Source organism: Achromobacter sp. NFACC18-2, from assembly GCF_900108985.1.
Lineage (GTDB): Bacteria > Pseudomonadota > Gammaproteobacteria > Burkholderiales > Burkholderiaceae_B > Achromobacter.
Map to the genome: position 1 here is coordinate 129,052 of NZ_FNYM01000009.1, position 111,256 is coordinate 240,307.

At 68.8% G+C, this 111,256-nt stretch carries 103 protein-coding genes (1 of these 103 cut by a window edge); 41 read left to right on the forward strand and 62 right to left on the reverse strand.

The annotated features are described in order from the left end of the window. Nucleotides 1–2,508: YadA family autotransporter adhesin (locus BMW75_RS15705; protein ID WP_175493179.1), on the forward strand; the 2,508-nt coding region annotated here is incomplete at its 5' end. Between the two features lie 210 nt (nt 2,509–2,718). Here the strand turns inward: BMW75_RS15705 and BMW75_RS15710 are convergent. From BMW75_RS15710 to BMW75_RS15800, 19 genes are all read right to left on the reverse strand, one after another. After that, nucleotides 2,719–5,844, reverse strand: coding sequence for a DUF6519 domain-containing protein (locus tag BMW75_RS15710; protein ID WP_092580615.1), 3,126 nt, complete (start codon nt 5,842–5,844; stop codon nt 2,719–2,721). A 25-nt stretch (nt 5,845–5,869) separates the two neighbouring features. Continuing rightward, nucleotides 5,870–7,972 carry a phage tail protein gene (locus BMW75_RS15715; protein ID WP_092580617.1) on the reverse strand — a complete coding sequence of 701 codons (2,103 nt, stop codon included), beginning with the start codon at nt 7,970–7,972 and terminating at the stop codon, nt 5,870–5,872. Next, nucleotides 7,969–11,094 (reverse strand): putative baseplate assembly protein, encoded by a 3,126-nt coding sequence (locus BMW75_RS15720; protein ID WP_092580619.1) that lies wholly within the window; start codon nt 11,092–11,094, stop codon nt 7,969–7,971. Before BMW75_RS15720 ends, BMW75_RS15715 begins: the two co-directional genes overlap by 4 nt. Next, on the reverse strand, nt 11,091–13,547 hold the full coding sequence (locus BMW75_RS15725; RefSeq protein ID WP_092580621.1) for a putative baseplate assembly protein: 2,457 nt from the start codon (nt 13,545–13,547) through the stop codon (nt 11,091–11,093). The genes BMW75_RS15720 and BMW75_RS15725 overlap by 4 nt, the downstream gene beginning before the upstream one ends. Then, nucleotides 13,544–13,906 carry a GPW/gp25 family protein gene (locus BMW75_RS15730; RefSeq protein ID WP_092580623.1) on the reverse strand — a complete coding sequence of 121 codons (363 nt, stop codon included), beginning with the start codon at nt 13,904–13,906 and terminating at the stop codon, nt 13,544–13,546. The genes BMW75_RS15725 and BMW75_RS15730 overlap by 4 nt, the downstream gene beginning before the upstream one ends. 11 nt (nt 13,907–13,917) lie before the next feature. Beyond that, on the reverse strand, nt 13,918–14,241 hold the full coding sequence (locus tag BMW75_RS15735; protein ID WP_076516463.1) for a hypothetical protein: 324 nt from the start codon (nt 14,239–14,241) through the stop codon (nt 13,918–13,920). A gap of 12 nt (nt 14,242–14,253) precedes the next feature. After that, nucleotides 14,254–14,769, reverse strand: a complete 516-nt coding sequence (locus BMW75_RS15740) for a phage baseplate assembly protein V (protein WP_076516462.1) — start codon at nt 14,767–14,769, stop codon at nt 14,254–14,256. Continuing rightward, a complete protein-coding gene (locus BMW75_RS15745; protein WP_092580625.1) occupies nt 14,766–15,893 on the reverse strand; it encodes a hypothetical protein in 1,128 nt (375 codons plus the stop codon). The genes BMW75_RS15740 and BMW75_RS15745 overlap by 4 nt, the downstream gene beginning before the upstream one ends. After that, complete coding sequence (locus tag BMW75_RS15750; protein WP_092580627.1) at nt 15,886–16,215, reverse strand: hypothetical protein; 330 nt, start codon at nt 16,213–16,215, stop codon at nt 15,886–15,888. The genes BMW75_RS15745 and BMW75_RS15750 overlap by 8 nt, the downstream gene beginning before the upstream one ends. Next, nucleotides 16,212–16,865 carry a CIS tube protein gene (locus tag BMW75_RS15755; protein ID WP_092580629.1) on the reverse strand — a complete coding sequence of 218 codons (654 nt, stop codon included), beginning with the start codon at nt 16,863–16,865 and terminating at the stop codon, nt 16,212–16,214. The genes BMW75_RS15750 and BMW75_RS15755 overlap by 4 nt, the downstream gene beginning before the upstream one ends. Beyond that, entirely contained in the window at nt 16,862–17,131 is a 270-nt protein-coding gene (locus BMW75_RS15760; protein WP_076516454.1) for a hypothetical protein, read from the reverse strand. The genes BMW75_RS15755 and BMW75_RS15760 overlap by 4 nt, the downstream gene beginning before the upstream one ends. 8 nt (nt 17,132–17,139) lie before the next feature. Further along, nucleotides 17,140–18,303: an eCIS core domain-containing protein gene (locus BMW75_RS15765; protein ID WP_175493180.1), complete on the reverse strand. Its 1,164-nt coding sequence runs from the start codon at nt 18,301–18,303 to the stop codon at nt 17,140–17,142. An 8-nt stretch (nt 18,304–18,311) separates the two neighbouring features. After that, nucleotides 18,312–18,569: a hypothetical protein gene (locus tag BMW75_RS15770; protein ID WP_139208543.1), complete on the reverse strand. Its 258-nt coding sequence runs from the start codon at nt 18,567–18,569 to the stop codon at nt 18,312–18,314. Continuing rightward, on the reverse strand, nt 18,566–20,509 hold the full coding sequence (locus BMW75_RS15775; protein ID WP_092580633.1) for an AAA family ATPase: 1,944 nt from the start codon (nt 20,507–20,509) through the stop codon (nt 18,566–18,568). Before BMW75_RS15775 ends, BMW75_RS15770 begins: the two co-directional genes overlap by 4 nt. Then, a complete protein-coding gene (locus BMW75_RS15780; protein WP_092580635.1) occupies nt 20,506–21,798 on the reverse strand; it encodes a Pvc16 family protein in 1,293 nt (430 codons plus the stop codon). Before BMW75_RS15780 ends, BMW75_RS15775 begins: the two co-directional genes overlap by 4 nt. After that, nucleotides 21,795–22,634, reverse strand: a complete 840-nt coding sequence (locus tag BMW75_RS15785) for a hypothetical protein (protein ID WP_092580637.1) — start codon at nt 22,632–22,634, stop codon at nt 21,795–21,797. The genes BMW75_RS15780 and BMW75_RS15785 overlap by 4 nt, the downstream gene beginning before the upstream one ends. Further along, nucleotides 22,631–23,356 carry a hypothetical protein gene (locus BMW75_RS15790; protein WP_092580639.1) on the reverse strand — a complete coding sequence of 242 codons (726 nt, stop codon included), beginning with the start codon at nt 23,354–23,356 and terminating at the stop codon, nt 22,631–22,633. Before BMW75_RS15790 ends, BMW75_RS15785 begins: the two co-directional genes overlap by 4 nt. A gap of 12 nt (nt 23,357–23,368) precedes the next feature. Next, nucleotides 23,369–23,893 carry a phage tail protein gene (locus tag BMW75_RS15795; protein ID WP_076516440.1) on the reverse strand — a complete coding sequence of 175 codons (525 nt, stop codon included), beginning with the start codon at nt 23,891–23,893 and terminating at the stop codon, nt 23,369–23,371. Nucleotides 23,894–23,963: 70 nt separating this feature from the next. Beyond that, the gene (locus BMW75_RS15800; protein WP_092580641.1) at nt 23,964–26,246 is read right to left on the reverse strand and encodes a phage tail sheath subtilisin-like domain-containing protein; all 2,283 of its coding nucleotides are present in this window, start codon (nt 26,244–26,246) and stop codon (nt 23,964–23,966) included. Between the two features lie 415 nt (nt 26,247–26,661). Between BMW75_RS15800 and BMW75_RS15805 the strand changes: the two genes are divergently transcribed. Next, a complete protein-coding gene (locus tag BMW75_RS15805; protein ID WP_254792037.1) occupies nt 26,662–29,235 on the forward strand; it encodes a carbohydrate-binding family V/XII in 2,574 nt (857 codons plus the stop codon). 10 nt (nt 29,236–29,245) lie between these two features. Here the strand turns inward: BMW75_RS15805 and BMW75_RS15810 are convergent, their stop codons facing one another. The 3 genes from BMW75_RS15810 to BMW75_RS15820 all read right to left on the reverse strand — a co-directional run bounded on the left by BMW75_RS15810 (nt 29,246) and on the right by BMW75_RS15820 (nt 32,472). Then, nucleotides 29,246–29,986 carry a hypothetical protein gene (locus BMW75_RS15810; protein ID WP_092580643.1) on the reverse strand — a complete coding sequence of 247 codons (741 nt, stop codon included), beginning with the start codon at nt 29,984–29,986 and terminating at the stop codon, nt 29,246–29,248. An 18-nt stretch (nt 29,987–30,004) separates the two neighbouring features. Further along, a complete protein-coding gene (locus BMW75_RS15815) occupies nt 30,005–31,720 on the reverse strand; it encodes an alpha/beta hydrolase (RefSeq protein ID WP_254792038.1) in 1,716 nt (571 codons plus the stop codon). Between the two features lie 92 nt (nt 31,721–31,812). Then, nucleotides 31,813–32,472: a glutathione S-transferase family protein gene (locus BMW75_RS15820; protein WP_092580647.1), complete on the reverse strand. Its 660-nt coding sequence runs from the start codon at nt 32,470–32,472 to the stop codon at nt 31,813–31,815. A gap of 183 nt (nt 32,473–32,655) precedes the next feature. On the opposite strand from BMW75_RS15820, the gene BMW75_RS15825 reads away from it, so the two are divergent. Next, a complete protein-coding gene (locus BMW75_RS15825) occupies nt 32,656–33,420 on the forward strand; it encodes a class II aldolase/adducin family protein (RefSeq protein WP_076516433.1) in 765 nt (254 codons plus the stop codon). Between the two features lie 23 nt (nt 33,421–33,443). Here the strand turns inward: BMW75_RS15825 and BMW75_RS15830 are convergent, their stop codons facing one another. After that, the gene (locus tag BMW75_RS15830; RefSeq protein ID WP_175493181.1) at nt 33,444–34,232 is read right to left on the reverse strand and encodes a hypothetical protein; all 789 of its coding nucleotides are present in this window, start codon (nt 34,230–34,232) and stop codon (nt 33,444–33,446) included. A gap of 209 nt (nt 34,233–34,441) precedes the next feature. Here BMW75_RS15830 and BMW75_RS15835 point away from each other — a divergent pair, with 209 nt between their 5' ends. Further along, nucleotides 34,442–34,861 (forward strand): DUF1801 domain-containing protein, encoded by a 420-nt coding sequence (locus tag BMW75_RS15835; protein WP_092580649.1) that lies wholly within the window; start codon nt 34,442–34,444, stop codon nt 34,859–34,861. A gap of 8 nt (nt 34,862–34,869) precedes the next feature. Here BMW75_RS15835 and BMW75_RS15840 read toward each other — a convergent pair whose 3' ends face one another. Together BMW75_RS15840 and BMW75_RS29465 are read right to left on the reverse strand one after the other, a co-directional pair. Then, entirely contained in the window at nt 34,870–35,322 is a 453-nt protein-coding gene (locus tag BMW75_RS15840; protein WP_092580651.1) for an SRPBCC family protein, read from the reverse strand. A 91-nt stretch (nt 35,323–35,413) separates the two neighbouring features. Continuing rightward, nucleotides 35,414–35,581: a hypothetical protein gene (locus tag BMW75_RS29465; protein ID WP_175493182.1), complete on the reverse strand. Its 168-nt coding sequence runs from the start codon at nt 35,579–35,581 to the stop codon at nt 35,414–35,416. 93 nt (nt 35,582–35,674) lie between these two features. Between BMW75_RS29465 and BMW75_RS15850 the strand changes: the two genes are divergently transcribed. Beyond that, nucleotides 35,675–38,308: an excinuclease ABC subunit UvrA gene (locus BMW75_RS15850; protein ID WP_092580655.1), complete on the forward strand. Its 2,634-nt coding sequence runs from the start codon at nt 35,675–35,677 to the stop codon at nt 38,306–38,308. Nucleotides 38,309–38,372: 64 nt separating this feature from the next. On the opposite strand, the gene BMW75_RS15855 is transcribed toward BMW75_RS15850, so the two are convergent. Further along, nucleotides 38,373–39,155 (reverse strand): bestrophin-like domain, encoded by a 783-nt coding sequence (locus BMW75_RS15855; protein ID WP_092580657.1) that lies wholly within the window; start codon nt 39,153–39,155, stop codon nt 38,373–38,375. 199 nt (nt 39,156–39,354) lie between these two features. Between BMW75_RS15855 and BMW75_RS15860 the strand changes: the two genes are divergently transcribed. Beyond that, nucleotides 39,355–40,404 carry an NADP(H)-dependent aldo-keto reductase gene (locus tag BMW75_RS15860; RefSeq protein ID WP_076516419.1) on the forward strand — a complete coding sequence of 350 codons (1,050 nt, stop codon included), beginning with the start codon at nt 39,355–39,357 and terminating at the stop codon, nt 40,402–40,404. A gap of 88 nt (nt 40,405–40,492) precedes the next feature. Here BMW75_RS15860 and BMW75_RS15865 read toward each other — a convergent pair whose 3' ends face one another. Together BMW75_RS15865 and BMW75_RS29470 are read right to left on the reverse strand one after the other, a co-directional pair. Then, a complete protein-coding gene (locus tag BMW75_RS15865) occupies nt 40,493–40,765 on the reverse strand; it encodes a hypothetical protein (RefSeq protein ID WP_092580659.1) in 273 nt (90 codons plus the stop codon). After that, nucleotides 40,762–41,496: a hypothetical protein gene (locus BMW75_RS29470; protein WP_175493183.1), complete on the reverse strand. Its 735-nt coding sequence runs from the start codon at nt 41,494–41,496 to the stop codon at nt 40,762–40,764. The genes BMW75_RS15865 and BMW75_RS29470 overlap by 4 nt, the downstream gene beginning before the upstream one ends. A 341-nt stretch (nt 41,497–41,837) precedes the next feature. Here BMW75_RS29470 and BMW75_RS15875 point away from each other — a divergent pair, with 341 nt between their 5' ends. From BMW75_RS15875 to BMW75_RS15885, 3 genes are all read left to right on the forward strand, one after another. After that, nucleotides 41,838–44,015: a TonB-dependent siderophore receptor gene (locus tag BMW75_RS15875; RefSeq protein WP_254792039.1), complete on the forward strand. Its 2,178-nt coding sequence runs from the start codon at nt 41,838–41,840 to the stop codon at nt 44,013–44,015. Between the two features lie 140 nt (nt 44,016–44,155). Next, complete coding sequence (locus BMW75_RS15880) at nt 44,156–44,983, forward strand: RNase A-like domain-containing protein (RefSeq protein ID WP_092580663.1); 828 nt, start codon at nt 44,156–44,158, stop codon at nt 44,981–44,983. Beyond that, nucleotides 44,983–45,276 carry a contact-dependent growth inhibition system immunity protein gene (locus BMW75_RS15885; protein ID WP_092580665.1) on the forward strand — a complete coding sequence of 98 codons (294 nt, stop codon included), beginning with the start codon at nt 44,983–44,985 and terminating at the stop codon, nt 45,274–45,276. The genes BMW75_RS15880 and BMW75_RS15885 overlap by 1 nt, the downstream gene beginning before the upstream one ends. Before the next feature lie 79 nt (nt 45,277–45,355). Here the strand turns inward: BMW75_RS15885 and BMW75_RS15890 are convergent, their stop codons facing one another. Then, complete coding sequence (locus BMW75_RS15890) at nt 45,356–46,201, reverse strand: metallophosphoesterase (protein WP_092580667.1); 846 nt, start codon at nt 46,199–46,201, stop codon at nt 45,356–45,358. Between the two features lie 105 nt (nt 46,202–46,306). Between BMW75_RS15890 and BMW75_RS15895 the strand changes: the two genes are divergently transcribed. From BMW75_RS15895 to BMW75_RS15905, 3 genes are all read left to right on the forward strand, one after another. Continuing rightward, nucleotides 46,307–46,711 carry a lysozyme inhibitor LprI family protein gene (locus BMW75_RS15895; protein WP_092580669.1) on the forward strand — a complete coding sequence of 135 codons (405 nt, stop codon included), beginning with the start codon at nt 46,307–46,309 and terminating at the stop codon, nt 46,709–46,711. Beyond that, nucleotides 46,708–47,364: a DNA-3-methyladenine glycosylase I gene (locus BMW75_RS15900; RefSeq protein ID WP_092580671.1), complete on the forward strand. Its 657-nt coding sequence runs from the start codon at nt 46,708–46,710 to the stop codon at nt 47,362–47,364. The genes BMW75_RS15895 and BMW75_RS15900 overlap by 4 nt, the downstream gene beginning before the upstream one ends. Nucleotides 47,365–47,441: 77 nt before the next feature. Beyond that, nucleotides 47,442–48,416 carry a bifunctional helix-turn-helix transcriptional regulator/GNAT family N-acetyltransferase gene (locus BMW75_RS15905; protein WP_092580673.1) on the forward strand — a complete coding sequence of 325 codons (975 nt, stop codon included), beginning with the start codon at nt 47,442–47,444 and terminating at the stop codon, nt 48,414–48,416. Here BMW75_RS15905 and BMW75_RS15910 read toward each other — a convergent pair. Both BMW75_RS15910 and gvpU read right to left on the reverse strand, forming a co-directional pair. Next, on the reverse strand, nt 48,403–49,098 hold the full coding sequence (locus BMW75_RS15910) for a pentapeptide repeat-containing protein (RefSeq protein ID WP_092580675.1): 696 nt from the start codon (nt 49,096–49,098) through the stop codon (nt 48,403–48,405). The two genes, BMW75_RS15905 and BMW75_RS15910, sit on opposite strands and share 14 nt — an antisense overlap. A gap of 5 nt (nt 49,099–49,103) precedes the next feature. Then, nucleotides 49,104–49,550: a gas vesicle accessory protein GvpU gene (gene gvpU / locus BMW75_RS29475; RefSeq protein WP_175493184.1), complete on the reverse strand. Its 447-nt coding sequence runs from the start codon at nt 49,548–49,550 to the stop codon at nt 49,104–49,106. 207 nt (nt 49,551–49,757) lie between these two features. Here gvpU and BMW75_RS15920 point away from each other — a divergent pair, with 207 nt between their 5' ends. Next, the gene (locus tag BMW75_RS15920) at nt 49,758–50,123 is read left to right on the forward strand and encodes a hypothetical protein (RefSeq protein WP_092580677.1); all 366 of its coding nucleotides are present in this window, start codon (nt 49,758–49,760) and stop codon (nt 50,121–50,123) included. Between the two features lie 66 nt (nt 50,124–50,189). Here the strand turns inward: BMW75_RS15920 and BMW75_RS15925 are convergent, their stop codons facing one another. Further along, nucleotides 50,190–51,530, reverse strand: coding sequence for a ParB/Srx family N-terminal domain-containing protein (locus BMW75_RS15925; RefSeq protein ID WP_092580679.1), 1,341 nt, complete (start codon nt 51,528–51,530; stop codon nt 50,190–50,192). A gap of 196 nt (nt 51,531–51,726) precedes the next feature. Then, the gene (locus tag BMW75_RS15930) at nt 51,727–52,833 is read right to left on the reverse strand and encodes a porin (protein ID WP_092580681.1); all 1,107 of its coding nucleotides are present in this window, start codon (nt 52,831–52,833) and stop codon (nt 51,727–51,729) included. Nucleotides 52,834–53,086: 253 nt separating this feature from the next. On the opposite strand from BMW75_RS15930, the gene BMW75_RS15935 reads away from it, so the two are divergent. The 3 genes from BMW75_RS15935 to BMW75_RS15945 all read left to right on the forward strand — a co-directional run bounded on the left by BMW75_RS15935 (nt 53,087) and on the right by BMW75_RS15945 (nt 56,388). Then, nucleotides 53,087–53,740, forward strand: a complete 654-nt coding sequence (locus BMW75_RS15935) for an NUDIX hydrolase (protein ID WP_092580683.1) — start codon at nt 53,087–53,089, stop codon at nt 53,738–53,740. A gap of 86 nt (nt 53,741–53,826) precedes the next feature. Next, nucleotides 53,827–54,669 (forward strand): ribose-phosphate diphosphokinase, encoded by an 843-nt coding sequence (gene prs / locus BMW75_RS15940; RefSeq protein ID WP_092580685.1) that lies wholly within the window; start codon nt 53,827–53,829, stop codon nt 54,667–54,669. An 18-nt stretch (nt 54,670–54,687) separates the two neighbouring features. Further along, complete coding sequence (locus BMW75_RS15945) at nt 54,688–56,388, forward strand: nicotinate phosphoribosyltransferase (protein WP_092580687.1); 1,701 nt, start codon at nt 54,688–54,690, stop codon at nt 56,386–56,388. An 88-nt stretch (nt 56,389–56,476) separates the two neighbouring features. On the opposite strand, the gene BMW75_RS15950 is transcribed toward BMW75_RS15945, so the two are convergent. The 5 genes from BMW75_RS15950 to cyoA form a co-directional block, all read right to left on the reverse strand. Beyond that, the gene (locus BMW75_RS15950) at nt 56,477–57,253 is read right to left on the reverse strand and encodes an SURF1 family protein (protein ID WP_092580689.1); all 777 of its coding nucleotides are present in this window, start codon (nt 57,251–57,253) and stop codon (nt 56,477–56,479) included. After that, on the reverse strand, nt 57,253–57,675 hold the full coding sequence (cyoD, locus tag BMW75_RS15955) for a cytochrome o ubiquinol oxidase subunit IV (protein ID WP_076516395.1): 423 nt from the start codon (nt 57,673–57,675) through the stop codon (nt 57,253–57,255). Before cyoD ends, BMW75_RS15950 begins: the two co-directional genes overlap by 1 nt. Then, complete coding sequence (gene cyoC, locus BMW75_RS15960) at nt 57,672–58,316, reverse strand: cytochrome o ubiquinol oxidase subunit III (protein ID WP_076516393.1); 645 nt, start codon at nt 58,314–58,316, stop codon at nt 57,672–57,674. Before cyoC ends, cyoD begins: the two co-directional genes overlap by 4 nt. Beyond that, complete coding sequence (cyoB, locus tag BMW75_RS15965) at nt 58,309–60,312, reverse strand: cytochrome o ubiquinol oxidase subunit I (RefSeq protein ID WP_092580691.1); 2,004 nt, start codon at nt 60,310–60,312, stop codon at nt 58,309–58,311. Before cyoB ends, cyoC begins: the two co-directional genes overlap by 8 nt. 63 nt (nt 60,313–60,375) lie before the next feature. Then, nucleotides 60,376–61,419 (reverse strand): ubiquinol oxidase subunit II, encoded by a 1,044-nt coding sequence (cyoA, locus tag BMW75_RS15970; RefSeq protein ID WP_092580812.1) that lies wholly within the window; start codon nt 61,417–61,419, stop codon nt 60,376–60,378. Nucleotides 61,420–61,653: 234 nt separating this feature from the next. On the opposite strand from cyoA, the gene BMW75_RS15975 reads away from it, so the two are divergent. Continuing rightward, nucleotides 61,654–63,000 carry an MFS transporter gene (locus tag BMW75_RS15975; protein ID WP_092580693.1) on the forward strand — a complete coding sequence of 449 codons (1,347 nt, stop codon included), beginning with the start codon at nt 61,654–61,656 and terminating at the stop codon, nt 62,998–63,000. Between the two features lie 18 nt (nt 63,001–63,018). Here BMW75_RS15975 and BMW75_RS15980 read toward each other — a convergent pair whose 3' ends face one another. Then, nucleotides 63,019–64,062, reverse strand: a complete 1,044-nt coding sequence (locus BMW75_RS15980) for a histone deacetylase family protein (RefSeq protein WP_092580695.1) — start codon at nt 64,060–64,062, stop codon at nt 63,019–63,021. Nucleotides 64,063–64,110: 48 nt separating this feature from the next. Next, nucleotides 64,111–64,689: a YdcF family protein gene (locus BMW75_RS15985; RefSeq protein ID WP_076516386.1), complete on the reverse strand. Its 579-nt coding sequence runs from the start codon at nt 64,687–64,689 to the stop codon at nt 64,111–64,113. 126 nt (nt 64,690–64,815) lie between these two features. On the opposite strand from BMW75_RS15985, the gene BMW75_RS15990 reads away from it, so the two are divergent. From BMW75_RS15990 to BMW75_RS16005, 4 genes are all read left to right on the forward strand, one after another. Then, nucleotides 64,816–65,322 (forward strand): sigma-70 family RNA polymerase sigma factor, encoded by a 507-nt coding sequence (locus BMW75_RS15990; RefSeq protein ID WP_092580697.1) that lies wholly within the window; start codon nt 64,816–64,818, stop codon nt 65,320–65,322. After that, on the forward strand, nt 65,309–66,310 hold the full coding sequence (locus tag BMW75_RS15995) for a FecR family protein (protein WP_254792040.1): 1,002 nt from the start codon (nt 65,309–65,311) through the stop codon (nt 66,308–66,310). The genes BMW75_RS15990 and BMW75_RS15995 overlap by 14 nt, the downstream gene beginning before the upstream one ends. A 235-nt stretch (nt 66,311–66,545) precedes the next feature. Continuing rightward, nucleotides 66,546–68,912, forward strand: a complete 2,367-nt coding sequence (locus BMW75_RS16000) for a TonB-dependent siderophore receptor (RefSeq protein WP_175493185.1) — start codon at nt 66,546–66,548, stop codon at nt 68,910–68,912. Between the two features lie 144 nt (nt 68,913–69,056). After that, on the forward strand, nt 69,057–69,458 hold the full coding sequence (locus tag BMW75_RS16005) for a hypothetical protein (protein ID WP_092580701.1): 402 nt from the start codon (nt 69,057–69,059) through the stop codon (nt 69,456–69,458). 6 nt (nt 69,459–69,464) lie between these two features. On the opposite strand, the gene BMW75_RS16010 is transcribed toward BMW75_RS16005, so the two are convergent. The 3 genes from BMW75_RS16010 to BMW75_RS16020 form a co-directional block, all read right to left on the reverse strand. Then, entirely contained in the window at nt 69,465–70,079 is a 615-nt protein-coding gene (locus BMW75_RS16010; protein ID WP_254792041.1) for a hypothetical protein, read from the reverse strand. A 53-nt stretch (nt 70,080–70,132) separates the two neighbouring features. Next, nucleotides 70,133–70,531: a hypothetical protein gene (locus BMW75_RS16015; RefSeq protein ID WP_092580703.1), complete on the reverse strand. Its 399-nt coding sequence runs from the start codon at nt 70,529–70,531 to the stop codon at nt 70,133–70,135. Between the two features lie 85 nt (nt 70,532–70,616). Next, a complete protein-coding gene (locus BMW75_RS16020; RefSeq protein ID WP_076516375.1) occupies nt 70,617–71,510 on the reverse strand; it encodes a LysR family transcriptional regulator in 894 nt (297 codons plus the stop codon). 107 nt (nt 71,511–71,617) lie between these two features. Here BMW75_RS16020 and BMW75_RS16025 point away from each other — a divergent pair, with 107 nt between their 5' ends. The 3 genes from BMW75_RS16025 (at nt 71,618) to BMW75_RS16035 (ending at nt 75,014) form a co-directional block, all read left to right on the forward strand. Further along, nucleotides 71,618–72,604, forward strand: coding sequence for a TerC family protein (locus BMW75_RS16025; protein WP_076516373.1), 987 nt, complete (start codon nt 71,618–71,620; stop codon nt 72,602–72,604). A 170-nt stretch (nt 72,605–72,774) separates the two neighbouring features. Further along, nucleotides 72,775–73,548 carry a trans-aconitate 2-methyltransferase gene (gene tam / locus BMW75_RS16030; protein ID WP_092580705.1) on the forward strand — a complete coding sequence of 258 codons (774 nt, stop codon included), beginning with the start codon at nt 72,775–72,777 and terminating at the stop codon, nt 73,546–73,548. Between the two features lie 215 nt (nt 73,549–73,763). Continuing rightward, complete coding sequence (locus BMW75_RS16035; protein WP_139208544.1) at nt 73,764–75,014, forward strand: MFS transporter; 1,251 nt, start codon at nt 73,764–73,766, stop codon at nt 75,012–75,014. Here the strand turns inward: BMW75_RS16035 and BMW75_RS16040 are convergent. After that, nucleotides 74,935–75,267 carry a protealysin inhibitor emfourin gene (locus BMW75_RS16040; RefSeq protein WP_092580707.1) on the reverse strand — a complete coding sequence of 111 codons (333 nt, stop codon included), beginning with the start codon at nt 75,265–75,267 and terminating at the stop codon, nt 74,935–74,937. The two genes, BMW75_RS16035 and BMW75_RS16040, sit on opposite strands and share 80 nt — an antisense overlap. Continuing rightward, nucleotides 75,264–76,328, reverse strand: coding sequence for a M4 family metallopeptidase (locus tag BMW75_RS16045; protein ID WP_092580709.1), 1,065 nt, complete (start codon nt 76,326–76,328; stop codon nt 75,264–75,266). The genes BMW75_RS16040 and BMW75_RS16045 overlap by 4 nt, the downstream gene beginning before the upstream one ends. Before the next feature lie 180 nt (nt 76,329–76,508). On the opposite strand from BMW75_RS16045, the gene BMW75_RS16050 reads away from it, so the two are divergent. Then, nucleotides 76,509–77,144 carry a DMP19 family protein gene (locus tag BMW75_RS16050; RefSeq protein WP_092580820.1) on the forward strand — a complete coding sequence of 212 codons (636 nt, stop codon included), beginning with the start codon at nt 76,509–76,511 and terminating at the stop codon, nt 77,142–77,144. Nucleotides 77,145–77,410: 266 nt separating this feature from the next. Further along, nucleotides 77,411–78,292, forward strand: a complete 882-nt coding sequence (locus tag BMW75_RS16055) for a prohibitin family protein (protein ID WP_092580822.1) — start codon at nt 77,411–77,413, stop codon at nt 78,290–78,292. Here BMW75_RS16055 and BMW75_RS16060 read toward each other — a convergent pair. Further along, nucleotides 78,285–80,390 carry a PTS sugar transporter subunit IIC/EAL domain-containing protein gene (locus BMW75_RS16060; RefSeq protein ID WP_092580711.1) on the reverse strand — a complete coding sequence of 702 codons (2,106 nt, stop codon included), beginning with the start codon at nt 80,388–80,390 and terminating at the stop codon, nt 78,285–78,287. The two genes, BMW75_RS16055 and BMW75_RS16060, sit on opposite strands and share 8 nt — an antisense overlap. Nucleotides 80,391–80,677: 287 nt before the next feature. Here BMW75_RS16060 and BMW75_RS16065 point away from each other — a divergent pair, with 287 nt between their 5' ends. The 5 genes from BMW75_RS16065 (at nt 80,678) to BMW75_RS16085 (ending at nt 85,582) form a co-directional block, all read left to right on the forward strand. Further along, entirely contained in the window at nt 80,678–80,920 is a 243-nt protein-coding gene (locus tag BMW75_RS16065) for a hypothetical protein (protein WP_092580713.1), read from the forward strand. Nucleotides 80,921–81,079: 159 nt separating this feature from the next. Next, nucleotides 81,080–81,589 (forward strand): sigma-70 family RNA polymerase sigma factor, encoded by a 510-nt coding sequence (locus BMW75_RS16070; protein ID WP_092580824.1) that lies wholly within the window; start codon nt 81,080–81,082, stop codon nt 81,587–81,589. Nucleotides 81,590–81,600: 11 nt separating this feature from the next. Then, nucleotides 81,601–82,602 (forward strand): FecR domain-containing protein, encoded by a 1,002-nt coding sequence (locus BMW75_RS16075; RefSeq protein WP_092580715.1) that lies wholly within the window; start codon nt 81,601–81,603, stop codon nt 82,600–82,602. A gap of 119 nt (nt 82,603–82,721) precedes the next feature. After that, nucleotides 82,722–85,166, forward strand: coding sequence for a TonB-dependent siderophore receptor (locus BMW75_RS16080; RefSeq protein ID WP_092580717.1), 2,445 nt, complete (start codon nt 82,722–82,724; stop codon nt 85,164–85,166). A gap of 17 nt (nt 85,167–85,183) precedes the next feature. Beyond that, on the forward strand, nt 85,184–85,582 hold the full coding sequence (locus tag BMW75_RS16085; protein WP_092580719.1) for a hypothetical protein: 399 nt from the start codon (nt 85,184–85,186) through the stop codon (nt 85,580–85,582). A gap of 12 nt (nt 85,583–85,594) precedes the next feature. Here the strand turns inward: BMW75_RS16085 and BMW75_RS16090 are convergent, their stop codons facing one another. Then, on the reverse strand, nt 85,595–87,244 hold the full coding sequence (locus BMW75_RS16090) for an ATP-binding protein (RefSeq protein ID WP_092580826.1): 1,650 nt from the start codon (nt 87,242–87,244) through the stop codon (nt 85,595–85,597). A 150-nt stretch (nt 87,245–87,394) separates the two neighbouring features. Between BMW75_RS16090 and BMW75_RS16095 the strand changes: the two genes are divergently transcribed. From BMW75_RS16095 to BMW75_RS16105, 3 genes are all read left to right on the forward strand, one after another. Next, nucleotides 87,395–87,916 (forward strand): sigma-70 family RNA polymerase sigma factor, encoded by a 522-nt coding sequence (locus tag BMW75_RS16095; protein WP_092580721.1) that lies wholly within the window; start codon nt 87,395–87,397, stop codon nt 87,914–87,916. Beyond that, a complete protein-coding gene (locus tag BMW75_RS16100) occupies nt 87,913–88,881 on the forward strand; it encodes a FecR domain-containing protein (RefSeq protein WP_092580723.1) in 969 nt (322 codons plus the stop codon). Before BMW75_RS16095 ends, BMW75_RS16100 begins: the two co-directional genes overlap by 4 nt. Nucleotides 88,882–88,977: 96 nt before the next feature. Then, nucleotides 88,978–91,440: a TonB-dependent receptor gene (locus BMW75_RS16105; RefSeq protein WP_092580725.1), complete on the forward strand. Its 2,463-nt coding sequence runs from the start codon at nt 88,978–88,980 to the stop codon at nt 91,438–91,440. 9 nt (nt 91,441–91,449) lie between these two features. Here the strand turns inward: BMW75_RS16105 and BMW75_RS16110 are convergent, their stop codons facing one another. The 3 genes from BMW75_RS16110 to acnA are packed head-to-tail and all read right to left on the reverse strand — an operon-like array spanning nt 91,450 to nt 96,078. After that, nucleotides 91,450–92,505 carry a lactonase family protein gene (locus BMW75_RS16110; RefSeq protein WP_092580727.1) on the reverse strand — a complete coding sequence of 352 codons (1,056 nt, stop codon included), beginning with the start codon at nt 92,503–92,505 and terminating at the stop codon, nt 91,450–91,452. Between the two features lie 49 nt (nt 92,506–92,554). Next, nucleotides 92,555–93,451, reverse strand: a complete 897-nt coding sequence (locus tag BMW75_RS16115) for a GntR family transcriptional regulator (RefSeq protein WP_092580729.1) — start codon at nt 93,449–93,451, stop codon at nt 92,555–92,557. Next, nucleotides 93,448–96,078 carry an aconitate hydratase AcnA gene (acnA, locus tag BMW75_RS16120; RefSeq protein WP_092580731.1) on the reverse strand — a complete coding sequence of 877 codons (2,631 nt, stop codon included), beginning with the start codon at nt 96,076–96,078 and terminating at the stop codon, nt 93,448–93,450. The genes BMW75_RS16115 and acnA overlap by 4 nt, the downstream gene beginning before the upstream one ends. Before the next feature lie 86 nt (nt 96,079–96,164). Here acnA and BMW75_RS16125 point away from each other — a divergent pair, with 86 nt between their 5' ends. Next, nucleotides 96,165–97,145 (forward strand): Bug family tripartite tricarboxylate transporter substrate binding protein, encoded by a 981-nt coding sequence (locus BMW75_RS16125; RefSeq protein WP_092580733.1) that lies wholly within the window; start codon nt 96,165–96,167, stop codon nt 97,143–97,145. 21 nt (nt 97,146–97,166) lie between these two features. On the opposite strand, the gene BMW75_RS16130 is transcribed toward BMW75_RS16125, so the two are convergent. Continuing rightward, nucleotides 97,167–97,763, reverse strand: a complete 597-nt coding sequence (locus BMW75_RS16130) for a TetR/AcrR family transcriptional regulator (RefSeq protein WP_092580735.1) — start codon at nt 97,761–97,763, stop codon at nt 97,167–97,169. Between the two features lie 160 nt (nt 97,764–97,923). On the opposite strand from BMW75_RS16130, the gene BMW75_RS16135 reads away from it, so the two are divergent. Together BMW75_RS16135 and BMW75_RS16140 are read left to right on the forward strand one after the other, a co-directional pair. Then, nucleotides 97,924–98,979 (forward strand): sugar phosphate isomerase/epimerase family protein, encoded by a 1,056-nt coding sequence (locus BMW75_RS16135; protein ID WP_092580737.1) that lies wholly within the window; start codon nt 97,924–97,926, stop codon nt 98,977–98,979. Nucleotides 98,980–99,009: 30 nt separating this feature from the next. Further along, nucleotides 99,010–99,891 carry an alpha/beta fold hydrolase gene (locus BMW75_RS16140; protein WP_092580739.1) on the forward strand — a complete coding sequence of 294 codons (882 nt, stop codon included), beginning with the start codon at nt 99,010–99,012 and terminating at the stop codon, nt 99,889–99,891. A 4-nt stretch (nt 99,892–99,895) separates the two neighbouring features. Here the strand turns inward: BMW75_RS16140 and BMW75_RS16145 are convergent, their stop codons facing one another. After that, nucleotides 99,896–100,591, reverse strand: a complete 696-nt coding sequence (locus BMW75_RS16145) for a 2OG-Fe(II) oxygenase (RefSeq protein ID WP_092580741.1) — start codon at nt 100,589–100,591, stop codon at nt 99,896–99,898. Between the two features lie 153 nt (nt 100,592–100,744). Between BMW75_RS16145 and BMW75_RS16150 the strand changes: the two genes are divergently transcribed. Continuing rightward, the gene (locus tag BMW75_RS16150) at nt 100,745–101,437 is read left to right on the forward strand and encodes an HAD family hydrolase (RefSeq protein WP_092580828.1); all 693 of its coding nucleotides are present in this window, start codon (nt 100,745–100,747) and stop codon (nt 101,435–101,437) included. A 22-nt stretch (nt 101,438–101,459) separates the two neighbouring features. On the opposite strand, the gene BMW75_RS16155 is transcribed toward BMW75_RS16150, so the two are convergent. Then, the gene (locus tag BMW75_RS16155) at nt 101,460–102,242 is read right to left on the reverse strand and encodes an SDR family oxidoreductase (RefSeq protein ID WP_092580743.1); all 783 of its coding nucleotides are present in this window, start codon (nt 102,240–102,242) and stop codon (nt 101,460–101,462) included. 170 nt (nt 102,243–102,412) lie between these two features. Here BMW75_RS16155 and BMW75_RS16160 point away from each other — a divergent pair, with 170 nt between their 5' ends. Beyond that, the gene (locus BMW75_RS16160) at nt 102,413–102,931 is read left to right on the forward strand and encodes an MgtC/SapB family protein (protein ID WP_076516344.1); all 519 of its coding nucleotides are present in this window, start codon (nt 102,413–102,415) and stop codon (nt 102,929–102,931) included. Nucleotides 102,932–102,936: 5 nt separating this feature from the next. On the opposite strand, the gene BMW75_RS16165 is transcribed toward BMW75_RS16160, so the two are convergent. From BMW75_RS16165 to BMW75_RS16200, 8 genes are all read right to left on the reverse strand, one after another. Next, complete coding sequence (locus BMW75_RS16165; RefSeq protein WP_092580744.1) at nt 102,937–103,683, reverse strand: SDR family oxidoreductase; 747 nt, start codon at nt 103,681–103,683, stop codon at nt 102,937–102,939. A gap of 161 nt (nt 103,684–103,844) precedes the next feature. Next, nucleotides 103,845–104,213 (reverse strand): cupin domain-containing protein, encoded by a 369-nt coding sequence (locus BMW75_RS16170; RefSeq protein WP_076516340.1) that lies wholly within the window; start codon nt 104,211–104,213, stop codon nt 103,845–103,847. A gap of 93 nt (nt 104,214–104,306) precedes the next feature. Then, nucleotides 104,307–105,116, reverse strand: a complete 810-nt coding sequence (locus tag BMW75_RS16175) for an AraC family transcriptional regulator (protein WP_092580746.1) — start codon at nt 105,114–105,116, stop codon at nt 104,307–104,309. 15 nt (nt 105,117–105,131) lie between these two features. Further along, entirely contained in the window at nt 105,132–105,524 is a 393-nt protein-coding gene (locus BMW75_RS16180; RefSeq protein WP_092580748.1) for a VOC family protein, read from the reverse strand. Nucleotides 105,525–105,585: 61 nt separating this feature from the next. Then, on the reverse strand, nt 105,586–106,599 hold the full coding sequence (locus BMW75_RS16185) for a formylglycine-generating enzyme family protein (protein ID WP_092580750.1): 1,014 nt from the start codon (nt 106,597–106,599) through the stop codon (nt 105,586–105,588). Nucleotides 106,600–106,723: 124 nt separating this feature from the next. Beyond that, a complete protein-coding gene (alkB, locus tag BMW75_RS16190) occupies nt 106,724–107,383 on the reverse strand; it encodes a DNA oxidative demethylase AlkB (RefSeq protein WP_092580752.1) in 660 nt (219 codons plus the stop codon). A 1-nt stretch (nt 107,384) separates the two neighbouring features. Then, a complete protein-coding gene (locus BMW75_RS16195) occupies nt 107,385–108,098 on the reverse strand; it encodes a 2OG-Fe(II) oxygenase (RefSeq protein ID WP_092580754.1) in 714 nt (237 codons plus the stop codon). A 77-nt stretch (nt 108,099–108,175) separates the two neighbouring features. Beyond that, nucleotides 108,176–109,690 (reverse strand): phospholipase D family protein, encoded by a 1,515-nt coding sequence (locus BMW75_RS16200; RefSeq protein WP_092580756.1) that lies wholly within the window; start codon nt 109,688–109,690, stop codon nt 108,176–108,178. 143 nt (nt 109,691–109,833) lie between these two features. Between BMW75_RS16200 and BMW75_RS16205 the strand changes: the two genes are divergently transcribed. After that, a complete protein-coding gene (locus BMW75_RS16205; RefSeq protein ID WP_092580758.1) occupies nt 109,834–110,409 on the forward strand; it encodes a helix-turn-helix domain-containing protein in 576 nt (191 codons plus the stop codon). 8 nt (nt 110,410–110,417) lie between these two features. After that, complete coding sequence (locus BMW75_RS16210; RefSeq protein ID WP_092580760.1) at nt 110,418–110,954, forward strand: GNAT family N-acetyltransferase; 537 nt, start codon at nt 110,418–110,420, stop codon at nt 110,952–110,954. Nucleotides 110,955–110,975: 21 nt separating this feature from the next. Here BMW75_RS16210 and BMW75_RS16215 read toward each other — a convergent pair whose 3' ends face one another. Next, a protein-coding gene (locus BMW75_RS16215) for a hypothetical protein (RefSeq protein ID WP_076516322.1) crosses the window boundary here: on the reverse strand, nt 110,976–111,256 show its 3' portion. Its footprint extends 52 nt past the window's final position; only the last 281 of its 333 coding nucleotides appear in the window; its start codon lies off the right edge, out of view; it ends in the stop codon at nt 110,976–110,978.

Genomic DNA, 111,256 nt, shown 5'->3' on the forward strand with positions numbered 1-111,256 from the left:
TCGCTGGTGGACTTTGCCGGCACGGCCGGCGCGCGCAAGCTGACGGGCGTCGCCGCCGGCACGCTGGATGCGGCCAGCGTGGATGCGGTCAACGGCTCGCAGCTTTATTCCACGAATCAGAGCGTCTTGGCCAACACGTCGGCCATCACCGGCCTGGATACCCGCGTGACGTCCAATACCACGTCCATTACCAACCTCGATGGCCGCGTGACGTCGAACACCTCGTCGATCACGGCGCTGGACACCCGCCTCACGCAGTCCGCGGGCGACATCACCAACCTGACGCAGGCGCTGAACAACGGCGAAGCGGGCCTGGTGCGCCAGGATCCCGTGTCCAAGAACATCGAGGTCGCGAACGAGCTGTTCGGCACCGTGGTGGACCTGTCCGGCAAGGAAGGCGCGCGCAGGCTGACCGGCGTAACCGCCGGCACGGTGCATGCGACCAGCCTGGATGCCGTCAATGGCGCGCAGTTGTACACGACGAACCAGAACGTCGCCGCCAACGCGTCGGCGATCACCGGCCTTGATACCCGCGTGACGCAGTCGGCCGGCGACATCACCAACCTGACGCAGGCGCTGAACAACGGCGAATCGGGCCTGGTGCGCCAGGATGCCGTGTCCAAGACCATCACCGTCGCCAAGGACCTGGACGGCTCGCTGGTCGACATGACCGGCACGGCCGGTGCGCGCAAGCTGACGGGCGTCGCCGCCGGCACGCTGGACGCGGCCAGCGTGGATGCAGTCAACGGCGCGCAGCTGTACTCCACCAACCAGAACGTCGCCGCCAACACGTCGGCCATCACCGGCCTGGATACCCGCGTAACAACCAACACCACCTCCATCACCAGCCTCGATGGCCGCGTGACGTCGAACACCTCGTCCATCACGGCGCTGGATACCCGCGTGACCCAAAACGCGGGCGACATCACCAACCTGACCCAGGCGCTGAACAACGGCGAATCCGGCCTGGTGCGCCAGGATGCCGTGTCCAAGACCATCACGGTCGCCAAGGACCTGGACGGCACGCTGGTCGACGTGACCGGCACGGCCGGCGCGCGCAAGCTGACGGGCGTCGCCGCCGGCACGCTGGACGCCACCAGCCTGGACGCCGTCAACGGATCCCAACTCTACGCCACCAACCAGAACGTGCTGGCCAACACCACGGCGCTGAACACACTGGATGGGCTGGTCGCGCAGAACACCACCAACCTGAACAACCTCACGGCCAGCATCACCAGCGGCGAGCTGGGCCTGGTCAAACAAGACGCGACGACGCGCGCGTTGACCGTCGGCAAGGACCAGGACGGCAATCTGGTCGACATCACCGGCACGGCCGGCGCGCGCCAGTTGAACGGCGTGGCCGACGGCGTGGTCGCGGCGGGTAGCCTGCATGCCGTCAACGGCGGACAGCTCTACCGCGTGAGCGACTCGGTCGCCAGCGCGATGGGCGGCGGCGCCTTCGTCAATGCCGATGGTTCGATCGCCGCGCCGTCGTATAGCGTGGGCGGCACGGTGTACCGCTCGGTCGGCGCCGCCATGACCGGCCTGGACAACCGGGTGACCCAGATGCAGACGACGGTGGACAGCGTCACGGCGCAGATCACCAGCGGCCAGATGGGGATGGTCAAGGAAGATGCCACGAGCGGAACCATTTCCGTCGCTTCCGACAAGGGCGGCACCACGATCGACATGGCGGGCACGGAAGGCGCCCGCAAGGTGACCGGCGTGGCCAACGGCGTCATCTCGGCCGATAGCACCGACGCCGTGAACGGCAGCCAGATCTACGCCCTGACGGAGAAGGTGGGTGAAATGAGCGCCGCCAGTGCTTACGTCAAGGCCGACGGCGCCAGCGACGGCAGCGATGCGGCGGTGGCGGGCGCGGGCACCAAGGCCGTGGCGATCGGCTCCAACGCCTCGGCGTCGGCGGCCAACAGCGTGGCGCTGGGCGCCGGTTCGGTGGCCGACCGCGCGAACTCGGTGTCCGTGGGCGCCAAGGGCGCCGAGCGGCAGGTGACCAACGTGGCGGCCGGCACGAAGAAGACCGACGCCGTGAACGTGGGCCAACTGGATCCGGTGGTGGCCAGCCTGGGCGGCGGCGCGCGCATCGATGCCGCCACCGGCGCGGTGACCGGCCCGTCGTATCAGGTGGACGGCCAGACCTACAACACGGTGGGCGATGCGCTGGGTTCGCTGGACAGCGGCGTGCAGCAAAATCGCGAAGGCCTGAACCGCCTGGACAGCCGCCTGGACCAGACCAACAAGGCGCTGGACAACGTGGCGCGCAATGCCTACTCCGGCATTGCCGCCACCACGGCGCTGACCATGATTCCCGATGTGGACCCGGGCAAGCGGTTTGCGTTGGGCATGGGCGCCTCCACCTATCGCGGTTATCAGGCCGTGGCACTGGGTGCGTCGGCGCGCGTGAACGACCGCATCAAGCTGAAGGCGGGCGTGGGTATTGCCTCGGGCGGCGCCACCGCCGGCATCGGCGCCTCGATGCAGTGGTAGGGCGCTAGCGCCAGACAGATCGGCGCCTCGATGCAGTGGTAAGGCGCTAACGCCAGACAGATCGGCGCGTCGATGCAGTGGTAAGGCGCTAGCGCCAGACAGGACAGGCGCCCGCGACAGCCGAACGCCCTTGCCGTTCCATTCTTTGCGATGGGCGGCAAGGGCGTTTGCTTTTGGGCAGTCCGCCGCGACGCCGCGCCTAGCGTCCGATCACACCGTCACGACGTTCAGCCCGCCATTCGCCAGGCTTTCCGGGTTGGCGCCCGACACGAACAGGCGGAAGTCGTTGTGCGCGAAGTTGCCGATGATCTTGGCCTGCGTGGCGATGACCGCGCCGGCGTCGCCGTTGGTGAGCAGGTTGTTGCCGGTGACGGCCGCGTCGAACGCCGGGAAGTGGCTGTAGGCTTCCAGCGCATTGTCCGCCGCGCGCAGGCAGCGCCACGCGGCGAACTCGCCGCCGGTCTGGATGATGGTCAGCATGGCGCGGGCCGCTTCGGCGCCCAGCCGCATGCTGGACAGTTGATTGCTCTGCAGCGTCAGCGTGCCTTCGCCTTGCGGCACCATCTTGCCGGTGCGGATGCCGCCGCCCAGCAGTTTGAGCTGGTCTACCGTCAGTTCGGGAAAGTCGCCCGATTCCGCAAAGAGCGCGATGCCGCCGCGCAGGCGGTTGTCGCGCAGCGTGGTATCGGCGTCGTTGTCCACCAGCGCGAGCGCGCAGGACAGCGGATCGGCCAGCAGGGCGGCCGCCAGCGCGGCGATGGCGGGGCGCAGGCGGCTGGCCGCCGGCGCTTCCCGGCTCAGGTGGGTGGCCAGGACCGTCAGCGCGGACTGGACGCGCGGGTTCATCGTCAGGGCATTGCCGGCGGTGCTGGCGCGCAGCAGGGCGGCGATTTCGGTTGTCATGGCCTTGCGCGCGTCGCTGGGCTGGCGCGCCAGCGCCTGGGCCGCGCGATCGTCGTCATCGTCCAGCACCGACTCCGGCGCCAGCGCCGCCTTCAATGCCGCCAGCGTGGGCGCGCGGGTGAACAGGAAGTCGTGGCGTTCCGCGGTGCCGCGGCCCGCGGCGACGAGGCGGCAGGTGTCGATGTGCACGCGGCGGCTGCCTTCGACGCGCACCAGGCTTGCGCCCGGGCCCGCCGGACCGACGCAGTCGACGCGCGAGAGCCGCAGCTCGGCGCACCCGCTGAAGGCGATGGCGCTGGGCTGGCCGCGCCGGGCGATGGCCAGGTCGGCGAGGGCGACGCTGGCAAAGCCGTCCAGGCCGAACGCGCGCTCGTCCAGCATCAGGCGGCTGGCCGGCCCGCAGCCGTGCACGAGGAGGCGCACGCGCGGCCCCTTGACGATGAGATCGTCCTCCAGCTTGTGTTCGCCCGGCGTGAGGCACAGGCAGATGTCGAGCCGGTCCTGTCCGATCAGCGTGCGCAGCGCGCGGTCCAGCGTGGGGAAGTCGCCCGCCGGGCCGACGGTCAGGCAGCAGCCGCCGCCATGCGTGCGCCGGCACAGGGCGTCCAGCGCGGCCTGCACCGTATAGGCCTCCTCGGCCAGGAGGTCCGCGCAGCCGGCCGGGTCGTAGGCGACCTCGGCGGCGAGGGCGAGCGACGCGGTGTAGCGCAGCGGCAGATAGCGGTCGGGCGCGGGCTGGCCGGCGAGCAGGAGCTGGGCCGTGGCGCGCTGCACGGGGCGCGCGGGGTCGCAGGCCAGCGACCAGGAGATGGCCGCGACGCCATCCGGGCCGGTCTGCACGTCCTGTGTCGCGGTGCCGTTGGGCAGGCGGCCCGCGTCCACGGTGAAGCGCACCACCGCGCCGGCGACGGGGCGGCTGCCATTTGCCACGCCTGCGCGCAGGTCGGACGGCAGCGTCACCACGTCGGGCGTCATGGCGGGATTGGGTTTGACGCTCTGCCCGTCGCCGCCCGCGTAGTACAGCTGCGTGAGTTCGGTCAGTGCCGGAAACAGCGGGCGGCAGTCGCTGACCGCCGTCCAGGCGCCGCCCTGCCAGCGCAGCAGGGCCAGCCGCGCGTAGGCGCGCAGGATGCCCGCGGGGGGGCTGAAGGCGGGTTTGCCGTCTGGCGCCTGCGGCCATTCGATGGACGCCGTGGCCGTGCGGGCGGGAATCAGCCAATAGTCGCCGACGCGCAGGCGGCCCGGGGAAAACTTGAGCTCGATGCCGTCCTGGTCCAATTCGACCCAACCGGCGTTCGGACTGCCGATGGGCGCGGGCGTGATCTCGGCCACGCCGTCCCAGCGGCGCACGCGCGGATTGGCCGGAAAGCGCGCCGCGTCCAGCGCATGGCCGATCACGCTGGCCGGGTCGATCGTCACCGTGTTGCCGTCGGTGCGCACGACCTGCGCCAATGGCCCGGGCTGCCCCAGCAATTCATGCGTGTCGTCCAGGAACTCGACCCAGCAGCCCGCGGCGATGGCAAGCACGTCGTCGCGGCCGATGCTGGCCACCTCGAACTCGTTGGCCACGGGATCGTCCAGCCAGCGCACGACGCGCGACAGAATGCTGCCGTTCTCGCGCGACCACTTGTAGCGGGCCTTGCCGGCGCCCGCGCCGTCCTGGTGGATCTCGATGCGGTACAGATGGTTTTCCAGCAGGCGGTAGCCCGCGTCGGGCGGAAGTTGGCAGGGGGTCTTGGGCGGCACGCTGGCTTCGGCGCGCGCGGCCATGCGTGCATCGGGCGCGGCCGTCAGCGCATCCCACGCGGGCAGCGCCGACAGGCAGGTGAGGGCGGCGTCGGGGGCGCCCACCTGCATCAGCTTGACCTGCCAAATCGTCTTTTCGCGGGTCGCGGTGTCGGGGCCGCCCAGCGCGACCTCGCGCATGCTGGTGTCGCCCGGCGGCAGGTCGAGCGTGCAGAGGTGGCGCTGCCACGTTTCCAGGTAGGCCAGATACATGCCCTCGGGCGGCGGGGCGGTCTGCCCGCCCGCGCCGAAGACCACGATGCCGTCGATGTCGGCGGGCGTGAGTCCTGGCGGCGGCAGCGGCAAGGCGGAGGCGCCGGCCGGCAGCACGGGCGACGCGGTCGGCGGCATGTCGGGCTGCTTGGCGACGGTGGCGGCTTGCGGGTTCTCGCAGAGCAGGCCGTCGACATACAGGCGGCCGGCCGACAGCGACAGGTCCTTGCCCGCGGGCGCCAACGCGAAGCCCGGCGCTTCCAGCGGCACGCCCACGGCGCCGACGGTGTCCGCGGTTTCGGTTTCGATGCGGCGGTTCAGGATGTCCTGCTGCTCGTTCCAGTCCGCGTCCATCTGCACGCGGCCCTGCTGCATGCGCACGGCCCGGTAGCGGCGGACGGCGTCGAAAGTGAGGCGGCTGAGATCGGCTTTCATGGTGTTGTTCCCGAAGACAGGGGGCTCAGTTCACGGGGATCAATCCCGCTTCGAGTCCGAAGCGCAGATACTCGTCCAGCGCCTGCCGCAGGTTGGCCTCGCGCTGTTCTTGCAGCAGGAAATTCCAGGCGCCCATCTCGGCGCCGTTGTCCGCGCCGGCGCGGATCTCGGCCGCGCAACTGCGCGCCAGCTGGCCATAGGCGGGCGAGCCGAAGCGCGTGGAGGTGAAGGACGGCGCGACGCGCGCCGCCGCGCGCCTGGCGGCCGCGGCGCCCAGGTCCTGCATGACGAGGTCCGGCTGGCAGCGGTAGCGGCGCGGCGTGACCGACGGCAGGGGAACGTGGCAGTAGCGCACGCAGCCTTCCTGGCGGCGGTTGATGGAGACCGGCGCGCCGAACAGGGTGTTTGAGGCGTCGAGCCGTCCGGCGGCCACGCGCCCGAACAGCGTGCTGGCCAGGATGCGCAGGGCGCTGTCGTCCACATCCACTGCGGCCGCGGCGCTGCCTTGCGCGTCGATCAGGCAGGCGTCGATTTCCACGGAGGCGAGCGGCGTGGCGCTGCGCACCGGGCCGCAGAGGCAGCGGGTCAGGGCGAGATCCAGTTCGGGCGCGGCGCCGGTGTGACGCAGGCCGCCCCGCGCCGGCACCAGCGTGCAGTGGCGCAGCCCGACCGACCGCAACGCGCCGTCCAGCCGCAGGCGGCCGTCCAGCAACAGGCCGTCGAGCAGCAGGCGGGTGCTGGCGTTGCCGCGCAGCCGCCAGTCGCCCTGGAACACGGGCCGGCGCAGCGGCGCGGCCTCGATCGCCAGGAACGTATCGGGCAGGACCAGGTCGGGCGCGATGGCTTCGGTGGCGTCTTGATCCACCACGATGCGCACGCGCTGGCCCGCCTGCACAGCCGCCAGCGCCGCGCCCAGGGTCGGCGTGGCGGCCGACGGCACGCGCAGCTGGATGTCGAAGGGCTCGGCGGGCGGCGCGTCCGGCAGGTCTTCTGCCGGCGCGCTCCGGTCGTACGGGCCGGCGCCGATGTCGCCGGGAAAACCGTACGCATAACGCACCTGCACCGACTGCGCGGAAACGCCCGGCGGCAGCGCGAGACGGCCGCGGCGCGGGTCCAGGCCCACCAGCACGCCGCCCGTGTCGGGAAAGCTGCGGTCGGGGCGGCCGGGCTTGCGGGCCCGGACCAGCAAGGCCGCATCGGGCCGACGCCATTCCTCGGGCACGACGCCGGGGATGGGCGCGAGGTCGCAGATCACCAGGTGTTCGGCGGGCACGGGCTGGCCGTCCAGCCAGACCTGCACGACCGGGCCAGGGCCGCCGTCGGCGAACCAGCCTTGCGGCGGAGCGTCGCCGTCGGTAAGCGCCTGGCGGCGCGCCTCCAGTTCGGCATGCAGGTCGCGCCAGGACAGGGGTTCGGGCACGTTGATCGGCTCGGCCAGATGATCGATGTCGGTCTCGGTGCGCGGACGGTTGAAGAGCGCCGCATCCCCGCCCAGCGGATCGAAAGTGTAGAAGCCGTCGAGCGTCGTGGCGCGGGCGGCGTCGCCCCGCTGCACGGTGTACGACTGCAGCCGCCACAGGAACAGGGCGACGTTGGGCAGGTTGTAGCGTCCGGCGGGCAGCGCGCGTACGTCCGCGGTGTGCAGCTCGGCGCCGAACGGGCCGTCGACGCGCTCCATCGCGCGCGACTGGCGCAGGTCCGGCGTGCGCAGCGCGTGCGGCCGCGGGTGGTTGACGTGCTGCGTGGTGGCGACCCGTTCAAAGCACTCCGAGACGCGGCTGCGCCAGCCGGTGGCGTCGGCGGCAAGCTCCTCCAGCACCAGGGCCGTGCCCTTGCGGCGGCGCAGCCGCAGCGTGTTGGCCACCAGCGCGCGGGGCGAGAATGCCGCGCCGACCGGATACAGCGCGCGCACGCCCAGCAGGTCGCCCAGGTAAGGCACCACCCAGTCGTCGCAGGTTTCGATGAACCAGTTGTCGTAGAGCCGGTCCACGTCCGCATCGAGCAACGCGCCCTGGCGCGCCAGCACGTCCAGCAGCGCGCGCAGCGGCCCGCCGGCGGCCGCGTCCCGTTCGCGGTAGAAGGCCGGCAGCAGGGCCATCAGGGCATCGGCATCGAGTCGGGTGTTCATGTGCGCTCCGTCAGCAGGATGCCGGCCGGATCCGGGCGCAGCAGCTCCGCGGGCCGCAGGCTGCCCTGTTGCCAGCGCGCCGTGCTGGCGGGAAGGGTGGCGTCGGGTCCGGCGCTGCGCCGCGCCGCGCTCCCGTCCAGGCCCTCGGCGAGCACCAGCGCGTCCAGGTCGACCCACTGCACGCCGTCCACGCCCTGCAACACGGCCAGCACTTCCCCGCCATGCACCGGCTGGCCGAAGGCGCGCGCGGCAAAGCCGAACGCCTGCAGCACGCGGTCGCGGGCCGCGGCCAGCACCCGCGGCGCCTCGTACCGGGGATCGATGCCCAGCCCCGCCCGCACCCCGAAATCCAGGTAGCGGCAAGGCGCGACCCGCAAGGGCTGGTAGGGCGGACGCGCCGCGTCGATGGCCGCGAGCAGGTTGCGGTACAGCGCCCCGGCCGGGTCCAGCGCCGCGCCGTCCTCGCCGGCGACGGTCAGGTGCACGAGCCGCGTTTCGCCGTCCCACAGCCACATTGCCTGCGCCTTGCCGATGCCGGTGAACGCGGCGGCAAAATCCTCGAAGTCGCGCAGCGAGACGATGCGGTCCAGCGTGCGCACGCGCAGTGGGGCGTTGCGGCGCGCGGCGTCGCCGGCCTCGGGATCGACGCCGCCGCTCGCCGCCTGCGGGTTGGTCACGGCCTTCACGCCGGGCGCGCGCGTGAGCAGCACGCTGAGCTGGCCGGGCGCGACGTTGCCGTCGCGGCCCAGGCCGACTCGGTAGCGCGCCTCTACGTTGCCCGACCCGGACGGCAGGCGCGCGCCGTGCAGGCCGTCGCCAAACTGCACCGTCGCGCCGCCGCTGTCGTCCAGCCGCAGGAGATACGCGCGGTCGCCGGGCGCCAACGCCGTGATGCGCGGCGCTTCGTTCCACAGCAGGCCGTCCACGCGGACCTCCAGGCTGCTCGCCGCGCCGCTGGCGGTGGGCGCGGGCACGAAGGTCAGGGGCGCCTGTTGCAGGGTGAAGCGCTGGAACGCCCGGTTGCCGGCGCCGCTGCCCAGCACCTCGGGCTGGATGCGCATCTGCCGGCTGTCGCCGTGGCTGGCGGGCGCGACGTTGGCGTTGATGCGCACCGTGGCGGGCAGATAGGCGTGCGCCAGGTCGGCGTCCAGCAGCAGCGCCGTGCGGCCGCCCGCGCTGTCGTTGCGCTGGATGCGCACGATGTCGCTGGCCTCGGCCAGCGTGACGGCGGCGCGCGCGCCATCCTCGAACTCCAGTTCCGCGCTGGCGCGGTCGCGCGCCACGCGCACGCCGGCCAGCGGATCGCCGCGCAGCAGCCGCTCGCGGGGCGCGACGTTGGCCGCGTCGGCCTCGTCCAGGACCAGACCCGACACCGCCAGCACGCGGCCCTCGGGCAGGTCGGGCTCGTACGCGGCCAGCGTGAGCGCATGGCCTTGCGTCAGTCCGGAGGCGGGCCGCTGGCCCCAGTCCAGCGGTTCGGATTCGCCATAGGCGGTGGTCTCGCGCAGGGCGTCGTTGAACTGCTCCCGCACGCGCTCGCCGCGCAGGGTGAGCCGGGTGGTGGGGCCGGCCAGCGCGAAACCGGTGCGCGCGTCGGGCGTCGCGTCGGCGATGCGGTAGAGCTCTTCGTAATTGGGCATGGAGAGCACGGCCCAGCCGCCCGCGACCCATTTCGGATGGCTGGCGTCCAGGTGGACGCCATGCACGTCGGCGGGGTAGAGGCTGGCCGCCGGGATGGTCTGGCGCGCGAGGCCGGGCCCGGACCAGGCCAGCGCGATCGTGGCGTCGCCGCCGGCCTCGTAGTATTCGAGGCGGATGTCGTGCTTGCGTCCGGCGGTCAGGCGCGCGCTGGCGCTGTGCTCGGTGGGCGACTGCTCGCGCCACTGGTCGACCAGCAGGTCTCCGTCCAGCCAGAGCCGCACGCCGTCATCGGCCGTGACGTGGAAGGTGTAGCTGCCGCTGGCCGGCGCGCGCACCCAGCCGGTCCAGCGCACGCAGAAATTGTCGGTGGGCACGCCGTCGCCGGGCCCGCCCGCCGCCCAATGGAAATCGACCTGCGCATCGGTGCGGGTCATGATCCGTTCGCTGAACGTGCGGCCCCGGTAGTACTCGCCATACAGGCCGGCGCCGGGACCGCTGCCGCCCGGCGGGTCGGACACGTCGGCCAGGGTGAAGCCCGGCCACTGCGGGAACTGGCTGAACGACGGCTTGGCGTCGTCGGCCATGCCCAGGTAGGCCGCGCGCAGCGTGGCGGGCATGGCGCGCCAATCGGGCGCGTTGTAGCCGAACAGCCGGGCCTGCGCGCGCAGCGCGTGGCAGCGGGCGTTGCGCCGCGCGGGCTGCACGTGCGGCTGCGCGCTGCCCAGGCCCCGTTCCAGCGAGATCAGGGTGTAGGCCGGCGCGCCGTCTTCGCCCGGTCCGGGCACGAACTCGCGCACCTGCGTCACGCGCCGGAAATCCCAGTTCTCGTTGCCCGGGTCGCGCGCCCGCTCGTCGCCCACGATCAGCACCGCGTCGCCGGGCTTCAGGCGCGTGGCGGCGCCCGCCAGGCACAGCGTGCGCGCGCCGAAGCGGGGCGGCGTTGGCTCCAGCCACGCCAGTGCCAGCGCATTCCAGGCCGCGCGGGCTTCGACGGCCGCCAGGGTTTCGAAGGTCTGGGCCTGTTCGTCCTGCGCGGGCACGCTTTGCGTGCGCGTCCAGGGCTCGACGCGCGCGCGCGGCGGCGCGCCGGGCGCGGTCTCCAGCGTGAATGCGAGCCACGTCGTGGCGGCCACGCCGGGCCGCAGTTCGTAGCCGATGGCGCGCGCCAGCGACTGCACCGACCGGCGCTCGGTCGCGGTGCGCAGATAGCCTTCGTTGCCGATGCGTTCCTGGTAGAACGCCAGCACGTCCAGGACGGCGGCCCAGGCGTCGAACAAGGCCATCACGGGATCGTCGCGGTCGCGCGTGGTCAGGGCCGCCAGATCCGGCGCGCGCGCCAGGTCCGCGGTCAGGCTGGCCAGGAATCGCCCGTGGGTGCCGATGCGCAGCCGCAGCGCGGGCTGGCCAGGCGGATTGGCCAGCGCGGCCGGCGTGAGGGCGGGCTGGCCCGCGCAGCAGCCACAGTCGGCGGGTGCGGTCATGATCCGCCCTCCACGAGGAAGTCGATGCGGCCGTTCTCGGGAAAATTCGGATCGCCGTCGGCGCGCAGCACTTCGAGCGGCGCGGCCAGGATGCGGCCGGTGTCCAGCTCGCCGGCGGGCTCGCGGCCCCAGCGCTGGAAGCGCTCCGCGCGCGCGGAAGCCACGCCCGGCACGGCCATGACCGCACTCATCAACGCCGACAGCGCCAGCGGCGTGCCGAAGGTGTAGCGGTCCGGATGAAAAAAGCCCGGCCTGCCCGCGCGGTCCAGCCCGGACGTGAAGACATCGCGCAGCGCCGCCTTGACGTCCGAGGCGAAGTGGCCGGGCGCGGCGCAGACGCGCAGCAGGATGTCGAGCGGCACGTGGACGGGATCGGAGAATTCCAGGTCCTGCCCGGCAAGGCGGAAGCGTTCCATGAAGGCCCGCATGGCCGTCCGGAAAGGCGCATCCACGGCCGCGCCGCCGCGCCGGTCCACGGTCAGGAAGACGGTGTGCCAGCTACCCGTCCAGCGCAGCCGGGCCGCTGCGCGCTGGACCTGCGGATGGCGCTCGGCAAGCCGCGCATAGTCGTCGGCGGTGACCGCGCGCTCCTGCACGCGAAAGGCCTCGGGCGCGTTGAGCCGGATCGCGTCGGCGGGCTCCGGCGCCGCCCCGCCCTGCGCGGGCAGGGGATTGCGCACCCGCGCGACGCCCAGCATCAGGCCGGGATCGTCGGTGACCAGCGCCCCGATGGCGTCCGCGCCCACGTTGCCGCCGGGGCCGCCGCCCAGCCGGTAACGCGCCAGCAGGCGCTCGCCGGGCACGGGCGCGGCGCCGTAGCGGTTGTCGCCAAAGCGCAGCCACGCGGCGCCGTCGGTTTCCATTTCCACGACGAACTCGCGCGCATCGCGCGCGCTGGACAGCAGGCTGCGTTGCGGCGACCAGGGCTGGCTGGCCGGGGCGGGCGCGTCGCCGGGCTGATTGGTGTCATCCGCCTGCAGCGTCATGCCGCTGGGCAAAGCGCGGCGCGGGTCCTGCGCCAGCGCCGCGCCGGCGGGCAGCGCGGCGGACACGGCGAGGTCATGCCGGTAGGGCTCGGCGCAGGCCAGGCCCGTGTCAGGCAGGCGGGGGCGGTAGGGCCGCGCGGCGAATGCGTCGCGCGCCGTCGCGGCGTCCGGCTGCAAGGGCGTCCAGTCGCGCCGCATGCCGTGGTCGGCCAGCACGACATTGCCGCGGGCCACGGACACCGCGCGCTTGACCAGCGCGCCGCCCTCGTCGAACTCCTGGCTGACGCACAAGGGGAAAGGCAGCGCGTCGTCGGGGTGCCACGCGACCAGCAGCAGGTCGGTGCCGGTCAGGTCGTCGCGGCCGGCGCGCGTCTCGGTCAGGCGCACGGCATGCCGGTGCGCGCGGTCCGCGTCGGCCGTGCGCCCGGTCAGCGGGTCCAGCACTTCCTCGAACACCAGCACGTCGCCGCGCGCCAGCGCCAGCGGCGGATCGTTCACCAGCGCGGCCTGCGTCTGACCCCGGGGCAGGCAGTACGCGGGATCGGCGAAGTCATGCAGCAGGATGCGGCCGTGGGCGGCGTGCAGCGTCAGGTCGTGCAGCGTCTCGAAGACCTCCACGCCGGCTGCCGGCAGCGCGTCCAGCGCATCGCGGCGGCGCACGGGCGCGCTCAGCGCGGCCTCGGGGGTACTGGTCAGCAGCGGCGTGCCGGCGGGCACGACCTTGCCGTCGCCCTGCGCGTTGGCCTCGACGGCGACGAAGACGCGCGCGTTGCAGCCGTCGTGCAGGGGATAGTCCAGCAGCCGCGCGTGGCGGCGCAGCGAGGTCCGGCGGCGCGCGGTGTCCAGGTATGCCTCGGTGGCGACGGCATCCTGCGCATAGGAAAGATGATCGGCCGCGTAGGCCAGGGTTTCCACGAGCGCCACGGTGAAATCCGCGGGGCTGCGCTCGGTGAAGTCGGGCATGCTCTGCGACAGCCGGTCCAGCATCAGCCGCCGGAAGCTGTCGTAGTCCTTGGCCAGGTAATCCAGCAACGGCTCGGGGGGCGCGGCCGGATCGCAGGCATGGGTATCGGCGCAGTCGAACTCCGACGGACAGCCCGCCTTGAAGTTGATCTCGATGGTGGACAGGCACAGGTCGAACCCCGGCGCGGGCGCGTCCGGATCGGCCGGATTGACCAGCGCCAGCGTGTACCACGAGAAATCGCCCGCCTTGTCCACGGTCAGCCGGATCTCGTTGCCCGACAGCACCGGGTCCGCCGCCAGCGCGATGCCGCGGATGCGCGCGCCGCCTTCGATGCGCACGTGGGCGCGGCCGATGCCCGCCACCGGATGCGCGCACACCACGCGCAGCGTGCGCTGGTCGGCCGCGTCGATCTCGACGAAGGCGATGCCGTTGTCGCCGGGCGGCTGCTGGGCGCGCAGCAATTGCAGCCGGCGCGGATGGGCGCTGCGGAACTGGCGGTTCATGGCAGATCCCGCGTAAAGCGCGCCAGCCGCCGCTGCTGGCCCTGGCGCAGGACGTATTGCACGTCGACCTGCAGGGTGGCGTCGCGGTGCGAGACGTCCACGGACTCCACGGCGATGCGTTCGCCCAGCCACTGTTGCAGCGCGCCCTGCACGCTCATCTGCACCGCGGCGGCCAGCGTGTCGCTGTTGGGCGCGAACACCAGCTGCAGCAGGCCGCAGCCGAAGTCCGGCCGGTTGACGCGCTCGCCGGGCACCGTGAAAAGCACCTGCTCGATCATGTCGCGCACGTGCGTGGCGTCGTCCGCGACGCGGCTGCGGCCTCGTGCGTCGGGTTCGAATGGAAAGCGCAGGATGGCCATGGCGCGGCGCCTCACATGCCCACGACGCGCGCCTGCGCCTGCAGGGCCAGCATGGGCGTGCCGGTGGGCATGCAGATCGACGACCCGGCCTGCAGCGCGGCGGGCAGCCCGCCGATCAGCACGCGCGTGGCGCCGCTCAGCCACATGCCGGTGACGCAGGGTCCATTGCCCGAGGGCGGCGGCGGGAACGCGCAGCCGGCGATCGAATACGACGACAGGATGACCACGGCGGGCTGGCCCGAGAGCAGCACGCGCGGGTTCGGCGACAGGGGAATCGCCTGGCCGCCGTGCGAGCACTGCACGGTGGCGCCAAGATGCAGCAAGGGTCCGGGCATGGCTGGGTCTCCTCAGGTCACCGTCAGGGCGCCCTGGTTGATGTTGACGGCCGGCCCCGCCAGCATCACCGTCGCGCCCTGTCCGTTGGACAAGGTGATGCCGACGTCGCTGATCGAGATCATCGCGCCCGTCTTGGTCTTGAGCAGGATGCCGCCCGTGGGGCCGGGCAGGTCGGAAATCATCAGGGTGTTCTGCCCGCCGGTCTGCAGCACGATGCTGGGCGACACCGGCAGGCCCGCCAGCGCCAGCGCGGGCACTTCGGCCGCCGAGCCCCAGAAGCCGCCGACCCAGATGGGGTAGTCGGGCTTGCCCTGTTCGAACTCGACCCACACGCCCGCGCCGACCTGCGGCAGCACGAACACGCCGCTCTGCTGGCCCGCGAACGGCACGCAGGGCATGGCCCAGCTCGACACGCCCAGGCCGAGCACGTCGGGCACCTGCACCTGGATGCGGCCCATCTGCATGGGATCGATGTTGCCGATCACCACGCCGCGGAATTTGCCGTAGTGGCGGAGGGGTTCTGTCATGGGGGCACCAGGGGCAGGGTCGAGATCAGGCCATTGCGGGCCAGCGAGAACTGCTGCGTGAATTCGCCCGCCTTCAGCGTGCTGTCCACGCGCTTGACGTAGTACAGGCCATCGAAGGCCAGTCCCGCGCCGCGCACGCCCACCAACTGGCGCGACTTGAGCACATGGCCGTAGCGCAGCACGTTGAGCGAGCCGTCGGCGGTCACCGCGTCGGCGGTGGTGCCGGCGGCCATGGCCAGCCCCTTGCCCAGCGCGGCCGCGGGCGACAGCTTGGCGGTGTCCTTCAGCAGCGTCAGTCCCTTGGCCAGCGGCGGCAAGAGGCCCAGCGGCGGGCTGGTCAGGCTGACATCGGGCACGGGCAGCGGGATCGGAAACTTGGTCAGCGGGTTCTGGATGAAGATGACGGGCAGCGCGGCGTCCGACTGGTTCACCGAAAACGACAGCGACTCCACATTGCTGTGCACGTCCATGCCCAGGCTGAGCGCGGGCTGCACCGGCCCCAGGCGGATCTCGGGCCCCCAGTACGCCACGTTGGCCCCGGGCAGGGGGCCGGGTTCGACGTAGAACACGTGGCCGACCTCCGCGGCGAGCTGGCGCACGTAGGCCAGGTCCGTGCCTTCATGCAGGGGAATGCGTTCGACGGGGATCGGCACGTCGGTGAAGGGCGACGGCACGATCAGCGGCAGCATCCCGTACAGCGCGTAGCGGCCGACGATGGCGGCGACGCGCGCGGGCGGCGGCATGGCCGGGTAGGGCAGGCCGCTCATGTCCTGCTTGTCCATCGCCACCGTCAGGTCCTCGCCGGTGACGGTCAGGCGCGATTGGCCGGGCGCGTTGCCGTCCGTGATCTCCTGGCGCGTGACCAGCCCGTCCATCAGCACGATAGGCAGCCCGTTCAGCGTGGCGATCAGGATGACGCGCAGCCACGGCACCTGGCCGCCGGCGATCACCAGCAGCGTGTGCAGCGGCGAGCGGTTGCTGACCGCGAAGGTGAGCTGAAAGCCGCCGGGGCCGTCCGCCGACGAGGACACCTCGGCGCTTTCCAGGCTGTCCATCAGCGGGCGGGGAGCGGGAACCGGCAGCCCGGGCCCCACCAGCAGCGTCAGGTGCACGCCGTTAAGCATCGCCGCCTCCGAAGGGCGCGCCCAGCGAGGCCGGCAGCGTCACGCGCAGGCTGCGTCCGGGCGCTTCCAGCGCGGCCGGGCGCGGCGCGTCGTTGCCGTCGGCCAGACGCCAGAATTGCAGCGGGTCGCCCAGCGCGGCAGCGGCCAGGCGGTCCAGTCGGTCGCCGGGCGCCACGGCCAGTTCGCCGACCGGGGTGAGCGTGGACGGATCGGGCAGGAAGCGGCGGCGCAGGAAGACCCGCGGCTGGCCGTCGGGGCCGGGCATCTCGGCCGTGGCCACGCCGTGATAGCGGCTGTTGGCGGGAAAGCGCTGCACGCTCATGGCAGGGACTCCAGGCCGACCGACCCCAGATCGCCCAGGCCGGCCATCGCGGCCAGCCGTTCCTTGCGCTGCTGGTACACCAGGTACAGATGGCCGCCCTTGTCGCCAAAGCCCAGGTCGCCCACATGCAGCACGCGCAGGCCCAGCGACACCTTGGCGCGGATGGGATTGAGCCGCGCGTCGAAGGCCTCTTCGGTGATCGAAAAATCCGTCACGCGCACAGGCACGACGCGCTCGCGGCTCCAGACGAACAGGCACAGCGGCGCGACGGTGGGGGCGATCTCCAGCGTGCCCAGGTTGGCGATCTGGTTGTTGCGGATGAGCGCCGCGCTGTCCGGGTAGACGATGGTCTCCAGCGCGGCGAGTTGGGCGTGGATGCCGGTGTCGCGGGCCTGGGGGTGGTCGTCGGGGAACTCGAGCTGGTCGGTGGCGTCCAGCTCGGCGTCCAGCCGGATCGTCTCGGCGGGCGGGCCCTTGAGCCGCAGCGGCTCGCCCGCCGCGCCGCCGTCGTCCACGCTCTGGGGCTGCAGCGAGCGGGTCAGCGTCTCGGGGTTGTACTGCAGCGATACGACGCGCTGCACGGCCCCGCTGGCCGGATCGATCAGGATGATGCCGCCGCGCAGGAGGCGGGGCGCAAGCGGCCCGCTCATGGATAGGCCTGCGGTTCGGCGGCGTTGCGCACCGCGGTGATGCGCTGCGCGCCCACCAGCGATTCGGGCCAGTGGCGCGCGGCGCTGAAAAGTTCGGGGCGGTAGTCGAATTCCAGGACATAGCGCGACGCCGGCATCCGCGCCACGCAGTCCAGTTCCACCGCGCGCAGCTTGCCGGGCGGCTCGTCGACCAGGGTGACGTCGGCGTAGCGCGTCTGGCACAGGTCCAGCACCTCGCCTACGGTCTTGCCTATCCAGTCTTCCATGTCGGCTCCTAAATCAGGCTCATGTTCTTGGGGACGGCGCTGGCTGCATCCGGCCGGCAGGCGCGGTAGAAGCAGATGCCGCAGCCGTCGATGGAGGCGCGCACCGCGGACTCGACCTTGGCCTGGAACGTGCCGGTGGCCGCGGCGAACGCGTCGTTCCAGCGTGTTTTGAAATCGACGTTGCGCTTGCGGCAGTCGTACACGGCCTCGTAGTCCTGGATGTTCAGCGCATAGTTGCAACTGCCGGCGCCCACGTATTTCACCCAGCCCTGATTGCCGGCCATGAAGTTGGCCACGTCGCCGCCCGAGAACGCCACGCCCAGCCTGGACTTTTCGGACTTGCTGTAGGGATGGGTGTGAAAGGTGCCCAGGGTGTAGTCGCCCTTCTGCTCGGCCGGCAGCGTGATGCTGCCGCCGCCGCCCGAGCCGGTGCGGATGACGCGCTTGCCGTCCTTGTCGGACACGATGCGTCCGCCATGTTCGGTCACCGTGTCGCCGCCGTGTCCGGACTTGGACCAGGCGTCGTTGATGGCGTCGAACACGTCGTTCGGCATGGTGTGCGTCGCCGGGCATTTGCGCGCCTCGGCTTCGGCCACGCGCAGGTCGCCCATGCCGGCGCGCTGCACGGTCTGCGCCAGGCCGGGCGCGGGCAGGGGTTGGCCGAGGCGGTGCGCGGCGCGGTCGGCCTCGGCCTCCTGCGGCGAGTGCGCCGGGCCCAGTTCCAGCGGCAACCCCGGCTGGTAGCGCGCCTGCTGCTGGACCACGTGCGCCAGTTCGTGCGCGAGCAGGGCGCGTCCCGCCGGGGTGCCCGGCGCATAGCGGCCGGCGCCGAAGGCCACATGCGGCCCGACGGTGTAGGCCTGCGCCTGCAGCGCGCGCGCCGACGCGGCCGCCTGCGAATCCGCGTGGATGCGCACGCGGCTGAAATCATGGCCATAGCGTTGCTCGAATTCCGCCCGGTCGGCCGCCGCCATCGGCGCGCCGGGGCTGCGCAGCACGTCTTCCACCTGGCCGGGGACCGTCGCGCTTTCCCGCGCCGCGCCGCCCGTGCGCCGCGAGGCGGCGCACGACGACTTGCCGCCGCAGCCGCAAGCGCAGCGGCGCTGCACCAGGCGCGAGCGCGGCGACGCGGTGTCGGGCCGCGGCGCAAACAAGGACGCCGACGTTCTCATGGCCGCATTCAATGCTTGAGGTGGAAGGTGTCGGCGATGGCGCGGCCGGCCTGCGCGCCGGTTTGCGCCGGCTGCGCGCCTTGCGCCACGGTCTGCAGCCGCTGCGGTTCGGCGCCGGCCGCCGCGACGTCGGCCGGCGCGCCGCCGTTCTGCGCGGCGCGCCGGACCAGTTCGTGCACCAGCGCGGCCACGAAGGCGTTGCGCTGGGCGGCGTCGTGGCTCGGCAGGCTGAGGGCGCGGATATGCAAATGGATTGCGGATTTCATGGCCATCCTCTCGTTTCGGCGTCGGCCAGGGGCCGTTCGCGTTTGGCGGCTTCGGCGTGCGCGGCTTGCAGCACGTGAGCCATGGTGACTTCGGTGCCGGCGTCGGCGGCCAGGAAGGCTGCGTTCAGCGCGACGTTGCGGATGCTGCCGCCCGTCAGGTTCAGGCGCGCCAGTTGGCGCGGATCCAGGCCGCGGGTCGGCGTGGCGGCCGGGAACACCCCGCGCCAGATGCGGGCGCGCAGTTCCTGGTCGGGAAACGGAAACTGCACGACGAAGCGCAGCCGCCGCAGGAAGGCGTTGTCCAGATTGGATTTCAGATTGGTCGTCAGCACGGCCAGGCCGCGATACGACTCCATGCGCTGCAGCAGATAGCTGATCTCGATGTTGGCGTAGCGGTCATGGCTGTCCTTGACCTCCGACCGCTTGCCGAAGAGCGCGTCGGCTTCGTCGAACAGCAGGATCGCGCCGCCGTCTTCCGCGGCGTCGAACAGGCGGCGCAGGTTCTTCTCGGTTTCGCCGATGTACTTGCTGACCACCGCCGACAGGTCGATGCGGTACAGGTCCAGGCCGGTCTCGCGCGCCAGGGCCTCGGCGGCCAGGGTCTTGCCCGTGCCGCTCTCGCCCGTGAACAGGGTGGCCAGGCCCAGCCCGCGCGACTGCGCGGCCGCGAAGCCCCAATCCTGGTGGACGCGGTGGCGCTGGCGCAGATGCGCCGCGATCTGGCGCAGGACGGCAAGCTGCGGGTCGGGCAGCACCAGATCGTCCCAGCCGGCCGCGGGCGTCAGGCGCAGGGCCAGGCCGTCTAGCCGGCGGCGGCTGGCCTGCGCGCTGCCCTGCCACAGCACGGCGTGCGGATCCGCGCCGGGATCGCGCAGCGCGGGCGCCAGCGCGGCGGCGGTGAGCTGCAAGGTGCGCGCGTCCAGGCCGAACTGGCTGGCCGCCTGGTCCAGGGCCTCGCCGGCGCGAGCGGCCGCTTCGGGCCCCAGCGCCTGCCGCCACAGGATGCGCCGGTCGGCCTCTTGCGGCCGGGACACCGCATGGTGGCGCGACGCCGCGCGCAGCGTGACCGGTTCGCGCACGCCCAGCAGGCACAGGCCGCCCGCCTGTTCGACCAGATGCCGCGCCGCGGGCGTGAGGCCCTGCGAGGCGTCGACGTACAGGGCGGCGCCCAGCAGCACCGCCTCGCGCTGCCAGCGCGTCAGCAGCGCGTCGCGGTCGGCGGCGTCGGCCGGGATGTCTTCGGCTCGCAGCGCCAGGCAGGCGAGCCCGGCGGCGCGCGCGGCGCGGGCGGCCACGTCTTCCTGCGCGCCGGGGTCGTCGCCCTCGAGCACAAAGACGGGCAGGGGGGCGTCATGGGCGGCGGCGATCTGTCCGGCAATCTGCTGCGTGGTCGCCTCGTGCGCGGGCGCGGCAAAGGGCAGCGGCATCGCGGGGCGCAGCAGCGCGCGCAGTTGCGCGTCCGGTTCGTTCAGGCCGGCCAGGAAGTGCAGCACGCGTTCGTCGATGCGCAGGCGCGCCGTGCTCAGGTCCGCCGCATCGTCCACGTCCAGCAGCCGCCAGCGGCGCAGCGGGCGCTGCGGCGACAGCGCGCTCCAGTGCGCGCCGTCGAGCGTGGCCAAGGCCAGCGCAAAACTGGCATGGCGCAGGCCGCCGCCGCGGCCCTGCGCCTGGGCGCAGCAGTCGGCCAGCGCCGCGTCCATTTCGACGCCGGCGCACAGCAAGAGGAGGTCGCGCTCGAATGCCGACAGGCCGAAGGCCGTGGTCAATTGGTCGATGGCCGCGTCGCCGTCCAGCGCGGCGCGGGCCTGCACGCGCTGTTGCGCGCCGTGGCGCGCCGGGCGGCTGCCGGGCTTGCTCAGCCTTGCGCGCAGCCGCGCGAATTCGGCGGCCAGCAATTGCTGGTTGGCGTCGGTCCAGTCCAGGGGCGCGCGCGCATTCATGGCAGCTCGATCTGGCGGTTCAGGTAACGCACGGGGACCGCCTCGCGGTCCACCAGCGGGCTCTCGATGCCGTCCACGCGCAGGCGTACGAGCAGCCGCGTGCCCGCGGGCGGCGCGTCGCGCCATTCGAAGACCAGTTGGCTCGCGGGCGCGGCCGCGGGTTCGGCGGGCAGGACGCGGTCGTCCAGCAGCAGGCTGGCCGATTGGCCGGGCAGCAACGGCGGCGCGATGCCCAGTTCGATGCGCACCGTGCCCGCGTTGCGCGTCACGGAGGCGGGCGGCAGCACGGGTTCGGGCGCCAGCACCAGCGCCAGCTGGTTGCTGTCGCGCCGCAGGCCGGTGTCGGCCGCCTGCACCGAGGCATGCAGGCGGTACACGCCGACGGGAAGGTCCGCGGGCATGGTCAGGCGCAGCCACGCGTCCGTGCCGGCGTCGACCGGCACGCTGCGCTCGGCCTGCAGCGTGGCGTGGCGCAGGGACACGACGCGCGCCAGGCCGTCCAGGTGGTGTCCGAGCAGCGTCACGGTGCCGCTCGGCACCGCCACCGGCTGCTTGCCCGAAGGCTGCACGGACAGCAGGGTGGGCAGCGGCGGCGTCAGGCCGGGGAACACGGTCACGCCACGGTCGCGCGGGGTGCCGGGGATGGCTTCGCCGCGTGTCAGCACGGGCAGCGCGCCGCGCGCCGGCCGCCGCGATTCGATCAGCACGACCGACACCTGGAAGGCGGCGGTCGGCCGATAGTGCGCGTGCAGCGCGGCCCACAGGCGCGACATCTCTTCGGCGCCCAGCGCCGACGGCGTGATCTTCAGGAGTTCGATCTGGCTGGCCAGGTCGGCGCCGCGCAGGCTCTGGTAGACCGTGGGCAGGATGGCGCCGTCGACCACATCCGGGTCCAGCGCGCGGCGCACGGCCTCGCGCGGCAGCACGGGCGATTCGTGCAGCAGCTGCAGCGCGTAGCCCAGCAGCACCTCGGCCTGCAGTTCGGCGCGGCCGTAGGCGGTGAGCAGGTAGTGCAGGTCCAGCGCCAGCGGCGGATGGGCGATGCGTTCGCCCGCCGCATCGCGCGAAGGCAGCGCGGCATTGCGCCACGCGGCGTTGGGGGTGACCTGGTGCAGGAAGAGATTGAGCTGTGGGTCTTCCTGGTTGTCCAGCGACACCGCGTCCGGCGCCACCGCCGACACCTTGACGCCCGCGCCCAGCGCATCGGTAACGGCGTGGTCGATCATGCCCGAGTCGAGCAGGTCCTTGAGAACGGCGGTGACCGCCGCGATCGCCAGCGCGTTGCTCATGGCAGCCCCGTTCGCCGGGCGGCGAGGTAGGCGCGCAGGGAAAGCGCCGCGGATCGCGCGGGCGGCGCGGCACGCGGGACCGGGGCGGGCGGGGCGACCTCCAGGCGGTCGATGGTGATGTGCACGTCGGGCGCAGGGGCGTGTTGCGGCGCGTGGCGCGGGGCGAGGGCGGTGAGGGTGCGTGCGTCGATGGCGCCTTGCCGCGATGCGGCGTCGTCTTGGACGGCCGGGGGGGCGGGGGGGCCGGGTTTGTCCGAGGCGCCCGGTTCGCCCGGTTCGCGTTCGGCGCGGCCTGCGCGCGTGGGCGCCATCCCCGGTGCCCACGCCGGTGCCTGCGCATCCAACGGCATCGCGGCGGTCAATCCGGCCCGCGCGTCGTCTCCCGTCCTGGACCCAGAGTTGCCCGAAATGCCGCGAGGCGGCGAGTCCGCGCGGTGCGCAGGCGGCAAGCCGTCGCTGCCGTTCCACCGTGCCACGAGCGGCGGCGGCATGTCCGCGTCGGCGCTTGCGGGCGGCATGGACCGGCTGCGGGGCGTATCGATACCCGCGATCCCGGCGTGTTGAGCCGGCGCCGCGAGCCCCGGTCCCGCCGCCGGCCCGCGCAGGAAAGCCGCTTGCGCTGCCCTGCCGGCCGCGCTGTCGCTTGCGCTGACGTCCCAGGCCGGCGCGAACGCGGCGGTCTCCCCGCCCGCCGCCGCCCGCCCCGGCATGCCGGGGGCCGCGGCCTCGCCAGGCACGGCGCCATGCAGCGCCGCCGACTGCGGCGTGGGCGCGCCGCGCAGCCGGGGCGCGAGGCCCAGGCTGCGGTTGGCAAGCTGGCGCAGGAATCCGGTCATGGCATCGCTTCCCGGTCCACCAGTTCCAGATAGGCGGCGCGTCGCGCCGGGCCCAGCGCCAGCACCTGCGGCTCGCTCCAGCCGTAGGCGCGCGCGAGGCGGTGCACGTCCAGCAGCAGGCCGCGCGCGCACAGGCTGATGTCGTCCCACAGGCAGGCATCGGCGTCCAGCGCCACCGTCCAGGCCCGCGCGCAATCGGCGCAGCGCAGCGACAGTTCGATGTTGGCCGCCGGATCCAGCGCTTCCATGCGCGCCTCGATGTCGTCCAGCGCCGCGCCCCGCGGCAGGGCCGCATCGTCGGGCGCGTCCAGCCGGCAGGCCCGCAACAGCGCGGCGAGGGCCGCGCCGCTGTCGGCCGCCATGGCGGCGCGCGCCTGGTCGCGGCTGCTGGGCAGGCGCCAGGCGGCGCCGTGCGCATCGAACATGGGCTCGGCCGACGCGCGCTCGGGCGGCGCGGGCAGCGCGTCCAGCAGCGCCGCCAGGTCCACGTCGAACGCCATCGCAGCCCCGCAATCGGGGCAATCGGCGCAGGCCACCAGCCGCGGTCCGAAGGTCGCGCCGCGCAGGCGCAGCAGCGACAGCGTGCGCCATCCCACCGGCCGCGACGCGATGTCCACCCCCGGCATCGCCACGGCCAGCGCGCGCAGGCCGCGGTCTATCGGATGGCAGTCACGGCCCGCTTCCCACAGCGCAAGAATTTGCGTATCGATCAGGGCGTGCATGGCTGCGCTCCATCAGGCCGGCTCGACAAAACTCGGTTCGGACGGTTCGGCGACTTCGTAGTCGCGTTCCCATCCTTCGTTTTCCAGCTTGATGGTCTGGATCGCGACGGCGTTGGCGTTCGCGTCCAGGTCGGGAATGGCCTGGTATTCGGATACCCAGCAGCGGAACACTTTGTAGGCCAGCACGAGCTGACCGGCCTCGTTGTAGACCTCGATGATGATGTCCTTGCGGAAGTCCTTCAGCGATGCCTCGCTGCCCAGCCCCGATCCGAAGTTCCACACCTTGTTGGTCCACTGCTCGAATTCGCGGTCGTGCGTGACGCCGCGCTCCAGCGTGACGGCCTCGTACTTGTTGCGCCCGGGCGATTTGCGGGCGCTGGAGGGGTCGCCCCCTTCGCGGTGCTCGACCACTTCGGTGCTGCGCTTGAGCGCCGACACCTTGCTGACGCCGGCCACATAGCGGCCATCCCACTTCACCCGGAATTTGAAGTTCTTGTACGGGTCGAAGCGCTGCGGATTGACGGTGAACTGCGCCATGGCGATCTCCTGGAAACCGTGGTCGGCGCCTGCCGCGCGGCCGCAAGCGGCGCGCAGGCGGGCGCCGGGCTCAAGCCTGTATCTGGCCGGCCAGTTGCTGGATGCTGATGACGACGAACTCGGCGGGCTTGAGCGGCGCGAACCCCACGAGGATGTTGACCACGCCGCGATTGATGTCGTCCTGCGTGGTGGTTTCCCGGTCGCACTTGACCAGATAGGCCTCGCGCGGAGAACTGCCCTGGAAGGCGCCCTGCCGGAACAGGGTGTTCATGAATGCGCCGATGTTCAGGCGTATCTGCGCCCAGAGCGGCTCGTCGTTGGGCTCGAAGACCACCCATTGCGTGCCGCGGTAGAGCGATTCCTCCAGATAGAGGGCCAGGCGGCGCACCGGCACGTACTTGTATTCGGACGTAAGCTGGTCCGCGCCGCGCAGCGTGCGCGCGCCCCAGCAGACCGCGCCGTACACGGGGAACGTGCGCAGGCAGTTGACGCCCAGCGGGTTCAGGCTGCCGTTCTCGCCGTCGGTCAGCGTGGCGGCCAGCGACACGACGCCGGCCAGGTTGGCGTCGGTGCCGGCGGGCGCCTTCCAGACGCCCCGATTGCCGTCCGTGCGGGCATACAGGCCCGCGATCGTGCCGCAGGGGGGCGCGAGGCGGGGCTTGCCGTTCTTGAGCGGATCCGACACGTGCGTCCACGGGTAGTACACGGCGGCATGATCCGACTTGGGCAGCGCCGTGCCGGTGGCGACCGCCACCATCGACGCCGGGTCGACGGCCGTGGGCGGCGCATCCACGATCATGAACGCGCGCCGCTCTTCGCAGTACGAGGCGGCGTCGGCCAGGACGCCGGCATGCGTGATGGCGGGCAGGCAGAGCAGGTTGAAGATGTCGGCGTCTTCCAGCGCGTACAGGCCCTGGCGCAGCGCGCGATTGCCGATGAACGCGGCATAGACGTCGTCCGGTCCGTAGGGCGTTTCCGTGCCGCCTTCGAGCAGCGCGTCCACCGGCGGCGGCGAGGCCACCGCGCCGGTCAGCAGGTGCAGGGACGCCGCCAGGTCGTTGGCCGGGGCGGCGGCGACGGCGATGGTGGAGCCCAGCCCGCGCGAACCGCTGGCCAGCACCAGCGTGCTGCCTTGCACGCGGGCGGTGAAATCGCGAAAGGCCGGCGTGCCCGGCCGCAGCGCGCGCACGGCCGCCTGCAGGCGCGCCGCCACGTCTTCCAGCTTGGCGGCCAGCGAGCCGCCCGCGGCGGCGGTGTCGCCCAGGCTCACCAGTTCCGGGCCCAGGCCGTCCAGCGTGATGCGCAGGCTGGTGTGCGTCGCGTCGGGCAGCGCATCCAGGTCGGTCGCGCCGAAGGTGTCGCTGGTGAGCGTGGCCGCATCGGGCGTGGGCGCGGGCCGGATGATGGCGGCGCCGTCGGTTTCGATGCCGCCCGCCAGAGAACCCAGCATCAGCACGCCGGCCGCGTTGTTGCGCGCGCCGGGCAGCACGCGCACGCTGGCGTTTTCGCCGCCCGCGCCCGAGGTCAGCACGATGGTGTTGCCGCTGCGCGCGGCCGTGAAGTTCGCCAGCGCCGGCCGGCCCTGCGCCTGCGCCCGCACCTTGGCCTGGATCGCGGCGCACAGCGATGTCAGCCGCTGCGTGGCCGTGCCGCCGGAAATGTCGCCGGGCAGCGCGATGCTCACGCCCACCGGTTCCAGCCCGTTCACCGCCACGCGAAAGTCGGTGTGCGTTGCGTCCAGCAGCGTCTGCACGTCGCCCAGCGTACCGCTGACGCTGGTGCCCGCCGGCAGCGCGTCCAGCGCGCCCTGCGACAGCAGGCGCTCCAGGCGCACAAGCTGCGAGACGCCCTGCACCAGATCCAGCAGGTAGCGCGGATCCTTGGCATTGAGCGAGACGTTGGCGTAGCTTTCCGCCCGGCCGTCGCCGGCGCGGATGAACTGGATGTTGAAGGTGCTGGAAGGCACGGCGGTGGCGTAGTCCACGCGGACCTGGATGCCGTTGCCCGAAACGCCCGGATCCAGCGCCCGGACCGCCAGCACGTCCACGGCCGTTGCACTGCGCAAGGTGCGCTGCGCGGGCGATGCCTCTTTGACGACCCGCACGATCCAGGCATCCGTGCCGCCGTTCACGAAGAACTGCCGCACGGCGTAGCCCAGCTCCGAGTCGTCGGCCAGGCCGCCGAAGGCGCGCTCGTAGTCGGAAAAGCTGAAGATCCGGACCGCCTTGTTGACGGGACCGCGCGGGGCCGCGCCCAGGAATGCGGCGACCGACGTCGCGACCCCGGCGATCGTGCGCACGCCGCTGGGGATTTCCTGGATGTAAACCCCCGGATGGGACAGGGTAAGGGCCATGAGCTGCTCCTTCACACGACTTCTTGGACGAAGTGTTCTTGCCGTAGGAGAGTCTTAGAGAGCCGCCAGTGCGCCGCAGGACATGGGCCGGGGCATGGCGATTCGATTCGCGCGAGGCTGCGCGGTGTGGCGGGCGTTGCGCCGCTCTAGTTGGATTGCAGCGGAAAGGCAATCGGGCAAAAGCAGCAAGCCCTGGTGAGAACGAGTTATAGAAGGTCTGTATGAACCCGGCAATAGCTTTTTCACGGCGTTAACCATCTGTTTCTTATTCAGCCCGGATTCATCCTGGGTCTTCCGGCAATTGAAGCGCGCGCGCCGCTGGCGTATAACCCGTAGCGGCGTCGCTGCGGAATCTTCCTGGCAGCGGATCGCCCTGGCCGGCCTGGCAGGCGGCTCCAGTCCCAAGGAGCGTGCGATGAATAGCGTGTCCCGATTGCTGCGTTTGCATGCCTGGTTGTCCCGCTTGCCCGCCACGCCTGACAAGGTGGGCCGCCGCCCGCGCATCGCGCATGCCGTGCTCGGGCTGGCCGCCAGCGCCTCGTTTGTCTTCGGCGCTGCGGCGCAGCCGCAGGATGCCGGACCGTCACAGGCCGCCGCGGCCCAGCCCGCGCCCGCCGCCGGCCAGCCCGATGCCGCGGCCGTGCGCGCGCTGCAATGGCCGCGCAGCTTCTCCGCGCAGGACGGCACCCGCGTCGAGCTCTATCAACCCCAGATCGACACCTGGACCGCGGATCGCATCACCGGCCGCATGGCGGTCGCGGTGGGCGCGGCCAAGGGCAGCCCGACCTACGGCGTGGCGGACTTCTCCGCGCGCGCCGACGTCAACAAGCCGGCCGGTCTGGTGCATCTGTCCGACATCCGCATCGAGCGCGTCCAGGTGCCCACCGCGCCGCAAGAGGCCGCGCGGCTGCGCAGCGCACTCGAAGCGCGCATTCCCGCCCAGGGCGTGGTGACGCCGCTGGACGCGCTGCAACTGAGCTATGCGCTGTCGCAGAACAACCCTGCGGCCAAGACGGTGCCGGTGGACAACACGCCGCCGCGCATCATCTATCGCACGGTGCCGGCCATCCTGGTGCTGGTGGACGGCCCGCCCGCGTGGGCTGAGGTGGCCGGGGCGCAAGGGTGGCGCCGCGTCATCAACACGCGCGCGCTGATCCTGCGCGATAGCGCCGGGCGCCTGTACCTGCAGGCCGCTGGCCACTGGTACGAATCCGGCGATCTCAACGGGCCGTGGCGCACGGTTGCGCAGCCGGCGCCCGCGCTGCTCACGGCCGCCGACGCCGCTCGCCGCAGCGCCGCGCCCGATCCCCTGATGCCGCACGACGGGCGCGCGCCGCACCGCGCGCCCGACATCGAAGTGTCCACCGTCCCGGCCGAATTGCTGATCACGATCGGCCAGGCCGAACTGCGGCCGGTGCCGGGCACGTCGCTGCTGTCCGTCACCAACGCCGATCACGCGGTGTTCATGAACCCGGGCGACAACCGCTACTACCTGCTGGTGTCTGGCCGCTGGTTCCGCGGCCCGCGGCTCGAAGGGCCGTGGTCCTACGTGCCGGGCAAGGATCTGCCGCGCGACTTCGCGCGCATCCCGCCCCGCGATCCGCAGGGCGGGGTGCTGGTGTCGGTGCCTGGCACGCCGCAGGCCCGCGAAGCCGTCATCGCGTCCACGATTCCGCAGACCGCGACGGTGTCGCGCAGCGCGGCCACGCTGCAGGTCCGGTATGCGGGCGGCGCGCCCGTCATGCGCCCCATCGCGGGCACGCCGCTGTCTTACGCGGCCAATTCGCAGGTGCCGGTCATCCAGGCGGAAGGCCGCTACTACGCGCTGTCGCACGCCGTGTGGTTCGTGTCGGATTCGCCCACCGGCCCATGGCGCGTGGCCGACCACGTGCCGGCGGCCATCTACGCCATTCCCGCCAGCTCGCCGCTGCACTACGTGACCTACGTGCAGGTGTACGGCTCGACGCCGCAGAGCGTGGTGTTCGGCTATACGCCCGGCTACATGGGCGTGGTGGTCGCGCCCGATGGCACCGTTGTCTACGGCACCGGCTACCCCTATCCGCCCGTGATCGTGCAGGATGCCTGGGTGGGCTATCCGCCCAGCTACGGCTACAACGCGGCCTTCGATTCCGCGGCGGGCTTTGCCTTCGGCTTTGCCGCCGCCGAGGCCTGGGGCGGCGCGGCGCCGTACTGGGGTCCGTATTCGGGCGCGCCCTATTGGGGCGGCGTCGACGTCAACAAGGTCGACGTCTACGGCGCATGGGGCGGTTCCGGCACGGTCACGCACGCGGCCGGGTGGAACGGCTGGACAGGCAACGAATGGCAGGGCACGCACGCCGAGGGCTACAACCCGCAGACCGGCGCGGCCTTCGAAGGCACGCGCGGCGCGGCCTATAACGAGTACACGGGCAACGCCGCGGCGGGAAGGCGAGGCGCCTACACCGATCCGGTGACCGGCGCATCGGGCGCGGGCCGCGCCGGCGCGGTCGAGAACGACGACGGCCAATGGGCTGCGGGCCGCCAGAATGTGCGCACCAACACGGACACCGGCCGCACCACGTACTCCGCCGCCGCGGCGACGGGCACGGCCGGGCAGGGCGCCGACAGCGTCGACCGGCGCGGCGCGACCTACGACCGCAACACCGGCAGCGGCATGGCCTGGAACAATGGCAACGTCTATGCGGACCACAACGGCAACGTCTACGAGCACAACGACAACGGCTGGCAGCAGCACACGTCCTCGGGCTGGCAGCCGGTCCAGCCGAACACGCAGGCCAACGCCAACTACCTGAATTCCCAGCGCCAGGCGCGCGACTACTCGACGCAGCGCACGGGCGGGATGGATGGCGGCGGCTGGCAGGGGCGCATGGGCGAGTCGCAAGGCGGTTGGCAGGGCCGAAGCATGGATGGCGGCTGGCAGGGCCGAGGCATGGAAGGCCGTAGTTTCGGCGGGTTCGGCGGCGGGTTCCGGGGCGGCTTCCGGCGCTGAACCGGCGGGCTCAGCCCGTCCGCACCCACTGCCCCGACGCGGGGTCGACGCCCACGCGCGCCCCGTCGGCCCACAGCTGTTCCTCATCCAATCGCGAGGCCGCTGCGGGGTCCACGTCGAATTCAATGCCCAGCGCCCGCGCGACGCGGGCATCCTCGATGGGCAGTTCCCAGCTCAGGAACAGCAGCGTCCGGTCCGGACCCGACGCGAAGTCCGCTTCGTCAAAGCCCGTTGCGTCGCGCGGAATGACCGCGTGCGGCTGGCAGGTGTCGAAGATCATGGCCGCGCCCGGCGTGAGCGCAATACGGTCGCCGGTGCCGGGAAAGTGCACGTCCAGTCCCTTGTCTTCGCAGAGGAACAGATTGCAGAAGGCGGCGCCGCCGTACTGTCCGCCGTCGTGGTGATAGCGCGCGCCGCGGCAGGCCATGAGGGCCATGTCGCTGTCGGCCAGGACCTCGCCCAGTCCGAGCGCGCGCGTCCAGTCGCGCATGGCCTCTTCGCACAGGGCCAGTTCCGGCCAGCGCGCGCGGGTGCGCGGCAGCGGCATCTGTTCGACGTCGCCGGGTTCCAGGCAAAGGCGCGTGCGGATCTCGCGTTCCCAGTCGGCGCGCACGCGGGCCGGCGGCGCCGGCACGGCCAGGTTCCCGGCAAGCAGCCGGCCGCTCACGCCGCGGCTGCGCAGGGCGTCATCGCGCCAGAAGAACGCGGTCAGGCGGTCATGCGCCGGGTGATTCAGGGGTAATGCATTCATGGGCAAAGCTGGCAACGCCTATCCTCCGCGCCCTTCGTAGACGGCTTCGTCGCCGTCCTCGTCTTCCATCGCCGCCTGCGAGCGTTCCAGCAGATGGCGCTTCAGGCCTTCGATGGCATCGGGCGTCCAGCCGTTCGCGCCGGTCACCGCCACCCAGGCGTTCACGTAGTGCTGGGGCGCATAGACGTGGCCATAGCCCATGGGCGTATTGGTGCCCACGGCCATGTCAAGCGCGAGCTGCAGCATGGTGACCACGGGATACCAGCGCAGCTCGGGCGACACGTCCGGGCCCATCGGCGCATTCATCCACGCGGGCGGACGGTAGAGGTCGCGGTAGTCGAAGAACGTGACCGGATCGCTGGCGTACTGCAGGTAGACGACGCGCATCGGACCCCAGGGCGCGTCGTCGGGCACGGGCGATCCGTGCTGGTTCATGAAGCGCACGAAGGCGCCATCTCGCAGCTCGGGCAGCCAGGCCGGCGATCCGGGATTGCGCGCATCGGTGATGGTGCGCCAGACGCGGCTTTCGAACGGCGGGCCGCTCCACAGCGCGCCCTGTATCGGGTCGCCGATCATCTCGAAGAGCTCGGCCGAGCCGGCGGAATTCATCGCGCCCAGGCTCAGGCCATGCAGGTACAGCCGGGGCCGGCGCTCCTTGGGCAAAGCGGTCCAGTAGTCATAGACCGCCACGAAGAGCGCGCGCGCCGCCTCGGCGCCGTATTCGGGCTGCGCCAGCAGGGACAGCGGGCTGGACAGGTACGAATACTGCATGGCGACGCTGGCCACGTCGCCGTTCAGCAGGTATTCCAGCGAGTCCACCGCCGCGGGGTCGACCCAGCCCGTGCCGGTGGGCGTGATCACGACGAGCGTCGAACGGTCGAAGGCGCCCACGCGCTTCATTTCGTCCAGCGCGAGCCGCGCGCGCGCCTGCGGCGTGGCCGCGCCGCGCAGGCCGACATACACGCGGATGGGCTCAAGCGCTTCGCGTCCCGATTGCGTGGTGATCTCGCTGGCGGTCGGTCCCGAGGCGATGTATTCGCGGCCCGCGCGGCCCAGTTCGTTCCAGCGGATCAGCGACGCGGGGCCGCCAGTCTTGAGCGCGGCGGTCGGTTGCGGCCGCTCGGGTTCGAGCAGCGCGTCGAATTCCCGGAACGAGGCGTCCAGCACATGCAGCGCGCCGCGGAAGAACACGTCGGTCGCCAGCAGCCAGAAGATCAGGATCGCGATTGCGGCGCCCGTGACGTTGGCCACGCGCCGCGGCACGACGCGCCGCACCTGCCGGGCCAGAAAGCGCGCGATCAGCTTGAACAGCCGCGCCAGCGCAAGCAGCACCGCGAAGGTCAGCACGGCGATCGCGCTGACCTTGATGGGATGGGCGCTGGTCAACGGCTCCATCTGCATCAGCGCGCGGATGGTGTTCTGCCATTCGGCGGCGTGGCCCAGGAACAGGATCGCCACCGACAGGCACAGCAGGCCGATGACGGTGTTGACGATCCGCGCGGCGCGCCCCTTGGGCTCGGGCAATTCCATGTAGGTCCACAGCCAGTGCCACAGCACGCCCAGTCCGTATCCCGCCGCCAGGCAGGTGCCGGCCAGCACGCCCTGGGTGACGTGGGTGCGGGGAATCAGGGTGGGGGTCAGCGCCGCGGCGAAGAACAGCGTGCCGAGCATGAGCCCGACGCCGGACAGGGACTCCAGATGGAACCGGAAGAATGAAGGCAGGTGTCTAGGCAAGGCTTGCTGCACGGTGGGCGTCCTCATCCGGGTAGAAGTGGCGTTGATTCTCGCATGTTGCCGCGGGATGTCCGCGGGCCTGTCAGTCGCGGTCAGTCGCGGTCGGGCGCGCCCAGCGGAAAGAGCGGCCGGTAGGGCCGGGCTTCGTCGACCACGCGGGCGAACGACGGACGCGCCAGCAGCCGCGCGCGATAGGCCCGCAGATGCGGATAGGCGTGCGCGATGGGATACGTCCAGTCGGCGTAGAACAGCGACGGGGCGGCGGCGCAGTCGGCCAGCGTGAAGTCCTCGCCCGCGGCCCAGGTGCGCGTGGCCAGTTGCGCGTCGATCCAGGCGTACGCCAGCTCCAGCCTTTCCGCCGCCTGCGCCATCCCTTCCTCGCGCCGCGCAGGGTCGCCGGAGAGCGCGCCGTTTACCGCGTGCTGCATCCAGAACATGACGTGCAGATCGAAATAGCGGTCCAGGAAGCGCACGTCCAGCGCGGCCATCGGGTCGTCGGGGATGAGCCGCACCGGGCCGGGATGGGCAAGCTGCAGGTATTCGATGATGATGCTGGATTCGACGATGTTGCGCTCGCCATCGACCAGCAGCGGGAACTTGCGCAGCGGCCAGCGTTCCAGCCAGTCCCGGGCATGGCGGGGCGTTTCCGGCCCGAGGCTGCGGAATTCGAAGGGCGTGCCGTTTTCGTACAGCGCGATGAGCGCCTTCTGCGTGTACGAGGAAAAGGGATGACCGTAAAGTGCAGGCAGCATTCTCGGGTTCTCCTGAGCAGTGGCTCACAGGTTAATGGGTCTGGGCCTGTTTCACCAGACGGACGCCGCCCGTCGCGCCGCCGTGCGGCGGCGCGGCGAAAGGAATACAGTGCATGGCGGAGCCCCTGGCACGAGCCGCGGGTAAACAGCCAAACAGCCAAACAGCAACAAGACGGAGACGGGATGGATACGGTAGGCAAGCAAGGCGCCAGCGTGCGCGAACAGGTCGGCGAAACGGAATGGCAGGTCCGCAAGGACCTGGCGGCGTTGTACCGGCTGGTGGCGCTGTTCGGCTGGGACGACCTCATCTTCACGCACATCACGGCCAAGGTTCCGGGCACGGAACACTTCCTGATCAACCCCTACGGCATGATGTTCGACGAGATCACGGCGTCCAGCCTGGTCAAGATCGACCTGGACGGCAACAAGGTGATGGCGTCCGAATACGACATCAACCCGGCGGGCTTCACCATCCATAGCTGTATCCACGCGGCCCGCAAGGATGCGATGTGTGTATTGCATACGCACTCGATCAACGGCGTGGCGGTGTCGGCGCAGAAGGCGGGGCTGCTGCCGCTGTCGCAGTTTGCGTTCATCGCGCTGCGTTCGCTCAGCTATCACGACTACGAAGGGCTGGCGCTCAATCCCGACGAGCAGCCGCGCCTGGTGCGCGACCTGGGCGCCAACAACTACCTGATCCTGCGCAACCACGGCCTGCTGACCGTGGGCCAGAGCATGGCCGAGGCCTTCCAGGCGATGCACCGCCTGGAGGCGGCCTGCATGGTGCAGGTCCGGGCGCAGGCGGGCGGCGAACTGACCTACATCCCGCCCGAGGTGCTGGCCCGCGCGGCGGTGGAATCGCCGGCCGACCGGGCGCACAAGGCCCAGCTCGCGTGGCCGGGTCTCTTGCGCCGCCTGGACCGCCGCAATCCGGGCTACGCCGACTAGACGGCGCGAAGCCGCCTTTCGGCTTACGGCTTGCGCACGGGCGCCGTGTCCAGGAACTCGGCGCAGTCGGGCACCGGCGTCGCGGGCTGGTAAACGGACGCGTCGGCCTGCCAGGCGTAGGTCACGGTGTAGCTGCACGCGCTGTCCACTTGGGGCGCCAGTTGCTCCCGGGTCAGCGCGGGCCGCGCGCTCGAGTCCGCAAAGCGGCTGGCGCCGGCCGGCGAGCGCGTCGCGTGCGTCGTCACCTGCAAATCCGGATAGTCGCGGCCTGGCAAGGCTTTCACGGCGGTCGTGAAACGGTAGACGTCGCTGCATTGGCCGGCGCGCTTCTGCTCGTCGGCTGCGTTGAAGCACGCGCGGATGGAGGCGTCGGCCGTGTAGGGCAGGACCAGCACCAGGTTCGCGCCGGTCGGCTCGCCCAGCGTGACGTCGTACACATACAGGTCGCGGCGCGCGAAGCTGCCGCCGGAGAACGGCGTCTCGGGCTCGAAGTCCGGCTCTTGCGGTCCGATCACCCCCACCAGCGCGCGCTCTTCGTCCAGCCGGATCAGTTGCGGCCAGACGGAAAAGTGCTTGAAATCCGGGACCTCTGGCGAGTCCCAGAAGAGGCGTTCGGCGCGCAGCGTGCGGCTGGTCGCGAAGGGGCCGTTTTCCCCGAACTTGCCGTCCGTCTTGATGCCTACGCACCAGTCCGTCTGGGCATTGCAGTACAACTGGTTGGCCGCGTTGAGCGTCAGCGGCTCGACGTCGGGCTGCGCCGCCGCGGCCGCGGGCAGGACGGCGGAGATCACCAGGGCAAACAGTTTCGACACGATTCTTCCTTCTTGGGGTGAGCAGCGCCCGGCAGCGGATGGCGGACGGCGCGACGCCGCACGGGCGCGCCACATTTTGTAGGGAGTCGCACGGCTGCGCCCGGGCGGTTGGTGTCAAAACATGAACAAACGTATCGGCGTAAGCCCGAATTTTCGCGGGCGCGGCGCCGGTCCTATGCTGGAGACCCTTCAAGGAAACGGATAGCGGCATGATGAAAGCGGACAAGACTGGCGATAACCGGGATGCGCAGGCCGGCGCGTCCGAGCTGATCGACGCGCGCATCGCCGAACTGGACGACTGGCGCGGCCGGACGCTGGCCCACGTGCGGGCGCTCATCCGGCAGGCCGATCCCGACGTGGCCGAGGAGTGGAAGTGGCGCGGCGTCCCCGTGTGGTCGCACGCCGGCATCGTATGCACGGGCGAAACCTATAAGACAGCCGTGAAGCTGACCTTCGCCAAGGGCGCAGCGCTGGAGGACCCCGCCGGGCTCTTCAACGCCAGCCTGGACGGCAACACGCGCCGCGCCATCGATCTGCACGAGGGTGACCGCCTGGACGAACCGGCGTTCTTGGCGCTTTTCCGCGCGGCCGTGGCGCTGAACACCGCATCGAAGGTCAAGCGGGCCTGACCCGGCGGCTAATTGGCTGCGGGCACGTCGGACTCGACCAGCCGCGCCAGTTGCAGCAGCGATTCCTGCCAGCCCAGATAGCACAACTCTGTCGGAATGACGTCGGGGATGCCTTCCTGCACGATGATCAGTTCGGTGCCGCAGGAAACCTCGCGCAGCGTGATGGTGGTTGTCATCTCGCCCGGCAGGTTGGGATCGTTGAAGCGGTCCGTGTAGCTGATCTTCTGGAATTCGACCAGCTCCAGGTATTCGCCGCCGAACGGCTCCTCATGGCCGGTGGCGAAATTGCGAAAGAACATCTTGTGGCGCCCGCCCGTGCGGGCGTCCAGTTCCTGCACCGTGCAGGTGTACCCATAGGGGGGAAGCCACTTCGCGATGGCGTCGGGCTCGAGAAAGGCCCGGTAGACGCGGTCGGGCGTGGTGCGCAGGATGCGCAGGTGTCGTACGGTTCCGGTGGTCATGGTGTGTCTGCCTCGAATGGTGGGGGATACATGACGACGACGAACCGCAACCCCCCGGATCGACACGATTTTTCTTGGGGATTTCCCTAGGTCATGGCGCCGCGGCGGGCTCCAGATAGGCGTCCACCCCGGCGACGCCGGGGTTCGCGGCGATGGCGACGATGCCTTCGATGATGTGCCCGTCCGTCAGCGGCTCGATGACGTCGATCTGGTCCGGCAGCCGCCATCGCCCGATCGGATGAGCGGGCGCGGACGTCATGCTTTTGCGCCATTCTGAAGCAGGCGGGGGCGCGTACGCCGCGCGGATGCCCCCTTTGCGGCCGGGCGCCGGCGGGTCCATTACTATCTGGACATGAGCCAGCGCAAGACAACGCCCAAGCCGCGCCCCGACGCCTGCATCCGCGTGCGCGGCGCGCGCGAACACAATCTGAAGAACGTGGACGTAAGTATCCCGCGCGACGCGCTGGTGGTGTTTGCCGGCGTGTCCGGGTCGGGGAAATCGTCCCTCGCCTTCGGCACGCTGTATGCCGAAGCGCAGCGCCGCTACCTGGAATCGCTGTCGCCGTATGCCCGGCGCCTGATCGACCAGGTGGGCGTGCCCGACGTGGACGCCATCGACGGCCTGCCGCCCGCCGTGGCATTGCAGCAGCAGCGCGGCACGCCCAACGTGCGGTCCACGGTGGGCAGCGTGACCACGCTGTCCAGCATGCTGCGCATGCTGTACTCGCGCGCCGGGACGTACCCCGCGCGCCAGCCGATGCTGTACGCGGAAGACTTCTCGCCCAACACGCCGCAGGGGGCGTGCCCGCATTGCCACGGGCTGGGCTACGTGTACGACGTGACCGAGGCGTCCATGGTGCCGGACCCCTCGCTTTCGATCCGCGAACGCGCCATCGCATCGTGGCCGCCGGCCTGGCACGGCCAGAACCTGCGCGACATCCTGGTCACGCTGGGCTACGACGTGGACAAGCCGTGGCGCGATCTGCCCAAGAAGGATCGCGACTGGATCCTGTACACGGACGAGCAGCCGACCGTCCCGGTCTACGCGGGCTTTACGCCCGCCGAAACGCGCGCGGCGCTGCGCCGCAAGGCCGAGCCCAGCTACATGGGCACGTACACCGGCGCGCGCCGCTACGTCATGCACACGTTCGCGACCACCCAGAGCGCCATGATGAAAAAGCGCGTGGCCCGCTTCATGACCGGCTCGCCCTGTCCGGAATGCGGCGGCCGGCGCCTCAAGCGCGAGGCCTTGTCGGTGACGTTCGCGGGGCTGGATATCGGCACCCTGTCGCAACTGCCGCTCAGCCGCATCGCCGAGGTTCTCGCGCCGGCCGCCGCAGGCCGGTTCGACGAAGCGGGGGCGCCGGGCGCGACGCGCAGCAAGGCGGCGGGCGTGCGGGCCAACGCCAGGCGCGTGGCGGCGGGCGGCCTGTCGCACGCGGGCAGCAGCGACGTGCGGCGTACGCCCGACTCTTCCCCGGAAAAGCGTATCGCCGCGCAGCGCATTGCGCACGACCTGGTCGAGCGCATCGGCACGCTGCAGGCGCTGGGCCTGGGCTATCTGGCGATGGACCGGTCCACGCCGACGCTCTCGCCCGGTGAACTGCAGCGGCTGCGGCTGGCCACGCAGATCCGTTCCAATCTTTTCGGCGTGGTGTACGTGCTGGACGAACCGTCGGCCGGGCTGCATCCCGCGGACGCGCAGGCGCTGCACCGCGCGCTGGACCAGCTCAAGGCCGGCGGCAATACGCTATTTGTCGTCGAGCACGACCTCGACACGCTGCGCCGCGCCGATTGGCTGGTCGACGTGGGACCGGGCGCGGGCCAGCATGGCGGGCAGGTGCTGTACAGCGGCCCGCCCGAGGGCCTGCGCAAGGTGAAGGAGTCGGTCACGGCGAAGTACCTTTTCGATGCGCGCCCGGCCAGCCGCCGCGCGCCGCGCGAGCCTGCCGGCTGGCTGGAGCTGCGCGGCATCCACCGCAACAACCTGCATGGCATCGATGCGCGCTTTCCGCTCGGGGCATTCACGGCGGTGACGGGCGTGTCCGGGTCGGGAAAATCCAGCCTGGTCAGCCAGGCGCTTGTGGAACTGGTTGGCGAGCACCTGGGCCAGGAACTACCCGCCGAGGAATCCGAAGGCGACCTGCCGCAGCCCGGCAACCTGCCGCGCACGACAGGCCGCCTGCACGCGGGTGCGCAGGCCATCAAGCGGCTGGTCAATGTGGACCAGAAGCCCATCGGCCGCACGCCCCGGTCCAATCTCGCCACCTACACCGGCCTTTTCGACCACGTGCGCAAGCTGTTCGCGGGCACCAAGGCCGCCCGGTCGCGGCGCTACGGCGCCGGCCGCTTTTCCTTCAACGTCGCCCAGGGCCGCTGCGAGACCTGCGAAGGCGAAGGCTTCGTCCACGTTGAACTGCTGTTCATGCCCAGCGTCTACGCGCCTTGCCCCGCCTGCCACGGCACCCGCTACAACGCCAAGACGCTGGAAATCGAATGGAATGGCCGCAACATCGCCCAGGTGCTGGACATGACCGTGGACGAAGCGCGTGCGTGCTTCCAGGATGAGCCCGCGGTGGCGCGTCCCCTGGCGCTGCTGCACGACATCGGCCTGGGGTATCTGCGCCTGGGCCAGCCCGCCACCGAGCTGTCCGGCGGCGAGGCCCAGCGCATCAAGCTGGCCACGGAGCTGCAGCGCAGCCAGCGCGGCAACACGCTGTATGTGCTGGACGAGCCCACCACGGGCCTGCACGCGGCGGATGTGGACAAGCTGATGGCGCAACTGCACGGCCTGGTCGACGCCGGCAACACCGTGGTCGTGGTGGAACACGACCTGCGCGTGATCGCGGGCAGCGACTGGATGCTGGACGTGGGGCCCGGCGCCGGGGAAGAGGGCGGCACCATCGTGGCGGCGGGCACGCCGCAAGCGGTCAGCCAGGGCAAGGCCGGCGTCACCGCGCCGTTCCTGCGACGTCTGTTCGAATGAAGCCCCTGTTCGGATGAGGCTCTTGTTCGGATAAGGCCCCGGGGCCGCTGTCCGGGCGCCCGCGCTACTGCTGCATCTCGTGGGCCAGGGTGGCCTGCATGCGCTGCATGCTTTCCTGCCCGACCTCGATCAGGCCACCGATGGGCTGGTCGATGTCCAGGATGAACGTCAGCACCAGGGCGATCAGCGCGGCAAACATGCCCGTCGATATGGGCCGGCGCCGCCCGTGCAGGCCGGTGCCATAGGCGATGTAGGCCATGGACCCCGCCGCCACGATGAAGAGCAGGTAATACACCGGCTCCGGCACGTGGTTCTCCAGCGCGACGCGGCGCTTCTCGTTGACCTGCGCCATCTCGTTGACGGCCTGGATGAACATGATGGTGGAGATCGAGGGCGGGTTCTCCGCCCGGGCCGCGACCGCCGCCCGGATCTGGCGCTCGATGCGCCGGGCGGTGGCATTGGCCGCGTTGAAACGGGGCGAATCCTGATCCGCCAGGTGGTAGTCCAGCGAGGCCGTGGTGTACTCGTGCAGCATGTTCGCCACCACGGGCCGGTGCTCGGCGGGAATGAGCTGCGAGCGCCAGTAGGCGTTGCCGATGGCGTTGGCCTCTTCCAGCACCAGGTTCTTGCGCGTTTCGAAGCGCGTTACCGACATGGCGAAGGTGAAGCCCAGCAGCAGGGCCAACAGGCCAAGCAGGGCGGTCTGGAGCGCCGTGATGTGCGACTTGGCGGCCTCGTCGGCCGGCTTGCGCAACCGGCGGCCCAGCCGGTAAGCGAGCTCGATGATGGCCAGGAAAATGATGAGCACGACGAAAAAGAGAAAGATCTCGTCAACTTCCCGCAGCATGCCGTTTTCCCCCGGACTGGATGAGCGGATCAGCGTATGCCGATTGCGTGGCGGCGGCAAGGGCAGGGAAGGGGGCAAAGGCGGGGGACAAAGGCGGGGGGCAAGGGCGGGGGCGCCCGCCGCGGCCGTGTCAGCGAAACGCCAACATCTTGGAGTAAGGTGTCGCTTCCCTACCCAAAGACCCCGCACGGAGCAGAACTTGAAATACCGCAAACTCGGCCGTACCGACCTGGATGTCAGCCTGATCGGGCTGGGCACCATGACCTGGGGCGAGCAGAACACCGAAGCGCAGGCGCACGAGCAACTGGACTACGCGCTGGAGCGCGGCGTCAACCTGGTCGACGTGGCCGAAATGTACCCGGTGCCGCCCAAGCCCGAAACCCAGGGCCTGACCGAAACCTACATCGGCACGTGGCTGGCCAAGACTGGCCGCCGCCAGGACATCGTGCTGGCCAGCAAGGTGGCCGGCCCCGTGCGCGATCCCAAGCGTCCCGGCCACATCCGCGACGGCAAGACCTTCCTGGACCGCAAGAACCTGACTGAGGCGCTGGACGCCAGCCTCAAGCGCCTGCAGACCGATTACCTGGACCTGTACCAACTCCACTGGCCCGACCGCACGACGGCGACGTTCGGCCAGCTCAACTACCCGTGGGTCGAGGACGAGCACACCGTGCCCATCGAAGAGACCCTGTCCGTGCTGCAGGACTTCGTGCGCGCGGGCAAGGTGCGCCACGTCGGCGTGTCGAACGAAACGCCGTGGGGCGTCAGCCAGTTCCTACGCCACGCTGAAAACCAGAACCTGCCCCGCATCGTCTCGATCCAGAACGCCTACAACCTGCTGAACCGCGTGTTCGAAATCGGCCTGTCGGAGTTCACGCACCATGAAGGCGTGGGCCTCCTGGCCTACTCGCCGCTGGCGATGGGCATGCTCTGCGGCAAGTATCTGGACGGCGCCAAGCCGGCAGGCGCGCGCCTGACGGTCTATTCGCGCTTTACCCGCTACAGCAACCCCCAGGCCGAGGCCGCCACGCGCGAATACGTCGACCTGGCGCGCGCCCACGGCGTGTCCCCCACGCACCTGGCCCTGGCCTGGATCAACCAGCGCCCCTTCGTCACCAGCAACCTGATCGGCGCGACGTCGCTGGAGCAGCTCAAGGAAAACATCGACAGCGTCGACGTCACCCTGTCCACCGAGGTGCTGGACGCGATCGAGCAGATCCACAAGCGGCACCCGAACCCGGCGCCTTGAAGCGGGCGGGCGGCCTGCAGGCCGCCCGTTATCCGGCTCAAGGTTGCCTCGCAGACCGGCCGATACGCCCGGGACAGACGCGTCGGATTCAGTCAGCCACGGGTGCGAAATCGGTATCGATGGAAATCCACCCGGTTCCTCTGGTACACGAAACCCGCTTGAATCGGAACATCTTGTGATAGCTCCACGCGTTACCCAACGCGCAGGTGTCTCCGGGCTGAAGAACAAAAATCACCGGAGCACCGTCATCATTTTCCGAATAGACCTCGACGGGGGCCATGACTCGCCATTGGCCCTTGGGCTCGTCTGAACAGCCATACAGGGCCACCAACAAGGCAAACGCCGGGATCAGGGTTTTCATCTTTGTTTCGGATAGATGTTGCGTCGTTGCAGGCGTGATGATCTGGACACGATGATCAATATCTCTTTCGGACTGACCGCCGTCCGACGCGAAGCGTCCCACTGATACCTCGGATCATGCGCCAACACGCCGACTTTTTCGAGTACGTCAGCCACGTTCGTTGAACAACTGTTGCCGACCAGGTCGTAAGGAGTCTTTAGGGCCACGCGCCGTCGCAACTCGCTCGCGATCACTGCCACTTCTTTGGCAGACATCTCAAGGACCAAGCCCACCGTTTCGCGGAAGCTGTTGCGCTCCAGATAGGTCGCGCGCGGCATCACGTAGTAATCCGCGTGACCGCGAGAGTACACAGTACCTCCCACGTCAATCGCCACGTGCCCCCACTGCGAGCCCATACTGACAAATCGACCATCGCTCACGAGTATTTCGACGGTGTTCCGTGCGCCAGCGAACGTGTTTGCCCCGAAAGATATCCCAGCCGTCCGCTTAATCTGGTCAAGTGCGCGGAGCGCCGGCGACACCGGTTCAAGGCGGCCGCTTTCATCTTCGCCCAACCTGCGTTGAAGGTGCTTGATCGTCTCGACGACATCGAACGATATCTGCCCTGTTTCCGAAATCTCACGTCCGCGGATGTACCGGCGTTTATAGAGGCTAAGTGCCCTCTGCACCACGCGGACGTCCGAAGCGCGGTTTAACCCTCCTCGCCCCACAGACGCCGTAATCCGGATCATTGCCCCGCTCCTCCATGTGACAAGGCTCAACGACGTGGCGAAGATTTCCTGACCGCGTTTATGGCCGACTGAACACTGGCAATCTATAGGGCGTGAGTTGCGGCGGGAATCAGCGCCGTCCGATCGGCCGGCCAAATTCCCGGCGGAGCGGAGGCGCGCCGACAGGGAACCCCGGTGTTGCACCCGGCGCGGCCCAAGTTGTTGATCGCAAAGCGATTTAGTGCTGTTTCAGGGATCCAATGCCCCAATCGCCGCAAGCTATAAGGTGCTAATGGTGTTGCGAATCAGTCGCATTAATGACAGAGTGCGGACTTTTGTTCTTCCGCTCTGGAGATTCGACCTTGGTTCGTCCGACTGTCATCCGGGAGTGCCGTGCCCGCAAGCAAGCACATTCCGCCGCCACGCCCTCTGTTCTCGCCCTGGCCCTGGGCCTGGCATGCGCGCCTGGCGCGCATGCCCAGTCCGGTGCCGCGAATGCGGCATCCGCCTCGCAAGGCGTCGCGCAACTGCCCGCCGTCACCGTCAACGCCAGCGCCATCGACGACACGCTCGAGCATCTTTCCGCCCCGGTGAACACCGGCGCGCTCGGCAGCCGCAGCCAGCTCGAAACCCCGTTCTCGACCACGGTCGTGACCGCGGCCGACATGCAGGCCCGGCAGGTGACCAAGCTGGGCGACGTGTTCGCGCTGGACGCCTCGGTCAGCGACAACAGCGCCGCCTTCGGCGCGTGGGCCAGCTACCTGAGCGTGCGCGGGCTGCCGCTGGACTGGCAGAACTCCTTCCGCATCGACGGCAAGCCCTTCCTGAGCTACGTCACGGTCCTGCCCTATGAGCACTTTGAGCAGATCGACCTGCTCAAGGGCGCTTCCGGCTTCATGTATGGCTTCGGTTCGCCGGGCGGACTGGTCAACTACGTGACCAAGCGGCCCACGGACGAACCCGTGCGCAGCGTCGAGCTGGGCTACATCTCCAACGGGCTGTTGCGCCAGCACGTGGACCTGGGCGGGCGCGTGGGCGAGAGCGGGACCTTCGGCTACCGGCTGAACGCGACGCACGAGGAAGGCAATACCTTCAACAACGGCTCGCTGTATCGCGATTCCGTGTCGCTGGCGCTCGATGCGCGCCTGACCGACAAGCTGACCTGGGACTTCCAGACCCTGTACCAGGACCGCAAGGCGATCGGTCAGGAGCCGACGATCTACGCCGGCGCGATGACGGGCAGCGAGTTGCCCTCTCCGGTGCGCAATGACGGCAAGCTGGTGGGCGAAGGCCCATACGCCGACAACGAATTCCGCTTCTACTCGACGGGCCTGAAGTACCAGCTTGCACCGGACTGGAGCGTGCGCACCGATTACACCTACAACACCACGCGAACGCGCCGCAATGAATCGGTGCTGTTCCTGCAGGACCAGTCGGGCGACTACGACGACTATCGCTCGGACTACGGCGAAGGTTATGCGTTCAACCAGTGGCAGGCGATGCTCGAAGGCAAGTTCGCCACGGGCCCGATCAGGCATCATGTGGTGGCCGGCGCATCGTGGCAGAAGCAGAAGAACGACTACAGCGCCGACGGCGTCTATCAGCTTCAGGGCACGGGCAATCTGCGCCGGCAGAATACCAACACGTATTACAGCGAAGGCAGCCTGGACCTGTACCGCGCGGCCGAAATCACACAGAAGGCCGTGTTCGCCAGCGACACGATCGACCTGACGGGCGGATGGTCCATCCTGGGCGGCCTGCGCTATACCGATTACGAGCAGGTCGGCTTCGATCCGGCCGGCGTGCAGACCTCCAGCTACGACAAGAACGGCGTGCTAACGCCCACCGTGGCGCTGATGTTCAACATCACGCCACAGACGATGGCGTACGCCAGCTACATCGAATCGCTGGAGCCGGGGTCGTCCGTCGGGAATATCTATACGAACTTCGGTGAACTGCTGGACCCGCTCAAGAGCAAGCAATACGAGCTGGGCATCAAGACCAACCAGGAGGACTGGGCGGCCACCGCGGCATTGTTCCGCATCGAAAAGAAGGCGGAATACGCCAACGCCGCCAACGAGCTCGTGCAAGACGGCAAGTCTGTCTTCCAGGGCCTGGAACTGGGGGCGTCCACGCGCATTGCCACCCATTGGAACGTCGGGGGCAGCGTCATGTTCCTGGATTCGGAATACAAGCAGGGCAGCGCCTTCACCGGCAACCGCGTCGCCGGCGCACCGAAGTTCGTCGCCGCCGCGCAGGTCGCCTATTCGGTGCCGCAACTGCCGGGCCTGACGCTGCGCGCCGACGTCAAGTACACCAGCAGCACCATGCTCGGCGCATCGAACGCGGTCGAGGTGCCGGACTTCGCCATCGTCAATATCGGCGCCACGTACGAGACGCGCATCCATGGCTACGAAACCACGTTCCGCGCGGGAATCAACAACGTCGCGAACAAGCGCTACTGGCTGTACCAGTCGTCCGACTACATCAAGGCGGGCGATCCCCGCACGTATGGGTTGAGCGCCAGCTTGAAGTTCTAGCCGGTGATGCGCTGCGGTCCTTGCTGGCTTGAGGCGGCGGTGACCTGGCTTCAAAGTCCAGGAAGATTCGGACGAGGCTGATCGACGAGTCGCTCGGCTTTCATCATATTCAACGCTCTATCTCGACTTGGGGCGAATGGATGACCGAAGATTCTGGCATAAGCATTGTGCTCACGCCCGTGCAGCTGGCCGCGACACTGCAAGGCGAATCAATCAGCAACGAGGCGACCCTTTCCAACCGGCTTTGGGGCAGCCTTGCCTTGGCGGCCGGCGTGGTTGAAATGGTGGGCGGCGCCGCACTTTGTGTGGTGCCGGACCCTACTGGCTTGACCAAGGCCGGCTGTGTATTGCTTGGCGTCCACGGTTCAGATACGGCGGCAACTGGGCTGCATGAGCTGTGGACTGGGCAGCAAACGCGCTCTTTGACGGAGCGTGGGGTCAATGAGCTTGCGAGCAAGCTCGGCGCTCTTCCTGGGTCTGGCCAGACGCTCGCCTTGGCGGTCGAACTCGCCGTGCCTGCTGGGTTTGCGAGCGCCATCAAGGCGGCGAGGGTCTCCAGTGTCGTTGCAGGAAGAATTTCCTTGTCGAGGCATGAGGCTGCCGTGAACGGGGGCCTTGGGGGGCATACGCTTGCCAAGCATGTGGGAAAGACAAGGGAGTATCTTGAAGCACGGCTGAAAGAGCAACCGGACCTCAGGCGCGTATCGACGTTCTATTCGATTCAAGATGCCGAACGAGGGATCAATTCGGTGCTGCGGCTCAAATCTAAGCAAGTGGAAGCGTGGGCCAGATCTGCGTCCAACGGCTCCGTCCTGCCATTGATTGGACCGGCAGCAGGCGATTTAGGCGTTGTGCTGGCTCGCGGGGCGTCACATGTCGTAAGAGGACAGACCGTCAAGGTAGTGCTCAAAAAAGTGGCGTATAACGGGATGCCCTACTTTGTACTCACTGCCTGTTTGGATCATTGATGACTTCAGATCGAGATAAGTACCCAGCCCTGGAGACGCTGCTGGGCGGCTATTTCCATGAGGACTACGACCTTTTCGGCGAGACTCTGGAGGAAATTGTCGGGTGCTATAAGCAGGTCACACCAGGGGCTGAGATCGCACAGGCGTGCCGGGAGATGGACCAATTTCTTTCGGAGCACGGACCGAACGCCGCATTGGTCTACTCGCAACTTTGGGGATCGTTCGATCCTGCAGGGCGCGGCTACACCATTCCAGCGTTCTTTGACGCGTTAAAGCGAATACTGGCGAGCTAGGGGATCGGTCCGGCAGTGCGTGGGTCCGACGACCGCGTTCTCCGCGCCGATTCGCGGCGCGGACGCTCACCCTGCATCCTTAAACGGCCTGCGCGCCCGGACGTTCTGCGGCCGGCAAGCCCGACACATCCCACAACCGATCCGGCGCGTAGTCCGCCTGTTCGCCTTTCTTCGCATACCCCAGCGGATTGGCGATGACCCGGCAGCCGTCCTTCACATAGTCCTGGGCGCAGTGCAGATGGCCGTGTATCCAGACGTCGGCCAGCGGCAGCAACGCGTCGAGCGCGTTGCAGAATCCCGCCGTGCCCGGCGTGACGCCATAGCGCGGGTCGGCGCTGGCCAGCGTGGGGGCGAAGTGCGTGACCGCCACCGTTTTGCCCGCGAACGGCGTGCGCAGCGCGGCGTCCAGCCACTGCTGGCAGGCCAGGCTTTGCTCGCGCATCTGCTCGGCCATGAAGGGGGCGCCGTGGCGGCGCATTTCCGCCTTTTCGAGATAGAAGTCCGCCGCCCGGAAGGCCTTGGCGCGTTTCTTCAGGACTTCGCCGAGCGGGTCGTGCGGGGCTGCCAGCGCATCGAAGTCCGCCCACAGCGTCGTGCCCACGAAACGCACGCCGTCGATCACGCGGGTTTCGCGTTCCAGCCACTGGATGTCCAGCGCCTCGCAAAGTTCGCGCAGGCGCGCGTGCGTCTCGTCGAAATCCACGTTGTCGTATTCGTGATTGCCCGGCACGTACAGCACCGGCGTGGGCCAGCCGTGACGCGGGGAATAGGCGCCCAGCCCGAAATCATCCCGCTCCAGGCGCGAGCCCTGGCGGTACGAGCCGATGTCGCCCGCCAGCACGAGCAGATCGGCGCCGGGCAAGGGTTGCGCCACGAACGTGGGATCGGTTTCAAGATGCAAGTCGGATAGCAGTTGGATCTTCATGGGCACTATCTTAGGCGACACGCCGGGCCGCGCTGCGACGCGCGGGCATCCATGCGACACTTTCCCCGACGATCCCATCACGCATCAACCCCAGGAGGACCTCCCATGCGTTTCGTGTTTGCCGCCGCCGCGCTCGTGCTGACGGCTGGGGCGCAGGCCCAAGTGATCAAGTGCGACCAGGCGTCCACGCAGACCGACATGAGCCTGTGCGCCGACCAGGCCTACCGCAAATCCGACGCCGACTTGAACGCCGCCTACCGGGACGTGATGGCGCGCCTTGTGGACAACAAGGACGCCACCACCCGCTTGCAGGCGGCGCAGAAGGCGTGGCTCTTCTTTCGCGACGCCGAGTGCGCGTTTTCCTCCTCAGGCGTCACCGGTGGCAGCGCCTATCCGATGGTGCTGAGCATGTGCCTGGACAAGCTGACGCAGGCCCGCACGAAGGAACTGCGCGCCTACCTGAAGTGCGAGGAAGGCGACATGAGCTGCCCCGTGCCCGCCGGGAAATGACGGCTGTGGACCACCCGGGCGGCGCCGCGCAGGAAGATGCCGGCCTGATCCTCGATGGCGACGGCGTGCCGCGCTGCTTCTGGCAGCCTTCCATGCCCGACTATCACGACCATGAGTGGGGCCGGCCCGTGGCCGACGATTGCCGCCTGTACGAAAAGATCTGCCTGGAAGGCTTTCAGGCGGGCATGGCGTGGATCACCATCCTGCGCAAGCGCGAGGCGTTTCGCGAGGCCTTCGACGATTTCGATGTCGAGCGCGTCGCGCGCTACACCGAGCGCGACGTGGAACGCCTGATGGGCAACGCGGGCATCGTGCGTAACCGTGCCAAGATCGTGTCGGCCATCAACAATGCCCGGCGCGCGCGCGAACTGGCCGACGAAACCGGCTCGCTGGCCGGCTGGCTGTGGGCGCACGAGCCGCCGGTGCAGGAACGCCCGGCGGCGGTGGACCGGCGCCACTGGGACAACCATCCCACGTCCGACGCGTCGGTGCGGCTCTCGCGTGCATTGAAGCGGCGGGGCTGGACCTTCGTGGGGCCGACGACGATGCATGCCTTCATGCAGGCCGTGGGCATGGTGAACGAGCACATGAGCGGCTGCGTCTGCCATGCGGAGATCGAGGCGGCGCGCGCGCGCTTTGCCCGTCCCCGCTGACGGCGCGGCACGTGCCGCTTGTTTTGGTTGCGACTCGCAAGTATATTGGTTGCGAACCGCAACTTTAGGGGCGCGCCATGGACCTTATCGACTTTCCGTCCCAGTCCCGGGATAAAACCATCCAGGACCTGCGGGAGTTTTCCCGCAAGCTGGTGCGCGAGCTGGGCTTCATGCGCGCCTCGCTCGCGGGCAGCGATCTGGCGCCCTCGGCGGTGCACGCCATCATCGAGATCGGCCTGCACCCGGGCATCCAGGCGCGCGACCTGGCCGCGATACTGCGGCTGGACAAGTCCAACACCAGCCGGCAGGTGGCCAAGCTGGAATCGGCCGGCCTGCTGGTGCGAGAGACCGCCGCCGACGACGCGCGTTCCTCCCGGCTCACCCTGACCGAGGCAGGCCACGCGCTGCGCGCGCGGATCGACCAGTTCGCCACCGATCAGGTGTCGCACGCGCTGCGCCGCATGGCGCCGGCCGACCAGGAATCGCTGATCCGCTTCCTGTCCCTGTACGCCGACGCGCTGTCCAGCGAGAACCCCAACGATGCCCCGCCCGCGGCCGTCGTGCCCGCCAGCCAGATCCATGAGGGCTATCTGCCGGGATGCATCGGCGATATCGCCAGCCTGCATGCCCGCTATTACGCGCAAGCCTCGGGCTTTGGCGTGTACTTCGAGCGCAAGGTCGCGACCGAACTGGCCGAATTCGCGGAAGGCCTGCCGGCCCCGGGCAAGAACATGTGGCTGTACGTGGACAATGGCCGGACGCTGGCTTCGATCGTCATCGATGGCGATCTGGCTGCGCGGCAGGCGCATTTGCGCTGGTTCATCGTCGACGAATCGCTGCGCGGCATGGGCGTGGGCCGGGCCCTGCTGGCGCGGGCCATGGCCTACGTGGACGAGCGGTACGACGAAACCTACCTGTGGACGTTCAAGGGGCTGGACGCCGCCCGGCATCTGTACGAAGCGGCAGGCTTCACGCTGACCCAGGCGTCCGAAGGGCGCCAATGGGGCAGCGTGGTGGTGGAGCAGCGCTTCAGCAGGGTCAGACCACGCTGATGCGCAGTTCGGCCAGCAGGGCCGCCGCCTGGGTCTTGGAGATGGTGGCGCCCGCCAGCCGCGCGGCCGCCGTGAGGTCCAGCCCGCCCAGGTCGGCTTCGCGCAGGTCGGCGCCCTCGAAGTGAACATTTTTCAGGGTGGCATTGCGCAGGCTGCCGCCGTGAAAGACCGCTTCGCGGAAGTCGCTTCCCGACAGGTCCGCATCCGAGAAATCAAGCTGAAGCAGATTGCATTTGCGAAACGACACGCCGCGCAGCAAGGCGCCCACCAGCAGGCATTCCTCGAGCGACCAGCCCAGGCATGCGATGCCATCGAAATCCGATCCCGTCAGCTTGCACGCACGGAACCGCGCGCTGGCCAGCCGCGCGCGGCGCCAATTGGCGTTGTTGAGGTCGCAGTTCTGGAAGGTGGCCTCGCTGGCGTCCGCCGAGGCGAAGCTGGCCGACCCGCCGCGGCAGCGCAGCCACTGGGTGTCGGTCAGGTCGGCGCCCTGGAACGAGGCGCCCGCGATCGCGCAGCCGCTGAACTGGAAGCCGCGCAGGTCCAGGCGGGAAAAGTCCGCCTCCTGGAAGTCGCAATCCACGAACGACCGCGGACTGCCCGCGGCGGCCTCGACGACCGCCAGCATGACCTTGCGGTCGACGTCCTGGCCTTCGATGGGCGGAAAGACAGGTTGCGTCATGCGGGTCAGGCGGATGCGCCGGACTGCAGCCGTCCCAGGATGAAGCCGTCCACCGCGCTGGTGCGGCCGCGCCACAGGGTCGGCTGTCCGGCGACGGGCGTGCCGTCGGCCGTGAAGAACAGGGCGTCGGCCAGATGGATGTAGTTGGGCAGCGGATCGACCGGCTGCGGCAGGCGGAACACGTCGCCCAGCTCGGCCAGCGAGGCGTGCACGGTCTGACGCGTGTCCGCGTCCAGCGATTCCAGCGAGCCCGAGAAACTGGCGGCAAAGCTGTCGAAATATTCGGCGCCCGACACGATCGATCCGGACACCAGCATGCCGCCCATCTGCAAGGTCACGCCGATGCTTTCGATCTGGCTGCCGTTGTTCACCAGGTTGACCAGGAATTGCAGGAAGGCGTCCGCGCCCGGGGCGGCGGCGGCCGTCTGGCCGGGGAGGGAGTCGATGCTCATGAAAACGGTCTCGGGAAGATTTGCAAGAGGCACAAGATACTCGAACGGCGTGAGAAATGGTCGGCCCGCAATAGGCGGAGCAACGGGCCGATCGGGCGCCTGACCGGCTCTTCCGGCGGCACGCGCGCGGGGTAAGGTGGCAGCCTGAACGCCAGTCCCGCGACAGGCGGCCGCCGCGCCCCGCGGCGACTATCCATCGGAGCATCCATGAGCAGTGTGAATTTCCTGGGTATCAATGCCGGTTCGGGCCAGCCTGCGTCCGCCTCCCGCGCCGCCGCGGGCGACGGCTTTCGCGCGGCGTTCGCGGACGCGACCGAACGCACCCGTTCCGCCATGGGCGGCGGCGTGTCGGGCGCTTCGCAGGCCGCGCCCTCGCAGGCCGAACAGGAATTCATGGACTACGCCGCCATGTCGATCGAAGACAAGATGTTCTACGCGGCGCTGGCCAGCCTGGGCATTTCCAAGGAAGAGTACGACGCCATGTCGGCGGCCGAACGCTTGGAAGTCGCCAAGAAGGTCGCGCTGGCGATGCAGCAACTGGCCAAGGCCGAGAACGCGCAGGAAGTCCTCTGACGCCCTGAACGCGTCCGCCGCGCCAGCAGGCTGCAAGCGGCAAGCGCGTTCGCACGGGCCTTCACATCACCAGCCCCAGCACGTGCCCGCCGCGGGCTTGCCGCAAGTGCGGTAATTCACCGCGAACCACAGCTTGCCGGCCCCGCGCGGCGTGCCGTCGGACGTCTTGACATCGTTGCGCGGCAGGTCTTCCAGCGTGTCGCGCGCATCCTTGGTCGGCGAGCCGCTGTCGGCGTCCGGCTCCAGCGCGATGCGGCCCAGGCTGGCCGCGTCACGGTCTTCAAACACGATATCGGTGGCGTTGAGCGCAGTCATCCTGAGCGACGCATCGCGCACGGCGGCGGCATAGCTGTCGTTGGCCCCGGTGGGCTGGAGACTTTTGTTGAGCGTGCTCACGGCCAGGATCTCCGCGGGCGTGGCGGGCGCCTGCATCTTGTACTGCGCCAGATCCGGCAACTGTCCGGCAGAGACCTGGCGGCGCAGCCAGTCGCCCCACAGGAACTCGGCGAATTCGGGCAGGTTGCCGTTGCTGTAGGCGATATCGCGGGTGAAGTACACCAGCGAGCGGTAGCGGTCCTCCTGCATGCCGCCCGGCTCCTGCGCGCTGGGCAGCCCAAGGCGCGTGGGCAATTGGTCCACGGTGATGGGCTGGTTCTGGCCGTCGCGCAGCCAGGCGCGGCGTTCATCGACCATGCGTTGCCAGAAGGCGGCGGCGGTCGCCAGGTCGCTGTAATTGGCGTCGACCTTCACCCACACGGGCAGCGTCGCGCCGCCATCAAAGATCTCGCGCAGGGACGAAAAGGTGTGGTGGCCGTCGGTCAGGTAGAGATTGCCGTCCCAGCCCACCACCACCGTCTTCAAGTTGGCGGCGTGGGTGCCCGGCGCATCCAGGCAGGTAAACGTGTCGGGCTGGTCGAGCCGCGCGGCGCGGGCCTCGGCGATGCTCTGGAATTCCTGCGCGCGCTCGGTGCCGCCCATGTCTTCGCAGTAATCGTCGAACTTCTTGCCGACCGTGCGGTTCAGGTAATCCAGCTGCAGCGCCGGATCGGCCGCCCAGGTGGCGCGCTCGAAGTCGCCTTGCCAGCGCCCCAGCTTGTAGAAGATCTGGTCGTAGCCGATCGCGGCCTGGGTGGGGCGCAATTCCTCGATGCGCACGCGAATGACGTCGCCCGGCTTGGCCTGCAGGTAGGCCGTGTTGCGCGGCGGGGTCTCGGGACCGGGCGCCGGCGTTTCCGGCTGAGGCGCCGGGGTTTCGGCGACGGGGGGCAGCGCCTGGTCGTCATCGTCGCCGTCGCCGCCGCCATTGCAGGCAGCCAGGGCCAGCGGCAGCAGGGCCAGGGCAAAGGCGCGCATCAGGCGCGAAGGACGGAACAGGGGCGCAAGTTCGGACGGAAGACGAGAAGGCATGGCAGTTCTTGGGGGCTGCGATCAGTGAGGGAGGCCGATCATGCCGGACGCTTGTTTCCTGCGCATTGCACGTCACCACAATGCTTGCCGAGCTTAGGCCGCTTTGGGGGGCGGCGGCAAGGGGAGGGGCCGCTCGCCCAGGCGCGGGAAGGCCTGGGCGAAAAAGCCGGCCCGCGCGGGCCGGCTCTGCATCCGCTTAGAACTGGTGGCGGATGCCCACGCCCGCGGCGGTGCTCTTCAGGCCGTCGATGAACGCGTAGTCCGTGCCGTACGAGCCGTAGGCGTACAGGTTGGTGCGCTTGGACAGGTCGTAGGTGTAGCCCACGCTGTAGACGTTCATGTTGGCGTCGCCGCCCGTCAGCTTGTCATTGGACGGCGCCACGTGCTGCCACGAGGTGAACAGGCTGCCGGAAGCGCCCACGGGCAGGGTCGCGCCCAGCATGTAGGAGTTCGCCTTGAATCCGTCCACGAAGCGGTTGGTGCCGAACTCGTCGCTGAAGGGCGTACCGGCGGGCAGGTCCTGGCCCACGAACCAGCCGTCGGTGGTGCGGCCATAGGCCGCGGCCAGCTTGACCACTTCCAGGTCGTACGACACGCCCACGGCGTATTGGCGCGGCGTGGCGCCGTTGTCGATGGTGCTGCGGTTGGCGCCGTTCAACTGGTCGTAGGTCAGCGCCACGTTCAGCGGGCCTTGCACGTAGCGCAGGCCGGTGGTGATGCCGCGCGTGTTGTCGGCGGTGCGGAAACCGGTCTGGTCGGCCGTGGTGTCGTCCGCATTGAACGAGTAGCCGATGCCGAATTCAAAGCCGTTCACCGACGGCGTGCGGTACATGACCATGTTGTCCCAGCGCATGGTGTTGGCCGCGCTGAAACCCAGGCCCATGTTCGATTGGGTGTAGCTGGTGTAGAAGGGGTCGATGTCGGCCAGGTAGTTCGAGCCGATCGTGGCCTGGCGGCCGAATTCGAGCGAGCCCCACGCGTCGTTGGCCAGCCCGATGGTGGCCTGGCGGCCAAACAGGCGGCCCGACTGGGCGCGCTGGCCGTTGGCGGAGTCAAACCCGCTTTCCAGCTTGAAGACGGCGCGCAGGCCGTCCCCCAGATCTTCGGATCCGCGCAGGCCCCAGCGGGAGCCGGCCTGGATGCCGTTGATCATGCCGACCTTCGAGCCGTTGTAGCCATCGCCCTTGATCTTGTTGTAACCGAGGCCGGTGTCGATGACACCATAGAGAGTGACTGACGGTTCTGCCTGGGCAACGCCTGCAAAGGAAGCCAGCATTGCCGCGGCGAGCAGCGTCTTTTTCATCCGGAAAACTCCTGTGATACGGGGTGGAAAAAAGCAAAAGGAACACGGCGCGCAGTGTCAACCTGGCGGTGTTCCTCGGGCCATAGTGTAGAACAATGCGTTATTTGCCGTTATCAGGCGGCAATCTATAGATAATTTCAGTCAATTTTCAGGGACGTATTCCGCCGCCAAGCGCCCCGGCGGCACGCGCCGATTTGACCGTCCGGGCTCATAGTGGCATCTTGCCCAGAAGCTCAATCCTGGAACCCTACCGTTGGACTTTCCTCAGCCGCTCGTCACCGTCGACGCCGTCCTGCTCACCTTGCGCGATTCCGGCCTGGAAGTCGCGCTGCACCGGCGCGACCGCGAGCCGTGCCGCGACGCCATGGCCCTGCCGGGCGGGGTGGTGCACGCCGACGAGGACGCGTCCACCGAAGACAGCATCCGGCGCGTGCTGCGCGACAAGACCGGATTCGAGCCGCGCTACCTGGAACAGCTGCAGGTGTTTTCCGGCCCCGACCGCGATCCGCGGCAGTGGTCGCTGTCGGTGGCCTATGTGGCCCTGGTGCCCGCCGTCGAACTGGCCGCGGCCACGCGCGCGGAATTCCGCTTCGTCAGCGTGGACGCCTTGCCGCCCCTGGCGTTCGATCACGCCAAGATCGTGGGGGCGGCCGTCGCGCGCCTGCGCAGCAAGTCCACGTATTCGACGCTGCCGTTCTTTCTGCTGCCCGAGCGCTTCACGCTCACGCAACTGCAGCACACCTACGAAGCCATCCTGCGGACCCGCCTGGAAAAGTCCAACTTCCGCCGCAAGATGGAAGCCTGGGGGGCGCTGGAGGCCACCGACGAACACGTCGGGGGCGCGCAACGGCCGGCCCGGCTGTACCGGCTGAAGGACTTCACCTTCTTTGACCGCAGCGTCGGCTGATCCCCTTCTTCCACATAGTTGCATAAAGACAATAAGTAGGCCTATACTGGCGCCACTTAGTTTTGAAATGCCACTAAGGGACGATCATGTTCAGCATCACAGCGGTAATCGAAGGACAGGGCCAGACCGGTACGCCGGCCGCGTTCAAATTTCCGGGCGGCGAAATGCAGGTCACCGTGCCCGCCGGACTGCGCGCGCAGGCAGACGCCGCGCGCGAATTCCGCATCCATGCCCTGCTGAAGTCGGCCGACGACGTCATGCAGCTCCTGTTGCTGACCGATGCGCTGCGCCGCCTGAACCCCGCGGCGCCCGTGCACCTGGACATGCCCTACGTGCCCTACGCCCGCCAGGACCGCGTGTGCAACCCGGGCGAAGCCCTGGGCGCCGCGGTGTTCTGCAAGCTGATCAACGACCAGCAGTACGCCACCGTCACCATCGTGGAGCCGCACAGCGACGTCACGCCGGCGCTGCTGCAACGGGTGCGCGTCGTCGACGCCGCCGCCTTCCTGAAAAAGGCGCTGGCCGCGCCGGCCTTCGCCCAGGGCGTCACGCTGATGGCTCCGGACGCCGGCGCCCGCAAGCGCGTGCAGGCGCTGGCCAAGGCGCTGGGCGTAGCGGACGTGCGCTACGCGGAAAAGGTCCGCGATCCGCTGACCGGCCGCATCACTGAAACCCGCGTGCCCGACGATATCCCGGCCCAGCCGGTGCTGGTGGTCGATGACATCTGCGACGGCGGCCGCACCTTCCTGGAACTGGCCGCCGCCCTGCGCGACCGGACCCGCCAGCCGCTCTACCTGTACGTCACGCACGGCATCTTCAGCAAGGGCCTGGCGGAACTGAAATCCCGCTATGCCGAAATCTTCACCGCGTATGACTGGACGGCCACCGAAGGCGCCGCGTCCGGCCCCGCCGCCGTGCGGGTCAACTGAAACAAGAAGGAAATCGCCATGAATGCTCCCGACACCCCGGCCCGCGGCCTGAAGAACGGCCTGAATCCCTTTCTGCAGGCCGACTTCTACAAGACCGGCCACCCCTTCCAGTACCCCAAGGGCACCAACAAGATCCTGGCCAATTTCACCCCGCGCTCCGCGCGCCTGGCGCCGGTGCTGCCCGAACTGTTCGACCACAAGATCGTCTGGTTCGGCCTGCAGGGCTTCATCAAGGAAATCCTGATCGGCCTGTTCGACCGCGAATTCTTCGCCAAGCCCGCCAGCACCGCCGTGCGCCAGTACCAGCGGCGCGTGGACAACGCGCTGGGCAAGGGCGCGGTCACGGTGGACCACCTGCAGGCCCTGCACGAGCTGGGCTACCTGCCGCTGGAAATCCGCTCGGTGCCCGAGGGCGCACGCGTCGACATCCGCGTGCCGCCGGTCACCTTCATCAACACCCGGCCGGAATTCGCCTGGCTGGTGACCTATATCGAGACCCTGTTCAGCTGCGAATCCTGGAAGCCGTCGACCGTGGCCACCATCGCCTTCGAATACCGCAAGCTGCTGACGTATTTCGCGCGGCTGACCGGCAGCCCGATGGCGTTCGTGGATTGGCAGGGCCACGACTTCTCGATGCGCGGCATGGCGGGCCTGTACGATGCGCGCAAGTGCGGCGCGGGCCACTTGCTGTCGTTCACCGGCACCGACACCATCCCGGCCATCGACTACCTGGAAGACGTCTACAACGCGGATTCCGACCGCGAACTCATCGGCGGTTCCGTGCCCGCGACCGAACACTCCGTGATGTGCCTGGGCAGCAAGGAGGGGGAGATCGAAACCATCCGCCGCCTCGTGACGCAGGTCTATCCGGCCGGCATCGTGTCGGTGGTGTCGGACACCTGGGACTTCTGGCAGGTCGTGACCGACTTCGCCGCCGCCCTCAAGTCCGAGATCCTGGCCCGCCAGCCGGATGCGCTGGGCAACGCCAAGGTCGTGTTCCGTCCGGACTCCGGGGACCCCGTGAAGATCCTGACGGGCTATTTCTGCACGGACGTAGCCAGCGTGGAAGATCGCGCCGCCTTGCGGCAGGCGCGGGCCGACGGTTATGAGGCGGTGCGCGACACGGCCACGGGCACGTACTGGCTGCTGGCCGACGACGCGAGCGCGCAGCAGACCTTGCGCCCGGCGGAGGTGAAGGGCGCGGTGCAATGCCTGTGGGATACGTTCGGCGGCGAGGAAACCGACAAGGGCTACAAGCTCCTGAACCCGCGGGTCGGCCTGATCTACGGCGATTCGATCACCCTGACCCGGGCGCGCGACATCCTGGTCCGCCTGGAACGCAAGGGTTTCGCCTCGGGCAACGTGGTGCTGGGCATCGGCTCCTACACCTACCAGTACCTGACGCGCGACACGTTCGGCTGGGCGCTGAAGGCGACCTATGCCGAGGTCGATGGCGAGCCGCAGGAACTGGTGAAGGATCCGGTCACGGATTCCGGCGTGAAGAAGTCGGCCAAGGGTCTGCTGCGGGTCGACGAGACGTCCGACGGCTACGTGCTGCGCGACCAGCAGACGCCCGACCAGGCGGCAGGCGGGGCGCTGGCGCCGGTGTTCCGCGACGGCGCGTTGCTGGTCGAGCAGAGCCTGGCCCAGATCCGCGAACGGCTGCACGGCTCGTGGGTGTGCCCGGAACCGGGCAGCATCGCGTGGCCGCAACGGTGATCCGCCGCCGGCCCAGGTAATGCTCAATGAACCAAAAAAAGCGGCGCCTCGATGAACGGGCGCCGTTTTTTTTGCCTGGAACCGCGGGTCAGGGCCTGCGCGCGCGCCGCTCCTCGCGCACGAAGACCACCACCCCGACGATCACCATCAACGCCAGCGCATACCAGGTGATGGCATAGACCAGATGATTGTTCGGAAAGCTGATCACCGTCAGGCCGCCCACCGGCGCCTGGGCCGGGTCCTTGCCAGGACTGGAAGCCGCGTCCGCGTCGATGAAGTAGGGCGCCACGTCGGTCAGGCCGCGGGCCGCGGCGATGGCCGGAAGATCGCGCGAATACCAGAGGTTCGCGTCGGGGTCGTTGTTGCGCAGGAAGCCGCTGCCCGGTTCGCCCATGCGCAGGAACCCCGTGACCTGGGCCTGCGCGGGCGGCTGCGCGGTCTGGGCCTGGCTCTTGCGCCAGGCCGGCAGCACGAAGCCGCGGTTGACCAGCACCGTGCTGCCGTCCGCCAACTGCAGCGGCGTCATGACCCAGTAGCCGCTGCCCAGTTCGGTCGCGGCCTGCACCAGCGTCTGCTGGTCGAAATTGAAGGTGCCGGACGCGGACACGGGGCGGTACTCGGCGTTGTCGCGCGTGAGCTGGGCCCATTCGCTTTTGCCGGGCGCGGGCGTGGCCGGCGCATGGGCCCGCTCATCCACCTGCGCGATCAGCGCGCGCTTCCAGGCCAGCCGGTGCACCTGCCAGGTGCCCAGGGCGCACAGCCCGGCGAAGACGGCGGCAGCCAGCAACCCCAGGATGACCAGGGTTGCCTTGCTGCGCGGATTACGGGAGGTGTCGCGTGAAGAAATGTCTTTGACTGCTGCCATCAGGGCATCTTGCGCATGTCATGCGTGGACATGGGCATCATGTTGGAGTTCAAGTGATACATGATCCAGATGGATCCGCTGAGCGTAATGACGACCAGCACCAACGTGAATATTAACGCCAACATGTTCCAGCCGCTTTCGGACTTGGTGTCCATGTGCAGGAAGTAGACGATGTGGACCACGATCTGCACGACGGCGAAGGCCAGTATCACCAGGCCCGTGACGCGCGAGCTGTCGATGACGCGGTCCATGACCAGCCAGAAGGGAATCGCGGTCAGGATGGCCGCCAGCACAAAGCCGGTCAGGTAGCTCTTGAGGGTGCCGTGGGCGGCGCCGTCGTCGTCGTGGTGGTCGTCGTGTCCGCCATGGCCGTGATGGCCGCCGTGGCCGGTGTCGGCCAGGTTATCCATGTGCGACGTCATGGCAGCACTCCCATCAGATACACGAAGGTGAACACGCCCACCCAGATCAGGTCCAGGAAGTGCCAGAACATCGACAGGCACATCAGGCGGCGGCGGTTTTCGGGGATCAGGCCGTGCATGCGCACCTGCAGCATCATCGTCACCAGCCAGACGATGCCGAACGTGACGTGCAGCCCGTGGGTGCCGACCAGCGTGAAGAAGGCCGACAGGAAGGCGCTGCGCTGCGGGCCGGCGCCCTGGTGGATCAGGTGCCAGAACTCGTACAGTTCCAGCGACAGGAAGCCCAGGCCCAGGATGCCCGTCACCGCCAGCCAGCCCTGCGTCGCGCCGATGCGGTTGCGCCGCATCTCCAGCATGGCAAAGCCATACGTGATGGACGACAGCAGCAGCAGCGTCGTGTTCACCGCCACCAGCGGCAGGTCGAACAGGTCTGCGCCGGAAGGGCCCGCGGCGAAGCTGCGGCCCAGCACGCCGTAGACCGCGAACAGGCAGGCGAAGATGAGGCAGTCGCTCATCAGGTAGATCCAGAACCCGAGCAGCGTGCCGTTCTTGGGATGATGTTCGCCGGGAACGTAAAAGACGGGTTCCTGGGCGGCCGGCGCCGCGCCGCCGGGCAGGGTGTGGGCGAGGGTATCAGACATGTTGCGCTAGCAGCCTCGTGCGGGCGTCTTCCGTGGCGACGACCTGTTCGGTCGGCACGTAGTAGTCGCGCTTGTAGTTGAAGGTATGGATGATCGACACCAGGATCAGCGCCGCGAAGGACAGCACGACGAGCGGCCACATGTGCCAGATCAGCGCAAAGCCCATGACCACGCTGATCCCCGCCAGCACGATGCCCGCCCAGGTGTTCTTCGGCATGTGGATCGGGATGAAGCCCTGTTGCGGACGCTGGTAGCCGTGCTGCTTCATCTGCCACCACGCGTCCAGGTCATGCACCCGCGGCGTGAACGCGAAGTTGTACACGGGCGGGGGCGACGACGTGGACCATTCCAGCGTGCGGCCGTCCCAGGGGTCGCCCGTGGTGTCGCGCAGTTCCTCGCGGCGGCGGTAGCTCACCACCAATTGGATGATGAAGCTGGCGATGCCGCAGGCGATCAGCAGCGCGCCGAAGGCCGCGATCTGGAACCAGATCTGCAGCGACATGTCCTCGAAGTGATTCACGCGGCGCGTCACGCCCATCAGGCCCAGCACATACAGCGGCATGAAGGCGACGTAAAAGCCCACCAGCCAGAACCAGAACGAGCACTTGCCCCAGAACGGATCGAGCTTGTAGCCGAAGGCCTTGGGAAACCAGTACGTGATGCCGGCCATCAGGCCGAACAGCACGCCGCCGATGATCACGTTGTGGAAGTGCGCGATGAGGAACAGGCTGTTGTGCAGCGCGAAGTCGGCGGGCGGCACCGCCAGCAGCACGCCCGTCATGCCGCCGATCACGAAGGTCACCATGAAGCCGATCGTCCACAGCATCGGGACTTCAAAGCGGATGCGCCCGCGGTACATGGTGAACAGCCAGTTGAAGATCTTGGCGCCCGTCGGGATCGAGATGATCATTGTCGTGATCCCGAAGAACGAGTTCACGCTGGCCCCCGATCCCATGGTGAAGAAGTGGTGCAGCCAGACCAGGTAGGACAGCACGGTGATGACGACCGTGGCGTACACCATGGACGCGTAGCCGAACAGCCGCTTGCGGCAGTAGGTGGACACCACTTCGGAAAAGATGCCGAACGCGGGCAGGATCAGGATGTAGACCTCGGGGTGGCCCCAGATCCAGATCAGGTTCACGTACATCATGGCGTTGCCGCCGAAGTCCGCCGTGAAGAAGTTGGTGCCGACGTAGCGGTCCATGGTCAGCAGCGCCAGCACCGCCGTCAGCACGGGGAAGGCGGCCACGATCAGCACGTTGGTGCACAGCGCGGTCCAGGTGAAGATCGGCATGCGCATCATCGTCATGCCCGGCGCGCGCATCTTCACAATGGTGACCAGCAGGTTCACGCCCGACAGCAGCGTCCCCACGCCCGCGATCTGCAGGGCCCAGATGTAGTAATCGACCCCGACGTCCGGACTGTGCAGAATGCCCGATAAGGGGGGATACGCAAGCCAGCCCGTGCGCGCGAACTCGCCCACGAACAGCGACATCATCACCAGGATCACCCCGCCCGTCGTCATCCAGAAACTGAAGTTGTTCAGGAACGGAAACGCGACGTCGCGCGCGCCGATCTGCAGCGGGACGATGTAGTTCATCAGCCCGGTGACCAGCGGCATCGCCACGAAGAAGATCATGATCACGCCATGCGCCGTGAAGATCTGGTCGTAGTGATGCGGCGGCAGGTAACCCATGGAATCGCCGAAGGCCACCGCCTGCTGCCCGCGCATCATGATGGCATCGGCAAAGCCGCGCAGCAGCATCACGATGCCCAGGATCACGTACATGATGCCGATCTTCTTGTGGTCGATGCTGGTGAACCACTCGTGCCACAGGTAGCCCCACTTCTTGTAGTAGGTCACGGAGCCCAGCACCACGATGCCGCCCGCCGCCACCATGAAGAACGTGCCCAGCAGGATGGGATCGTGGAAGGGAATGGCGTCCCAGGTCAGTCGCCCGAAGATCAGCTTGGTGAGGTCAGGTTGATCAGGCATCTCGATTCCAGCAAAAAGACCGCGTTGACATGGACCACGTGCCGCGCCGCAAAACCTGCCGTGCTACAGCACCAATCCCTCGGTGGCCGTGCACATGGAGCCGACGTACTTGCGCGGCGGCGTTTCCGTCAGCCCCAGGCGCTCGCGCATCCGGGGATCCATCGTGGTGACGTTGTGCGCGCCGGGGATGCCGGCGCCGCCTTGCGCGTCGATGGCCATGGCGTCGCGCATGCACATGCGGTTGGGTTCGACGCAGCGGTTCACGATGGCGTCGAACAGGCCCGGGGCGACCGTGGCGTAATGCTGGACGGGATTGCGCTCGCTGGGTTGCTCGAGCTTCAGGTAGGCCTCGCGGCTGAGCGCGGCCGCCGACGTGCGCGCCTGCGCGACCCAGTCGTCGAAACCTTTCTGGTCCATGCCATGGAACCGGAAGCGCATGCCGGAAAAACCCGAGCCGCTGAAGTTGGCCGACAGGCCTTCGTATTCGCCGGGATGGTTGATGACGGCGTGCAGGGTGGTCTGCATGCCCGGCATCGCGTAGATCTGGCCGGCCAGCGCGGGCACGAAGAACGAGTTCATCACCGAGGACGAGGTGATCTTGAACTGGATGGGACGGTCGACCGGCGCGGCCATTTCATTTACGGCCGCAATGCCCTGCTCGGGATACAGAAAGAGCCACTTCCAGTCCAGCGCGACGACTTCGACGACCAGGGGCTTGGTGCCCGCCGGCACCTCGCGGCCTTCGGACAGGCGCGCCAGCGGACGGTAGGGATCGAGCTGGTGCGTGCTGACCCACGTCAGCGCGCCCAGGGCAATGATGATCAACAGCGGCGCGGCCCAGATCAGCAACTCCAGCATGGTGGAGTGGTTCCAGTCGGGGTCGTAGGCGGCATCCTTGTTGCTGGCGCGATAGCGCCATGCGAACAGCAGCGTCAGGATGATCACCGGCACGATGATGATGAGCATCAAGCCGGTGGAAATGATGATCAGGTTGCGTTGTTGCACGGCCACGTCGCCGGATGGCGAGAGCAGGACCGCATTGCACCCGGCAAGCAGCGGCAGGGCGGCAATCAGGATAAATCCGCGGAGCCTTGGGAAGCACGACATGGCCATACCCCGAAACGTAACCGTGGGAAGTAAACGAAACACTACGCTGGAAGCCGCGAAAAATCTAGGGTAAAAAGAGCAAAAGTATGCACGGGAACGCGTACGGGGCAGTCCTGGGCCAAGGGCCTTGCGGCTTGCCGTGTGATGGGCGTAACGTGCTGCAGGTGTGTTGCAAGATCGTAGACAAGGCGTGTTCAACCTTCGCGTGTTCAACCTTCTTTTGCGAGCGAACCCATGTCGACCACCACGCAGTATCCTGGTCAGCCTGCTCCCGGTCCCGCTCCCGTTCCCGGGCCTGGGGCGATCAGCGGCGGAACCAGCCACGCCAAGGTGGCTCCCGGTGAGATCGCCGTCGGCGTGGTCGTCGGACGCGCCTCTGAATACTTCGATTTTTTCGTCTTCGGCATCGCGTGCGTGCTGGTTTTTCCGAAGGTGTTCTTTCCCTTCGAAGCGCCGCTGGAAGGCACGTTGTGGGCCTTCGTCATCTTCTCCTTTGCGTTCATCATGCGGCCCATCGGCACGGCCCTGTCCATGGCGATTCAGCGTCGCTTCGGACGCGCCACCAAGCTGACGGTCGCGCTGTTCGTGCTGGGAACCGCGACCGTGGGCATGGCCTTCCTGCCCGGCTACAACTCCATCGGCGTGCACGCCATCACCTTGCTGGCGGTGTTCCGTTGCCTGCAGGGGCTGGCCTTCGGCGGGTCCTGGGACGGCTTGCCGTCGCTGCTGGCGCTGAACGCGCCGCCCAATCGCCGGGGGTGGTACGCGATGATGGGGCAGTTGGGCGCGCCCGTCGGCTTCATGGTGGCCAGCGCGCTCTTTCTCTATCTGCACCTGACGCTGACGCAGGCGGACTTCCTGGACTGGGGCTGGCGGTATCCCTTCTTCGTCGCCTTCGCGATCAACGTGGTGGCGCTGTTTGCGCGGCTGCGGCTGGTGGTCACCGAGGAATACACGCAACTGCTTGAAGAAGGCGAGCTCGAGCCCATCAGCATCCGCGAGATCGTCAGCCAGCAGGGCTACAACCTCTTCATCGGCGCCTTCGCCGCGCTGGCGAGCTACGCGCTGTTCCACCTCGTCACTGTTTTTCCGCTGTCGTGGATCGCTGTCAGCGGCACGCAACAGATTTCCGATGTGTTGGTCGTGCAGATCATCGGCGCGGTAATCGGCATCCTGGGCACGATCGCATCGGGCTGGCTGGCCGACCGCATCGGGCGGCGCACCACGCTCGGGCTGCTTGCCATGCTGATCGGCGTGTTCGCGGTCGTCGCGCCCTGGTTGCTGGGCGGCGGACCCAAAGCGCAGGATGCGTTCATCCTGATCGGCTTCGCATTGCTGGGACTGTCTTACGGGCAGGCGTCTGGCACGGTCACCGCGAACTTCACGCGCCGCTTCCGCTATACCGGCGCGGCGCTCACGTCCGACATGGCCTGGCTGGTCGGCGCGGCGTTCGCGCCGCTGGTGGCGCTGGGCCTGTCGGCGCGCTTCGGGCTGGTGGCCGTGAGCGTCTACCTGTTGTCCGGCGTGGCGTGCACCTTGCTGGCGCTGCGCGTCAACAAGGTGTTGGAAACGCGCGATTGACCGAACCGCCCGCCGCCATCACCCCAGATACCCCTCCAGCACGTTCGCCACGTTGATGCCCACGTCGGCGACCGCATAGCCGCCTTCCATCGTGAACACGGCAGGCAGGCCCAGGCCGGCCAGCATGCGCCCGACCTGCAGATAGTCGGCGCTTTTCAGCTTGAACTTGGAGATCGGATCGCCTTCGTAGGTATCCACGCCCAGCGCGATGACCAGCGCATCGGGCTTGAATGCGCGCACCGCGTCCAGGCCTTGCCGCAGGGCGGCCGTCCATGCCGCGAAGTCGCTGCCGGCAGGCAAGGGCAGGTTCAGGTTGCAGTGATGGCCCGCGCCTTCGCCGCGCTCGTCGGCGTAACCCAGGTAGAACGGATATTCCGTGGTCGGATCGCCATGGACCGATACGGTGAGCACGTCGCCGCGCGCATTGAAAATGCTCTGCGTGCCGTTGCCGTGGTGATAGTCCACATCGACGACGGCAACGCGCTGCGCGCCCGCGTCGCGCAGCGCCTGGGCCGCCAGCGCCGCGTTGTTCAGAAAGCAATACCCGCCGAAGAAATCCGGCCCGGCGTGATGGCCGGGCGGCCGGGTCAGCGCCATGGCCGCGCGCAGGCCCTGGCCGGCGGACACGGCGCGGGCGGCGTCGATGGCGCACGCGGCGCCGGCCGTGGCGGCTTCCCATGTCCCGGCCGTCAGGGGACAGCCGCTATCGAACGAGAACAGGCCGACACGGGCGGCGAAATTCGTGGGCTCGACGTCGTGGCGAAAGCCGCGCACGGGCCAGATCGACGGCAGCACGTCCAGGTCGGCATTGGCCGGGTCCAACGCGATCCATTCGTTCCAGGCGCTTGCCAGGAAGTCGACATAGCGCGGCGTATGCACCCGCTTGATGAGATCCATGTCGGGGCCGCCCGGCGCGCGCAATTGGCCGATGCCGCGCTGGCGCAGCGCGTCCAGCACGAATTCCAGCCGGGCAGGCGTTTCGTGGCAGGGCACCAGTTTGCCGCGGAACATCTCGTGGCGACCGCTGTGTTTGTCGTGGACGGGGTTGTGGAAGATCAGCACGATGAAAGGTCCTGGAGTGATCGGGCCTGGCAAGCGGACGCGCCGCCGCTACAGGGGCCGGAAAATATACAGCGCCACGGCGGGCACCTCACGGAAAATCGAATACAGGTCGCGCACTTCGAAAAATGCCGGATAGCCGCCGCCGACCTCGGCCACGCCGTGACGCTTGAGCGCCAGCATCGTGCGCGGCACATGGAAGTACTGCGTCACGGCAAGCGCGCGGGTGTAGCCGTGTTCGCGCATGTAGGCGCTGGCGTGGCGGGCGGTGGCCCAGGTGTCGACGCCGGCGCTGTCGACGATGATGCGATCGGCGGGCACGCCGCGCGCCAGCAGGTAGTCGCGCATGGCGGCGGCCTCGTCCGTTCCGGCCGGATCCACGCCGCCACTGACAAACAGCATGCGGCATTGCGATGCGGCGTAGCAGTCATAGGCGCGGTCCAGCCGCGCGGCCAGGCGCGGCGAGGGCTGGCCGTCGGCCTGCACGGTGTTGCCGAGCACGACGGCCACGTCGGCGTTGCGCGCGCCCGCCACAAGGCCGGTTGCGGCCAGCGCCGCCGCGGCCAGCAGCACGCACGCTGCCAAGGCCATCAAGGCGCGCGCCGCGAATCTCGGAGTCTTGAATGTCATGGGTGTGCCGATGGGGAGGCAAGGGCAGGAGCTTACGGCAAAAGACAGGGCGGGTTCATTTGCCGTAATGAGAATCATGATTGATAATGCCGGCCTCTTCGCCCGCGATCCGCTTGCTCCTCTGCCATGTCCCGCCCACCGCCGTCCGAAAAAGGCTGGCTCGCGCATTATCGCGGGCTGATCGGGACATGGACGCGGCGCAGCGCAAGCCGGCACGACGCCGAAGACGCCGCGCATGACGTCGTGGCCAACATGCTGCGCAATGGCGAATCGGCCGTGCTGGATCCGAAGGCGTATTTGTACGGCGCCAGTCAGAACCGCCTGAACGGCGAGTTCCGCCGCCAGTCCCGGCGTGAGGTGCTCAGCCTGGATGCGTTGACGGACGCCGAGCATCCCGCGCAGGGCGATCCCGAGTCCTCGATCCGGGCGGCGCAGCTGGCCGATGCGCTAAAGTCGGCGCTGGCCGAACTGCCGCTGAAATGCCAGCAGGTGTTCCTCTGGAACAAGCTCGAGGGCTACACGCAGGCCGAAATCGCCCAGAAACTCGGGTTGACGCAAAGCATGGTCGAGAAATACATGAAGCGCGCGCTCACCCATATCCATGACCGGTTGCAAGATCATGCCCCGCACTGATTCCCGCGTGGACGCATCCCGCAGGCCCGCGTCGCCGCGCGACCAGGCGGCGCACTGGTTCGCGCGCGAGCGGCTGGGGCAGCTTGACGATGCGCAGCGGCGGGCGTTTGACGCGTGGCTGGCGGCGGATCCGGAGCACCAGCGCCAGTACCGCGCGATGCAGGCGGTGTGGCGCGTCGCGGACCGCCTGCCGGAAGACGAGATGCGCGAGATCCTGGCTCTGTCCGATGACGCGCCCGCGCGGCCGAGCCGGCGCAGGTTCGCCGTTGGGCTGTCGGCCGCGTGTGCCCTGACGCTGGCCGCCGGTGTGATCGCCCCGCGGCTGTGGTCCCCGGCGGCCGGCTTCACACAGTCGCTGGCGACCGCGCGGGGCGAGCGCAAGCGCGTCGCGTTGCCCGATGGCTCGCTGGTGGAACTGAATACGGACACGCAGATCCAGGTCGCGCTCTATGCGGACCGGCGCGAAATCGACCTGCTGACGGGCGAGGCCTTGTTCACGGTCAGTCCCGATGCGGCGCGGCCCTTCACGGTCAACGCGGGCGCGGCGCAGGTGCGGGTGACCGGCACGCGCTTCAATGTCCGCCGCGAGGGGGACGCCGTGGCGCTGGCGGTGGACGAGGGCAGCGTGGCGTTTTCCGCGGGATCATGGTGGAACAGGACCACGCGCCACTTGACGGCGGGCTTTGCCGCCCGCTACGCGCCCGGCGCGCCGTTGGCCGCGCCGCACCAGGAAAACGTGGCGGCGATCACGGCCTGGCAGCGAGGCCGGCTGGTGTTTCGCGACACCCCGCTGTCGCAGGTCGTGGCAGAGCTGAACCGCTATCTGCGCACCCCGCTGCGGATCGACGACCGCAAGCTTGCGCAACTGCGCGTGGCCGGCACGTTGCCGATCGACGAGCCCGAGTCGGTCCTGGACGTGCTGCCCCACATTGCGCCCGTGATCGTGCTGTATCCCGCCGGGGGCGGCGCGGTGCTGGCGCCTCGCTAGCGGCCCTCGCCGCGCGGGGGCGCCGACGCCATGACGGCGTAAGCACGGTCGAGCCGTCGCGGAATCATTTTGTTTCAAATATTCTATCGAGAATCATTCCGGTTTTTTCCGACCCCCGGCGTCTATCCGGTGAAAGGGGCCGTGCTCGCAAGCCGATAACGACCCCGGAAGCAACCTTTGGCCAAGGGTGTCGGGCGCTCAATGCGCGGGCAGTTGTACTGGAATTTTTCTTCTGATGATGGACAAGCAAGTTACGCCGCACGCTGCGGCGCGCAAGGCCGCGAAGCGCGGTGCGCAGGGCGTCTGCGGCGCCCTGGCGATTTCCCTGGCGTTGGCGTGGGGCGCCATGCCCAACGAGGCCGTGGCGCAGACGGCGCCCGTGCAGATCAGCATTGCCGCGCAGCCGCTGGGCGACGCGCTGATCCAGTTGGGCGAGCAAGCGTCGCTGGTGATCTTCTATCTGCCCGAGACCGTGCGCGGCCGCACCGCGCCGGCGGTGTCGGGACGCTTGACGCCCGACGACGCGCTGCGCCGGCTGCTGGCCGGCAGCGGTGTCGCGTTTCAGCGTGACGGACGCAATGTCTCGCTGACCGCCTCCGGCGCCTCCGCCCAGCTGGAGCCCGTGACGGTGCATGGCGTCGCGGTGGGCACGGCGGACAGCTTCGTCGCGCTTTCCAGCCAGAGCGGCAAGCTGGATGTGCCGCTGATCGAGACGCCCCGTTCGGTGTCGATCGTGACGCAGGAGCAGCTCAAGGTCCTGGCGCCGCGCAGCCTGGAAAGCGCACTGGCCTACACGCCCGGCGTGCAGACCGAGGTGTCGGGGTCGAGCGATACGCGGATGACGGGCGCCGTAATCCGCGGGTTCAGCGACGGCAGCGCCTATTTCAAGGACGGTCTGAAGCAGCCGTCGACGGGCACGTATGCGTCGTGGAACGACAACATCGAAGAGCTCGACAGCATCGAGGTGCTGAAGGGGCCCGCTTCGGTGCTGTTCGGCCAGGGGAGGCCGGGCGGCGTCATCAACGTGATTTCCAAGCGGCCCTCGGCAGATCACGTCAACAGCGTGGGCGCCAGCTACGGCACGTACAACCGCCGCCAGCTCACGGCGGACCTGGGCGGCGCGTTCGACGCCGACCAGAAGGTGCTGTATCGCCTGAACGTGCTGGGCCGCGACAGCGACGGCCGCACGGACGGCTCGCGCGACGACCGGATTTCCGTGGCGCCGTCGATCCTGTGGAACATCACGAACCAGACCCGGCTGACCGTGCTGGGCACGTATTCCAAGGAGCGCGCCACGCCCAAGAGCTGGTGGCCCAATCTCTACACCTATCCGGAGATCGGCGACCTGCCGTTGAGCCGCACCGCCGGCGATCCGGATTTCGACCGTTTCGACCGCGACACGAAGTCCATCGGCTACGCCTTCGAGCACGACACGGACAACGGCTGGCGCCTGCGCCAGAACCTGCGCTATTCCGAGATCGACATCGACTACCGGCACATCTACGCGATGGACCTGCTGGAAGACAGGCGCACCGTCACGCGCGCCAGCCTGGCCCAGCGCACGAACGGCAAGACGCTCGCCGTGGACAGCCGCGCCTCGCGCGACTTCCAATGGGGCGAGCTGCAGCATACCTTCGCGGTGGGCGTGGACTACCTGCGCTACAAGGAAAACGATGCGCTGGGCTTCGGATGGGACGTGCCGAACCTGGACATCTACGCGCCCGTCTATGGCCAGCAGATCGACTATCCCGACATGGATCCGTCGCGCACCGATTTGAAGCAGACGGGCATCTACACGCTGAACCAGCTCAAGTGGAACCGGTGGGTCGGCAACGTGAGCCTGCGGCGCGACTTCGTGCGCACCCACCTGAGCAGCACCACGCAGCCGCGGATCAACGACGCCGCCACCACGGGCAGCGTCGGCGTGCTCTATCTCTTTGACAACGGTGTGGCGCCCTATGTCAGCTATTCGACGGCGTTCGATCCGATCACGGGCCAGCAATTCGACGGCACGGCGTTCAAGCCGCGCGAGGGCAAACAGTACGAAATCGGTTTGAAGTACCAGCCGCCGGGCACCGATGCGCTCCTGACCGCGGCGGTCTTCGATATCCGCCAGACCAACGTGACGACGCAGGATCCGGACCATCCGCGCTTCAGTGTGCAGACCGGCGAGGTGCGGTCCACCGGCATCGAGCTGGAGGCGAAGTTCCCGCTGTCGCGCGAACTCAGCGTGATGGCCGGCTACACCTACATCGACCCGCGCACGACCAAGAGCAACCGGCTGCAGGACGTGGGCCGCCAGCTCACCCAGACCGCGCGCCAGACGGCAAGCCTGTGGCTGGATTATCGGCCGCGGCAGGTGCCGGGCCTGATGCTGGGCGGCGGCCTGCGCTATCGCGGCAAGGCGCCGCTGAACACCGCGGCGGACGGCAGCACGCCCTACAACCCGGCGTTCACGCTGGCGGACGTGGCCATCGCCTACGAGACGCCGCGCTACCGCATCGCCCTGAACGTCAACAACGTGTTCGACAAGCGCTACTACACCTACACGTTCCGCGGCATGGAGCGCGAAGCGATGTTGAGCCTGAACTACTACTGGTAGCGGGACGGGGACGGGGACGGAGACGGTCCTGGCCCGCGCGCTTGCGGGTAAGCGAGCAGTGCGTGCCTGCGCGCGCTCGTTCATCCTGGTTAGAATCCAGTGATAGGCACCCTCCCGCGCCGTCGTGTCTGGCGCACCGTCCCCATGAACCTGCCGTTTCCCATCCGCCAAGAATGCCCCCCCGGCGCCTGTGTGTGCGACCGGGACCGGCTGCTGGCCAATCCGGCGTCCGACCTGCGTGTCCTGCGGCTGACGCGGGAGGAAGAAAAGCGCCTGGTGGCCCGGTTGGAAAACATCACCAGCCTGGACGATCTGCGCGCGATGCAGGGGCGCATCCACGCCCAGCTGGGCATCGTGATCCACATCAGGCCCAGCGAGAACGAGGTGCGGACCTCGCGCGGCATTGCGATCCAGCTTGAAGACTTGCCCGGGCTGTGCCGCAAGACGCGGGCGTCCTTGCCCGCCGCCATCCGCCGCGGTTTCGACAACCGGCCGGAAATCGTCTATGCGCTGCTGAACGAGCGCGACCTGCTGAGCGGCACCTGATCGGCGTCAGGGCTGGCGGGCGCCCGGGCAGGCCGTGAGCGGGACCACGTCAGCCGGCGTGCGTCCGGCATCGGGTCGCGTGAGGTCCCGCTTCTTGTCGGGGCGGGCGGGATAGATCAGGAGCACCGCGCTGCCGGCTTCGAGCCTGGGGGCCTGCGCCGCGCCATAGGCCACGGTCCAGCCGCGCAAGGCCAGGGGCGCCAGCGTGTACTGCAGGGCCGACCCGGGCGCCACGTGGGCGACCTTGCCCGCGTACAGCTCATACTGGGGCGTATCCACCCCGTTGATCATTTGATAGGTGGCGACGCTGACCAGCGCCGCCGATTCCCCATGGCGCGCCAGGTCCGCCGTCTTGTACCTGCCGGGCGGCAGGTCCTTCAAGCTGACGGTGACGTGCTTGCCGCCCTGGCCGCTGGAATTCAGGAGTACGCCGAGCACGTCAGCGTGCGATAGCGTCTTGTCGCCGGTGTTGAGCACCCGCACGCTGTACTGCCCCGACGTGCTGGTCACCGTGCACACGTCGACGCCCTGGATGGGCTTTATCTGCGGCGCCGCCGCCGCGGCGCCCGTGAGCAGCGCCGCGAGCGGCAGGGTCAGGAAACGGGGGAATCGAGAGGGCACGGCACGCTCCTGGTGAGGGCAGCGTGCCGGGCGGCGCGATGCCTGCCCCTTTTTTACACCACTTGGCGGCCCGGGGCAGCGTCGCGTTCACGCTTGCCGGCCAGCCAGTGCAGGATCAGCGCTACCACCAGCAGGCCCGCCATGATGAAGCCCCAGAAGATCCAGCCCAGCACCGTGATCAGCGTGCCCAGGCTGCCGGCAAAGGGCAGCACCTGGTTCAGGCCCTGCGCGGCCCAGACCAGGCCGGCCTGCAGCGATGCCAGCCATGCCGGGTCGACCCATGCCGCCGCCCAAGCGGGGGGGATCCATTGCGACGTATCGATGGCGGTGCCGGGAACCTGGGCCGTCGCGATGCTGGCCAGCACCCAGTCGGTCAGCTGCAGCGTCAACGCCACCAGTCCGGTCCAGAGCGCCGCAAGGGCGGCGAAAGCGATCCAGATGATTTTTTTCATTGATGTGGTACTCCGATAACTCAAAAAGAACGGCCACGATACTGCCGATTCTATTTCTGAAAAACCAGAGTAGATGTGACAAACGTTAAGGTAAAACCGAAGCTTTGGCCTGTGCGAGGATCTGCCTCACCAGCGGGTGGTGCTGGCCCCGGCGGTTGCGGATGGCGTGGATTTCCTCGTGCACGTCGTCGCAGCGCGCCAGCGGCCTCAGGCCCCGCAGCAGCGCGACATCATCGCCGCCCAGGCGGCTGAGCGGAAAGACACCCAGGCCGCGGGCCGCGAACACCGACATCAGCGCGCTGTCCTCGAATTCGCCGACCACGTTCGGCAGGACGCCCTGATCGCTGAACCAGCGATCCAGCGTCTGGCGCAGCACCGAATGGCCGGTCGGCAGCAGAACCGGCAGGCGTTCCAGGCAGCGGGGAAAGTCCAGCGTATCCGATTTGCGCACCAGCTTGGCGGGACCGTACCAATCGACGGGCGACGACACGAGGCGATCGCTGGTCAGGCGCAGGTTGGGGTTGGCGGGCGCGCCCTGGCCGGCCAGCACCAGGTCCAGGTGATGCTGCGCCAGTTCGCCCAGCAATTCCTCGACTTCGCCTTCGTGGCAGGTCAGGTGCAGGTCGGGCGTGTGCAGCACCGGACCCAGCAACGCATGCGCGGCCAGCTTGGAGATGCCGTCCGACAGCCCCACCGACAGGCGCACGACGGGCTTGGTGGCGGCCGCGCGCACCGCCTGCGGCAGGACCTGCCCGATCTGGAATATCTCTTCGGCCCGCGCGAATGCGGCTTGGCCCGCGTCGGTGAGGGCCACGCCCCGGCCGGCCGGCTTGAGAAGCTGGTGGCCCAGGTTTTTTTCCAGCTCCCGCACCTGGGCGCTGATGGTCTGGATGGCCATGTCCAGGCGCTCGGCGGCTCGGGAAAACCCGCCCTCCTTGGCGACCATCCAGAAGTAATACAGGTGGCGGTAGTTCAGCATGGGTGTCCTTAAGTTCGGTTTTTCCGAACCTTAACTCACTTTCAGGCTGATTTCTCCATCCGGACAGGATCAGGATCATGGGGGCCTTCAAACCTAGCGGGGCAATCATGGACACTTTGATCACCTTCTTCAACGCCGATTTTCTCGGCACGCCGGCATGGAGCTGGCTGCTGTTCATCGGTATCGTCATCAGCCTGCTGGCCTTCGACCTGGGCGTGCTGCACAAGGAAGATCGCGAGATCGGCGTGCGTGAAAGCCTGCTGCTTTCCGCGGGCTACATCACCGCGGCCGTGCTGTTCGGCGGCTGGGTGTGGTGGAACATGGGGCCGGAGAGCGGCATGGCCTATTACACGGGCTTCATGATCGAGAAGTCGCTGTCCATGGACAACGTCTTCGTGATCGCGCTGATCTTCAGCTTCTTTGCCATTCCGCGCCAGTACCAGCACCGGGTGCTGTTCTGGGGCATCATCGGCGTGATCGTGCTGCGCGCCACGATGATCGGCCTGGGCGCCGCGCTGGTGAGCAATTTCGGCTGGCTGCTGTATCTGTTCGGCGCGTTCCTGGTGTTTACGGGCATCAAGATGTGGATGATCGCGGACCAGACGCCGGACATCGCCACCAACCCGATCCTGAAGTTCCTGAAGCGCCACATGCGCGTCACGGATGGCCTGCGCGGCAATGCCTTCATGGTGACCGAAACCGATCCGGCCACGTCCAAGAAGGTGCGCTACGCGACGCCGCTGCTGCTGGCGCTGGTGCTGATCGAGTTCGTCGACCTGGTGTTCGCGGTGGATTCGGTGCCGGCCATCTTCGCCATCACCACGGATCCGTTCATCGTCTACACCAGCAACATCTTCGCGATCCTGGGCCTGCGTGCGCTGTACTTCGCGCTGGCGGCGATGATCCATCGCTTCCATTACCTGAAGTACGCGCTGGCTCTGGTCCTGGTGTTCATCGGCACGAAGATCTTCCTGGTGGGCTTCATCGGCAAGGTGCCTCCCGCGATTTCGCTGGGCGTGACTTTCAGCCTGATCCTGGGCGGCGTGCTGTTCTCGCTGTGGAAAACCCGTTCGGATGAATTGAAGCCCCAGTAACGCAGGCTTTCCTCCCATCGAACCCGCCCGCCGGCACCTGCCGGCGGGCGGGTTTTTTCTTTCCAATATCCATATTCTGTGGATATGGCAGTCGACCAGATATGAGATTTGTCATATGAAAGGCCCAGGCGTACAGTCGGCGGTACCGCATACCCACGCAAGGAACGATCATGACGAGCTGGTCCGCCACGCAATACTCCGCCTTTGAAAACGAACGCACCCGTCCGGTGCGGGACCTGGTGGCGGCGCTGCCGAACCGGGTCGTCAAACGGGCCGTGGACCTGGGATGCGGACCGGGCAATTCCACCGAGGTGCTGGCCAGCCGCTATCCGGACGCGGACATCTCGGGCATGGACAGTTCGGAAGACATGATCGCGGCGGCGCGCAAGCGCCTGCCGGCCCTGTCCTTCGAATTGGCCGACATTGCCGCCTGGAATCCGCCGCAGCCCTACGATGTGATTCTGGCCAACGCCTCGCTGCAATGGGTGCCCGACCATGACACGCTGTACCCGGCGCTGGTGGCCAAGCTGTCGCCCGGCGGCAGCCTGGCGGTGCAGACGCCGGACAACCTGGAAGAGCCCGCGCATCGACTCGCCAGGCAGGTGGCGGGCGAGGCGCCCTGGGCGGCCAAGACCGGCGGCGTGAAGCATCCGCCGCGCCATGGCGCCGCCTGGTATTACGAACTGCTCAAGCCGCATTGCGCCACGCTGGATGTGTGGCGCACGACCTATCACCATCCGCTCGCCGGCGCGGCCGCGGTGGTGGAATGGTTCAAGGGCACGGCGTTGCGGCCCTATCTGGACAAGCTGGATGCGACGGAGCAGGCGAGCTTCCTGGCGCGCTACCAATCGCTGATCGAGGCGGCCTATCCCGCGTTGGCCGACGGCACGGTGCTGCTGCCGTTTCCGCGGCTGTTCATCGTCGCGTGCGCAAAGCAGGGGTGACGCGGGCGACGCGCTTGCCCCATTGCGCCACGGTGCGGCGGCCGGTGGGATCCGCATTTAACGCACCGGCGATGTCGCGCGGGCGCGGCGGTCGGGAATGGGCCGGTGCAGGGGTTCGGTATTATCTCGACGTTCTGCAAAGCGCCCGATGCGTAAGCTGGCGGGAGTGGAACGCGGCTCGCGCGCGTTCCTTGCACACTTTCCGGATTGAATCCATGCCGCACGCTGCTCCCCCGACCCTGACCACGCGCCCAGCGCTCCTGATCCTGGGCATCCTGTGCATCGCCATGGCGCTGCGCGCGCCGTTCACGGGCGTGCCGCCGCTCATGGGACTGATACGCGGCGAACTGGGCCTGTCATCGGCCGCGGCGGGGATGCTGATCACCTTGCCCCTGCTGGCTTTTGCGGTGGTGTCGCTGTTTGCCGCGGGACTGGCGCGCCGCTTCGGGCTGGAACGCACCCTGTTCGCGGCGATGCTGCTGGTGGCCGCCGGGATCGGGGTCCGCACGATGGGCGGCGTGGGCGGGCTGTATGCGGGCACGGCCATCATCGGGGCCGGCATTGCCCTGGGCAACGTGCTGCTGCCCAGCCTGCTCAAGCGGGATTTTCCCCAGCGGCTGGCGGGGCTGACCTCTGCCTATGTGCTGACTATGGGGCTCGCGGCGGGACTGGCCTCGGCCATCGCCATTCCGCTGGCCAATCTGCCGATAGGGGGCTGGCGGTTTTCGACGCTGTGCATGCTGGCGCTGCCGCTGATCAGCCTGCTGTTGTGGCTGCCGCAGCTTGCCGGCCATACGCGGCCGGTGGCGGCGACCGCGCACGCGCCGCACGGCGCGCACCTGTGGCGTTCGCCCCTGGCGTGGCAGGTCACGATGTATCTGGGCATCAATTCCTTTGTGTTCTATGTGGCGGTGAGCTGGCTGCCGGCCATCCTGCAGGATGCGGGCTTTACGGCCGAGCGCGCCGGCTCGCTGCATGGGTTCCTGCAGCTTGCGTCCGCCGCGCCCGCGCTTTTCCTGGCGCCCTTGCTGCGCCGGTTGAAGGACCAGCGGGCGGCGGCATTCTGCGCGGCGGGCGCGTCCTGCTTGGCGTTCGCGGGTCTCATCGCGGCGCCCGCGTGGGGCGCGGTGTGGATCGCGTTGCTGGGCCTGGGCACGGGCGCGGGCATCATCCTGGGCCTGGCGTTCGTGGGGCTGCGCGCCAGCCACGCGCAACAGGCCGCGGCCCTGTCGGGCATGGCGCAGTGCGTCGGCTATCTGTTCGCCGCGACCGGGCCGGCGCTGGTGGGGGGCGTGCACGACAAATTCGGCGGGTGGGGTTTGGCGCTGGGCGTGTGCGCCGCGTTGTGCGCGGTCATGGCCGTGGCCGGACTGTATGCCGGGCGCGCTATCCAGATTGGTCGGCCTGGCGCTTCCACAGCCGCACCAGCGCCTCTGGCGCATCCGCCTCGGGCACGTCAAAGCTGATCCGGGCCGTTTCAGCGTCCTGGAATTCCACCTCGACGTGGAAATAGCGCTGGTCGCCGCCTGCGTCCGCGCAGCCAGGCATGGCCTTGGGCGCCGCAAGGCGCAGCGCGTCGCAGACCGCCTGGCGCACGCCCGGCGGGCAGGTGCCCATATCGATGCGGCGCGGCTGCGCCAGGGCAGGAACAAAGGCCACGCCACCCTCGCGCGTCAGGCGCACGAGCTGGGCCAGGTCGAGTGACGGCAGTTCGATCATGACAGCACTCCCACGGCCTTCCAGGCCGCTTCGATGGCGCGGCGAACCGCCGCATCGTGCTTTTCGCCCGCGACCTCCAGCGTCAGGCCGGCGAAGTCCTTGAACCCGGCATCGTGGCGCAGGCGCTTGTCGTACAGGGTGTCGTACCAGACGCGGCCCGCGCCGTTCCAGGCATTGCCGTCCAACGCCGTGGCCGCGAGATAAAAGGCGCGGTTCGGAATGCCGGAGTTGATGTGCACACCGCCGTTGTCGCGCGGCGTATCGACGTAGTCGCGCATGTGCGCGGGCTGCGGATCCTTGCCCAGCACGGGGTCGTCGTAGGCGGTGCCGGGCTCGGCCATGGAGCGCAGCGCGCGCGCCTGCACCTTTTCCGTGAAGAGGCCTTCGCCCACCAGCCAGTCTGCCTGCCGCGCGGTCTGGTCCAGCGAATACTGCTTGACCAGCGCCCCGAACACGTCGCACAGCGATTCATTGAGCGCGCCGGACTGGCCCTGGTAGAGCAACGCCGCCTCGCTGTCGATCACCCCATGCGTGAGCTCATGGCCGATGATGTCGACCGCGACGGTAAAGCGATTGAAGATTTCGCCGTCCCCATCGCCAAACACCATCTGCGCGCCATTCCAGAAGGCGTTTTCGTAGTCTTCGCCGTAGTGCACCGTGCCGATCAGCGGCAAGCCGTACGCGTCGATCGAGTGGCGCTTGTAGATGTTCCAGAATAGTTTGTAGGTCGCGCCCAGGTGGGCATAGGCCTCGTCCACCGCGGGGTCGCCGCTGGGCCGCGCGCCTTCGGCCCGCACCAGCTTGCCGGGCAGCGTGGTGCTGTTGGCGGCGTCGTGGATGGCGCGGTCGGGCGAGCCCGCCGGCGCCGCGTGGCGCGTGGGCCCGAGGGTCGCGCGGGGCGGTTGTTCCGCCATCTCGCGCAGGCTGCGCTGTTGCTGATCGATGATCAACGTCTTGACGGCGGGCATGCTGACGCGCGCATCGGTGTGCTGCGCGAGGCGGTCCAGCATGTACGGCGGGACCACTCCGATCAGGGGAGCGGACTCGGAAGGACGTGGCATGGTCGGTCTCCGACAGGGGCGCCGGCAGCAGCGCCGGCGCGGGTCACGGATAACGTAGCAGATGGGGTGGCCCCGCGCGGTAACAGGATGCGGCGCGATGCGAGCCGGCAACGCGCGCGCCTCGACAGCGCGGCGCGGATCCGGTAGTTTTGCGCGCTTTCCTTGCTGCCGGACTTTTGCATGCCCTCATCCGACTATCGCATCACCTCCCTCACGCTGACCGACACCCACGTGCTGCTCACGCTGGCCAATGGCCGCGAGCTGCAGGAGCCGATCAGGCGCCACATCCGCCTGCATGAAGCCGAGCCGGCCGCGCGCGAGCAATGGCAGCTCGTTGATGGCGGGCATGGCGTCGTGTGGCCGGCCTTGCTGGCGCCGTCGCCGCAAGGCATGCTCAACGTCCACGATCTGCTGTGGGACCAGCGCTATGAGCAGGCGATGGCGGCCCTTCAAGCAGCGGATTGGAAGCTTGATCGATTGTCGGGCACGGACCAGGAACTGGTGGCGCTGTGGCGCATGGAAGCGGACATCAACAACGGCGGCTTCATGCAGTTCCTCTGCAACTGGGGAGACGAAACCTGCCAGTTGGCCCTGCAGGCGCTCAAGAAGATCGGGGCGGTGCACATGCTGGATGTGCTGTCCCGCATGCGAGGGCTGATCGACCGCTTCGCGGCCGCGCCGGAAGTGATCCAGCTCGATGACATCTACGGCGCGATGACTGACGTGGAACAGGAACAGCTCGAGGCGCTGGACCATGCATTCTGGGAGTATCCGGATCCGTTGGCGCGGCTTGGCTTGCGCTGGTACGGCGCCTGAACGCGCCCATTTTCGGGCGGGTGGAAACGTTCGGAAACGTATCGCCACATTACGTCGGAACGTCGCCGCGGCAGTGTTCCCGCTGCAAGATAGAATCCCGTCCTTCTTTCCCGGGGGGGACGCTCGATGCGGTATTTCCTGATCTTGGTGGGGGCGGCGGTGATCGCCTATCTGCTGGCGCGCGGCATTGCAGCGGTGCTCTCGGACCGTAAACGAACAAGAAACGACAGGGATTGGAAGTGAAAGTGAAGCCGACAGACATCCAGATGGTCAAGACGATCGGCGCGGTCAAGCCGCGCAACCTGAAATTCGCCGTTGGCACCGCGCTTCTCTTCATGCTGATCGTGTTTATCGCGATGGGCTCGTGGTTCCAGGTGGACCAGGGCGAGCGCGGCGTGGTGCTGCGCAACGGCAAGCTGGTGCGCGTGGCCGAGCCGGGCCTGGATTTCAAGACGCCTTTCATCGACAACGTGATGACGGTGTCCGTGCGCGACCACACCTTCGTGTTCGAAAAGCTCGAGGCCTACAGCTACGACCAGCAGCCCGCGACGCTGCGCGTGTCCGTCACGTATCGCGTGCCGCCCGAGGACGTGGCCGAGCTCTACGCCGAATACGGCACCATCGCCACTTTGCAGATGCGGGTGCTGGAACGTAAGACGCCGGACGCGGTGAAGAACGTGTTTGGCCAGTACACGGCCGTGCGCGCCATCCAGGAACGCCAGAAGCTCGGCCTGGACGTCAACGCCGCGGTCCTCAAGACGATGGAAGGCGCGCCGGTGCAGGTGGTGGGGGTGCAGATCGAGGAAGTGGGTTTCTCGCAGGCCTACGAGCATTCGATCGAGCAGCGCATGCTGGCCCAGGTGCAGATCGAGACGACGCGCCAGCAAAAGGAAACGGCGATGATCAATGCCGAGATCCAGGTGGTCAAGGCCAAGGCCGAAGCCGACGCCCAGCGCCAGCGGTTCACGGCGGAGGCCGACGGCATCCGCATGCGCGGCGAGGCCGAAGCGGCGTCGATCCGCGCCAAGGCCGAGGCGCTGGCCGCCAACACCAACCTGGTGAGCTTGAATGCCGTTGAAAAGTGGGACGGCGTGTTGCCGTCCACCCAGGTGCCGGGCGCGGCGCTGCCCTTCATCGGCATCAAATAATCGCGGCGTTTGAAAGCTGCGCCGGCAGGGCGGGGGCTTCCTGCCGCCGGCGCGCGAAATCCACGAGATGGTCTCCCGAGACCGCCTTGCTGTAGTACCAGCCCTGCACGATGATTTCCGCGCTGGACGCCAGCGCGGATAACTGGGCTTCCGTCTCCACGCCTTCGACGATGATCTGCAGGTTCAGTGCCTCGCAAAAGCGCAGCAGGCCGCTCATCACCAGCGCGCCGCGGTCATGGCCCTGCGCCAGCACGAAGCTGCGGTCGATCTTGACCGCGTCGATCTGGAACTGATGCAGGTAGCTCAGCGCCGAATAGCCCGTGCCGAAGTCGTCGATATACACGCGCGCGCCGATGCCGTGCAACCGGTCAAAGGCGGTGTGCAACGCGCCTGCGTCCTCGACCAGCGCGTCTTCCGTGAGCTCCACCGAGACCTGGCCCTGGGCCTGCTCCAGCACCTTGATCAGCCGGTCCAGGGAGGCGGGCGACGTCAGCGTTCCGCCGGTGACGTTGATGGTCATGGGTAGCGTGAAGCCTTGCGCGCGCCACGCCAGGCATTGCCGCACCGCCTGCCGCGCCACCCACAGGTCCACGTCCCGCATCAGGTCGGCCTGCGCCAGCCAGCGCAGGAATTCCAGCGGCGCCTGCTGCGTGCCTTCGGGACCGGTGGCGCGCAGCAGCGCCTCGCAGCCGGTGCACAGGCCCGTGCGCAGCGACACCTGCGGCTGGAATTCCAGGTAGAAGTCGTATTCGCTGATGGCGCGGATGCGCGAGACCTCGGCGCGGCGCCGCGCGCGGTTGGCGTAGGTGGACGCCACGGGATCATGGGCGTAGAGCAGCGATTCTTCCTGCAATTGCGGAAACGTGGTGTCTAGCGACTTGAAGTACACCGTGGAGTCGGCCGTGCGCTGGCGCTCCAGCGCGATCAGGCAGGGCGCATAGATGCACGCGCCCAGCGCCACCAGCGCCAGTTGTAACGCGATCCCGACCAGGTGCTCGCCAGCGCCCAGGTAGGCGTTGAACAGCACTGGCGAGGTCAGCGGCAGCGTGACCGTCGCGGGCGCGAGCCAGCCAAGCTGCACCACGGCCAGGGCAATGGTCACGTTGACCACGGGCGTGAGCACGAAGGGCAGGAGCAGCCGCGGGTTCAGGATGAGGGGCAGGCCGAACAGCAGGATCTCGTTGACGTTCAGCAGCGACACGGGGATGCTCGCCAGGGCCAGCACGCGCAGCGACTCGCTGCGCGAGAACAACAGGATGGCCACCACCAGCGACAGCGTCGCGCCGGATCCGCCGATGAAGGCGAACGCGCCCAGCAGCGTGCCGTTCAGCGCATACACGCTTTCGTAGCCCGCCGCGGCGGTGGTGGCGTTGAGCCGGGTCGCCTGGTCCAGCACGTCCATGATGGGCGCCATGGCATGGGCGCCATGGATGCCGAAGAACCACAGCAGCGAGTTCAGCGCGGCGACCAGGGCGCCGGAGGCGAACGGGCTGTCCAGCGACGCGAGGCTGAGCGGGATGTCGACCTGCGCGATGGCGGGAATGCGCAGGGCCGCGGACAGCACCGCCATCACCACGCCCGCCGTCAGCAGGCCCGGAACGATCATGTTCAGCGAGTCGCGGACGTTTTCGCCGACCAGGCCGTCCGGCGCCAGTTGCGTCCAGCGCCGGCGGTGCAAGCGGGCCATCAGGGGCACGGCCGCGATCGGCGCCAGGATCGCGATGAACAGCGTGAGCGTGGCCGCCGCCCGGGGATACGGCGCCAGCACGCTTTCGGCGATCACCACGTAGCACAGGCACAGCAGGGCCGTCGGCAGATGCGGGAGCCGGTGGCGGATCGACAGCATGTAGCCGATGGACGTGCCGGCCAGCAGCGGCATGATGCCCGAGAGCTTGCGGTGCAGGCCGGCCAGCAGATCGGCCAGGGCGTCGGGCAGCCCGAGCAGCCGGGCGCAGACCGACAGGACCAGGAACAGCGCGGACACCAGCAGGCACGGCATGACCCACAGCAGGCCCTCGCGGATCGCGCGCAGGGCATTGGCGCTTGCCAGGGCGGCCAGCCGATCTCTTGGGTAGTGCGGAAAGATCGTTTTCGGCATGGCCGTCGTTTGCCCGAGGGGCCCGGTCGCTCCACGTCCGCCGGGGGGTGTAAAAATCCGTTGCCGCATCCTAGCGCCTGTATTCGTGCTTTAGCAATCCGAAAGCCACGGTAGCCTAGGGATTCCCCTCTGCCGGGAATCAAAAATTCAGTCTTTTTGACAGGGGACAAGCGGGTCCGGACGCTATACGATCAAATGTGTCCCCGTTCCGCGCGGCCCGTCCGTCGTGACCCGTCCCGCGCGAATGGCGGACCCTAGCGCATAAGCTTCACCAGGAGGAGACCTGGATGTCTCAGTTGGATTGGACGCCCGGCGACACCGCGCCGGACCGTCAGGGGTATTACGAGACGCGGCTGGATACCGGCGGCACCGCGATTTCGCTCTACAGCGTGCTGGGCTGGATGCCATTGAAGACGCCGGGCAATCTGGTCAGCTGGCGCGCGCTGCCGCCCGCCGTCGAACGCGAAGAGGCCGAACGGCATCTGCAGGAAATACGCGCCGCGCAGAGCCACGTGCCCATGGATTACTGACGCGGCCGGGCGGGCAAGCGGCCCCCGGGGCGTCGCTGCGCCCAGCCGTGCCGGCACCGCGCCAGGCGGGCGCGCCTTGCAAAGACAAAATCCGCACCTATAATTGCGAATCGTTTTCATTTGTCTTGCCCGTTGGCGGCGACGCCGGGCCGCATCGCCATGCCATCCTCTTCCTACGCCTCTCGCGCAGAGGTGCAATCCGTTTACCAGGCCCATCACCAGTGGCTGCGCGGCGTGCTGCAGCGCAAGCTCGGCAACGCCTGCGACGCGGCGGACCTGGCGCATGACACCTTCGAACGCCTGATCCGCGCCAATGTGCGCGAGCCGCTGCTTGAACCCCGCGCCTATCTGCGCACGATCGCCACGCGCCTGCTGATCGGCCGGGCGCGGCGCGCGGCGCTGGAGGCCGCGTATGCCGAGACGCTGGCGCTGCAGCCGCCGGCGGTCGAGCCTTCCGTCGAGGCCCGGGCCCTGATCATCGAGGCGCTGACGCAGATCTGCGAACTGCTGGACTCCCTGCCGATGACCAGCCGGCGCATCTTCCTGATGGCCCAGATCGACGGCCTGTCGTACGCCGAGATCGGCGAGCGCCTGGGCCTCACGCCCAATGCCGTGCAGAAATCCCTGGCGCGCGCGCTGGTGCATTGCTATACGGCCGTCTACGGCTGAACGCCCGCGCCATGGATCACCTCCCGTTGTTGCGGCCGCATGCGCCTGAAGCCGGCGCGATCGATCCGAAAGTGATCCGGCAGGCCGCCGACTGGTGGGCGCGGCTGCGCGAAGACGCCAGCGCCGCCGAGCGGGATCGCTTCGAACACTGGCGGCGGGCCGATCCCGCGCATGAACTGGCCTGGCAGCGATTCTCCGCGCTGACGCGCGATGTGGCCGCGGGCGTGGCGCAGGCCGGACCGTCGGTGGCCTCGCGCACCTTGTTGCAGGCGCCGCTGATCCGGTCGCGACGCACGGCGATCCGCGCGATGGTCGCGGCGGTCGGCGTGGGCCTGGGGGCCTGGGCGGTGGGCGAGCGCGATGCCGTGCGCCGCTTGTCGGCCGACCTGCGCACCGGCACGGGCGAACGCCGGTCGCTGACGCTGCCTGACGGAACCCGGGTCGAGCTGAACGCCGGCAGCGCGCTGGACCTGCGCTATTCGGCGGAGCGGCGCGAACTGGTGCTGCTGCAGGGCGAAATCGGGATCGTCACCGCCCGCGACACGCTGGGGCGGCCCTTCACCTTGCGCACCCGCGGCGGGGTGCTCACGCCGGTGGGCACGCACTTTCTGGTGCGCGACCTGGAGGCCGGCCGCATGCGGGTCGCGGTGCTGGAAGGCGCGGTGGATGTGCGCGGCTTGGCGCCCGGCGATGCGCCGCGGCGCGTGCAGGCCGGCGAGCAGGCGGAGTTCTCCGCGAACGGGGCTTTCCAGTCGGGCCCCTTGGCGCCCGGCGCGTCCGCCTGGCTGCAGGGCATGCTGATCGCCGACGAAATGCCGTTGTCGGACTTCCTGGACGAACTGGGCCGGTACAGACCGGGCCTGCTGAATTGCACCGCCGAGGCGGCGGGCCTTCGCGTGGTGGGCGCGTTCCCGTTGTCCGACACGGACCGGGTCCTGGCCATGCTGCAGGAGATTCTGCCGGTTCGGGTGCGCCGCTATACCCGCTACTGGGTGACGGTAGGCCTGGCATGACCCGTGCCGCCGGCCTTTTTGTAACAGCAACGGCGGATATCCCGATCTCGCGCTTCATGTAGACAAAGCGGCCCGGTCACGCGGCTGCTGCGACCTTTCATGAGCCTGGGAATCCTTCGATGTCATCTCTTTCCATCCGCGCCGCCCGAGCCGCGGTGTCCGTCCGCCTACACCTGAGCCACGCGGCATTCGCCCTTGCCGCGCCCGTCGCCGTCGCGTCGGCCTGGCCCGCGGCGGCGATGGCGCAGACGCCCGGCGCCATTGCCTTCAGCGTCCCGGCCGGCCCGCTCAGCGCGGCGCTGGGGACGTTCGGCGCGCAGGCCGGCGTGATGGTGGCGTCGGACCCGGGCCTGACGGCCGGCGTGACGACGCGGGGCGTGTCGGGAGTCCATGGTGTCGATGCGGCGCTCGAACGCCTGCTGCTGGGTACGGGCCTGCAGGCCGTGGCGCGGGCCGAGGGCGGCTACCGCCTGCGGCAGGCTCCGGCGGCCGGCCCGACCGCGATGCTGGCGCCCGTCATGGTGACGGGCGACGCCACCACGACGGAGGGCACCGGTTCGTATACCTCGCCGGCCGTGACCATCGGCAAGACGGCGCAGGCGCTCAAGGACATTCCGCAGTCCATCACCGTGCTGACGCGCCAGCGCATGGACGACCAGGACATGACCAGCCTGCCGGACGCCGTCAACAACACGGTGGGCATGGTGGGCGTGCAGGGCGTGGGGGCGGGCGTGGCGATCAATGCGCGCGGCTTTCCGGTGGATCTGCTGCAGTATGACGGCGTGTCCTTGCTGCGCAACAGCTACAGCCTGGGCAACTGGGAGCAGGACTCCCTGGTGTTCTACGACCGCGTGGAAATCCTTCGCGGCGCGGCCGGCCTGCTGCAGGGCGCCGGCAGTCCGGGCGGCGCGATCAACCTGGTGCGCAAGCGGGGGGGATCCGAACCGTCCGTGGTCGTCACGGGCAAGGTGGGGTCCTGGGACCACTACGGCCTGACGCTGGATGCGGGCGGCCCCTTGAACGCGTCGGGCACGCTGCGCGGCCGCATGGTGCTGGACGAGGACCGGAGCCATTCCTACATCGACTATGTCTGGGACAGGACGCGCAACCTGTACGCCGCGCTGGACTATGACATCACCGCGGACACGACGGTGGGCCTGGGCGTCAGCAACCGGTACAGCCGCTCGCGTCCCATGTTCGTGGGCTATCCGCGCTTTGCCGATGGCGGCAGCATCGACCTGCCGCGCTCCACGTTCACGGGCTCGACCTGGAATCGCGCCACGAACGACCAGACCATCTTCAACGCGGACGTGACGCATCGCTTGAACGACGCGTGGCGCTTCAGGCTTGCCGGCGTGGCCATGCAAGAGGACAACACCACGGTGCACCAGCGCGCCGTGGGACCCGTGCAGCGCGACGGCAGCGACCTGGACTACGGCAATTTCGGCGTGGATTTCAAGAGCGAACAGCGCGCCATGGACATGTCGCTGGCCGGGGACTTCACCGCCTGGGGCATGGCGCAGGAAGTGGTGGTGGGGGCCAACTATTCCAAGCTCACCACGAACGACCGCTTCACGCGCGCCTGGCAGGGCGGCGGCAACATCTACGACATCGATCACCATCGTCCGTGGCAGGACATCGACAGCATCGTGGCCGCCAGCGGCTACGATTCGCGCAGCGCCTATGACATCCGCCAAAAGGGCATCTACGGCACTTGGCGCGTCAAGCCCACGGAGTCGCTCTCGCTGATCGGGGGCGGGCGCGTGGGCTGGTTCGACTACCGCTACAGCGGCGGCGGCAGCGCGACGACGTCGTCGACGTCGGGCCGCTTCATTCCCTACGCCGGCATCGTGTATGCGCTGAACGACAACTGGTCCGTCTACACGAGCTACACCACGGTCTTCGAACCGCAGACCGAGCGCACCGTGTCGGGCAGCCTGCTCGAGCCGATCGAAGGCAAGAACTACGAAGCCGGCATCAAGGGCGAACTGGCCGGCGGCCGGGTCAACACCCTGCTTGCCGTGTTCCGCTACGACCACAAGAACCGCGCCGTCAACGACTACGACGCCGGGTTTGCCTGCAACGGCTGGTATTGCTCGCGCGCGGCGGGCGAGGTGCGCAGCCAGGGCGTGGAGGCCGAGATCTCCGGCGAGGTCGTCCGGGGGCTCGAGCTGTACGCCGGCTATACCTACAACACCACCAAGTTCCTGTCGGACCCCGACAACCAGGGCAAGGTCTTCAATACCTGGACGCCCAAGCACATGCTGCGCCTGTGGGCCAACTACAGGCTGCCGGGCGCGTGGAACCGCCTGAGCGTGGGCGCGGGCGTCAATGCGCAGACGCAGACGATCAGCTCCGACCGTGAGTTCAAGTTGGCGGGATTCACGATCTGGAACGCGCGCCTGGGCTATCAGGCGACGCCGGAATTGAGCTTCGGGCTGAACGTGAACAGCGTGTTCGACAAGAAGTACTACGTGCCTTCCTACAACACCCTGGGGAGCAACAACTATTACGGCGAGCCGCGCAATGTGATGCTGACGGTGCGCTACGCGCCGAAGCTGTAAGGCTGTAGCCGGGGCTCGTGTATAACATCCCGGACGGCGCCGCCAATGCGCCGTGCGAGGAGATGATCTTGCGCGAGTTCGTGGCGACGTTCCTGGACGCGGGGGTGCTGGTGCTGGCGGTGCTGGCGTTCCTGCTGCCGGTCCTGTCCGTGCTGGCGCTGTGGCTGCGGGCGCGGCCCGAAAAATATCCGCGCCTGAACACGCCCGGCTGGCGCCGCGCCGGGGTCGCGGTGCTATGGCTGCCGTTCCTTGTCATGGCGGTATATGGCGGCGTCGCGTGGTGGGCGGCGCGGGTCTATGACCGCTATTACTTCTTTGGCCTCTTGATCTGTTTTGCCTGCCTGCTGTGCGCGATGCTGCTGTCGATGGGGGCCCTGTTCTGGATCTGGTCGGCGCGGCGCAGGCTGCCGGATTGACCGTCCCGCGCATCAGCGCATCAGCGCGTGCACCTCGCGCATCAGGTCGTCCAGGGTGTAGGGCTTGAGCAGCAGGGGGGCGCCTGACGCGGGTGCATTGGCGCCCTCGGCGCTTGCGCCATAGCCCGTGATGAACAGCACTTTCATGCCGGGCCGCAGCGCCTGGCCCATTTCGGCGACCCGGCGTCCGTTCATGCCGCCCGGCAGCGCCAGATCGCAGACCAGCAGATCGATCCGTGCGTTGGCGTTCAGGTGTTTGAGCGCGCTGGCCCCGTCGGTGACTTCGAGCACGGTATAGCCCATTTCTTTCAGGACTTCGGCCGTGACCTCGCGCACCGCGGCGTCGTCTTCGGCCAGCAGCACCGTTTCGCCCTGGGAGACCCGGGGCGGCTCGGCCGTTGCCGCCGGCAAGGCCGCCGGGGGCTCCATCGCCGCGCCGCCATGGCGCGGAAAATACAGGTCGATGTCCGTGCCCTGTCCCGGCTGCGAACGCACGTGCACATGCCCGCCCGATTGCCGGACGAAGTCGTGCACCAGCGACAGCCCCAGCCCGGTGCCCCGTTCGGCCGGCTTGGTGGTGTAGAAGGGCTCGAACATGCGCTGCACGATCTCGGGCGTCATGCCGCAGCCCGCGTCGGACACGCGCAGCAGGACGTAATCGCCGGCCTCCATCCCGACCGCGCGCGCGGCGTCGGCGGGCAGGGCGACGTTGCGCGTCTCAATGCACAAGGCGCCGCTGGAGGACATGGCGTCGCGGGCATTCAGGCACAGGTTCAGCAGCGCGTTCTCGAGCTGGTGCGAGTCGATCCAGACGGGCCACAGCCCGCGGTCGCACACCAGTTCCAGCGTGACCGCCGCGCCGGCGCTGCGCCGGATCAGATCCTCCATGTCGCCGATGACCTGGTTGATGTCCACGGCCCGGCGCTCGAGCGGATGGTGGCGGGAAAAGGTCAGCAGGCGGCGCGTGAGGACGCCGGCCTTCGTGGCGCTGCTTTTCGCCACCGCGATGTGGCGCTCCAGCTCGTTGAGCCGGCCCTGCGCGACGCGCTGGCTCAGCAGTTCCAGGCTGCCCGAAATGCCGGTCAGCAGATTGTTGAAGTCATGCGCCACCCCGCCCGCAAGCTGTCCCACCGCTTCCATCTTCTGGCTCTGGCGCAGCGCCTCTTCGGTCAGGCGCAGCGCGTCGGCCTGCGCCTTCTCGGCGCCGATGCGGGCAGTGGTCTCGATGACCGTGTCGATCATCCCGACCACCTTGCCGTCTTCGTCGCGCACCGGGCTATAGCAGAACGTGAAACTCGCCATCTCCGCGCGGCCGTAGCGCTGAATTTCCAGCGCGTAGTCTTCGATGAAGGTGGGCTCGCCCGCGAAGGCGCGTTCCGCGATGGGGCCGATCAGCGGCCAGGCTTCTTGCCAGACCTCGTTGAACGGGCGGCCCAACGCGTCCGGCTTGGCGCCCAGGATGGGCACGAAGGCATCGTTGTAGAGGGAGATCAGCTCGGGTCCCCAGACCAGGCAGGACGGGAACCGGGATGACAGCACCATGGCCACGGCGATGCGCAGGGAGGCGGGCCAGGTGGAGAGGGGACCCAGCGGCGTGGCCGCCCAGTCATGGACGCCGACCCGTACGCCCATCTCTCCACCGCTGGCAAGAAAACGAGGCATGGACGGGTCGTTCTGCATGGCGCTCATCTACGTGGCTGGAAGTCATCGATTCTATCCCACCGTCCCCCGGGGCGTGGGCACGCCAGCGCCGCTTGGCCGGCTCGTATAAAATAAAAATAATTCCTATTTGCATATGGTCCGAGGTGCGCCTTGCCTGCGCCGCAATCTTCCTGCGCCGATAACGTCACGAAGCTCTATCGAGAACACCACGGCTGGCTGGCGACTTGGCTGCGCGGGAAGCTGGGCAGTTCTTTCGATGCCGCCGATCTGGCGCACGACACGTTCGTGCGGCTGATGGCCGGACGGCGCAGGCAGGAGGCGGGCGCCGAGCCGCGCGCGCTGCTGACCCACATCGCCAAGGGCCTGGTGGCGGATCACTGGCGCCGCCGGGCGGTGGAAGACGCGTATCTCGCCGCGGTGGCGCAATTGCCCGCGGCCGAGGCGCCGTCGCCGGAAGCGCGCGCGCTCATCCTGGAAACGCTGCACGCCATCGATGCCGCCCTGCGTTCGCTGTCCGCCCGCACGCGCGAGGCCTTCCTGATGTCGCAGTTCGATGGCATGGGTTACGACGAAATCGCGCGGGCGCAGCGCGTGTCGCTGTCCACCGTGAAGCGCCGCATGCAGGCCGCGTTCGCCGCCTGCCTGATCGCCTACCAGGCGGACGCGCCGTGAACGCGGCCATCGATCCCGCCATCCTGAAGGAAGCGGCCGGCTGGCTGGTGCGCTTGCAATCCGAGACGCTGTCGGTGGCGGACCGCGCGGCCTTCGACCGCTGGCGCGCGCGCAGCGCCGCGCACGAAGCCGCCTGGCAGCGCGCCGAGGCGATGCTGCGCGGCTTCGGCCAGGTGCCGCCGCGCCTGGGCGGGCAGGCGTTGCGCCAGGCCGACCGCGCCGCACGCCGGCAGGCCTTGCGCGCGTTGGCTGGATTGCTGGTGCTGGGACCCGCGGCGTGGATGGGCGCGCGCGAACTGCCCTGGCGCGAATGGCGCGCGGACCTGCGCACGGCGACGGGCGAGCAGCGCCGCGTGGCGCTGGCCGATGGGACCGAGCTGGTGCTGAACACCGGCAGCGCCGTCGACGTCGACTACAGCCCCACGCAGCGTGTCCTCTGGCTGCGCGGCGGCGAAATCCTGCTGACGACGGGGCGCGACCCCGCGCCGGTCCATCGCCCCTTCGTCGTGCAGACCGCGCAGGGCAGCCTGCGCGCGTTGGGCACGCGCTTCCTGGTCCGGGAAGAAGGCAGCCGCGTCCGCGTCGCGGTGTTCGAGGGCGCGGTGCAGGTCCAACCCGCCCGGACGGATTCGGGCCTGGTGCTGGCGGCGGGCGAGCAGACCGTCTTCACCGTGCGCGAGGCCGCGGCGCCGGTTGCCGCCGACGGCGCGGCGGCGTCGTGGGCGGACGGCATGCTGGCCGCGCGCAATTGGCGGCTCGCGGATCTGGTGGATGAGCTGGGCCGCTATCGGCGGGGCGTGCTGCGGTGCGATCCCGCGGTGGCGGGGCTGCGGGTATCGGGCGCCTTTCCGCTGAATGACATCGACGCCAGCCTGCGCCTGCTGGAAAAGACGCTGCCGGTCAGGGTGAGCCGGATGACGCCGTTGTGGACGACGGTGGGGCCGCGCGCCGCGGTTACACATTAATCGCCAATGGCCTGACACTTTTTTCCGCTTCGTCCGGTGTACCGGGTGAACCGTCGCGACACGCGCGCCACCCCGACACCCACGAAGGATCGTTTCATGGTTATCCGAATCTCCCGATCGCCGCGCCCGCCCCGCGTCCGCGCCGTCCTGTCGCCCGCCGCGGCCCTGGTCCGCGCCGCCGGCCTGGGACTGGCGCTGCTGGCCGTGGCGGGCGCGCCGGCGCTGGCGCAGGCGGCCGAGCCCGCCGCTGCCGCCGCGCGCAAGTCGTATGCCATCGCGGCGGGCCCGCTGGGCGACGTCCTGGCGCAGTTCGCGGCCGCGGCGGGCGTGCCGCTATCGTTCGACCCCGCAATGGTCGCGGGCCTGCACAGCGACGGCCTGCAGGGCGCCTACTCCGTGCGCGAGGGCTTTGCCCGCCTGCTGGCCGGCTCTGGCGTTGCCCTGTCGGAACAGGGCGGCGGGGCGTATGCATTGCGCAAACTGCCGGCCGCCGCGGGCGAGGCCACCCTGCTGCCCGCGGTCACCGTGGATGGCGCGGGCGTGGGACCGTCCACGCTTCCGGTGGAATTCGCCGGCGGACAGGTCGCCCGCGGCGCCCGGCTCGGCCTGCTGGGCAACCGCGATGTGATGGACACGCCATTCAACGTCACCAGCTATACGTCCGACCTGCTGGCGAATCGCCAGGCCGTGACCCTGGCCGACGCGCTGACCGTCGAGCCGTCCGTGCGCTTTACCGGCCAGATCGGCGGCGTGACCGACTCGTTCTACATCCGCGGCTTTCCCATCGGCGAGGGCAACCTGGGCGAGATTGCGTTCGACGGCGTCTATGGCGTGGCGCCCAACTATCACGTCTTCACCGACTACATCGAGCGCGTGGAAGTGCTGAAGGGGCCGGCGGCGCTGCTGTACGGCATGTCCCCCAACAGCGGCGTGGGCGGCGTGATCAACATGGTGCCCAAGCGGTCGCTGCCCGACGACCTGACCCGCGTGTCGGCCGACTACATGGCCGATTCGCAATTCGGCGCCCGCGTGGACCTGAGCCGCCGCTTCGGCGACGCCGGCGAATGGGGCGTGCGGATCAACGGCATGCACCGGCAGGGCGATACGCCGCTGGACAACATGAATTCGCGCACGAGCATCGGCGCGCTGTCGCTGGATTACCAGGGCGAGCGGCTGCGCGCCTCGCTGGACCTGCTGACCCAGCATGAAAAGATCGACGCCCCGACGCGGCCGTTCCTGGTCGCGCCCGGCATCGCCGTGCCCCGCGCGCCCGATGGCCGCCGCAACGCCACGCAGCCCTGGGGCTGGTGGAAATCGGACGGCGAGTCGGCGCTGCTGCGCGTGGAGTACGACATCAGCGACCGCCTGACGGTGTTTGCCGACGCGGGCGGCTCGGACACCTTCGTCTCGCGCCTGTCGGACCAGACGCCCACCATCGTGAACGAAGCCGGCGACACCGTGGTGACGCCGAACAACTTCCGCTTCCAGGTCAACCGCAGCACCTACAACGCCGGCCTGCGCGCGCAGCTGGACACCGGGCCGGTGCGCCACGCGGTGACCGTCATGGGCAGCCTGTACAGCGATCGCAACCTGCAGGCCAGCGTGAACGGCACGCCGCTGACGTCCAACATCTACGATCCGATTACGCGTCCGGCGCAGCACATCCCCGCGCCGGCCAACGTGCCCAAGGTGTCGTCGTCCGACCTGTCCGGGCTGGCGCTGGCCGACACGCTCAGCATCCTGGACGATCGGGCGCAGCTCACGCTGGGCGTGCGCCACCAGCGCATCGAATCGCGCAACTTCAACGGCGCCACGGGCGTGCGCACCGTCAGCTACGACGAGAGCGCGACCACGCCGCTGGCCGGGCTGGTCATCAAGCCGTGGCGCAATGTCTCGTTCTACGCCAATTACATCGAAGGCCTAAGCAAGGGCGACGTGGCGCCAGCCACCGCGACCAATGCGGGCGAGGTCTTCAAGCCGTACAAGGCCAGGCAGAAGGAAGTGGGCGTCAAGGTGGAACTGGACAGCGCCATGGTGACGCTGAGTGCGTTCGAGATCACCAAGCCCAGCGGCCAGCTCACCAACGGCGTGTACGCCGCGGACAGCGAGCAGCGCAACCGCGGGCTGGAGCTGAACGTGTCCGGCGAGCCGCTGCGCGGCCTGCGCCTGCTGGGCGGCGTGACTTTCCTGGACGGCGAGCTCACGCGCACCAACAGCGCCGCCACGCGCGGCAATCGGCCGGTGGGCGTGCCGACCGTCGCGGTCAACCTGGGCGCCGAATGGGATACGCCGTGGGTGGCCGGGCTGACGCTGACCGGGGGCATGATCTACACCGGCCGCGAATACATCAACCAGGCCAACACGCAGTCCGTGCCGTCATGGACGACCTTCGACCTGGGCGCGCGCTACGCCGTCAAGGTCCAGGGCAAGGACGTCACCCTGCGCGCCAACGTGGTCAACGTGTTCAACCGCGCCTATTGGTCGGGGGTGGCGTCGTACGGCACGATTTCCCAGGGCGTGCCGCGCACGGTGATGCTGTCGGCGTCGATGGATTTCTGAGGGCGGCGCTCAGGCCTGGCGGCGGGCGAACACCATGCACACCGGGCTGCCGACGCGCAGTTCGTAGCCGTCGCGCACCAGCGTGCCGTCGGCCGGGTTGACGTGGAAGCGCTGCAGGGTGTCGCTGTCTTCGTTCAGCGCGAACAGGAAGCGGCCGTCGGGCGACAGCGTGCAAAACCGGGGCGTTTTGCCGTGGGTGTGGACGTGCTGCAGCGGAGCCAGCCAGCCGCTGGCCGGATCCACGCGGAAGACGGCGATGCTGTCGTCGCCGCGGTTCGACGCATAGAGGTGCAGGCCGTGCCGGGCCATAGCGATGCCGGCGGCCCGGCTGTTGCCGGTATAGGTGTCGGGCAGGGTGGTCAGCACCTGGAAGGGGCGTAGCGCGCCTGCCTCGAGCGTGTAGGCGGCGACGGTGTTGTCCAGTTCATTGACCACGTACAGCCAGCGTCCCGAAGGGTGGAAGACGGCGTGGCGCGGCCCGGCGCCCTCACGCGTGGCCGCGACGCAGGCCGGTTCCGCGCTGACGCCGTCCACGTCCAGCCCGTAGAGGAAGACGCGGTCCAGGCCCTTGTCCGGCACCACCACGTAGCGGCCGGACGGATCGACCAGGTTGTAGTGCGGCTTGGCGTGGGGCTGTTCCTTGCGGTGCGGGCCGGGTTCGCCGGCCAGCGCGACAGTCTGCGACACGGGGGCGAGCGAGCCGTCGGGGGCGACGGGCAGCACGGCCAGGGCGCCAGTCAGGTGGTTGGACACCATCAGGTAGCGGGCCGCGGGTCCCAGCGCCAGGTGCACCGGATTGCGGCCCTCGCAGGCCTGCATGCGCCACGGCTTCAGGGCGCCGTCGCGCGTGTCGCGATGCAGCGCGCTGACTTCGCCGCTGTCGCCGTGCACGGTGTAGAGCACGGGCAGCGTCGGGTGCGCCAGCAGATAGGACGGGTTGATCAGGCCGCCCACCACCTGCGTGAGCGTCAGCGACCCGGTGTCGGGCGCGTAGTCGAACACGCTGATGCCGTCGCCGCGGGCGTTGCGTTCCCGGGTGGTGCGGGAGCCGATGTAGACGTGCATGGCGCAAACCTCTTCTTGTCGATGGTGGGAAAAGGCCGCGCCGCGCGGCCTAAGAAGCCAGGATGCCGCTGATGCGGGCCAGGTTGTCCAGCGTGCTGCGCAGATGGCTGGCCAGCGCCTCGGCCGCGTCTTCGTTGCGCTCGCGTTCCAGCAGGTCGAGGATGGCCAGATGCTGGTCGCAATGCTGCTTGTAGCGGCTGCGGTCCTGCATGGACCGGTATGACAGCAGGCGGCGCACGCGGTTGACGCGCCTGATCGTGTCGATGAAGAACGGATTGCCGGACGCTTCCACCAGCGACTCGTGGAAGCGCACCCCGCGGTCGTGGAGCTGATCGGCCGTATCGGTTGCGATGCCGCCTTCCAGCAGGTGCATTTCCGCCGCGCGGCAACGCGCCAGCACCTGCTTTTCGATGCGGAACCCCGGTTCGAGCAGCGCGGCCGGTTCCAGCGCCAGGCGCAGCCGATAGGACTGCAGCAGGCTGTCGGGCGTGGTCATCATGGACGAGAATTCCCAGCCGTAGCCGGGCCGGCGCTGGGCCCAGCCTTCGTTCGAGATGCGCGCCAGCAGGGCCTGGACCTGCGCGTTGGTCAGCGCGTAGCGCGTCCGCAGCTGAGCTTCGCTGCATTGCATGGGCAGCGCGCCGCGCAGGAGCTCGTCGGCCAGCCTGAAATAGCTTTGCGTCACAATATCGTCCGCCGCCGGGGGCGCGAGGTCGGCGGGGGCTTGATCCATCGCGTCGAAATCCCGCAGCAGAAAATAGCCGCGATTGGGCTTGCGCGCCACGACGCCGTGCTGCTCCAGGATGCCCAGCGCATCATTGACCGGCGACCGTGAAAGCCGCAGCCGGTCGGCGATCTGCTGCGCCCCGAGATGGGCCCCTTCGGGCAGGCGGTCTTCCTGGATCAGCTCGAGGATTTTCGTGACGGTATTGGTTTGCGCGCTCATGGGCGATTGACGGCCGAGGACAGGGTGTCCGACAGGATAGCGGGAATGACTCCGCCCATCCGCAACAGCCGGATCTCCAGTCCGGTCTCGACGGCGGCGGTCGCGCTCAGCGCCTCGATGCCGCCGGCGGCGCGCAGGATGCGCACCGGCACGCCGGCGCGGGGCGTCAGCGCCGCGGCCTGGGCATCGATCTCGATCCGGTCGCCCGGAGCCAGCTGCAAGGTGGCGGGCGTGACGCCGGCCGGCAGGCGCAGCGGCAGGATGCCCATGCCGATCAGGTTGGACCGGTGGATGCGTTCGAAGCTGACCGCCAGCACCGCGCGGATGCCCAGCAGGCGCTGGCCCTTGGCCGCCCAGTCGCGCGACGACCCGGTGCCGAAGCGTTCGCCGGCCACCAGCACGACGGGCTGCGACGCCTGGGCATAGTGCGCCGCGGCTTCCCAGATCGGCTCCAGCGTGCCGCTCGGCACGTGCAGCGTATGGCCGACGGGGGCGTCCGGGCACAGCAGGTTGCGCAGGCTCTTGCTGTAGAAGGCGGCGCGCATCATGACCTGCCAGTTGCCGCGGCGCGACGCGAACACGTTCAGGTCGTTGCGGTCGTCGCCGCGTTCGACCAGGAAGTCCGCGATCAGGCTATCCGGGGGAATGGCACTGGCGGGCGAGAGGTGGTCGGTGGTCACATCGTCGCCCAGCACCAGCAGCGGATGCGCGACGTAGCGGCCAAGCTGGCTGCCCGCGTCGATGCTGGCGAACGGCGGCCGGCGCAGGGCGGTGGACGCGTCGTCCCACGGAAACCGCGCCGAGTCCGGGGATTGCAGCGCCTGCCACGCGGGGTTGGCGCTGGCGATCTTGAAGGCCGCGCGGTAGTCGCCGGGCCGCAGCCCCGCCGCCAGCGCCGCGTCGATGTCCGCGTCGGGGGGCCACAGGTCGCTCAGGTAGACGGCGCGGCCGTCGGGGGCGACCTGCACCGGTTCGCGGCTCAGGTCTTTCTCGGCGTCGCCGGCCAGCGCGAAGGCAACCACCAGGGGCGGCGACATCAGAAAGCCCAGGTCCAGGTCGGGGTGGATGCGTCCGGTGAAGTTGCGGTTGCCGGACAGCACCGCGACGGGGTGGACGGCGCCCGCGGCCATGGCGTCGCGCATGGCGTCGGGCAGCGGCCCCGAATTGCCGATGCAGGTGGTGCAGCCGTACCCAACGATATCGAAGCCCACCGCGGCCAGGTCGTCCAGCAGGCCGGCGCGCGCCAGGTAATCGGCGGCGGCCGGCGAACCGGGACCCAGCGAGGTCTTGACCCACGGCGCGGCCCGCAGGCCCGCCTGGCGCGCCTTGCGGGCAAGCAGCCCGGCCGCCATCAGCAGGCGCGGGTCGGACGTGTTGGTGCAGCTAGTGATCGCGGCGATGGCGATGGCGTGCCGAGGCAGCGCGCCGTGCGCGCGCGGCGCGAAGGCGAGGCCGGCCAGGATGTCGCGGGTGTCGCCGTACGGATGCAGGTCCTGCGGCCGCCGGGGGCCTGCCACGTGCATCTGCACCGCGTCCAGCGCAATGTCGACCACGCGGCTGTAGCGGGGTTCGGCGGCCGGGTCCAGGGCGAAGCCGGTCCGTTCGGCGTAGGCCTGGATCCGCGCGATGTGCGCTTCGGTGCGGCCCGTCTGCCGCAGGTAGGCCAGGGTTTCGGCGTCGATCGGGAAGTAACCGGTGGTCGCGCCGTATTCGGGCGCCATGTTGGCCACCACGCAGCGACTGCCCGCCGGCAGCGTGGCGGCGCCAGGGCCGAAGAACTCCACGAACTCGCCCGACACCTGGATGGCGCGCAGGCGCTGCGTCACGGTCAGGGCCAGGTCGGTCGCGGTGACGCCCGGCCCGAGCGCGCCGGTCAGCCGGACGCCGATGACGTCCGGGACGCGCAGCATCGTGGGCATGCCGAACATGACGGTCTGCGCTTCCAGGCCGCCCACGCCCCAGCCCAGCACGCCGATGCCGTTGATCATCGGCGTATGGCTGTCGGTGCCGATCATCATGTCGGGATAGAGGGCGATGCCGTCTGCGCCGGGCTGCTGGCAGACCAGTGTGGCGAGCTGCTCCAGGTTGATGGTGTGCATGATGCCGGTGCCCGGCGGATGGATGCGCACGTTCGTCAGCGCCTTGGACGCCCAGCGCAGAAAGCGGTAGCGCTCCGCGTTGCGGCGCAGTTCCAGGTCCAGGTTGAGAGACGCCGCGTCGGCGCGGGCATAGGCCTCGACCGCCAGAGAATGGTCCACGGACACGTCTACAGGCAGCACCGGATTGAGGACGGCGGGGTCGACGCCAGCCTCGGCTAGCGCGTCGCGCATCGCGGCGATGTCTACCAGCGCGGGCGTGCTGGTGGTGTCGTGCATCAGCACGCGCCCCGGCTGGAAGGCGATCTCGGCTTCGCTGGTGCCGTGCTCCAGCCAACCGAACAGCGCGGCGACGGCCGCGTCGCGCTCCGCGCCCTGCATGTTGCGCAGGGCGTTTTCCAGCAGCAGGCGCAGCACGACGGGCAGCCGGAAATAGTCCGCGCCGTACTGGGCGGGCAGGTCCGGATAGGTGTAGCGCACGCCATCCAGGACGAAGCTGGCGCGGGGCAGCGGGGCATTGGTGTTTTCCATAGCTGCCAGTTTTGCATATTGCATCTATAAAATGCAATTAAGTAAAAACCCGGCCGTCAATGAAACCGGCCTCACAGGAGAGAGACATGTCCCCAATCCGTACCCTCGCCGCCGCCGCGGTCCTGGCGCTGGCCGCTTCCCCGCTCTATGCCGCGGACCCGCCTTCGGGCCGCCCCGTCACCCTGATCGTGCCTTTTGCTGCCGGCGGCGGCGTGGACAGCATGGGCAGGTTGCTGGCCGAGCGCCTGCGCAGTGAACTGCCGCAGGGCGTGGTGGTGGAGAACAAGCCGGGCGCCAGCGGCATGCTGGGCGCGCAGGCGGTCGTGCGGTCCGCGCCGGACGGCGCGACGCTGCTGCTGGGCTCCGCCGGCGAAACGGCCATCAACCCCCTGGTTTTCAAGGGCAAGATGCAGTACCAGCCGGACAAGGACCTGGCGCCGATCGCGCTGATCGCCCGCGTGCCCAATGTGCTGGTCGCCAATCCCAAGCTGCCGGTGGCCAATGTGGAACAACTGGTGGCCTATGGCCGTGCCAATCCGGACAAGCTGACCTACGCGACCAGCGGCGTGGGCAATCCGCAGCACCTGAACGGCGAACTGCTGCAGTCGCTGGCCGGGATCAAGATGGTGCACGTGCCGTACAAGGGCGCATCGGCCCAACTGGTGGATGTGGCCGCGGGCAGCGTGGACCTGACTTTCGTCAGCCTGGCGGGCGCCTTGCCGTTCATCAAGAGCGGCAAGGTCAAGCCGCTGGCGGTCACGTCCGCAAAGCGCGCCTCGTTTGCGCCGGATATCCCGGCCCTGGCGGAGTACGCGCCGCTCAAGGACTATGCGCTGGAAAACTGGTTTGGCGTGTTCGTGCCGTCGGGAACAAAGCCCGAGGTGCAGCAGAAGCTGGCCGCGGCGATCGGGCGCAGCCTGAAGGACGAGAAGTTCGTGGCCAGTATCCGCGAACTGGGCGGCGAAGTGCAGCCCATGAGCCAGGATGAGTTCCGCGCCTTCATCAAGGCGCAGACTGACGTCTTCGCCAAGGTCGTGGCCGACGGCCACATCACGGCGGAAAACTGATCTCGGCGCAGGTAATGCCGGCTAGCGCGTGACGGCGTCCAGCGCGCTCAGGGCAGGGGGGATCAGGGCCAGCAGCCGGCCCTTGCCCACGCCGTCGCGGGCTTGCACCGACAGCCCGTGCAGCACCACCGCGTAGTAGTCGCCCAATGCCTGCACGTCGGTGCCGGGCTTCAGTTCGCCCGCCTGCAGCGCGGACTCCAGCCGGTCGATGATGGACTGCGTGCGCGCCTTGCGATGCGTCGTCAGCCACGCCATGACTGCCTCGTTTTCCGCGGCGTAATTGGTGGCGGCCGAGACCACCATGCAGCCTTGAGGGCGGCCGCGTTTCGTGTAGGTGGCCACGGCTTCGCTCAGCAGCTTCTCGATGGCGTCGCGCACGCCCTCCGCGCCTTCCAGCGCCTTCTCGGCGAACGCGCCATCGCCCGCCTCATATCGCGCCACCGCTTCGCGGAACAGGTCCTGCTTGGACCCGAACGCAGCGTAGAGACGCGCCGACGCCAGGCCCGTCGCCGCCACCAGATCCGCCATCGACGTGCCTTCGTAGCCTTGCTTCCAGAACGCCAGCATCGCCTGCTGTAGCGCCAGGTCGCGGTCGAATTCTCTGGGTCTGCCTGCCATGTCGATCTCGGTGCAATGAACTGGCGAGCAGTGTAGCGCGGCGGCCCTCGGCGGCATCGCGACGCCGCGGACTTTCGCCGGTTTTCCTTTACCGCCAGTTGCAGCGCCGCCGCATATCGCCTATTCTTTGTCGGTCGACAAACAATTGAAATGGAAAGTCATGCAAACGATAAAAGGTCCCAGCCTGCACCTGGCGCAATTCAGCGATGCCGCTGCCCCGTTCAACAGCCTGCCCGCCATTGCGCAATGGGCGGCGGACGTGGGTTTCAAGGCGCTGCAGATTCCGGCGTGGGACAAGCGCTTCTTCGATGCCGCCACGGCGGCGGCCAGCCAGGACTATTGCGATGAGATCGTGGGCACCCTCGCCGACCACGGACTGGTGATCAGCGAATTGACCAGCCATATCTTTGGCCAGCTCCTGGCCGTGCATCCGGCCTACGACGCCATGGTCGATAACTTCGCGCCCGTCCAGGCGCGAGGCAATCCGCAGGCAAGGACGGCGTGGGCGAGGCAGGGGTTGTTGGACACGGCGCGCGCCTCCAGAAGGCTGGGCCTGACCGACATGGGCACGTTCTCGGGGTCGCTTGCCTGGCCCTACCTCTTCCCGTTTCCGCAACGGCCGGAAGGCCTGATCGAGACGGCGTTCGACGAGCTTGCCAGGCGCTGGCGTCCTGTGCTGGACGAATGCGACGCCCAGGGCGTGAATCTCTGCTTCGAGATCCACCCCAGCGAGGACCTGCACGACGGGATCACGTTCGAAATGTTCCACGAACGCGTCGGCGGCCACGCGCGCTGCGCCATTCTTTTCGATCCCAGCCATTTCGTGTTGCAGCAGCTGGACTACCTGCAATACCTGGACATCTACAAGGACCACATCCGCATGTTCCATGTGAAGGACGCGGAGTTCAATCCGACGGGCCGGCAGGGCATCTACGGCGGATACCAATCGTGGATAAACCGGGCGGGGCGGTTCCGTTCGCTGGGCGACGGCCAGGTGGACTTCAAGGCGATCTTCTCGAAGCTGGCGCATTACGACTATCAGGGCTGGGCCACGCTGGAGTGGGAGTGCTGCCTGAAGGACCAGGAGACGGGCGCACGCGAAGGCGTGGACTTCATCAACCGCCACATCATTCCGGTCACGTCGAAGGTATTCGACGATTTCGCCGGCGCCGCCATCGACAAGCAACAGATCAATGCCCTGCTGGGCATCGCGTAAGCGGCGAACGCCGCATCAGGAACCGCAGCAATGACGCATCAGAATTCCGCCTTTAGCGCCTTTAGCGCCTTCACGCATCAATACGTCAACGTGAATGGAAACCGCATCCACTGCGCCGTCGCAGGCAGCGGCACGCCCGTGCTGCTGATCCCGGGCTGGCCCCAGACCTGGTACACCTGGCGCCACATCTTGGCGGCCCTGGCCCAGGCGGGCTACCAGGCGATCGCGGTGGATCCGCCCGGCACGGGCGACTCGGATCGCCCAACAGAAGGCTACGACACGGGCGCAGTCGCCGCGACGCTGCACCAGTTGATGTCGCAACTGGGCCATGCCCGGTATCAGGTGGTGGGCCACGACATCGGCATGTGGGTGGCGTATGCCCTGGCCAGCGACTTCCCCGCCGCCGTGAGCCGGCTGGCGCTGACCGAGGCGGTGATCCCGGGCCTGGCGCCCGCGCCCACGATCTTCGCGCCGCCCGAAGAGAACATTTTCCTGTGGCACTTCATGTTCAACCAGCTGCACGATCTGCCCGAGACGCTGATCGCGGGAAAGGAACGGGCGTATCTGACGTACATGTTCGACAAGTGGTCGCACCGCCGCGACCGCGTCGCGGCCGAAGTCTATATCGAAGCCTATTCCGCGCCGGGCGGATTGCGGGGCGGGTTCTCCTACTACCGCGCGATTCCCGAGACCATCCGGCAGAACGCGCTGCGCGCGGCGCGCAGGCTGGAAATGCCCACGCTGGCCATCGGCGCCGAACACGCGACCCGGGACGCGCCGCTCATCACCATGCGTGAGAACGCCAGCGACCTGCGAGGCGCGATCATTCCCGACTGCGGACATTTCGTCACCGAGGAATGCCATGAGGCCTTTCTGGAGATCCTGCTGCCGTTTCTGTCGCCGCTGGGATGAGCGCCTATGGCGCGTCGTGCAGCATCAGGTCGAGCCCCAGGCGTTCGCCGCGGCGCACACGGCTGATCGCCAGACGGTCGGTGACGCGATAGGCGCCGTGCCCGCCCTGGGCGGGCCGGTGCGATGTCGCGATTACCGCAGCGTCGCCCAATTGCAGGGGCAGGACCATCGGGCGCGATTGCATGCGCGGGCGCTGCTCGGTCATCACGACTTCGCCGCCTGTGTAGTCCTGGCCGGGTTCCGACAGCAGGGCGATCAGTCGCAGCGGAAACACGCCGTCGCCGTCGGCGTGCATCAGCAGGGGCTGGTAATCGTCGGCGCGCAGCCGCTGGATGGCGGACAGCGCGCGGCGTTGGCCTGCCTGGCTGTTCCGCTGCGTGTAGGCGTCCAGGTCGTCGGGATAGGACGTGTCCACACCCAGCGCCTTCGCCCAGGCCCGCGCGACCGGAAGAAGATGGCGGTGCAGGTCGGCGCGCAACTGACGCAGCGGCGCAGGCAGGGGATCGGGCAGCGCGTATTGGTCGCCGTGGCCCGCCTGCGCGGGCGCCGGGCGCGCGGCGGCAATCGCGTCCCGCGCCCAGGGGCGCACATCGCGGGGGTCGAACAGCCCGGGCAGCAACGCCCAGCCCTGGGCATCCAGCTCGCGCGCGATGCGGGGCCAGTCATAGGTGTTCAGCGGCTGGAAGGGGAGCGTGGTCATGGTCAAGGTGCAAGGTGCGCGGCTTTGCAGCCTAGCGCAAGGCCGCGCGCCGCCGCACTCCGCTGCTTGCTGCCGGACCGCCTTTCCGCCGGGGGCGGCAGCGGGCTTGAAGTATGCTTGTCCGCTTCATGGATATTCCCGATGCTTTCCGCAATGACTGATTTTCCCTTTGACGCCGTACTGTTCGACTGCGACGGCGTCCTGGTCGATTCCGAACCCATCACCAGCCGCGTGCTGACCGAGATGCTCAATGAACTGGGCTGGGGCATCACGCATGCGGAGACGATGGAGATTTTCACCGGAAAGGCGGTCAAGGACGAGTTGCCGCTGATCGAGGCGCGTACCGGCGCCCGGATCTCGCCCGCATGGTTCGACCAGTTCCGCCAGCGCCGCAACGACGCGCTGGACCGAGACCTGCTTGAAATCCCCGGCGCGCCGGACGCCGTGCGCGCCCTGCACGAGGCGCTGGACGGCCGCATCGCGGTGGCCTCGGGCGCCGACCGCCGCAAGGTGGAACTGCAGCTGGCCAAGGTGGGAATCGCCGACTGCTTCGGCGGCCGGGTGTTCAGCGGTCACGAAATGCCGCGCAGCAAGCCGTTTCCGGACGTGTACCTGGCCGCCGCGCAGGCGCTGGGCGTGGATCCGCGGCGCTGCGCCATCGTCGAAGACACGGTGACCGGCGCCACGGCGGGCGTCGCTGCGGGCGCGACGGTGTTCGGCTACAGCCCGGACGCCAATGGCCACAGCGGCGCGCAGGCGCTGCGCAGCGTGGGCGTGTCGCACGTCTTTACCGACATGCGCCAGTTGCCGGCGCTGCTGGCGGGCTGGCAGGCGGCGGCTGCCTGACGCCAGCCGGCCGGCGCGGGCCTCAGCGCCCGTGCGCGGCGTATTGTTCGCCGCCGTCCAGGTCGATCACGGTGCCGCTCAGATAGCCCGCGCGGGGCGAGGCCCCGAACACGATCATGTCGGCCACCTCGGCCGGCTCCATCAGCCGCCCGAACGGCAGGTCCGACAGCGTGTCCTGCCACCGCGATTCATCGCCCCAGCGCGCCTGCGCGCGCTGCCGCGCCAAGGTCAGCACGCGGTCGGTGCGCGTGCGCGACGGATTGACGCCGAATACCCGTACGCCGTGGCGCGGCGATTCCCCGCCCAGCGCCCGCGTGAACGCGATGAGCGAGGCGTTGGCCGCCGCGCCGCAGATATAGTCCGCGCGCGGGGCCGAGCCCGCCATGCCGATGATGTTGGCAATGACGCCCGACCCCGCCTCGCGCATCCGGGGGTAGTAATGGCGCGCCAGGCCGATGTAGCCATGCACCTTCAGTTCCCATCCCGCGCGCCAGCGTTCGTCCTGCACCTGGTCCAGCGCCCCGCCCGGCACCGCGCCCGCATTGTTCACCAGGATGTCGACGGGGCCGGCCTCTTTGCACAGGCGTTCCGCCGCGCCGGGCTGGGCCAGGTCCAGCGTGACCGCATCGGCCTGCCGGCCCGTCTGCTCGCGGATCGCCGCGGTGGCGCCATGCAAGGCGGCGTCGTCGCGCGCGACCAGTATCGGCTCGGCGCCTTCCCGCGCGAAGGCGATCGCGCAGGCCAGGCCGATGCCCTTGGAAGCGCCCGTGATGAGCACGCGTTTACCCGCCAGCTGCAAGTCCATGTGGAGCTCCTGTCGATGCGCGCCGGCCGGCGCGGCCATGCAGGAGTTGTAAACCGGATGGGGGGCGCCGTGTCGGCTTGAGATGCGACAGAATCAGACACGCGGGACGTCCGCCGTGATCGCCGCGCCGCCTGCTATGCTCGGTGCTTCACGGCTCCAAGGAATCGTCGATGGCGGAAATCTGGCTGGAAATCTGGACCACGGTGCGTAGTGAATTCGCCGACATCCCCGACGTGGGCGAGGCGACGCGCATCGTGCTCCGTTTGGGCATGGCCGTCCTGCTGGGCGGTCTGCTGGGTTACGAGCGCGAACTCAAAGGCAAGGCAGCCGGCTTGCGCACGCATATGCTGGTGGCGCTGGGCGCGGCGATCTTCGTGCTGGTGCCGCTGCAGGGCGGCATGGACGTCGGCGACCTGAGCCGCGTGCTGCAGGGCGTCATCGCCGGCATCGGCTTTCTGGGCGCGGGCGCCATCATCAAGCTGGGGCAAGAGCGTGAAATCCACGGTCTCACCACCTCGGCCAGCATCTGGATGACGGCCGCCATCGGCGTGGCCGCGGGCATGGGGCGCGAGGCCACCGCCTTGGTCAGCACCCTGATTGCCCTGTTCGTGCTGGCCGTGCTGCGCCGCGTCGAGGCGCGCATTTCCGCCGGGCAGGACAAGAGCGTGATCTCGACGGGCGGCAAGTAGCCCGTTCAGCTGCCGCCCGATACCTCGATGAACGAGCCGCTGGTATAGCCGGCCTCGTCCGAGAACAGCCACATGACCGCGCCGGCCACCTCCTGGACGGTGCCGCCGCGGCGCAGCGGAATCACGCTCTTGAGCCGGTCGACGCGGCCGGGTTCGCCGCCGCTGGCGTGCATCTCGGTGTAGATCGTGCCGGGGCGCACGCCGTTCACGCGGATGCCTTCGGGCGCGACTTCCTTGGACAGGCCGATGGTCAGCGTGTCCATCGCGCCCTTGGACGCCGCGTAGTCCACGTATTCATTCGGGGAGCCCAGGCGCGCCGCGGCCGAGGACACATTGACGATGGCGCCGCCCTGGCCGCCATGGCGCGGCGACATCCGCCGCACCGCTTCGCGCGCGCACAGGAAGGCGCCGACGACGTTGGTGGACAGCACCCGGTGCAGGCGGGCGGCGTCCATTTCCTCGACGCGCATCTGCTTTTCCAGGATGCCGGCGTTGTTGACCAGCGCATCGATCCTGCCCAGGCGCTCATCCAGCGTGCGGAACATGCGCATCACCTGATCTTCCTGCGCGACGTCGCCCTGGATGGCGATGGCCGTGCCGCCGTCGCGCTGGATCTCGTCCACGACGGCCTGGGCGGCATCGGCATTCGCGTGATAGTTGACGCCCACCGCGTAGCCGCGGCGGGCGGCCAGCTTGGCGACGGCGGCGCCGATACCGCGGCTGCCGCCCGTGACCAGCATGACTTTGGACATGGTTTTCTCCTGTTCTGGCCTTGCGTGTTACGGCCTCGCGCATCGGGGGCGAACGCACTGGGTCTCAAATACCCCGGCCTCAAATACCCCGGCCTCAAATACCCGGACCTCATGGATGCGGGCCTTATTTATCCGGGCCCCACCTTAGCAAAGGCCGGCATTCAGATCCATACGTCGTTGGGCGCGCTGCGCGGCCCGCCCTGGTCGCCGGTGTTGACCACGCCGCGCGGCTCGATCAGCATGACCTGGACTTCCTCGGGCGCACAGGGCTTGTGCTCCACGCCCTTGGGAATCACGGTCATTTCGCCGGGGCCCAGGTCGATCTCGCCGTCACGCAGCGCGATGCGCAGCCGGCCCTGGATGACGATGAAGGTCTCGTCCGTGTCGGCATGCGCGTGCCAGACGAACTCGCCTTGCAGCTTGACGAGCTTGAACTGGTAGTCGTTCATCTCGGCGATGACCTTGGGCATCCAGTGTTCCTGGATCAGCGCCAGCTTGGCGGCAAGATTGATGGGGTGCGGGGAAGGCATGGAGGCGTCGCCGTGGGGTGGGAAAGACCTCACGATACGCCCGCGACGAGGGCCCGTCTTGTACGATCGAGCAGGTTTTGGCGGCGCCGCGCGTCAGGCCCGCAGCATCCGCCGCCAGCGGTCGGGCGGCATGCCATACGCCTGCACATGGCGGCGCGTGAGGTGGCTTTGATCGGTGAATCCCGCGTCCGCCGCGGCCTGCGCCAGCGGGCTGCCCGCCGCGATGAGGCGGCGCGCAAGGTCCAGGCGGCGCAGCATCACGTAGCGATAGGGGCTGGTGCCGAACAGCGCGCGGAAATCGCGCGACAGGCGCCAGCGGTCGGCGCCCGCCGCGCGCGCCAGGTCGTCCAAGGTGATTGCCTGGCCCAGCGAGGCGTGGACGTACTGCCGCGCGCGCTCGGCCGCGGCATGGTCGGGCAGGCGCCGGCCCGTCTTGCGGCCTGCGGCCGCGCACAGCGCGTGGGCCAGTTCGAAGAGGGCGTCGTCCTCCTGCAGCGGATCGATGGCCTGGCCCGTGGCCTGCAGCAGGGCGTCGCTGGCCGCGTAAAGCCGGGGATCGTCGCTGATGCCGTCGCGGATGAAAGGCAGCGGCCGGCCGCCCAGGATCTGCTGGATGAGAGCCGGCTCCACGTAGATCATGCGGTAGTGAAAGCCGGCCTCGGTTCCGGCCTGGCCGTCGTGGGCCTCGTCCGGATGCAGCACGAGGGTGCCGCCCGGCAGGCTGTGCCGCAGCCCGCGCCGGTAGTGAAAGCTTTGCACGCCCGCCAGCGTGCGCCCGATGGCGTAGGTGTCGTGGCGGTGCATGTCGTAGCCATGGCCGCCAAAATAGGCCTCGATGCGCTCCAGGCGGCTGGAAGGCGCGGCGCGCCGGATCCAGTCCTGGCGTGACGGTTGGCGCGCCATGTCCGGAACCCGGCGCTAGGCCGGCTGCTTCAACTGGACCAGCACGAACTCGTTGCCGTACAGGTCGATGAAATGGGCGTAGGCCGCGGTTTCCTCTTGCACCGGGTCGCGGGTGAAGCGCACCCCCTTGGCCACGAATTGGGCATGGTCGCGCAGCACATCGTCGGTGTAGAACACCCCAACCGGCTGGCCGCCGGTCTGGTCGCCCACGCGGTCGCGCTGCGCCTGCGTCTGGGCCTGCAGCAGCCACACGCCGACCGCGGGCTGATCGTGCAGGCGCAGGTGCACATAGCGCTGCTGGCCGACAGGCATGTCGACAAAAACCTCCATGCCGAGCTTGTCCCGGTAGAAGGCGATGGCGGTGTCGTAGTCGTTCACAAGCAGGACGAGACGGCCCAGCGTATGCATGTCAGGTTTCTCTTCAAATGGATCGTGCGGCCATGCTAACCCACCGCGCAGCCTTTTTTCGTCAATCGGCCGGGTCGGCCTCGCGCACCAGGCGCATCCCGACCAGCGGATAGCGCGTTTCCTGCGTGTTCCAGTTGCGGTACGAGGCGCGGGTGTACAGCGCCCAGGTGTGCCAGGAGCCGCCGCGGCGCACGCGCACGTTGCCGGTGGCCGGGCCTTGCGGGTCGTCGGTCGGCGAGTTTGTGTAGTAGTCCTCGCCGTACCAGTCCGAGACCCATTCCCAGGCGTTGCCGTGCATGTCGTACAGGCCGAACGCGTTGGGGGCGTAGCGGGCGACCGGCGCGGTGAATGTGTTGCCGTCGCGGCGGGACGAGGCGTAGACCTGCCATGTCGGCCACAGGGGGGCGGCGTCCGCGTCGAAGCCATTGCCCACGTCGGGCATCCCGGCCGGGTCGTCGCCGTTCTGGTAGCGCGTGCGGGCGCCGGCGCGGCAGGCATATTCCCATTCGGCCTCGGTGGGCAGCCGGTAGACGCGGCCTTCGGTTCGGGTCAGCCACTGCGCCAGCGCCATGGCGTCGTTCCAGCTGATGTTCACCACGGGGTGATCGTCGCCCTGCGCAAAGCCGGGATTGCGCCAGGAGTAGCGGCGGTCGCGGCCTTCGAAGGCGTCGCCGGAGGCGGAGGTTTCGGGGTCGTAGGCGGCGTTATAGCCATAGCCGCCCGTGCCGTCGGCCTCGGACTCCGGGATGTAGCCGGAGGCTTCGATGAAACGCCTGAACTGGCCCACGGTGACTTCGGTGCGCGCCAGATAGAACGGCCGGGTAATGCGCACGGTGTGCACCGGCGCTTCGTCCGAGAGCTGGGCGTAGCGGTCGGGCGGATAGTGGGGATAGGCGGCGGCAAGCGCCTGGGGCGTCTCGTCGCTGCCCATCTGGAACGTGCCGGCCGGCACGGGCACGAACGTCATGCCCAGGGAGTTCTCGACGACGGCAGGCGGCGCGGCCGCGAGGGCAGGCGCGCCGGTCAGGGCGAAAAGCAGGGCACAAAGCAGGGCGAGGGCAGTGCGGGTACGCATGGGGCTCCGAGGGGGCGGGGCGAGGGGAGCGCCATAGTAGGGCCGGCGCGCTCGCGCCGCCAGACGCGGCGAACCCGTATTGCGTGACGGACCGCGGGCTAGCCGGGCCGGTGTGCGGCGCCGGCTAGCCCGCCTTGCGCAGGGTGAAGTTGATGCGCCGGCTGCCCAGGCGCGGGTGCGGCAGGTCTTTCAAGGGCATGACGCCATGAAAGCGCAGCCGGTCCACCCCGCCCCAGACGACGACGTCGCCGTGAAAGAGCGGCACCCGGGCGGCCCGGTCCCCGCGCGCGTCGCCACCGAACAGGAACACGGCCGGCATGCCCAGCGAAACGGACACGATGGGCGCGCCGTAATCGCGTTCGTTGCGGTCCTGGTGCAGCGACAGGCGCGATCCGGGCTCGTAGCGGTTGACCAGGCACGCATCCGGCGAGAAACCGGGAAAGCCGGCCTCTCGCGCCGCGTCCTGCGCCAGTTCCCTGAAGGCGTCCGGCATCGCGGGCCAAGGCTGGCCGGTTTGCGGGTCGATGCGGCTGTAGCGATAGCCGCGGGCGTCCGTGGTCCACCCCAGTTCGCCGCAGTTGGTCAGCGCCACCGACATCGTGTAGCCGCCCGGCGTCACCATCTGCCGGAACGGCGCCTGCGCGGTCACGGCGTCCACGCCCGCCAGCAGGGCCTCCACCACCGGCAACGCATAGCCGCGCAGCACCACCGACTGCGGGCCGAGCGCCACGCGCCCGTGCTGGGCCGGATCGTCGCCGCCAAAAAGATCCAGGGTCAGGGTCATGTCACACCGCGTCATGGAAGATGAGGCCCAGCGTGTGGCGCCGTCCCGAGCGCAGTTCGCTGACGCCATGGCGCATGGCCACCCTGCGCCAGCCGCGCGCGCCGGGCACCGGGCGCTGGTTCACGGTAAAGACCAGGGCATCGCCCTGTTGCAGGGGCAGGACGTCGGCGCGCTGCTCGCGGCTGCCGGTTTCGGTCATGACGAATTCGCCGCCGGTGAAATCCTCGCCGGGCCGGGACAGCAGCACGGCCACCTGCAAGGGAAAAACGTGTTCGCCGTACAGGTCCTGGTGTAGGCAGTTGTAGTCGCCCGGTCCGTATTGCAGGATCAGCGGCGTCGGCCGGCGCTGGCCGGCCGCGTGGCAGCGCGCCAGAAATGACGCATGGTCGGCGGGATACTGCACATCGATCCCCATCTGCCGGTTCCAGCGGTTGGCGATCGGCGCCAGGTGCGGATACAGCCCGCCGCGCAACTGCCGGGGCAGGTCGGGCAAGGGGTAGCGGAAGTACTTGTACTCGCCCCGGCCGAAGCCGTGGCGCGCCATGACGATCCGGCTGCGGTAGGGTTCGTCCGCGCCGTAGTCGTCGGACAGGCTGGCGCACTGGGCGGGCGTCAACAGGGCGGGCAGGATGGCGTGGCCGTGCGCATCCAGGTCGGCGGCGGCGCGGCTCCAGTCCAACTGCGCGAGCAGGGCGTCGGCGGGCGTCTTGGTCATGGCGGGCGGAAAATGTCTGAAATCCGTGTCCAGTCTACGCCTTGCGCGCGGGCGGGCCACTCCGCTTGTTGCCAGTCTTACAGCAAAGGCTCCAGCGGCAGCCGCGACGCGATCCACACCGTCAGGCGCTGCCAGAGCGTGGCGCCCGGCTCGCGGTCGTGGCGCACGGTCTGGCCGTCGCGCGTGTCCAGCCAGTAGAGCTTGCCCATCTCGTCGATCCGCACGCGGTAGGCGGTGCGGGCAAGCTCGTCGTCGAACGTATCCTCGATGTGCCGCGCCAGCGTCGGGCTGTCGATGACAAAGCCCAGTTCGGTGTTCAGGCGCGCCGAGCGCGGGTCGAAGTTGAACGAGCCAACGAACACACGCTCGCCGTCCACGGCAAAGGTCTTGGCGTGCAGGCTGGAGCCCGAACTGCCGAAAGGCCCCAAACCCTTGTTGCGCTCGACGGGTTGGGCCATCCGCTTCATTTCGTAGAGCTCGACGCCGGCGGCCAGCAGGTCCTTGCGGCGCTTGGCGTAGCCCGAGTGCACGACCGCCACATCGGTCGCTTCCAGCGCATTGGTCAGCACCCGCACCTTGACGCCATTGCGCGCCATGTTGGCGAACGCGCGCGTGCCCGCCGCCGTGGGCACGAAATAGGGCGACACCAGCACCAGCGCCTTGGCCGGCACGCCCAGGATGTCCTGCAACTGGTGCGGCAGCATCGCCTCGCGCGGCGCGGTGCCCAGCGTCTTGCGCGGGTCGTCGCTGACCATGCGCGTCTGCGTCCACTCCATGGGAAGTTCGCCGCGCAGCAGCTGGCGTATGAACGGCAGCTCGCGCATGGCCTGCGCATAAGCGGCGGCTTCGGGCGATCGTTCGACCGTGGCCGCGTCGGCCTCCAGCTCGTCCAGCTCGTTGGACGCGGCCTTCTTGAGCAGGCCCGACACCGGATACGCGGAATCGCTGCTCCAATACCGATCGAAGTCCGCCGACACGTCGCCGACCGCCGCGCCGATGGCCAGCACGTCCAGGTCCGCGAACAGCACGCCATGGGTGGCGCCGAAATACTCGTCGCCGATGTTGCGCCCGCCGACGATCGTGGCCTGGTTGTCCGCGGTGAACGACTTGTTGTGCATCCGGCGGTTCAGGCGGGAAAAATCCGTCAGGTAGCCCAGCGGCTTGGGCCAGCGCACCGCGAAAGGGTTGTAGAGCCGCACGTCGATGTTCGGATGGCCGTCCAGCGCGGACAGCGTCTGGTCCAGCCCGGACGTGCCGTTGTCGTCCAGCAGCAGGCGCACCCGCACGCCGCGGTCGGCCGCGTCGTGCAGGGCCTCCAGCAGCATGGTGCCCGTCATGTCGCCATGCCAGATGTAGTACTGCACATCCAGGCTGCGTTCGGCTGCGCGCGCCAGCATCATGCGCGCGGCGAAGGCGTCGTGGGGGTGGGCCAGGGCATGGATGCCGGATTTGCCGGGATGCGCGGCCACGAGCGGGGCGATCGCCTGGCCCAGCGGCGTGGCCTGGGCTTCTTCAGCGGTGAGCGCGTGCGACACGCTGCGCTCGTGCAGCGAGGGGAGGGAACCGGTAGTCAACGCGCAAAGAAAGGTCATGTAGGGGAGTCAGGCCGTTGGCATGACCGCTATTGTGCCGAATCCGGCGCGGTTCTTTCGTAGTGTCCCGGTTGCCGGGCGCGATCCGCATTGGGGAATACACGCAGTCGACCGAATTTCATATCTGGGATAAATTCTCAATTATGGAAAAATCGACGGCCGCCGCCGACCCCGGGCTGGACCATCGTCTTGCCGCCCGCCTCAAAATGCTGCGCCAGGACCGGGGGTGGTCCCTGGACGATCTGGCCGCCCGCGCCGGCATCAGCCGCGCGACGCTCTCGCGGCTCGAAAATGCCGAGGTCAGTCCGACCGCCAGCGTGCTCGGCAAACTGTGCGCCGCCTATGGTCTGACCATGTCGCGCCTGATGCTGATGGTTGAGGACGACTTCGTCGCCCGGGTGCCCGAACAGGCGCAGGCGGTCTGGGTGGACGACTCCGTCGGCTTCCGGCGCCGGTCGGTGTCGCCGCCGTCGCAGCGGCTCGCGGGCGAGGTGCTGGCCTGCGAACTGGCCGCGAACGCCCGCATCGCCTATGAACAATCGCCGCGGCCGGGGCTGGAACACCATCTGCTGATGCTGGATGGCGAACTGTCCATCACCGTGGATGGCCAGGCGCATCGGCTGCTTCCCGGCGACTGCCTGCGCTATCAGCTGTTCGGCGCCAGCGCCTTCGCGACCCCGCCGCACAGCGGCGCCCGTTATCTGCTTTTCATCGTCTGAGCCCTGCCATGTCCTCTGCCCGCCTTGAAGTGATGCCGCTGCCGGCCGACGCCGCCGCGGCCGCCGTGCCCGAGCTCGCCACCCTGCTGCATGCCTGCGTGCACGCGGGCGCCAGCGTCAGTTTCGTCTTGCCCTACACCCCTGAGGACGCGGCGTCGTTCTGGCGCGGCAAGGTGCTGCCGGGCGTCCGGAGCGGGGCGCTCACCCTGTGGGCGGCGCGCGTGGACGGGCGGATCGCGGGTTCCGTGCAGCTCGATACCGACACGCCGCCCAACCAGCCGCACCGCGCCGAGGTGCGCAAGCTGCTGGTGCATCCGGACTGGCGCCGGCAGGGCATTGCGCGCCGGCTGATGCGCGAGGTCGAGGCCATGGCGGTCCGGCTGAACCGCAGCCTGCTCACCCTGGACACGCGCACGGGCGACGCGGCCGAGCCGCTGTATGCGGCGCTGGGCTACCAGACGGTGGGGGTGATTCCGGGCTTTGCGCGCGATCCGATCGACCCGGCCAAGGTGGACGGCACGACGATCATGTACAAGCAGCTCTGAACGGCGCGCCCGGCGAGGCGATCAGGCCAGCGGCTTAATGCCCACGCTGTAGGGCGGCGCGTTGCCGCGGGCCGCGGCCTTGATCTTGAGCATGGAGCCGCCGGGCGTGAATTCGAACTCCTGGTAGGGCACCTCGAACCACTGGTGAAAACTCGTGCGCGAGAATTCCGGCACCCATACCTTGGCCCGCTTGGCGTCGCAGTGGAACTCCACCAGCGTGCAGTCGATGCCCAGCGGACGGGTGTTGCCGATACGGTAGCTGGCGCGCAGTTCGGCGCGCGCGGTCTTGCCGGGCTGCCAGG

What these genes read in the sequence shown, in the direction of transcription:
- BMW75_RS15710 (WP_092580615.1), bottom strand. Translation starts at nt 5,844, where the DNA reads ATGAAAGCCGATCTCAGCCGCCTCACTTTCGACGCCGTCCGCCGCTAC.
- BMW75_RS15715 (WP_092580617.1), bottom strand. Translation starts at nt 7,972, where the DNA reads ATGAACACCCGACTCGATGCCGATGCCCTGATGGCCCTGCTGCCGGCC.
- BMW75_RS15720 (WP_092580619.1), bottom strand. Translation starts at nt 11,094, where the DNA reads ATGACCGCACCCGCCGACTGTGGCTGCTGCGCGGGCCAGCCCGCCCTC.
- BMW75_RS15725 (WP_092580621.1), bottom strand. Translation starts at nt 13,547, where the DNA reads ATGAACCGCCAGTTCCGCAGCGCCCATCCGCGCCGGCTGCAATTGCTG.
- BMW75_RS15730 (WP_092580623.1), bottom strand. Translation starts at nt 13,906, where the DNA reads ATGGCCATCCTGCGCTTTCCATTCGAACCCGACGCACGAGGCCGCAGC.
- BMW75_RS15735 (WP_076516463.1), bottom strand. Translation starts at nt 14,241, where the DNA reads ATGCCCGGACCCTTGCTGCATCTTGGCGCCACCGTGCAGTGCTCGCAC.
- BMW75_RS15740 (WP_076516462.1), bottom strand. Translation starts at nt 14,769, where the DNA reads ATGACAGAACCCCTCCGCCACTACGGCAAATTCCGCGGCGTGGTGATC.
- BMW75_RS15745 (WP_092580625.1), bottom strand. Translation starts at nt 15,893, where the DNA reads ATGCTTAACGGCGTGCACCTGACGCTGCTGGTGGGGCCCGGGCTGCCG.
- BMW75_RS15750 (WP_092580627.1), bottom strand. Translation starts at nt 16,215, where the DNA reads ATGAGCGTGCAGCGCTTTCCCGCCAACAGCCGCTATCACGGCGTGGCC.
- BMW75_RS15755 (WP_092580629.1), bottom strand. Translation starts at nt 16,865, where the DNA reads ATGAGCGGGCCGCTTGCGCCCCGCCTCCTGCGCGGCGGCATCATCCTG.
- BMW75_RS15760 (WP_076516454.1), bottom strand. Translation starts at nt 17,131, where the DNA reads ATGGAAGACTGGATAGGCAAGACCGTAGGCGAGGTGCTGGACCTGTGC.
- BMW75_RS15765 (WP_175493180.1), bottom strand. Translation starts at nt 18,303, where the DNA reads ATGAGAACGTCGGCGTCCTTGTTTGCGCCGCGGCCCGACACCGCGTCG.
- BMW75_RS15770 (WP_139208543.1), bottom strand. Translation starts at nt 18,569, where the DNA reads ATGAAATCCGCAATCCATTTGCATATCCGCGCCCTCAGCCTGCCGAGC.
- BMW75_RS15775 (WP_092580633.1), bottom strand. Translation starts at nt 20,509, where the DNA reads ATGAATGCGCGCGCGCCCCTGGACTGGACCGACGCCAACCAGCAATTG.
- BMW75_RS15780 (WP_092580635.1), bottom strand. Translation starts at nt 21,798, where the DNA reads ATGAGCAACGCGCTGGCGATCGCGGCGGTCACCGCCGTTCTCAAGGAC.
- BMW75_RS15785 (WP_092580637.1), bottom strand. Translation starts at nt 22,634, where the DNA reads ATGACCGGATTCCTGCGCCAGCTTGCCAACCGCAGCCTGGGCCTCGCG.
- BMW75_RS15790 (WP_092580639.1), bottom strand. Translation starts at nt 23,356, where the DNA reads ATGCACGCCCTGATCGATACGCAAATTCTTGCGCTGTGGGAAGCGGGC.
- BMW75_RS15795 (WP_076516440.1), bottom strand. Translation starts at nt 23,893, where the DNA reads ATGGCGCAGTTCACCGTCAATCCGCAGCGCTTCGACCCGTACAAGAAC.
- BMW75_RS15800 (WP_092580641.1), bottom strand. Translation starts at nt 26,246, where the DNA reads ATGGCCCTTACCCTGTCCCATCCGGGGGTTTACATCCAGGAAATCCCC.
- BMW75_RS15805 (WP_254792037.1), top strand. Translation starts at nt 26,662, where the DNA reads ATGAATAGCGTGTCCCGATTGCTGCGTTTGCATGCCTGGTTGTCCCGC.
- BMW75_RS15810 (WP_092580643.1), bottom strand. Translation starts at nt 29,986, where the DNA reads ATGAATGCATTACCCCTGAATCACCCGGCGCATGACCGCCTGACCGCG.
- BMW75_RS15820 (WP_092580647.1), bottom strand. Translation starts at nt 32,472, where the DNA reads ATGCTGCCTGCACTTTACGGTCATCCCTTTTCCTCGTACACGCAGAAG.
- BMW75_RS15825 (WP_076516433.1), top strand. Translation starts at nt 32,656, where the DNA reads ATGGATACGGTAGGCAAGCAAGGCGCCAGCGTGCGCGAACAGGTCGGC.
- BMW75_RS15835 (WP_092580649.1), top strand. Translation starts at nt 34,442, where the DNA reads ATGATGAAAGCGGACAAGACTGGCGATAACCGGGATGCGCAGGCCGGC.
- BMW75_RS15840 (WP_092580651.1), bottom strand. Translation starts at nt 35,322, where the DNA reads ATGACCACCGGAACCGTACGACACCTGCGCATCCTGCGCACCACGCCC.
- BMW75_RS29465 (WP_175493182.1), bottom strand. Translation starts at nt 35,581, where the DNA reads ATGACGTCCGCGCCCGCTCATCCGATCGGGCGATGGCGGCTGCCGGAC.
- BMW75_RS15850 (WP_092580655.1), top strand. Translation starts at nt 35,675, where the DNA reads ATGAGCCAGCGCAAGACAACGCCCAAGCCGCGCCCCGACGCCTGCATC.
- BMW75_RS15855 (WP_092580657.1), bottom strand. Translation starts at nt 39,155, where the DNA reads ATGCTGCGGGAAGTTGACGAGATCTTTCTCTTTTTCGTCGTGCTCATC.
- BMW75_RS15865 (WP_092580659.1), bottom strand. Translation starts at nt 40,765, where the DNA reads ATGAAAACCCTGATCCCGGCGTTTGCCTTGTTGGTGGCCCTGTATGGC.
- BMW75_RS29470 (WP_175493183.1), bottom strand. Translation starts at nt 41,496, where the DNA reads ATGATCCGGATTACGGCGTCTGTGGGGCGAGGAGGGTTAAACCGCGCT.
- BMW75_RS15880 (WP_092580663.1), top strand. Translation starts at nt 44,156, where the DNA reads ATGACCGAAGATTCTGGCATAAGCATTGTGCTCACGCCCGTGCAGCTG.
- BMW75_RS15885 (WP_092580665.1), top strand. Translation starts at nt 44,983, where the DNA reads ATGACTTCAGATCGAGATAAGTACCCAGCCCTGGAGACGCTGCTGGGC.
- BMW75_RS15890 (WP_092580667.1), bottom strand. Translation starts at nt 46,201, where the DNA reads ATGAAGATCCAACTGCTATCCGACTTGCATCTTGAAACCGATCCCACG.
- BMW75_RS15895 (WP_092580669.1), top strand. Translation starts at nt 46,307, where the DNA reads ATGCGTTTCGTGTTTGCCGCCGCCGCGCTCGTGCTGACGGCTGGGGCG.
- BMW75_RS15900 (WP_092580671.1), top strand. Translation starts at nt 46,708, where the DNA reads ATGACGGCTGTGGACCACCCGGGCGGCGCCGCGCAGGAAGATGCCGGC.
- BMW75_RS15905 (WP_092580673.1), top strand. Translation starts at nt 47,442, where the DNA reads ATGGACCTTATCGACTTTCCGTCCCAGTCCCGGGATAAAACCATCCAG.
- BMW75_RS15910 (WP_092580675.1), bottom strand. Translation starts at nt 49,098, where the DNA reads ATGACGCAACCTGTCTTTCCGCCCATCGAAGGCCAGGACGTCGACCGC.
- gvpU (WP_175493184.1), bottom strand. Translation starts at nt 49,550, where the DNA reads ATGAGCATCGACTCCCTCCCCGGCCAGACGGCCGCCGCCGCCCCGGGC.
- BMW75_RS15920 (WP_092580677.1), top strand. Translation starts at nt 49,758, where the DNA reads ATGAGCAGTGTGAATTTCCTGGGTATCAATGCCGGTTCGGGCCAGCCT.
- BMW75_RS15925 (WP_092580679.1), bottom strand. Translation starts at nt 51,530, where the DNA reads ATGCCTTCTCGTCTTCCGTCCGAACTTGCGCCCCTGTTCCGTCCTTCG.
- BMW75_RS15930 (WP_092580681.1), bottom strand. Translation starts at nt 52,833, where the DNA reads ATGAAAAAGACGCTGCTCGCCGCGGCAATGCTGGCTTCCTTTGCAGGC.
- prs (WP_092580685.1), top strand. Translation starts at nt 53,827, where the DNA reads ATGTTCAGCATCACAGCGGTAATCGAAGGACAGGGCCAGACCGGTACG.
- BMW75_RS15945 (WP_092580687.1), top strand. Translation starts at nt 54,688, where the DNA reads ATGAATGCTCCCGACACCCCGGCCCGCGGCCTGAAGAACGGCCTGAAT.
- BMW75_RS15950 (WP_092580689.1), bottom strand. Translation starts at nt 57,253, where the DNA reads ATGGCAGCAGTCAAAGACATTTCTTCACGCGACACCTCCCGTAATCCG.
- cyoD (WP_076516395.1), bottom strand. Translation starts at nt 57,675, where the DNA reads ATGACGTCGCACATGGATAACCTGGCCGACACCGGCCACGGCGGCCAT.
- cyoC (WP_076516393.1), bottom strand. Translation starts at nt 58,316, where the DNA reads ATGTCTGATACCCTCGCCCACACCCTGCCCGGCGGCGCGGCGCCGGCC.
- cyoB (WP_092580691.1), bottom strand. Translation starts at nt 60,312, where the DNA reads ATGCCTGATCAACCTGACCTCACCAAGCTGATCTTCGGGCGACTGACC.
- cyoA (WP_092580812.1), bottom strand. Translation starts at nt 61,419, where the DNA reads ATGTCGTGCTTCCCAAGGCTCCGCGGATTTATCCTGATTGCCGCCCTG.
- BMW75_RS15975 (WP_092580693.1), top strand. Translation starts at nt 61,654, where the DNA reads ATGTCGACCACCACGCAGTATCCTGGTCAGCCTGCTCCCGGTCCCGCT.
- BMW75_RS15985 (WP_076516386.1), bottom strand. Translation starts at nt 64,689, where the DNA reads ATGACATTCAAGACTCCGAGATTCGCGGCGCGCGCCTTGATGGCCTTG.
- BMW75_RS15990 (WP_092580697.1), top strand. Translation starts at nt 64,816, where the DNA reads ATGTCCCGCCCACCGCCGTCCGAAAAAGGCTGGCTCGCGCATTATCGC.
- BMW75_RS15995 (WP_254792040.1), top strand. Translation starts at nt 65,309, where the DNA reads ATGCCCCGCACTGATTCCCGCGTGGACGCATCCCGCAGGCCCGCGTCG.
- BMW75_RS16000 (WP_175493185.1), top strand. Translation starts at nt 66,546, where the DNA reads ATGATGGACAAGCAAGTTACGCCGCACGCTGCGGCGCGCAAGGCCGCG.
- BMW75_RS16005 (WP_092580701.1), top strand. Translation starts at nt 69,057, where the DNA reads ATGAACCTGCCGTTTCCCATCCGCCAAGAATGCCCCCCCGGCGCCTGT.
- BMW75_RS16015 (WP_092580703.1), bottom strand. Translation starts at nt 70,531, where the DNA reads ATGAAAAAAATCATCTGGATCGCTTTCGCCGCCCTTGCGGCGCTCTGG.
- BMW75_RS16020 (WP_076516375.1), bottom strand. Translation starts at nt 71,510, where the DNA reads ATGCTGAACTACCGCCACCTGTATTACTTCTGGATGGTCGCCAAGGAG.
- BMW75_RS16025 (WP_076516373.1), top strand. Translation starts at nt 71,618, where the DNA reads ATGGACACTTTGATCACCTTCTTCAACGCCGATTTTCTCGGCACGCCG.
- tam (WP_092580705.1), top strand. Translation starts at nt 72,775, where the DNA reads ATGACGAGCTGGTCCGCCACGCAATACTCCGCCTTTGAAAACGAACGC.
- BMW75_RS16035 (WP_139208544.1), top strand. Translation starts at nt 73,764, where the DNA reads ATGCCGCACGCTGCTCCCCCGACCCTGACCACGCGCCCAGCGCTCCTG.
- BMW75_RS16040 (WP_092580707.1), bottom strand. Translation starts at nt 75,267, where the DNA reads ATGATCGAACTGCCGTCACTCGACCTGGCCCAGCTCGTGCGCCTGACG.
- BMW75_RS16045 (WP_092580709.1), bottom strand. Translation starts at nt 76,328, where the DNA reads ATGCCACGTCCTTCCGAGTCCGCTCCCCTGATCGGAGTGGTCCCGCCG.
- BMW75_RS16050 (WP_092580820.1), top strand. Translation starts at nt 76,509, where the DNA reads ATGCCCTCATCCGACTATCGCATCACCTCCCTCACGCTGACCGACACC.
- BMW75_RS16055 (WP_092580822.1), top strand. Translation starts at nt 77,411, where the DNA reads ATGGTCAAGACGATCGGCGCGGTCAAGCCGCGCAACCTGAAATTCGCC.
- BMW75_RS16060 (WP_092580711.1), bottom strand. Translation starts at nt 80,390, where the DNA reads ATGCCGAAAACGATCTTTCCGCACTACCCAAGAGATCGGCTGGCCGCC.
- BMW75_RS16065 (WP_092580713.1), top strand. Translation starts at nt 80,678, where the DNA reads ATGTCTCAGTTGGATTGGACGCCCGGCGACACCGCGCCGGACCGTCAG.
- BMW75_RS16070 (WP_092580824.1), top strand. Translation starts at nt 81,080, where the DNA reads ATGCCATCCTCTTCCTACGCCTCTCGCGCAGAGGTGCAATCCGTTTAC.
- BMW75_RS16075 (WP_092580715.1), top strand. Translation starts at nt 81,601, where the DNA reads ATGGATCACCTCCCGTTGTTGCGGCCGCATGCGCCTGAAGCCGGCGCG.
- BMW75_RS16080 (WP_092580717.1), top strand. Translation starts at nt 82,722, where the DNA reads ATGTCATCTCTTTCCATCCGCGCCGCCCGAGCCGCGGTGTCCGTCCGC.
- BMW75_RS16090 (WP_092580826.1), bottom strand. Translation starts at nt 87,244, where the DNA reads ATGCCTCGTTTTCTTGCCAGCGGTGGAGAGATGGGCGTACGGGTCGGC.
- BMW75_RS16105 (WP_092580725.1), top strand. Translation starts at nt 88,978, where the DNA reads ATGGTTATCCGAATCTCCCGATCGCCGCGCCCGCCCCGCGTCCGCGCC.
- BMW75_RS16110 (WP_092580727.1), bottom strand. Translation starts at nt 92,505, where the DNA reads ATGCACGTCTACATCGGCTCCCGCACCACCCGGGAACGCAACGCCCGC.
- BMW75_RS16115 (WP_092580729.1), bottom strand. Translation starts at nt 93,451, where the DNA reads ATGAGCGCGCAAACCAATACCGTCACGAAAATCCTCGAGCTGATCCAG.
- acnA (WP_092580731.1), bottom strand. Translation starts at nt 96,078, where the DNA reads ATGGAAAACACCAATGCCCCGCTGCCCCGCGCCAGCTTCGTCCTGGAT.
- BMW75_RS16125 (WP_092580733.1), top strand. Translation starts at nt 96,165, where the DNA reads ATGTCCCCAATCCGTACCCTCGCCGCCGCCGCGGTCCTGGCGCTGGCC.
- BMW75_RS16130 (WP_092580735.1), bottom strand. Translation starts at nt 97,763, where the DNA reads ATGGCAGGCAGACCCAGAGAATTCGACCGCGACCTGGCGCTACAGCAG.
- BMW75_RS16135 (WP_092580737.1), top strand. Translation starts at nt 97,924, where the DNA reads ATGCAAACGATAAAAGGTCCCAGCCTGCACCTGGCGCAATTCAGCGAT.
- BMW75_RS16140 (WP_092580739.1), top strand. Translation starts at nt 99,010, where the DNA reads ATGACGCATCAGAATTCCGCCTTTAGCGCCTTTAGCGCCTTCACGCAT.
- BMW75_RS16145 (WP_092580741.1), bottom strand. Translation starts at nt 100,591, where the DNA reads ATGACCACGCTCCCCTTCCAGCCGCTGAACACCTATGACTGGCCCCGC.
- BMW75_RS16150 (WP_092580828.1), top strand. Translation starts at nt 100,745, where the DNA reads ATGACTGATTTTCCCTTTGACGCCGTACTGTTCGACTGCGACGGCGTC.
- BMW75_RS16155 (WP_092580743.1), bottom strand. Translation starts at nt 102,242, where the DNA reads ATGGACTTGCAGCTGGCGGGTAAACGCGTGCTCATCACGGGCGCTTCC.
- BMW75_RS16160 (WP_076516344.1), top strand. Translation starts at nt 102,413, where the DNA reads ATGGCGGAAATCTGGCTGGAAATCTGGACCACGGTGCGTAGTGAATTC.
- BMW75_RS16165 (WP_092580744.1), bottom strand. Translation starts at nt 103,683, where the DNA reads ATGTCCAAAGTCATGCTGGTCACGGGCGGCAGCCGCGGTATCGGCGCC.
- BMW75_RS16170 (WP_076516340.1), bottom strand. Translation starts at nt 104,213, where the DNA reads ATGCCTTCCCCGCACCCCATCAATCTTGCCGCCAAGCTGGCGCTGATC.
- BMW75_RS16175 (WP_092580746.1), bottom strand. Translation starts at nt 105,116, where the DNA reads ATGGCGCGCCAACCGTCACGCCAGGACTGGATCCGGCGCGCCGCGCCT.
- BMW75_RS16180 (WP_092580748.1), bottom strand. Translation starts at nt 105,524, where the DNA reads ATGCATACGCTGGGCCGTCTCGTCCTGCTTGTGAACGACTACGACACC.
- BMW75_RS16185 (WP_092580750.1), bottom strand. Translation starts at nt 106,599, where the DNA reads ATGCGTACCCGCACTGCCCTCGCCCTGCTTTGTGCCCTGCTTTTCGCC.
- alkB (WP_092580752.1), bottom strand. Translation starts at nt 107,383, where the DNA reads ATGACCCTGACCCTGGATCTTTTTGGCGGCGACGATCCGGCCCAGCAC.
- BMW75_RS16195 (WP_092580754.1), bottom strand. Translation starts at nt 108,098, where the DNA reads ATGACCAAGACGCCCGCCGACGCCCTGCTCGCGCAGTTGGACTGGAGC.
- BMW75_RS16200 (WP_092580756.1), bottom strand. Translation starts at nt 109,690, where the DNA reads ATGACCTTTCTTTGCGCGTTGACTACCGGTTCCCTCCCCTCGCTGCAC.
- BMW75_RS16205 (WP_092580758.1), top strand. Translation starts at nt 109,834, where the DNA reads ATGGAAAAATCGACGGCCGCCGCCGACCCCGGGCTGGACCATCGTCTT.
- BMW75_RS16210 (WP_092580760.1), top strand. Translation starts at nt 110,418, where the DNA reads ATGTCCTCTGCCCGCCTTGAAGTGATGCCGCTGCCGGCCGACGCCGCC.